The sequence below is a fragment of the Halomonas zincidurans B6 genome (assembly GCF_000731955.1).
Classification (GTDB): Bacteria; Pseudomonadota; Gammaproteobacteria; order Pseudomonadales; family Halomonadaceae; genus Modicisalibacter; species Modicisalibacter zincidurans.
In genome coordinates, this window is record NZ_JNCK01000001.1 from 2437052 (window position 1) to 2552394 (window position 115343).

At 64.6% G+C, this 115343-nt stretch carries 93 protein-coding genes, 2 tRNA genes and 3 pseudogenes (2 of these 98 running past the window's edge); 32 read left to right on the plus strand and 66 right to left on the minus strand.

Going from position 1 to position 115343, the window contains the following annotated elements; translation table 11 throughout:
• The 8 genes from HALZIN_RS0111470 to HALZIN_RS0111505 all read left to right on the plus strand — a co-directional run.
• A protein-coding gene (locus HALZIN_RS0111470) for a 5-guanidino-2-oxopentanoate decarboxylase (RefSeq protein ID WP_031384353.1) crosses the window boundary here: on the plus strand, positions 1 to 767 show its end. Its footprint begins 832 nt before the window's first position; only the last 767 of its 1599 coding nucleotides appear in the window; its start codon lies beyond the left edge, outside the window; its stop codon occupies positions 765 to 767.
• Between the two features lie 19 nt (positions 768 to 786).
• Complete coding sequence (locus tag HALZIN_RS0111475) at positions 787 to 2295, plus strand: aldehyde dehydrogenase family protein (protein WP_084173540.1); 1509 nt, start codon at positions 787 to 789, stop codon at positions 2293 to 2295.
• 187 nt (positions 2296 to 2482) lie between these two features.
• Positions 2483 to 4651: a TonB-dependent receptor gene (locus HALZIN_RS0111480; protein ID WP_031384355.1), complete on the plus strand. Its 2169-nt coding sequence runs from the start codon at positions 2483 to 2485 to the stop codon at positions 4649 to 4651.
• A 295-nt stretch (positions 4652 to 4946) separates the two neighbouring features.
• Entirely contained in the window at positions 4947 to 6386 is a 1440-nt protein-coding gene (locus HALZIN_RS0111485) for a DHA2 family efflux MFS transporter permease subunit (protein WP_051907488.1), read from the plus strand.
• A complete protein-coding gene (locus HALZIN_RS0111490; RefSeq protein ID WP_031384357.1) occupies positions 6386 to 7417 on the plus strand; it encodes an ABC transporter substrate-binding protein in 1032 nt (343 codons plus the stop codon). Before HALZIN_RS0111485 ends, HALZIN_RS0111490 begins: the two co-directional genes overlap by 1 nt.
• On the plus strand, positions 7411 to 8409 hold the full coding sequence (locus HALZIN_RS0111495; RefSeq protein ID WP_031384358.1) for a FecCD family ABC transporter permease: 999 nt from the start codon (positions 7411 to 7413) through the stop codon (positions 8407 to 8409). Before HALZIN_RS0111490 ends, HALZIN_RS0111495 begins: the two co-directional genes overlap by 7 nt.
• A 2-nt stretch (positions 8410 to 8411) precedes the next feature.
• Positions 8412 to 9458: a FecCD family ABC transporter permease gene (locus tag HALZIN_RS0111500; RefSeq protein WP_031384359.1), complete on the plus strand. Its 1047-nt coding sequence runs from the start codon at positions 8412 to 8414 to the stop codon at positions 9456 to 9458.
• A 62-nt stretch (positions 9459 to 9520) separates the two neighbouring features.
• On the plus strand, positions 9521 to 10144 hold the full coding sequence (locus HALZIN_RS0111505; protein WP_031384360.1) for an RraA family protein: 624 nt from the start codon (positions 9521 to 9523) through the stop codon (positions 10142 to 10144).
• A 53-nt stretch (positions 10145 to 10197) separates the two neighbouring features.
• Here HALZIN_RS0111505 and HALZIN_RS0111510 read toward each other — a convergent pair whose 3' ends face one another.
• From HALZIN_RS0111510 to HALZIN_RS0111530, 5 genes are all read right to left on the minus strand, one after another.
• Positions 10198 to 12117: an IucA/IucC family protein gene (locus HALZIN_RS0111510; protein ID WP_236254985.1), complete on the minus strand. Its 1920-nt coding sequence runs from the start codon at positions 12115 to 12117 to the stop codon at positions 10198 to 10200.
• Positions 12118 to 12224: 107 nt separating this feature from the next.
• Positions 12225 to 13064: an HpcH/HpaI aldolase family protein gene (locus HALZIN_RS0111515; protein ID WP_051907489.1), complete on the minus strand. Its 840-nt coding sequence runs from the start codon at positions 13062 to 13064 to the stop codon at positions 12225 to 12227.
• On the minus strand, positions 13058 to 14953 hold the full coding sequence (locus HALZIN_RS0111520) for an IucA/IucC family protein (protein WP_031384363.1): 1896 nt from the start codon (positions 14951 to 14953) through the stop codon (positions 13058 to 13060). Before HALZIN_RS0111520 ends, HALZIN_RS0111515 begins: the two co-directional genes overlap by 7 nt.
• Before the next feature lie 57 nt (positions 14954 to 15010).
• Positions 15011 to 16297 carry a type III PLP-dependent enzyme gene (locus HALZIN_RS0111525; protein WP_031384364.1) on the minus strand — a complete coding sequence of 429 codons (1287 nt, stop codon included), beginning with the start codon at positions 16295 to 16297 and terminating at the stop codon, positions 15011 to 15013.
• Positions 16290 to 18101 (minus strand): IucA/IucC family protein, encoded by a 1812-nt coding sequence (locus HALZIN_RS0111530; protein ID WP_031384365.1) that lies wholly within the window; start codon positions 18099 to 18101, stop codon positions 16290 to 16292. Before HALZIN_RS0111530 ends, HALZIN_RS0111525 begins: the two co-directional genes overlap by 8 nt.
• Before the next feature lie 392 nt (positions 18102 to 18493).
• On the opposite strand from HALZIN_RS0111530, the gene HALZIN_RS0111535 reads away from it, so the two are divergent.
• The 3 genes and pseudogenes from HALZIN_RS0111535 to HALZIN_RS0111545 form a co-directional block, all read left to right on the plus strand.
• Positions 18494 to 19339 carry an ABC transporter ATP-binding protein gene (locus HALZIN_RS0111535; protein ID WP_031384366.1) on the plus strand — a complete coding sequence of 282 codons (846 nt, stop codon included), beginning with the start codon at positions 18494 to 18496 and terminating at the stop codon, positions 19337 to 19339.
• 27 nt (positions 19340 to 19366) lie between these two features.
• On the plus strand, positions 19367 to 20290 hold the full coding sequence (locus HALZIN_RS0111540; protein ID WP_031384367.1) for a sucrase ferredoxin: 924 nt from the start codon (positions 19367 to 19369) through the stop codon (positions 20288 to 20290).
• Between the two features lie 482 nt (positions 20291 to 20772).
• Positions 20773 to 21783: pseudogene (locus tag HALZIN_RS0111545) on the plus strand (IS4 family transposase); the annotation flags it as partial.
• 133 nt (positions 21784 to 21916) lie between these two features.
• Here HALZIN_RS0111545 and ltrA read toward each other — a convergent pair.
• The 6 genes from ltrA to HALZIN_RS0111570 all read right to left on the minus strand — a co-directional run bounded on the left by ltrA (position 21917) and on the right by HALZIN_RS0111570 (position 29084).
• Entirely contained in the window at positions 21917 to 23140 is a 1224-nt protein-coding gene (ltrA, locus tag HALZIN_RS0111550; protein ID WP_051907491.1) for a group II intron reverse transcriptase/maturase, read from the minus strand.
• Positions 23089 to 23352, minus strand: coding sequence for a reverse transcriptase domain-containing protein (locus HALZIN_RS18545; protein WP_268871182.1), 264 nt, complete (start codon positions 23350 to 23352; stop codon positions 23089 to 23091). Before HALZIN_RS18545 ends, ltrA begins: the two co-directional genes overlap by 52 nt.
• Positions 23244 to 23810 carry a reverse transcriptase domain-containing protein gene (locus tag HALZIN_RS18420; protein WP_051907492.1) on the minus strand — a complete coding sequence of 189 codons (567 nt, stop codon included), beginning with the start codon at positions 23808 to 23810 and terminating at the stop codon, positions 23244 to 23246. Before HALZIN_RS18420 ends, HALZIN_RS18545 begins: the two co-directional genes overlap by 109 nt.
• A gap of 605 nt (positions 23811 to 24415) precedes the next feature.
• Positions 24416 to 25084: a CDP-alcohol phosphatidyltransferase family protein gene (locus HALZIN_RS0111560; protein WP_035575333.1), complete on the minus strand. Its 669-nt coding sequence runs from the start codon at positions 25082 to 25084 to the stop codon at positions 24416 to 24418.
• Between the two features lie 196 nt (positions 25085 to 25280).
• On the minus strand, positions 25281 to 26474 hold the full coding sequence (locus HALZIN_RS0111565; protein WP_031384371.1) for an MFS transporter: 1194 nt from the start codon (positions 26472 to 26474) through the stop codon (positions 25281 to 25283).
• A 153-nt stretch (positions 26475 to 26627) separates the two neighbouring features.
• Positions 26628 to 29084 (minus strand): DUF1266 domain-containing protein, encoded by a 2457-nt coding sequence (locus tag HALZIN_RS0111570; RefSeq protein WP_031384372.1) that lies wholly within the window; start codon positions 29082 to 29084, stop codon positions 26628 to 26630.
• A 187-nt stretch (positions 29085 to 29271) separates the two neighbouring features.
• Between HALZIN_RS0111570 and HALZIN_RS0111575 the strand changes: the two genes are divergently transcribed.
• Both HALZIN_RS0111575 and gabT read left to right on the plus strand, forming a co-directional pair.
• Positions 29272 to 30720, plus strand: coding sequence for an NAD-dependent succinate-semialdehyde dehydrogenase (locus tag HALZIN_RS0111575; RefSeq protein WP_031384373.1), 1449 nt, complete (start codon positions 29272 to 29274; stop codon positions 30718 to 30720).
• Between the two features lie 208 nt (positions 30721 to 30928).
• Positions 30929 to 32227 carry a 4-aminobutyrate--2-oxoglutarate transaminase gene (gabT, locus tag HALZIN_RS0111580; protein WP_031384374.1) on the plus strand — a complete coding sequence of 433 codons (1299 nt, stop codon included), beginning with the start codon at positions 30929 to 30931 and terminating at the stop codon, positions 32225 to 32227.
• A gap of 101 nt (positions 32228 to 32328) precedes the next feature.
• Here gabT and katE read toward each other — a convergent pair whose 3' ends face one another.
• The 3 genes from katE to HALZIN_RS0111595 all read right to left on the minus strand — a co-directional run bounded on the left by katE (position 32329) and on the right by HALZIN_RS0111595 (position 35574).
• Complete coding sequence (gene katE / locus HALZIN_RS0111585; protein ID WP_031384375.1) at positions 32329 to 34479, minus strand: catalase HPII; 2151 nt, start codon at positions 34477 to 34479, stop codon at positions 32329 to 32331.
• A gap of 243 nt (positions 34480 to 34722) precedes the next feature.
• The gene (locus tag HALZIN_RS0111590) at positions 34723 to 34965 is read right to left on the minus strand and encodes a GlsB/YeaQ/YmgE family stress response membrane protein (protein ID WP_031384376.1); all 243 of its coding nucleotides are present in this window, start codon (positions 34963 to 34965) and stop codon (positions 34723 to 34725) included.
• 60 nt (positions 34966 to 35025) lie between these two features.
• The gene (locus tag HALZIN_RS0111595; RefSeq protein WP_031384377.1) at positions 35026 to 35574 is read right to left on the minus strand and encodes a DUF924 family protein; all 549 of its coding nucleotides are present in this window, start codon (positions 35572 to 35574) and stop codon (positions 35026 to 35028) included.
• Between the two features lie 301 nt (positions 35575 to 35875).
• On the opposite strand from HALZIN_RS0111595, the gene HALZIN_RS0111600 reads away from it, so the two are divergent.
• The 4 genes from HALZIN_RS0111600 (at position 35876) to HALZIN_RS0111615 (ending at position 41381) form a co-directional block, all read left to right on the plus strand.
• Entirely contained in the window at positions 35876 to 37477 is a 1602-nt protein-coding gene (locus HALZIN_RS0111600) for a solute:sodium symporter family transporter (RefSeq protein WP_031384378.1), read from the plus strand.
• A 201-nt stretch (positions 37478 to 37678) separates the two neighbouring features.
• Positions 37679 to 38857 carry an MFS transporter gene (locus HALZIN_RS0111605; protein WP_031384379.1) on the plus strand — a complete coding sequence of 393 codons (1179 nt, stop codon included), beginning with the start codon at positions 37679 to 37681 and terminating at the stop codon, positions 38855 to 38857.
• Positions 38858 to 38880: 23 nt separating this feature from the next.
• On the plus strand, positions 38881 to 40287 hold the full coding sequence (locus HALZIN_RS0111610) for a YcjX family GTP-binding protein (RefSeq protein ID WP_031384380.1): 1407 nt from the start codon (positions 38881 to 38883) through the stop codon (positions 40285 to 40287).
• Positions 40284 to 41381: a TIGR01620 family protein gene (locus HALZIN_RS0111615; RefSeq protein ID WP_031384381.1), complete on the plus strand. Its 1098-nt coding sequence runs from the start codon at positions 40284 to 40286 to the stop codon at positions 41379 to 41381. The genes HALZIN_RS0111610 and HALZIN_RS0111615 overlap by 4 nt, the downstream gene beginning before the upstream one ends.
• 15 nt (positions 41382 to 41396) lie before the next feature.
• Here HALZIN_RS0111615 and HALZIN_RS0111620 read toward each other — a convergent pair whose 3' ends face one another.
• The 6 genes from HALZIN_RS0111620 to HALZIN_RS0111645 all read right to left on the minus strand — a co-directional run bounded on the left by HALZIN_RS0111620 (position 41397) and on the right by HALZIN_RS0111645 (position 48677).
• The gene (locus HALZIN_RS0111620) at positions 41397 to 42491 is read right to left on the minus strand and encodes an AI-2E family transporter (RefSeq protein WP_035575335.1); all 1095 of its coding nucleotides are present in this window, start codon (positions 42489 to 42491) and stop codon (positions 41397 to 41399) included.
• A 38-nt stretch (positions 42492 to 42529) separates the two neighbouring features.
• Positions 42530 to 43342 (minus strand): Cof-type HAD-IIB family hydrolase, encoded by an 813-nt coding sequence (locus tag HALZIN_RS0111625; protein WP_031384383.1) that lies wholly within the window; start codon positions 43340 to 43342, stop codon positions 42530 to 42532.
• A gap of 126 nt (positions 43343 to 43468) precedes the next feature.
• The gene (locus tag HALZIN_RS0111630) at positions 43469 to 43699 is read right to left on the minus strand and encodes a formate dehydrogenase subunit delta (RefSeq protein WP_031384384.1); all 231 of its coding nucleotides are present in this window, start codon (positions 43697 to 43699) and stop codon (positions 43469 to 43471) included.
• A 33-nt stretch (positions 43700 to 43732) separates the two neighbouring features.
• Positions 43733 to 46621 carry a formate dehydrogenase subunit alpha gene (gene fdhF, locus HALZIN_RS0111635; protein ID WP_031384385.1) on the minus strand — a complete coding sequence of 963 codons (2889 nt, stop codon included), beginning with the start codon at positions 46619 to 46621 and terminating at the stop codon, positions 43733 to 43735.
• The gene (locus HALZIN_RS0111640) at positions 46615 to 48171 is read right to left on the minus strand and encodes a formate dehydrogenase beta subunit (RefSeq protein WP_031384386.1); all 1557 of its coding nucleotides are present in this window, start codon (positions 48169 to 48171) and stop codon (positions 46615 to 46617) included. Before HALZIN_RS0111640 ends, fdhF begins: the two co-directional genes overlap by 7 nt.
• Positions 48171 to 48677, minus strand: coding sequence for a formate dehydrogenase subunit gamma (locus HALZIN_RS0111645; protein ID WP_031384387.1), 507 nt, complete (start codon positions 48675 to 48677; stop codon positions 48171 to 48173). The genes HALZIN_RS0111640 and HALZIN_RS0111645 overlap by 1 nt, the downstream gene beginning before the upstream one ends.
• Positions 48678 to 48884: 207 nt before the next feature.
• Between HALZIN_RS0111645 and HALZIN_RS0111650 the strand changes: the two genes are divergently transcribed.
• A complete protein-coding gene (locus tag HALZIN_RS0111650; RefSeq protein ID WP_031384388.1) occupies positions 48885 to 49964 on the plus strand; it encodes a substrate-binding domain-containing protein in 1080 nt (359 codons plus the stop codon).
• 52 nt (positions 49965 to 50016) lie between these two features.
• Here the strand turns inward: HALZIN_RS0111650 and HALZIN_RS16890 are convergent, their stop codons facing one another.
• From HALZIN_RS16890 to HALZIN_RS0111685, 6 genes are all read right to left on the minus strand, one after another.
• Positions 50017 to 51573 (minus strand): OFA family MFS transporter, encoded by a 1557-nt coding sequence (locus HALZIN_RS16890; protein ID WP_236254986.1) that lies wholly within the window; start codon positions 51571 to 51573, stop codon positions 50017 to 50019.
• Positions 51574 to 52112: 539 nt separating this feature from the next.
• A complete protein-coding gene (locus tag HALZIN_RS18700) occupies positions 52113 to 52322 on the minus strand; it encodes a PTS sugar transporter subunit IIB (RefSeq protein ID WP_031384389.1) in 210 nt (69 codons plus the stop codon).
• A 26-nt stretch (positions 52323 to 52348) separates the two neighbouring features.
• On the minus strand, positions 52349 to 52762 hold the full coding sequence (locus tag HALZIN_RS0111665) for a PTS transporter subunit EIIC (protein WP_031384390.1): 414 nt from the start codon (positions 52760 to 52762) through the stop codon (positions 52349 to 52351).
• Positions 52763 to 52845: 83 nt separating this feature from the next.
• Complete coding sequence (locus tag HALZIN_RS0111670; protein WP_031384391.1) at positions 52846 to 53469, minus strand: glucose PTS transporter subunit IIA; 624 nt, start codon at positions 53467 to 53469, stop codon at positions 52846 to 52848.
• Positions 53470 to 53530: 61 nt separating this feature from the next.
• Positions 53531 to 55726 carry an N-acetylglucosamine-6-phosphate deacetylase gene (gene nagA, locus HALZIN_RS18425; RefSeq protein ID WP_236254987.1) on the minus strand — a complete coding sequence of 732 codons (2196 nt, stop codon included), beginning with the start codon at positions 55724 to 55726 and terminating at the stop codon, positions 53531 to 53533.
• Between the two features lie 12 nt (positions 55727 to 55738).
• On the minus strand, positions 55739 to 56479 hold the full coding sequence (locus HALZIN_RS0111685) for a GntR family transcriptional regulator (RefSeq protein ID WP_031384392.1): 741 nt from the start codon (positions 56477 to 56479) through the stop codon (positions 55739 to 55741).
• Positions 56480 to 56792: 313 nt separating this feature from the next.
• Between HALZIN_RS0111685 and HALZIN_RS0111690 the strand changes: the two genes are divergently transcribed.
• On the plus strand, positions 56793 to 58730 hold the full coding sequence (locus HALZIN_RS0111690; RefSeq protein ID WP_031384393.1) for an exoribonuclease II: 1938 nt from the start codon (positions 56793 to 56795) through the stop codon (positions 58728 to 58730).
• 235 nt (positions 58731 to 58965) lie between these two features.
• On the opposite strand, the gene HALZIN_RS0111695 is transcribed toward HALZIN_RS0111690, so the two are convergent.
• The 10 genes from HALZIN_RS0111695 to sdhC form a co-directional block, all read right to left on the minus strand.
• A complete protein-coding gene (locus HALZIN_RS0111695) occupies positions 58966 to 60216 on the minus strand; it encodes an O-antigen ligase family protein (protein ID WP_051907493.1) in 1251 nt (416 codons plus the stop codon).
• Between the two features lie 368 nt (positions 60217 to 60584).
• A complete protein-coding gene (gene sucD / locus HALZIN_RS0111705) occupies positions 60585 to 61457 on the minus strand; it encodes a succinate--CoA ligase subunit alpha (protein ID WP_031384395.1) in 873 nt (290 codons plus the stop codon).
• Positions 61457 to 62623, minus strand: a complete 1167-nt coding sequence (gene sucC, locus HALZIN_RS0111710; protein ID WP_031384396.1) for an ADP-forming succinate--CoA ligase subunit beta — start codon at positions 62621 to 62623, stop codon at positions 61457 to 61459. Before sucC ends, sucD begins: the two co-directional genes overlap by 1 nt.
• Before the next feature lie 142 nt (positions 62624 to 62765).
• Positions 62766 to 64205 (minus strand): dihydrolipoyl dehydrogenase, encoded by a 1440-nt coding sequence (gene lpdA / locus HALZIN_RS0111715; RefSeq protein ID WP_031384397.1) that lies wholly within the window; start codon positions 64203 to 64205, stop codon positions 62766 to 62768.
• Between the two features lie 93 nt (positions 64206 to 64298).
• Positions 64299 to 65891, minus strand: coding sequence for a 2-oxoglutarate dehydrogenase complex dihydrolipoyllysine-residue succinyltransferase (odhB, locus tag HALZIN_RS0111720; RefSeq protein WP_031384398.1), 1593 nt, complete (start codon positions 65889 to 65891; stop codon positions 64299 to 64301).
• A 43-nt stretch (positions 65892 to 65934) separates the two neighbouring features.
• The gene (locus HALZIN_RS0111725) at positions 65935 to 68769 is read right to left on the minus strand and encodes a 2-oxoglutarate dehydrogenase E1 component (protein WP_031384399.1); all 2835 of its coding nucleotides are present in this window, start codon (positions 68767 to 68769) and stop codon (positions 65935 to 65937) included.
• Between the two features lie 243 nt (positions 68770 to 69012).
• A complete protein-coding gene (locus tag HALZIN_RS0111730) occupies positions 69013 to 69723 on the minus strand; it encodes a succinate dehydrogenase iron-sulfur subunit (protein WP_031384400.1) in 711 nt (236 codons plus the stop codon).
• A gap of 12 nt (positions 69724 to 69735) precedes the next feature.
• A complete protein-coding gene (sdhA, locus tag HALZIN_RS0111735; protein WP_031384401.1) occupies positions 69736 to 71508 on the minus strand; it encodes a succinate dehydrogenase flavoprotein subunit in 1773 nt (590 codons plus the stop codon).
• A gap of 3 nt (positions 71509 to 71511) precedes the next feature.
• Positions 71512 to 71859 (minus strand): succinate dehydrogenase, hydrophobic membrane anchor protein, encoded by a 348-nt coding sequence (gene sdhD, locus HALZIN_RS0111740; RefSeq protein WP_031384402.1) that lies wholly within the window; start codon positions 71857 to 71859, stop codon positions 71512 to 71514.
• A complete protein-coding gene (sdhC, locus tag HALZIN_RS0111745) occupies positions 71853 to 72230 on the minus strand; it encodes a succinate dehydrogenase, cytochrome b556 subunit (protein WP_031384403.1) in 378 nt (125 codons plus the stop codon). Before sdhC ends, sdhD begins: the two co-directional genes overlap by 7 nt.
• 408 nt (positions 72231 to 72638) lie before the next feature.
• Between sdhC and HALZIN_RS0111750 the strand changes: the two genes are divergently transcribed.
• Together HALZIN_RS0111750 and HALZIN_RS0111760 are read left to right on the plus strand one after the other, a co-directional pair.
• Positions 72639 to 73922 (plus strand): citrate synthase, encoded by a 1284-nt coding sequence (locus HALZIN_RS0111750; protein ID WP_031384404.1) that lies wholly within the window; start codon positions 72639 to 72641, stop codon positions 73920 to 73922.
• 129 nt (positions 73923 to 74051) lie between these two features.
• Entirely contained in the window at positions 74052 to 74936 is an 885-nt protein-coding gene (locus HALZIN_RS0111760) for an NAD(P)-dependent oxidoreductase (protein WP_031384405.1), read from the plus strand.
• Between the two features lie 457 nt (positions 74937 to 75393).
• Here HALZIN_RS0111760 and HALZIN_RS0111765 read toward each other — a convergent pair.
• The 4 genes from HALZIN_RS0111765 to HALZIN_RS0111780 form a co-directional block, all read right to left on the minus strand.
• A tRNA-Glu gene (locus tag HALZIN_RS0111765) sits at positions 75394 to 75469 on the minus strand.
• 28 nt (positions 75470 to 75497) lie between these two features.
• Positions 75498 to 75573, minus strand: a tRNA-Ala gene (locus HALZIN_RS0111770).
• Positions 75574 to 75778: 205 nt separating this feature from the next.
• Positions 75779 to 77260 carry a glutamate--tRNA ligase gene (gene gltX, locus HALZIN_RS0111775; protein WP_031384406.1) on the minus strand — a complete coding sequence of 494 codons (1482 nt, stop codon included), beginning with the start codon at positions 77258 to 77260 and terminating at the stop codon, positions 75779 to 75781.
• Positions 77261 to 77382: 122 nt separating this feature from the next.
• Positions 77383 to 78279 carry a LysR family transcriptional regulator gene (locus tag HALZIN_RS0111780; RefSeq protein ID WP_084173550.1) on the minus strand — a complete coding sequence of 299 codons (897 nt, stop codon included), beginning with the start codon at positions 78277 to 78279 and terminating at the stop codon, positions 77383 to 77385.
• A gap of 666 nt (positions 78280 to 78945) precedes the next feature.
• On the opposite strand from HALZIN_RS0111780, the gene HALZIN_RS17570 reads away from it, so the two are divergent.
• Together HALZIN_RS17570 and HALZIN_RS0111790 are read left to right on the plus strand one after the other, a co-directional pair.
• Entirely contained in the window at positions 78946 to 79515 is a 570-nt protein-coding gene (locus tag HALZIN_RS17570; protein WP_422723636.1) for a helix-turn-helix domain-containing protein, read from the plus strand.
• 92 nt (positions 79516 to 79607) lie between these two features.
• On the plus strand, positions 79608 to 79814 hold the full coding sequence (locus HALZIN_RS0111790) for a hypothetical protein (protein WP_031384409.1): 207 nt from the start codon (positions 79608 to 79610) through the stop codon (positions 79812 to 79814).
• A 92-nt stretch (positions 79815 to 79906) separates the two neighbouring features.
• Here the strand turns inward: HALZIN_RS0111790 and hppD are convergent, their stop codons facing one another.
• Both hppD and HALZIN_RS0111800 read right to left on the minus strand, forming a co-directional pair.
• On the minus strand, positions 79907 to 81004 hold the full coding sequence (hppD, locus tag HALZIN_RS0111795) for a 4-hydroxyphenylpyruvate dioxygenase (RefSeq protein WP_031384410.1): 1098 nt from the start codon (positions 81002 to 81004) through the stop codon (positions 79907 to 79909).
• Between the two features lie 216 nt (positions 81005 to 81220).
• Entirely contained in the window at positions 81221 to 81826 is a 606-nt protein-coding gene (locus HALZIN_RS0111800) for a LysE/ArgO family amino acid transporter (protein WP_031384411.1), read from the minus strand.
• Positions 81827 to 81920: 94 nt separating this feature from the next.
• Between HALZIN_RS0111800 and HALZIN_RS0111805 the strand changes: the two genes are divergently transcribed.
• Together HALZIN_RS0111805 and HALZIN_RS0111810 are read left to right on the plus strand one after the other, a co-directional pair.
• Positions 81921 to 82829 (plus strand): LysR family transcriptional regulator ArgP, encoded by a 909-nt coding sequence (locus tag HALZIN_RS0111805; RefSeq protein WP_031384412.1) that lies wholly within the window; start codon positions 81921 to 81923, stop codon positions 82827 to 82829.
• Between the two features lie 75 nt (positions 82830 to 82904).
• Positions 82905 to 83243, plus strand: coding sequence for a hypothetical protein (locus HALZIN_RS0111810; protein WP_031384413.1), 339 nt, complete (start codon positions 82905 to 82907; stop codon positions 83241 to 83243).
• A gap of 7 nt (positions 83244 to 83250) precedes the next feature.
• Here HALZIN_RS0111810 and HALZIN_RS0111815 read toward each other — a convergent pair whose 3' ends face one another.
• On the minus strand, positions 83251 to 83553 hold the full coding sequence (locus HALZIN_RS0111815; RefSeq protein ID WP_031384414.1) for an MTH1187 family thiamine-binding protein: 303 nt from the start codon (positions 83551 to 83553) through the stop codon (positions 83251 to 83253).
• Positions 83554 to 83772: 219 nt separating this feature from the next.
• On the opposite strand from HALZIN_RS0111815, the gene cfa reads away from it, so the two are divergent.
• Complete coding sequence (gene cfa / locus HALZIN_RS0111820) at positions 83773 to 84924, plus strand: cyclopropane fatty acyl phospholipid synthase (protein WP_031384415.1); 1152 nt, start codon at positions 83773 to 83775, stop codon at positions 84922 to 84924.
• Positions 84925 to 85124: 200 nt separating this feature from the next.
• Here the strand turns inward: cfa and HALZIN_RS17575 are convergent.
• Positions 85125 to 85211: pseudogene (locus tag HALZIN_RS17575) on the minus strand (Txe/YoeB family addiction module toxin); the annotation flags it as partial.
• Positions 85212 to 85284: 73 nt separating this feature from the next.
• Between HALZIN_RS17575 and HALZIN_RS0111825 the strand changes: the two are divergent.
• Positions 85285 to 87264 (plus strand): RecQ family ATP-dependent DNA helicase, encoded by a 1980-nt coding sequence (locus HALZIN_RS0111825; RefSeq protein WP_031384416.1) that lies wholly within the window; start codon positions 85285 to 85287, stop codon positions 87262 to 87264.
• Between the two features lie 20 nt (positions 87265 to 87284).
• On the opposite strand, the gene HALZIN_RS0111830 is transcribed toward HALZIN_RS0111825, so the two are convergent.
• Positions 87285 to 88838 (minus strand): sigma-54-dependent transcriptional regulator, encoded by a 1554-nt coding sequence (locus HALZIN_RS0111830; protein ID WP_031384417.1) that lies wholly within the window; start codon positions 88836 to 88838, stop codon positions 87285 to 87287.
• Between the two features lie 29 nt (positions 88839 to 88867).
• Positions 88868 to 90307 (minus strand): IS66 family transposase, encoded by a 1440-nt coding sequence (tnpC, locus tag HALZIN_RS0111835; RefSeq protein ID WP_031384418.1) that lies wholly within the window; start codon positions 90305 to 90307, stop codon positions 88868 to 88870.
• A 374-nt stretch (positions 90308 to 90681) separates the two neighbouring features.
• Between tnpC and phhA the strand changes: the two are divergent.
• From phhA to HALZIN_RS0111855, 4 genes and pseudogenes are all read left to right on the plus strand, one after another.
• Positions 90682 to 91488, plus strand: a pseudogene (phhA, locus tag HALZIN_RS0111840) (phenylalanine 4-monooxygenase); the annotation flags it as partial.
• 51 nt (positions 91489 to 91539) lie between these two features.
• A complete protein-coding gene (locus HALZIN_RS0111845; RefSeq protein ID WP_031384420.1) occupies positions 91540 to 91911 on the plus strand; it encodes a 4a-hydroxytetrahydrobiopterin dehydratase in 372 nt (123 codons plus the stop codon).
• The gene (locus HALZIN_RS0111850; protein ID WP_031384421.1) at positions 91895 to 93085 is read left to right on the plus strand and encodes an amino acid aminotransferase; all 1191 of its coding nucleotides are present in this window, start codon (positions 91895 to 91897) and stop codon (positions 93083 to 93085) included. Before HALZIN_RS0111845 ends, HALZIN_RS0111850 begins: the two co-directional genes overlap by 17 nt.
• Positions 93086 to 93156: 71 nt before the next feature.
• Positions 93157 to 94431, plus strand: coding sequence for an FAD-dependent oxidoreductase (locus HALZIN_RS0111855; RefSeq protein ID WP_031384422.1), 1275 nt, complete (start codon positions 93157 to 93159; stop codon positions 94429 to 94431).
• 153 nt (positions 94432 to 94584) lie between these two features.
• On the opposite strand, the gene HALZIN_RS18430 is transcribed toward HALZIN_RS0111855, so the two are convergent.
• The 5 genes from HALZIN_RS18430 to dkgB all read right to left on the minus strand — a co-directional run bounded on the left by HALZIN_RS18430 (position 94585) and on the right by dkgB (position 98555).
• On the minus strand, positions 94585 to 94773 hold the full coding sequence (locus HALZIN_RS18430; protein WP_231664087.1) for an FAD-dependent oxidoreductase: 189 nt from the start codon (positions 94771 to 94773) through the stop codon (positions 94585 to 94587).
• 55 nt (positions 94774 to 94828) lie between these two features.
• Positions 94829 to 94996, minus strand: coding sequence for a hypothetical protein (locus HALZIN_RS18435; protein WP_231664085.1), 168 nt, complete (start codon positions 94994 to 94996; stop codon positions 94829 to 94831).
• A gap of 317 nt (positions 94997 to 95313) precedes the next feature.
• Positions 95314 to 96600 (minus strand): MATE family efflux transporter, encoded by a 1287-nt coding sequence (locus HALZIN_RS0111865; RefSeq protein ID WP_231664473.1) that lies wholly within the window; start codon positions 96598 to 96600, stop codon positions 95314 to 95316.
• A gap of 209 nt (positions 96601 to 96809) precedes the next feature.
• Positions 96810 to 97700, minus strand: coding sequence for a prenyltransferase (locus HALZIN_RS0111870; protein ID WP_031384424.1), 891 nt, complete (start codon positions 97698 to 97700; stop codon positions 96810 to 96812).
• Between the two features lie 39 nt (positions 97701 to 97739).
• Positions 97740 to 98555 (minus strand): 2,5-didehydrogluconate reductase DkgB, encoded by an 816-nt coding sequence (gene dkgB, locus HALZIN_RS0111875; RefSeq protein ID WP_031384425.1) that lies wholly within the window; start codon positions 98553 to 98555, stop codon positions 97740 to 97742.
• Positions 98556 to 98744: 189 nt separating this feature from the next.
• On the opposite strand from dkgB, the gene HALZIN_RS0111880 reads away from it, so the two are divergent.
• A complete protein-coding gene (locus HALZIN_RS0111880; RefSeq protein ID WP_231664467.1) occupies positions 98745 to 99866 on the plus strand; it encodes an NAD(P)/FAD-dependent oxidoreductase in 1122 nt (373 codons plus the stop codon).
• A gap of 45 nt (positions 99867 to 99911) precedes the next feature.
• Here the strand turns inward: HALZIN_RS0111880 and HALZIN_RS0111885 are convergent, their stop codons facing one another.
• From HALZIN_RS0111885 to HALZIN_RS0111955, 15 genes are all read right to left on the minus strand, one after another.
• Positions 99912 to 100763: an ABC transporter permease gene (locus tag HALZIN_RS0111885; protein WP_031384427.1), complete on the minus strand. Its 852-nt coding sequence runs from the start codon at positions 100761 to 100763 to the stop codon at positions 99912 to 99914.
• A gap of 4 nt (positions 100764 to 100767) precedes the next feature.
• Positions 100768 to 102021 (minus strand): ABC transporter permease, encoded by a 1254-nt coding sequence (locus HALZIN_RS0111890; protein WP_035575339.1) that lies wholly within the window; start codon positions 102019 to 102021, stop codon positions 100768 to 100770.
• Between the two features lie 72 nt (positions 102022 to 102093).
• Entirely contained in the window at positions 102094 to 103224 is a 1131-nt protein-coding gene (locus tag HALZIN_RS0111895) for an extracellular solute-binding protein (protein ID WP_051907495.1), read from the minus strand.
• Between the two features lie 114 nt (positions 103225 to 103338).
• Positions 103339 to 104469, minus strand: a complete 1131-nt coding sequence (locus tag HALZIN_RS0111900; RefSeq protein ID WP_031384430.1) for an ABC transporter ATP-binding protein — start codon at positions 104467 to 104469, stop codon at positions 103339 to 103341.
• Between the two features lie 357 nt (positions 104470 to 104826).
• On the minus strand, positions 104827 to 106023 hold the full coding sequence (locus tag HALZIN_RS0111905) for an O-succinylhomoserine sulfhydrylase (protein WP_031384431.1): 1197 nt from the start codon (positions 106021 to 106023) through the stop codon (positions 104827 to 104829).
• A gap of 10 nt (positions 106024 to 106033) precedes the next feature.
• Entirely contained in the window at positions 106034 to 107551 is a 1518-nt protein-coding gene (gene purF, locus HALZIN_RS0111910) for an amidophosphoribosyltransferase (RefSeq protein WP_031384432.1), read from the minus strand.
• Positions 107552 to 107557: 6 nt separating this feature from the next.
• Positions 107558 to 108172 carry a CvpA family protein gene (locus HALZIN_RS0111915; RefSeq protein WP_035575342.1) on the minus strand — a complete coding sequence of 205 codons (615 nt, stop codon included), beginning with the start codon at positions 108170 to 108172 and terminating at the stop codon, positions 107558 to 107560.
• Entirely contained in the window at positions 108169 to 108888 is a 720-nt protein-coding gene (locus HALZIN_RS0111920; RefSeq protein WP_031384434.1) for an SPOR domain-containing protein, read from the minus strand. The genes HALZIN_RS0111915 and HALZIN_RS0111920 overlap by 4 nt, the downstream gene beginning before the upstream one ends.
• A 21-nt stretch (positions 108889 to 108909) precedes the next feature.
• Positions 108910 to 110271 carry a bifunctional tetrahydrofolate synthase/dihydrofolate synthase gene (folC, locus tag HALZIN_RS0111925; RefSeq protein ID WP_051907496.1) on the minus strand — a complete coding sequence of 454 codons (1362 nt, stop codon included), beginning with the start codon at positions 110269 to 110271 and terminating at the stop codon, positions 108910 to 108912.
• Positions 110272 to 111240: an acetyl-CoA carboxylase, carboxyltransferase subunit beta gene (gene accD / locus HALZIN_RS0111930; RefSeq protein ID WP_031384436.1), complete on the minus strand. Its 969-nt coding sequence runs from the start codon at positions 111238 to 111240 to the stop codon at positions 110272 to 110274.
• 84 nt (positions 111241 to 111324) lie between these two features.
• The gene (gene trpA, locus HALZIN_RS0111935) at positions 111325 to 112128 is read right to left on the minus strand and encodes a tryptophan synthase subunit alpha (protein ID WP_031384437.1); all 804 of its coding nucleotides are present in this window, start codon (positions 112126 to 112128) and stop codon (positions 111325 to 111327) included.
• Positions 112129 to 112299: 171 nt separating this feature from the next.
• A complete protein-coding gene (gene trpB, locus HALZIN_RS0111940) occupies positions 112300 to 113514 on the minus strand; it encodes a tryptophan synthase subunit beta (RefSeq protein WP_031384438.1) in 1215 nt (404 codons plus the stop codon).
• A 27-nt stretch (positions 113515 to 113541) separates the two neighbouring features.
• The gene (locus HALZIN_RS0111945; protein WP_031384439.1) at positions 113542 to 114162 is read right to left on the minus strand and encodes a phosphoribosylanthranilate isomerase; all 621 of its coding nucleotides are present in this window, start codon (positions 114160 to 114162) and stop codon (positions 113542 to 113544) included.
• A 63-nt stretch (positions 114163 to 114225) separates the two neighbouring features.
• Complete coding sequence (truA, locus tag HALZIN_RS0111950) at positions 114226 to 115161, minus strand: tRNA pseudouridine(38-40) synthase TruA (protein WP_031384440.1); 936 nt, start codon at positions 115159 to 115161, stop codon at positions 114226 to 114228.
• Positions 115162 to 115205: 44 nt separating this feature from the next.
• Positions 115206 to 115343, minus strand: partial view of a type IV pilus assembly protein FimV gene (locus HALZIN_RS0111955; RefSeq protein ID WP_031384441.1) — the end only. Its footprint extends 2256 nt past the window's final position; the window shows 138 of its 2394 coding nt (coding positions 2257-2394); its start codon lies off the right edge, out of view — the gene reads right to left on this strand; it ends in the stop codon at positions 115206 to 115208.

The following is a 115343-nucleotide window of genomic DNA, read 5'->3' on the forward strand; positions in this document are numbered from 1 at the left end:
ACTACGACGTGGTCTTCGACGACGGCTTCGCACTGACCGGACGACTGATCCGTATCGACATCGACGCCGAGCAGCTGGTGCGCAACCAGGCCACCGCCCTGGGGCTGGTCGGCGATGCCGGCCGGGCGCTGGAATTGCTGCTCGCGCACTTCCCCACATCACTGACACGCGGCGGCGCCCAACGCAGCCGAGCCGTACGGGAAGCGTTGGCACTGGAGAGCGACCCGGCTTTCTCCACCTTCGTGCCGCTGTTCGCCACCCTGCGCGAGGCCCTGCCCGAGGCGGTGCTGGTCGGCGATTCAACCGCCCCGGTCTACGCCGCCAATCACCTGGTCTCGCAGCCCGCGCCACGGCGCTTCTTCAACGCCTCGACCGGCTACGGCACGCTCGGCTACGGCCTGCCGGCAGCGCTCGGCGCGGCGCTGGCCCGACCCGAACTGCCGGTGGTCGCGCTGGTCGGCGACGGTGGCGTGATGTTCACGCTCTCCGAGTTGGCCACCGCGGTGGAGGAGCGCCTACCGGTGGTCGTGCTCTTGTGGCACAACGCCGGCTACGAGGAGATCCGCCGTTACATGGATGCCCACGGCGTCGCCCGCCTGGGCGTCGATCTCAAGGCACCCGACTTCCAGCAACTGGCCAGCGGCTTCGGTTGCGCGGCGAGCCGCGTCGGCAGCCCACACGAATTAGCCACGGCGCTAGCCAACCGGCCAAGCGGCGCCCCCTATTTGATCGAGGTCGATGCCTGCGCCTGGCAGAATGCCCTCTGATCCGTCCCGAGGAACCTCCATGCAACAACTCGACAAGCAGTTCATCGACAACCGCTGGGTGGCCTCGCACGGCAGCCGCCGCCTGGCGGTGGTCAACCCATACACCGAGCAAACCATTGCCGAGGTGACCGCCGGCGACAGCGCCGACGTCGATGCCGCGGTTGCCGCGGCACGTCGCGCGCTGCCCGCCTGGCGGGCGCTGTCGGGTGCCGAGCGCGCGCGTTATCTGGATGGCTTCGCCGAGGTCCTGACCCGGCGCCGCGAGGAACTCGTGCATTTGTCGTCGACCAACAACGGCAAGGCGCTGGCCGAGGCGGGTATCGATCTGGACGACGCCATCGACTGCTATCGCTACTACGCAGGGCAGGCTCGCGCACTCGACGCCCGCCAGGGCCAGCCGGTGGCGCTGGAAATGGAGGGTGTCGAAGCCAGCAGCTACTTCGACCCGGTGGGCGTGGTCGGGCTGATCACGCCGTGGAACTTCCCGCTGGTGACCAGCGCCTGGAAGCTCGCCCCGGCGCTGGCCGCCGGCTGCACGGTGGTCTTCAAACCCTCGGAAGTCACCCCGCTGCCCGAGCAGGCACTGGCCGAGATCGCCGAGGAGATCGCTCTGCCCGCCGGGGTGTTCAACCTGGTCCACGGCGACGGCGAGGGCGTGGGTGCGCCGCTCAGCGCCCATCGCGGCATCGACAAGATTTCCTTCACCGGCAGCAACCGGGTCGGCGAGGCGGTGATGCGCGCCGTCGCCGAGGGCAGCCGCGGCATCTCGCTGGAGCTCGGCGGCAAGTCGCCGATCCTGGTGATGGACGACGCCGACATCGGCGAGGCCGCCGACTACGTGATGGCCGGGCTGTATTTCAACGCCGGCCAGATCTGCTCGGCGACCTCGCGGCTGCTGGTTCACGAGGCGCTCGCCGAGCCGCTCTATCAGGCGCTGGCCGAGCGTATCGACGCGCTGGTGCTCGACGACCCGCTGGACGACGCGACGACCCAGGGGCCCATGGCCAGCGCCCGCCAGCGCGACGCGGTGCGCAATTACCTGGCGATCGCCGCCGAAGAGGGCCTGAACGCGGTGCGCGACGCCAGCCACCGTCGCTTGCCGGAACAGGGCTATTTCATCGCTCCGACGCTGTATCGCGACGTGCCCGTCGACAGCCGGCTGTGGCGCGAGGAGATCTTCGGCCCGGTGCTCTGCGCGCGCAGCACCGCCAGCGAAGCCGAGGCCATCGAACTGGCCAACGACAGCGAGTTCGGCCTGGCCGCCACGGTCATCAGCGGCGACGCCGAGCGCGCCCGGCGCATCGGCCGGCAATTGCAGGCCGGCAGCGTGTGGTTCAACAGCGAACAGCTGATACCGCCGCAGGCCGCCTGGGGTGGCTACAAGCGCAGCGGTATCGGCCGCGAGCTGGGCCCCTGGGGGCTGGCCAGCTATCAGGAGGTCAAGCACTTGATCGGGCCGGCCGGGAGCGGACCTGCGGACCAATCGCCGGGCGAACCGTCGGGACCGTCCATCAGAGGGTGGCGATGATCGGTAAGGATCATGAGATGCAGCCAAGCAGACAAACTGTTTCTCCGTTTCTTATCAATATTAATTATCTCTTGCAAATGCTAAACTTTATCAATAAGGTTTGCATGTTTGCCGATACAACACGACTTCATCGGCACGCCTTCAAGCGAACAGTTCAAGCTTTGAATCTGAGCAAGGGAAACTCCTCATGCCACACCATAAGAAATACCGTACGCCCTGGATGCTGCTTCCCGCCGTCCTCTGCACGACTCTGCCTACGGTCACGTTGGCACAGACCGCCGCCTCTTCCGGCGGAAACCAGGCCGCCGACAACGAACTGTCACCGCTGGTCGTGACTGCCACCCGCAACAAGAGCCTTGTTGGTGAGACGCCCCAGAAGGTGATCATCATCACCCGCGAGCAGATCGAGCAGCAGCTAGCCATCACCAATGATCCCAGCCAGGTGCTCAGCAACCTGATTCCCTCCTACTCGCCCAGTCGCCAGAAGCTCAATAACAGCGGCGAGACCTTCCGTGGCCGCTCGGCGCTGTTCATGGTCGACGGCGTGCCCCAGTCCAACCCGCTGCGCGACGGCGGCCGCGACAGCTACACCATCGACCTCTCCATGGTCGAGCGCATCGAGGTCATATACGGTGCCAGCGCCGAGCAAGGCCTGGGCGCCACCGGCGGCATCATCAACTACGTGACCAAGCGCCCCGACGGTGCCGGAGTGCGCCAGCAGGCCGGCATCAGCCTGACCAGCGACGACGACTTCAAGTCGGAGGGTTTCGGCCACAAGCTGAACTATCGCCTCAGCGGCCAGACCGCCGACTGGGACTACCTGGTGGCCGCCAGCCGCCAGGAACGCGGCGTCTTCTACGATGGCAACGACGAGACCATCGGCATGGCCTACCATGGCGAGATCCAGAATTCGGAGAGCTATGATCTGCTGGCCAAGGCGGGCTACTGGATCGACGACAACCAGAACATTGAGGCGTCGATCAACCAGTTCGAGCTGGAGGAAGACGGCGACTACGTGCCGGTGCCCGGCGATCGCGACACCGGCATCGCGGCCACCGCGCGCAAGGGCGATCCAGACGGCGACCCCGCCTACAACGAGGTCACCTCTGCCCGGCTGTCATACTCCCATGCCGACTGGTACGGCAACAGCGTCGACGCTCAGCTCTATACCCAGCGCTTTCGCGCCCAGTTTGGCGCCACCGGCCTCGGCTCCTTCCCCTACCAGGACGACGCGGGCAATACCCTCTATGATCAGACTCGCAACGAGTCCGACAAGGTCGGCGCCAAGTTCACGCTGTCCCGGGACGGCCTGCTCAACGACCGTCTGACCCTGACCACCGGCCTCGACCTGTTGCAGGACGAGACCCAGCAGGTACTGGTGAAGACCGGCCGCAACTACGTACCCGAGACCCAGTTCCGCAACATGGCCGCCTTCCTGCAGGGCGATGTCGACCTGACCGAGGCACTGAGCCTGCATGCCGGCGTTCGCCAGGAGTATGCCAAGCTCAACGTGAATGACTACTCGACCGTGGACAGGAGCACGAGCGTCGAGAACGACCTGGTCTCGGTGGACGGCGGCAATCCCGACTTCGACGAGACGCTGTTCAATGCCGGCATCGTCTACCAGGCCACCGACTGGGCCCAGCTCTACGCCAACTACTCCGAAGGCTTCGGCATGCCCGACGTGGGCCGGGTGCTACGCGGCGTCAGGACCCCCGGACAGGACGTTGACTCTCTGATCGACCTGTCCCCCATCGTCACCGACAACCGAGAGATCGGCGCCCGCTTCGACTGGGACCGCTACGGCCTCGAGCTGAGCTACTACGAGTCGAATTCCGACCTCGGCCAGCGCATCAAGCCCGATGCCCAGGGCAACTACCGGGTCCAGCGCGAGAAGACCGAGATAAAGGGCTTCGAGGTCACCGGTGATGCCCAAGTGAGCGATGCTCACCAGCTGCGGCTCACCTACACCCACGCCGAGGGCGAGTCCGATCAGGATGGTGACGGCGAGGTCGACACCAAACTGACGGGGCGTGACATCGCTCCGGACACCTTGAAGCTCGGCTGGAGCGCGGCCTGGACCGATAAGCTGTCCACCCACCTGCAGTACAGCCGCTACTTCAACCGCAGCTTCGGCGATCCGGACCTCGAGTTCGACGGCTACGGCCTGGTCGATGCCTCCCTGGCCTACCAGCTGCCCGTGGGACGCGCCAGCCTGGGCATCGAAAACCTCACCGACGAGGACTACTTCACCTACTACTCACAATCGTTCCCCCAGTCGCCCGTTCTGGAAGACGACCTTTACTTCAAGGGACGCGGCCGCACACTGACACTGGGTTACCAACTGGACTTCTGACGGGAAGGCCGTTCTTTGACTAACACGCTGCTTGGCGGCGCCGCTCGGGCGCCGCTTTTTTGGTTCATCGCATTTTGCCGGCAAACGCGGCACGGGTCACCGAGAAGAAGTTTGCACTCTGTTATCACTCTCGCAAGCCTGTAACCACCTCGGATCCAACGTTGCTCTGACTCATCTGCAATTGATAACGCTTTGCATTAACCTTTGCCTCATGTCATCATTCTGCCCCTGTGACGCATTTCGCAGTGGCGTTCTACCCGCCGAACGCCTTCTGTATCCCACCGAGTGAGTGTCCATGCCGAATGCCTCCGCGCCTGGCGGAAAGGTGCTGATCAGTGTGCTGCTGGGTACCTTTACCGTCAGCCTCAACAACAGCGCCCTGAACCTTGCGGTGGCCGAACTGATGGCCATCTTCGATGCCAGCGCCACGGAGGTCAGCTGGGTGGTGACACTGTTCATGATCACCATGGGCATGACCATGCCACTGACCGGTTACCTGGCCGACCGCTTTGGCCGCAAGCGAATCTATCTGCTGGGCCTGTGGGGGTTTCTGGCGGGCTCAGCGCTCGGCGCCATGGCCCAGAGCCTGGCCGGCATCATCCTCGCGCGTGGGCTGCAGGGCGTGGCGGCGGGACTGATGATTCCCCTGTCGCTGTCGCTGATCTTCTCCGCCTATCCCGGCGACCGGCGAGGCCATGCCAGCGGCATCTGGGGCTTCGCCGTGATGATCGCACCGGCCATTGGCCCGAGCGTCGGTGGGCTACTGCTCGAAGTCAGTCACTGGCGGGCGCTGTTTGTGATGAACATGCCGTTTGCGCTACTGGGGCTGCTGTGTGGCTATCGCTATCTCTCGGCAGACCCCGCCAATCAGCGGCGCCAGTTCGACCTGCCCGGCTTTGCGTTGATCACCCTGGGCATGGGCGCGGTGTTGTTTTCTCTCAGCCGGGTGGAAACGCTGACGGATATCCTGCGCTTTCAGGCCTCGTTCCCACTCGCGGGCGGCCTGCTGGCGCTTGTGATCTTCGTGCGCGTCGAGCAACGTGTCCGGTCGCCCTTGCTCGACCTGTCGCTGTTTTCCCATCCGCGGTATCGCCTCAGCGTCATCCTGACCTGCCTGCAGTCGATCATCCTGTTCGGCTGCATCCTGCTGGTACCGCTGTGGATGCAGAATGCGTTAGGATTCAGCCCGTTGACCACCGGGCTTACGTTCCTGGCCACCGCACTGGCCGCCGCCTACTGCTCACCCGTGGCGGGACGCCTGATCGACCGCTATCCGCCGCAGTGGTGCATCGGCGCTGGCCTGGTGATCACCATGGCCAGCCTGCTGGGCCTCGCCACCCTGACGGAGGCCACGCCGGTGTGGATGATCGGGGCCTGGATGGGCCTGCGCGGCCTCGGCCTCGGCTGCGCCTATCTGCCCTCGACCACCGTCGGCATGCGGGACCTTCCCGAGCCGCACGTCGCTCAGGCTTCGGCCATGAACAACATGGCGCGCCGGCTGGTCTCGTCGCTCGGCATCGTCGCGCTCTCTATTTACTACGACACGGCCATGCAGGCCGCCCTACGACAGGGGATGTCCTACACCGAGGCGAGCGCCGGCGCCCTCCATCCCGCCTTCCTGGCGCTGGCGGTGATCGCCGTGCTCTGCCTGCCGCTGGCCTGGCGGCTCGGGCGGACCGTGACTGCGCCGCCCGAGCCTGCCCTGACTACCGCACCGCCCAGGAGACTGGAATAATGAAGCCACGCCCCCGACCCCGGCGCCGCTGGCTGGCGGTGCTGCTGGCATCCCTCATGCCATGGGCCACCGCCCTCGCCACGGACGACACCGGCGATGCCATTACCGTCGCTAATGCGTTCGGCGCCACCCGCATTCCCGCCACCCCCCAGCGCATCGTCACCCTCTACCAAGGGGCGACGGATAGCGCGGTGGCGCTCGGCATCACACCGGTTGGCGTGGTCGACTCCTGGCTGGAAAAGCCCATGTATCGCTACCTACGTGGGGCGCTCGACGGCGTCGAGCACGTCGGTCTGGAGACCCAACCCAACCTGGAGAAGGTGGCCTGGCTGGACCCGGACCTGATCGTGGCCACACGCTTTCGCCACGAGCGGGTCCGGCCGCTGCTGGAGAAGATCGCGCCGACGGTCGCGACCGGCAGCGTCTTCAACTTCAAGGCCACCCTGAGACTGATCGCCGAGGCCACGGGTCGCGAGGCCCGCGGCCGCGAACTGTTGCGGGCCTGGGACGCGCGGGTGGCGGACTTTCGCCGGCGGATCAAAGACAAGCTGGGCGATGCCTGGCCGCAGAAGGCCGCCGTGGTGCGCTTCAAGAGCGACTATGTCCGTATCTACTCCACGGGCTTCGCCGGCTCGATCCTCGATGAGCTGGGCTTCGAGCAGCCGGACACCCTGCTCGACCAGGGCTGGGGCATGACGCTGACCAGCGAGGAGAACATCCCGGTCCTCAATGCCGATGTGATCTTCGTGCTGCTGGAGCCCAACGACCCCGCCATCGCGCGGAACTACCGGCACTGGACCTCCCATCCCCTCTGGCAGCGGCTGGATGCCGTGCGCAACGAGCGCGTCTACGAGGTGGATGCGGTGAACTGGCTCATGGGCGGCGGCATCCTGGCCGCCAATGCCATGCTGGACGACCTTTACCGCTATTACGGGCTGGATACCCCCCGGCCCGCAATGCCCGCCTCCGCTTGCACCGCGGGCAGCGCCGCGCCACCCGACGCCCGGGACGCGGAGTCCGCCACATGCTGAATGGCCGCGTTTCCCGGGCCGCGGGGTTGCTGCTGGGCCTGGTGCTGGTCGCCGCGGCCTTCGCGGCGAGCGTCATGCTGGGCACCACCGAGATCGCCCCCTCGACCTTCGCCCAGGCGCTGCTGCATTACGATCCCTCCCGGGTCGCGCATATCATCATTGTCACGGAGCGCCTGCCGCGGGCGGTGATCGCCGCTCTCGTCGGGGCGAGCCTGGCCATCGCCGGTGCCCTGATGCAGACCATGACCCGCAATCCCCTCGCCTCGCCGAGCCTGCTCGGCATCAACGCGGGGGCCATGTTCTTCGTGGTGATTGCGGTCTCGCTGCTGCCCCTCCACGCACCGGCCGAGTATGTCTGGGCGTCGCTGCTGGGCGCCCTGGTCGCGGCCGGCCTGGTGGTCGCGCTGAGTCGCGGTCGCCAGGGGGAGCTGTCGTCGCTGCGAGTCGTGCTGGCGGGCGTGGCCATCACCGCCATGTTCGTCTCGTTCAGCCAGGGCCTGCTGATCATCGACCGGCAGAGCTTCGAGAGCGTGCTGTACTGGCTGGCCGGCTCGGTGTCGGGACGGGAGCTGTCGCTGGTGACGCCGCTGTTGCCGCTGTTCGGCGCCGCCCTGCTGCTGTGTATCCTGCTCGTCCGGCATGCCAATGCCCTGCTGCTGGGCGATGACATGGTCAAGGGGCTGGGCATGCGCGCCGGCACCATCAAGCTGCTGCTGGGCCTGGCGGTGATCCTGCTCGCCGGCAGCTCGGTCGCGCTGGCCGGCATGATCGGCTTCGTCGGCCTCATCGTGCCGCACATGGCACGGGGAATCTTTGGCGTCGACCACCGCTGGCTGCTGCCGGCCTGTGCCCTGCTGGGCGCGAGCCTGTTGCTGCTGGCCGATGTGGCCTCGCGCTTTTTGATGGCCCCTCAGGACGTACCGGTAGGCGTGATGACCGCGCTGATCGGCACGCCCTTCTTCATCTATCTGGCACGCAGGAAACAGGCCTGACCATGACACGCTCCACTTCCCAGACACACCCGGGCGACGCCACCGCCGATGCCGGCCGGGCCCGCTATCTGTGCACCACGGCCTTGCTCGGCCTGTTGCTGCTGGCCAGCATGGGCCTGTCGCTCATCCTCGGCAGTTTTCCCACCTCGTTTGGCCAGGTGTGGCACGCGCTGGCCGCCCCCCCGAACAGCGACATCGCCGTCATCGTCTGGGAGCTGCGCTTGCCGCGCATCGTGCTGGCCGCGCTGGTGGGAGCGGCTCTGGCCGTGGCCGGCGCCATCCTGCAGGGCATCGTGCGCAACCCGCTGGCCTCGCCGGATGTGATCGGCATCACCAGCGGCGCCGCCATGGCCGCCGTGATTTTCCTGGCGCTGTTCAGCACCCGCCTGAGCATTCATTGGTTGCCGGCCTCCGCGCTCGCCGGCGCGCTGCTTTCCGCCATGCTGGTTTTCTGCCTGGCCTGGAAGCATGGCATCACGCCCTCGCGCATGGTGCTGGTCGGCATCGGGCTCTCCGCCGCGATGGGCGCGGTGACGACCCTGCTGATCGTGATCAGCGACGATGCCGCCGCCATGATCGCCTACGTGTGGCTGACCGGCAGCCTCTACGCCGCCCAGTGGCAGGACGTGCTCGGCCTGTTGCCCTGGCTGCTGGTTACGGTTCCCCTGTGCCTGACCCGGGCGCGGCACATGGATGCCCTGGCGCTGGGGGATCACGTGGCCCAGGGGCTCGGCGTCCAGGTGTTGCACAGCCGACTAGTGTTGATGGCCTGCAGCGTGGCCTTGGCGGGCGCCGCCGTGGCCTTTGCCGGGGGGCTCAGCTTCGTGGGCCTGATCGCGCCGCATATCGCCGCTCGCCTGGTGGGCCGCGGCTTCGCCCGGCTGGTCCCCGCCGCGGCCCTGATCGGCGGCCTGGTCGTGCTCTACGCCGATCTCCTCGGCCGGGTGGCGTTCCAGCCCAAGGACTTGCCCGCCGGCATCTTCGTCTCGGGAGTGGGCGCGCCCTTTTTCGTCTATCTGCTGCATCGCACCCGCGATCGCCGCTATTGAAGCGGCCCGACCGACATCACTCACCCCGCATCACTCACTCCATGGCAGACCAGGGAAAGCCCATGTTCCATATCGCCCCTCGCCAGGACACCGTCACAGCGCAGCAGCGGCAACGCTATCGATCTCTTGCCACCTCCACCCTGGGGCATTTCACAGACTTCGGCGCCATCACCTCTCTAACGCCGATCCAGCGTCCCGTGCGGCTGCTCGGCCCGGCCCTGACGGTCAGGATTCCCCATGTCAACGGCAGCATCATCCGCGAGGCACTGAAGATGGCCTGTCCGGGCGACGTGCTGGTGATCGATGTGTCCGGCGACCAGCGTCGCGCCTGCTGGGGTGAGTTTCGCGCCTACGCGGCTCTGCGCAAGCAACTCGCCGGCGTTATCACCAACGGCGCCATCACCGACTGGGACGCCCTCTCCCGGCTGAACCTGCCCACCTACGCCCGGACGATCAGTCCCCTGACCACCCGAGCGCTGGACCTGGAAGGTGAGATCAATACCCCGATCGCCATCGACGGCGTCACGATCAATTCGGGCGACCTGGTGGTAGGCGACGACGACGGGCTCTTTATCATCCCACCGCATCGTGCCGACGCCCTGGCAGAGGCCGCCGAGGCCAAGCAGGCTCAGGAGGCGGAAAAGCGCAGCGCGCTCGCGGCCGAGTTCCCCGACTGGTTCCGCTAACAACGCCGCCTAAATGAAAACATCGCCCGACGACCTGTCGGGCGATGTTCACCTCAGGCTTCGGTCAGTGTCTCGGCGACCCTTTCATCGGCTTGCCGCCGTACCCGAACGAAGGGGTTGCAAGTCGCGCTGATGCCGAAGGGCATGCTGCCCGGCCCGCCCGCACGCTCGATGATCGGCGCGATGAGCCGCTTGTAGGGCCACTGCTCGCGCTCGAAGAGCTGCTCCTTGAGCATCCCGCGATCGCGACCGTCGAAGGGGATCGCGTCGATCCGGGCCTCTAGGCGGGCGGCCATCTCCCGCCAAAGATCATGGCGCGACAGCGAGTAGTGATCCGCCAAGGTGTCGATGATCGCCCGCAGATTGACCTGTATCGCCAGGGTCTGCAGCCAGAACAGCAGGGCCTCGAGACTGTCGTGATAGAGGGTATTGGCGTGGCCGGGCTTGATGCAGTAGCAAGGGTCCTGCATGCCGTGCTGCTCGAGGCGCGCGACACTGATCCTCAGAGAATCATGATCGCGCAGCAGCAGCCCGTGGCACCGCCCTTCCTTGAAGATAAGCACGGCATTCTGGCCATGCACTTCCGCCAGCATGCCGAGCCGCAACATGCGCAGGTTGATGTCGAAGAAACTGTCGCACAACTCGCCGAACAGCGCCTGCACCGAAGCGGGGCTGGCCGGCATGCCGCGCTGTGCCAGCCAGTCGTCGAATACGTGATGCTCGCCCCCCGGCAGCGGTGTTCCCAGCGTGGCCATGGGCACCAGACGCACGCCCGGGTCGTCCAGCAGTGCACTGGGATAGCTGCGCACCATGGCGGACAGATGCCGCGGCGCCTCGTCGAACAGCGTCGCCCCCTTCGGCATGTAGGCCCACCACTTGCCTTCGTCACACAGGTAGAGCGCTTCGGCAAGCCGGGCATCCTTCTCCTTGGCCTGATGCAGCAGGCGGGCGCTGAGATCGCCATTGAACATCTTGACCGCCGGCAGGTAGCGCGAGGTGCCGAGCGAATGGATGGCCATCGGCAGTTTCAGAAAGTGCGGGCTCGCCGTGGTCGGAGCCAGCGAGCGCAGCGACGAGGTCGCCAGCCAAGGCTCCGTGACCGTCACCAGCGAGACGCAGTCTCCCGCCGCAAAGGCCGCTTGCAGCCAATGGGGAAGCGCATGCTCGTGCTGCCAGGGGTGCACGGGAATGGCGACGTGGCTCCGGGCCAGGCCGCGCGACGTCAGCTCATCCTCCAGGGCTCGGCGAGTCTCGTCACCGGCGAGCCACTGCACCGCCACGGGGCAATCCTTGCCGACGCCGGCGCCGGTCATCACCTGGTCGCGGGCCATCGCAACCCAGCGCAGCCGGATGGGGGCGTTGAACTCGGCCATGTAGGCGCGATACTCAGCCTCGCTGAGCCCTTGCTTGGCCTTAGCCGTGGGATGATAGGGCCGGTCGAGCAAGGACGCCCACTGCTCCATGATCGCGAAGTGCTCGGCAGTGTCGCGCCCCGGCAGGTCGCGCGTCTCCACTCGGTGCCCCATGGAACTGGCGGCCTGCCAGAGGCTGTCGGCAAGCGCTTTGAGGAACACTTGCTGTCCCTGCTCCAGGGCCTGCTCGTCGCTATCCGTCACGGCAGCGAAGATCCGGCACATGAAGGCGACGGGGTCGAGTGACGCCCACTCCCCGCGCTGGTGATGCCTCACGATCACCGGAGTTTGAGACACCTTTTCCCACGCCTGGGTGATGCCGGGCTGCAGCAGCATGACGATGCTGTGTTGCGGGTCCTGCCACCAGTGCCAGAAGCGCTGCGAAGGGTTGCCGCAGTGGGCCTCCTGGAACACCGGCAGTCGGGTGAGCCAGTCGTCGGCCTCGGTGGCAACCAGCCAGGCCGCGTCAAGGTCATCCAGCAGGCCCTCGACCAGCAGACCGTCCACCAGTGACTGTAGGATCTGCGCCTCGGCATGGCGCTGGGCATCAAGGGTTTTCATGGTCGTGCACTCCATCGAAGTGTCGGGAATAGCGGTGTCGGTACGGTCGGGCGAGGCGTCATCGCTCGATCGATGAGAAGGAAAGGAAACATTAGCCATCGGTGACCTCATGAGCGGGTGGCCTCGCTCTCTCGCGGCGCCTGTGACTCGCCGTCTACCGGCGCCCGGGCCCCGCTCTCTACCGGCGCCCTGGCCTCGCCGAGCGCCCGCTGCAGGGCGCGAAAGGCGATGCCCCGCTCATCGCCCAGTATGAAGGCGCTGACGCCACGCGCCTGCCACCCGGCCTTGGCCTCCGCGTGACGCAGAAAGGCGCAATAGGGAATGCGATGCTCGCTCGCCGCACGCTGAACCGCCTCCAAAGCCTGGACGACGTCGGGATGGCCGGTCTGCCAGGTCACGCCCAGGGACTGGGACAGATCCGCCGCTCCCTCCAGCACCATGTCGAGGCCTGGCACCGCGCAGATCGCCTCGATCTGCGCCACACCTTGGCGGCTCTCGATCATGGCGACCACCATGATCTCCCGGTTGGCCTGGACGACGTAGTCTGCCAGGGAGTCCTTGCCGAAGGCGCCGGGCCGCCCGGCATTGAGGCTGCGCTCGCCCTCCGGCGCGTACTTGCAGGCGGCCACGGCACGTTCGAGGGTCTCGGCGTCCTCCACGTTGGGCAGCACGATCCCCTGGGCGCCGCCGTCGAGCAGGCGCAGCAGGGTCTTGGGGTCGGCGTCCGCCACCCGTACCAGGGGCGTCAGTTGGTAGCTCTCGGCGGTGCGGATCATGTGCTCGACGGTTTCCGGGTTGATCAGCACGTGCTCGGTGTCGATCACCACGAAGTCGAAGCCCGCCTCGGCGATCAGCTCGATGGAGGCGGCCGTGGGCAGGGAAGCCATGATCCCGTGGACCTTCCTGCCTTCGGTCAGCGCCCGCTTCAGTCGGTTGGTCCTCAGCATGACGCCTCCTCGCCCGGCGCGAAGGGGGCCAGCGGATTGGGGACGTGCTTGACCTGGGGGTCGCCGTCGCCGAACAGGCGACGGCGGGCCAGGGCTTCCACCTCCCAGCGGGGCGCGAAGACGTCGAAGCATCGGTAGCGATCGCCGTGCTGCGGATGGGCGCGCTGGTAGGCCTTGATCGCCTCCGCCGTCATGGCCCAGAACAGCGACTCGTCCAGGCCGAAATGCCGGTGTAGGAAAATCGCCATCTCCGCCAAGGCGATGAAGAAGAAGGCATCGCAGGAGTAGTCGCGGACCGCTTCCGGGTCATCGGTGACGATGAAGGAGTTGCGGTTGAGGGCGGCATGACGCTCGGGCACGGGCTCCAGAGCCGGGGCCAGCTCGGGGCGTGCCAGATGCGCCGTGCTGAAGCGCACGCCGTCATGGAAATCCTTCAATGCCACCCTGAGCGGCCAGCCATCGCGATGGATGACCACGATGTTCTGGCCATGGGATTCCATTCCCACGCCCTCGGCGAACAGCAGGTGAATGATCGGCAGGGTGGCGACATGCACGAGCTGCCGGGTCCAGGCTTCCAGCCCGTGGCGCTCCACCCAAGGCGCGATGAAGGGGACGCCAGGCGCCCCCTCGGCGTCTCGGGTGAATTGGCTCAGCCCATTGAAGGGCACGGCCCGCTCGCCGTCCTCCAGAAACTCGCCGACGTTCTGGCGCCAGATGGCGCCGACCTTGCCGTACACGTCGTTGTAACGGGTATCAGGAAAGGCCCGCTCGTCCAGCGCCACGCCGGCCACCTCGCCGAGAATCACGAACCCCGCGGCCCTGGCGGTGGCGTCGGTGTCGATGAGCCGCTGCAGCCACTGGGTGATGATCGGCCCGTTGGTGACGGTGTGGCGCGCCAGGATGCGCGTGCTGGACGTATTGGTGATGCTCATCGCCAGCTTGAGATACGGCTGGTACGTGTCTCGCGGGGCCAGGGTACGAATCGACTGCTGCGCGGTATAGGTCGTCTCACCCTCGCCCAGCAGGGCGATCTCACCGCTGGCAAGCTCCGGGTATAGCACCGCAACCAGCGCGTTTTCCCACTGCCAGGGATGCACCGGCATCAGCACGACGTCGTCCCGCGCCAGTTGGCGCTGCGCGAGGTAGTCGTCCAGGCTCGCCAGCACGCGCGGTCCGACGTCCTTCGCGATCCGCTCGGCAAGCGCCACGCCGCTGATGGCTCCTTGATGCGCCAGGCGCGTCGGCACGGCCAGCCACCCTACCCGCAGCGGTTGGGCGAACTCCGGCCCATAACGCTGATTGTCCCTTAGGGAGAAGCCGAGTCGTGACTTGTAGCAGGGGTGGTAGCTGTGCGCATCGGTGAAATACTGCTCCAGGGCATCGGCATCCAGCGTCTGCGGTGTCTCGTTATAGGGCACCGGCCAGGCGGATGACTGCACGTCCTTGATCAGGGTCTGTGTCAGTTCATTGACAAAACCGGGCTGGATCGCCACAGCGCCCAGCGCCGCCTCGAGATCCTCTATGAACCGCTGCAGGCTTACCGACTCCGGCGAGCCCGCCGGGCCCTCGACCACCAGGGTGGCATGCGCGAGGCGGATCAGTTGAAAGCTGTGGCACTGCCAGCCGCTCACCCGATAGCGACGCTTGCCCAGCGTCAGGGTGAATAGCATGGTACCGGCGATATCGGCCTCCGGCTCGGCGACGACCTCATAAGGAAGCACGTCCTCGTAGAGCAGGGTCTGCAGCAGCTGGCCGACGACGCGCTGCTCGATACGGGTGTGATGCCGCCAGTGCGCCAGGGAAGCGAACGGCGTGGAAATGGATATCGGAGCGTCGGGATCCCCCTCGATTGCCGCGACCGGCGGCAGAACACGTTCCTGTGATGACATGATGTACCTTCAAACTTGGAAAATGGATCGGCGAAGCGCCTCGGTCAGAACATCGGCTCAGCCCACCGACTCGGCGTGCCGCTGGCCTCGCGTCTCGAGCTCGCGGCTCTCGCGGCAGTTGCGAGAGCCGCGGACGAAGATCTGCTCGGGACGCGGGTGGCACAGGAAGTCCGCGTGAGAGATGTTGTAGCCATAGGCACCGGCCAACGGCAGCACCAACAGGTCGCCCACCGCCACCCCCTGCAGCTCCTGGCGGCGGCTCAGCACGTCCTTGGGGGTACAGAGCTGACCCACCACGGTCCAGGACTGACGCTCGCCCTCGCTCGCCCGCTCGGGGTCGCGGGGCAGGTGAATGACCGGGTGATCGTGCCCCTGGGCCGCGGGCAGACGGAAATGGTGGGTGCCGCCTCGACAGACGAGGAAGCCCTCCCCATGGCTGACCTTGGTATCGAGCACCTCGATCACGTAATAGCCGCAGAAGGCCGAGAGGAAACGGCCGATCTCGAAGCGCACCAGCGGTGGTTCGTGCATGGCCTCAAGACGCTCTCCCAGGGCCTGACACAGGCCAGGCCAGTCGAACTGCTCGGATGGTTGGAGATAGTTCACACCGATACCGCCGCCCACGTTGAGCTGTGTGACCCGCTCGGGATGGCGCGTCAACGCTCGCCACCGGGGCCAGCGCTCCAGATAGGACGCCAGCAGCCGCTGGTGTCGCTGCTCGCAGGTCTGGTGCGACATGGCGTGAATATGAAAGCCGACCAGGGTCAGGTTCGAGGCGTCATCCACCGCTCGCACAGCGTCAGCCAGTTGCGCCTCATCGATGCCGAACGGCGTGGCGGTGCCGGCCATTCTCAGGCGGCTGGAGATATCCGCGGGCAGCGCAGGATTGATGCGCAGCAGCACGGCCTGCAGGTGATCCAGCGACGCTGCGATCGTCTGCAAGCGGGCGATTTCGCCAAGGCTTTCGACATGAAAGGCCTCGACACCTCGCGTCATGGCCTCACGCATGTCGGAATCCAGCTTGCCCGGTCCGGAGAGCACCCAGGGGCGCGGCGTCGAACAGGCGCAGGCCCGCGCGATTTCGCCGCCGGACGACAGCTCCAGCCCATCCACGACGGGCGCCAGCGTATCGATGATGGCCGCCTCGCTGTTGGCCTTGATCGCATAGTAGAGCTCGACGCCGGTTGGCAATGCCGCCTGCATGGCGCGGCCGTGCGCGGCGAGCGCCGGCAGGTCATAGAAGAATGCCGCCATGGGCTCGCGACACGCCCGGCGATGCGAGGCAATGGCGGCGAGGATGTGGTCGGGAATCATGTGCTCGGAAATCGAGAGACGCTCAGCCATAGGCCACCTCCCTGCCCATGGCCTGGGTGACGCGCCAGGGGTTGGGCAACGACACGTACTGCGCCTGCCGGTCCGCCTGGGCCATCAGCCGTAGCTTGAAGTTGGTCTTGCAGGGTAGGTCGCCTCCCGCCAACAGCGCATCCAGCTCGGGGGCCGACGTGCCCAGGTTCTGTCGCACGCGACGCAGCTCGTCCAGGGTGTCCTGCCACAGCGCATCGCCAAGGGCCGGGCGCTGCCAGCTCAGCGCCAGGATCGCCTCGGCGACATGATTGACGAGCAGGCAATAGGCGATACGGTTCCAGCCCCGCTCACGGCGGTAGGTCATCGACTCCTTGACGCGGGGGTGCAGTGACTCCCCGGCGAGCCAGTCCACGCCCTTGTCGCTGGTCAGCTTGACCCCTTCGAAGTCACGCAGCAGCATCTGCCGGGGCATGCCGTCGTCATGGATCAGCACGCAATTCTGCAAATGGGGCTCCATGACGATGCCGTGGCGGAAGAACAGCCCCATGACCGGCGCCACCAGCGTACCCAGGTAGGCCTGGAACCACTGCCGGACGCGGCCTTCCGACGGCAGGGTGTCGCCTCCACCGGCAAGCGACGCCCTGTCGAGGAAGGACAGCACCATGGGCGCCAGCTGGGCATCTCGCGCAAACAGCGTCGCGCTGAGCAGGCAGCGCTCGGACGAGAAGCGCTCGCAGAAATTTTCCCGCAGGATCATGCCGGTCTGCTCCCGGAACCAACGCCTGTCGGCATCAATGCCCGCGGCCGGTGCCCAGTGCACCGTGGCTGGTTCCTGTGCCACACACAGCCCTTCCAGGGCCGCATCCTGCTGTTGGTCGAGCCGATGCATAATGCGGTCGATGACCAGCGTACTCTCCAGCTCGTACCAGGCGTTCTTACGCACACAGTTGGTGATGCGCACATTGAGCGATCCCTTGAGGAACCAGGGATGTCCCTCGATGTACCAGGTGCGCATGGACACGGTGGGCGCGGCGCGCCAGCCGCTCTGTCCGAGATCGCCGATGACGCCGTCCCCGATCAACGCCGCCACCCGGGCATCCTGGCGGAAAAGATCGGCTTGCACCGGATGCATGCTGAGCACGACACGATCGCCATCCTCGGCACGGCTCTGGTCCGCCACATGCGGCAGCACGTCCAGGGCACTCAAGCGATTGGCCTGAACACTCAGCCCGGCCACGGGAAAGGAGAATTGGTGCAGGGCCGTGGTGGCGCAGAATTCCGGCGCGTAGGCAGGCTTGTCCTGCAGCAGATGGGGCGGCCACTGCCTGGCCTTGGGCGTGGGATGATTGGGGTGGCCGAACCACAGCCCCTGCTCACTGCGGCGATAATCCGCCAGCGGATGCAGCCTCGGTTGTTCGACGGCGTGGGCGACGATCGTCGTCATGACGTCCTGGCTCTGCACGACCTGATCGCATAACTCTTGATTGAGCCTACCGTCATGCCACTGACAGTGTTCCAGCAGCGCGGAGACCAATTCCGCTATCCCGGGGACGTGCCAGCTTGGGGCTCCCGCCTCCCGAATGTAGGCATCGGAGAGGTAGAAGTGGCTGCCGATGACCGAGCGCCGGTCCACCATCACGAACAGCGAAAGCGATGCCGACCATTCGATCTCAAGTGGCGTGCCATGCAGCTGCTCCGGCAGGCCTTCCCGCTGGGCTGGCCATCGATAGGACAGCGTGTCATGGGGTATTGCCACTTCCTTGATGATGCAATTCAGCAATGCATGCGTCGATGCATGTCGGCTCGTCTCGCCGGGTAAACGAGAGAAACGGGCGTAGCTCATATGGCCTCCGCAAGAATGCGTCCTTTTAAAGACTCACCTGCCCGGTAGCCGGCCGTGCCGTCGACGAAAGCCCCTGTCCTCGTCGGTGGCTTTTCCGCCGTCGGCTTCTGGCGCCCATTGGCCTGTGAATCCGCGTCACCCTGACTAATCACGTTGCGAAGCTGTAATTGGCTGTTGTGCTGGGTCGATGACAAAAGTCATTATGCAAATGCGAATCATTATTCTAATCATTAATAAAAAACCTGTCCATGTTCACCGAGCAATCCGTTCGCCATGGCCTGACACCCCATGGTTCTGAATAGGCCAGATAGAGGACGTTTAGACGTTGAAAATGAGAATTTTTTGGCTTACGGTTCTTCGGGCCTAGGAACCTGACCAACGAGCCAACTCAAATGCCCTCGACACCTGCCAAGCCGCCGCGACTGACGGGCGAAGCCCTGCGTGCCGGGTATGCATCCCGACACGTACTCGACGGCGTCGACCTGGCGGTGGCCGAGGGCAAGCTGACGGTGCTGCTCGGCCCGAACGGTAGCGGGAAGTCGACGCTGCTGAAGACGCTGGCGCGCACGCTGACGCCCAGTGCCGGACGTGTCTGTCTCGATGGCAAGGATATCCACCGCCGCAATACCCGCGAGGTGGCACAGCGCCTGGGCATCCTGCCGCAGGGCCCATCCGCACCGGAGGGACTGACGGTCAGGCAACTGGTCGGCATGGGGCGCTTTCCCCATCAGCGGCTATGGCAGCAGGATGCCAAGCAGGATGCTCGCGCCATCCGCGAGGCGATGGCCTATGCCGATGTCACGGACTTTGCCGAGCGCAGTGTCGACGCGCTCTCCGGCGGACAGCGCCAGCGCTGCTGGATCGCCATGATCCTGGCCCAGGAGACGGACCTGGTCCTGCTCGACGAGCCGACGACCTTTCTCGATCTGAAGGTTCAGGTCGACCTGCTGGAGTTGCTGGTTCGGCTCGCCCACGACAAAGGACGCACGCTGCTAGTGGTACTGCACGACCTCAACCTGGCCGCGGCCTATGCCGACATTCTGGTGATGATGCGCCAAGGCCGCATCGAGCATAGCGGGCCACCGGAAACGGTCTTCACCAGTGCCCACCTCAAGCAAGTCTTCGATCTCGATGCGCATGTCATTCGCGATCCGCATACCCGGCGCCTGCTCTGCGTGCCCAGTCTGACGGGCACGACACCCATCCCTCAGGTGGTGTCCGGGGTCGCGCATGGCTGACCACCCCGTTACCACGATGAGTCGCCGATGACCGCCGCCCCCAGACAATTCTGTGCCATCGAGAGCGCCGAGATCGGCGACCCGCTGGTGGGCACCGCCGCGCATGCCACACGCAACATGCTGATCAGTTGGCCGCGGGCCAAGTGGCTGCGCAACCTGCGCCAGGCCAGCGACATGCCCGAAGGTGTGCTGACTCTGCTCGACGCCATCGCCGACGGCGGACGACGGGTCAACCTGATTCACCGCCGGGAGCAGCCGAGCCACCGGCACCGGGTGGTGCTGATGCCGGAGTGTCGGACGTACGACGTAAAGAGGGAGGAACTGGCCGAGCTGCTGCATGCCTTCGTCGAAGGAAGGTCGCTTGAACGCTGGCGGGCCGGCCGCGTCGAGGGGTCGCTGATTCTTTGCTGCACCCACGGCAAAAAGGACAAATGCTGCGCCAAGTTCGGTTACCGCAGCTACAAGGCGCTGGCCAGCGCCGCGCAGCAGCATGCCTACCCCTTCGAGGTCTGGGAGAGTTCCCACCTGGGTGGCTGTCGGCTGGCCGCCAGCGTCATGGTCTTCCCGGCACTGCGCAAGTACGGCCGCCTCGCCGCCGACGATATCCCGCGCCTGTTGCAGGCCGAGGCCGAGGATCGCCCCTACCTGCCCTGCTATCGCGGCGACTCGACGTTGACGCCGCCCGAGCAATGTGCCCAGGTCGCCGCGCTAGCGTGGCTGGAAAAGCGGGGAATGCGCGGCGGAGTGAGTGTGAAAGGCGAAGCCAGGCGGGTCGACGCTCACCGGCTGAGCGTGCCCGTACGCTGGCAGACCGCGCAGCGCGAGGGATGGCTGGAAGTGACCTGCCGTGCCAGCGAGCTCATCCGCCACGATACCTGTGCCGACTACGAACGCGACGGCGCCAAGCCCAGCCAGGTCTGGCATGCCATACATGTCGTTGAGCAAGCGTAGGTGGACCATCCTCCTTGGGCGAAGACGTTTCTGCTCGTCCACATCAGAGAGCGGCCAACTATCCACTCGTGACAGGTTCAGCTTTTCAGCTCTTGGTTAGGGAGCCTCCTATGGCCTCTGCTGACACCTGTTCGCCCATCCCGGCACCTCATGGTGCCGGTAGCCAGTGGCAGACGAACAGGCCGCCCGGGCAAGACGCGCGACCTTGCCTCGGGCTTCCTTCAGATTCCGCCTCGCAGTGGACACCCTTGCCGTTCGGCTAACGGTTCCCGCTATCAGGGGCATAGGGGACTTTCCCCCAGGTCATCCCGAGGCGCCATCCTCCGGAGCAGCGCCAGTCAGGCCCTGCGCGCCATGCCTGGCGCACCACGCATAAAAAAACCGCCCGAATCGAGTAATGCCAGTCAGTTAAGCCTATTCTCTATAAGCTGATGATGAGGATGAGATCGTCCCGTGTCAGATCCACTGACACGGGACGACCCATGCATTTCAGCGACGCCATTGATGCCATTGCCAAGGCGGCACCCGAGGATTTCTCCAGCCTCTCCGAGGTGCTCTCTCCCGAACTGATTGACACCTGTCTTGAGCAAGCCGGCGTGGCCACACTGCGCAAGCGTCGCCTGCCCCTGGACATGGTGGTCTGGGCCGTGGTCGGGATGGCCTTGTTTCGGCATATTCCGATGGGACAGATCGTCAATCACCTCGACATCATGCTGCCCGGCAAACGCCCCTTCGTCGCGCCCAGCGCCGTGGTGAAGGCACGTCAACGGTTGGGAATCGGGCCCGTCAAACGGGTCTTCGAGCAGACCCAGGCCCTGTGGCACCAACAGACGCCGCATCCTCACTGGTGTGGCCTGACGCTGCTGGGCGTTGATGGCGTGGTCTGGCGCACCCCCGACTCCCCCGAGAATCAGACGGCCTTCGCGCGCACGTCCAATGCCCAGGGGGAGGCGAGCTATCCGCAGATTCGCATGGTGTGCCAGATGGAGCTGACCAGCCATCTATTGACGGGCTCGGTCTTCGACAGTGTGGCGAGCAGTGAAATGGAACTGACGCCCGAGCTCATCGCCAGCACCCCGGATCACTCTCTGACCCTGTTTGACCGAGGGTTCTATTCGCTGGGTCTGCTGCATGCCTGGCAGAGCGCCGGCGAGCAACGCCATTGGCTTATTCCGCTGAAAAAGGGTACGCAGTATCAGGAAGAACGCTCGTTGGGGCGGCAAGATCGCCTGGTGACCCTGACGACCTCGCCTCAGGCCCGCAAGAAATGGCCGGACTTGCCGGCGACGATGACGGCGCGTCTGTTACGGCGCAAGGTGAACGGTAAGGAGGTCCAGATCCTGACCTCGATGATCGACCCGCTGCGCTTTCCGGCGGCGGATATCGTCGATCTTTACGGCCATCGCTGGGAAATCGAACTGGGCTACCGGGAAATGAAGCAATCCTTGCTGGGTAACCGCCTGACGCTGCATAGCCGGACGCCGGAGATGGTCTTCCGTATCCCCGATCGGTCAGGCGCCGACCACAGAAATACCCAGATCGAGATAGGGGTCGGGAAGGCTTCGCCTCCCCGCCCTCCGAACCGTGCGTGCGGTTCTCCCGCACACGGCTCTCCAGTCGATGGTTTCAACATCGTGATTGGCTCGCTTGCTGCCAGGCTTCGGCTAGGGTGAAAAGCCCGGCAGCGGCGAAGAACCTATTGGGCCAACGTCGCGTGTCTGTTCCGGTGTTGCCACGCCCAGGGCGTTTCTCCTGCTTGCGCAGGATGGCGCGAAGCCGTCGGCGGATGAAGCCATCCAACGGCCGGAACGTTGTCCGATAGGCGTGTCGGAAGTAGCCGAACCAGCCTCTTAGCAGAGGATTGAGTGAGGCGATGATCTGCCGCAGACTCTTGCCTTCCGTCCGCCGCGTCTTGCTTCTCACCTTGTCCTTGAAGGCTCTGAGACTCTTCCTACGTACCCAGCGCTTTCCCGCCTCGAAGCGGTAGCCCAGGAAGTCGAAGCCCTCGCCGCGTTGTCGACAGTCACCGATATGGGGCTTGTCGGGGTGCAGGGTCAGGCCATTCGTCATCACCCAGTCCTGCACGTGGGCCAGGGCCTGCCGGGCCTCCTGCTCGCTGTAACAGAGGATGACAAAGTCGTCGGCATACCGCACCATGCGATAGCCGCGCTGGGTCATCTCCTGGTCCAGCGGGTGCAGGTAGAGATTCGCCAGCAAGGGGCTGATGATCGCTCCTTGCGGCGCTCCCGCGGTGGGGCTCCAGCAGTTCATCTCGCTAACGATGTCCTGCGTCAGCCAGGCACGCAGCAGTGACAACAACCGACCATCGCTGAGCCGTTCCTCAACACGGCTCATGAGGCGGTCATGCGGGATGCTGTCGAAGTAACCCTGCAGGTCGGCGTCGACCCCCCAGGTCATGCCGGCCTTGAGGCCATCATCGACGGCCCGCAAGGCGTCCTTGCAGCCTCTTCCTGGTCGGAAGCCATAGCTCATCGGCAGGAACTCGTGCTCGAGAATCGGTTCGATGACACGCTTGAGCGCCGCCTGAACGATGCGGTCCTTGACGGTAGGGATACCCAACGGGCGTGTCTTGCCGCCGCCCTTGGGGATCTCGATCCGCCGCACCGCCTGTGGGCGGTACCGCCCCGCCGCCAGGTCGGCCTGGAGCTCCTCAAGGTGGCGTCCGGACTGCGCGGCGAAGCGTGACACGCTTTGCCGATCGACCCCCGCTGCACCCTGGTTGCGGTAGACCTGTAGCCAGGCACTCGCTAGGGTCGACGAGCGGTGTACCTTGTCGATCAGGCTGAACCATTTACGTCCTTTGACGCCGTTATCCAGCGCCGCCAACATGCGGTCCGTCCAGAGTACCCCAGATAGCTCCGCTTCCACGGCCGGTCCACCGCGCTCTTGTCGCGGTTGACCTTGAGCTTGAGCGAGCCCTCGAGGAACTCACTCAGGCTGGCCATGATCCGCTCTCCCGCCCGTCGACTGCCGACATAGACCTGCATGTCGTCGGCGTAGCGGCAGAAACGATGCCCGCGGCGCTCCAGTTCCTTATCCATGTCGTCCAGCAGGATATTCGCCAGCAACGGGCTGAGTGGCCCACCCTGCCGATTCCACCCAGGGTATTGGCGCTGATATACACGGCTTTCAGGTAGCGGCGGATCAGGCGCAACACTCGCTTGTCGCGGACGCGGCGTGCGATCCGCGCCATCAGCAGATCGTGGTTCACTCGATCGAAGAAGGACGCCAGGTCGAGGTCGACCACCCAGCGGCGGCCCTCTTCAACGTGGGCCTTCATGGCCGAGACGGCCTGCCGGGCGCTGCGCTTCGGGCGATAACCGTAGCTCGACTCGGAGAAATCCGGATCGAAGAGCGGCGTCAGTACCTGCAACAGCGCCTGCTGGATCAGATCGGGAAGCAACGGCTGTGCGGCGTACAGATTGACGAATACCGTGAACGAGCCCAGGCACAACGCCAGAGTGGCTCGCCACCAGGCGCGGGTATGCGCTTCGATCATGGCGTTCTCCTCAAGATGCCACCATGATCGCGCATCGCCGATCATCCGCCAAGCTCACCATCCGCCAAATAGCGCTTCGACATCATTACCTTGTCTGGGACGGGCTCCGCTTTCGTCCACGATGACGACGCCGGGAGCACAGCGGCAGACCACCCGACCTCCCAGGGTAAGACGCGCGACGTTGTTCGGCGCATCCTTGCGCCTCACCTTTCAGGCTGACGCTCAAATTCGTTCCCGACGAATTGGTCCCGCTTATGCCTGTCGGATCTACGCCATGACGTTCCGTGCAAGGATTGGGCTTTGATGAATTGGGCCATCTCACCCCATCATGACGCCTCGTATCCGCTTCCTGTTCAGCTGGGCGCCCCCGTCGAGCCCGCGTTTTGCCTCGGGCTTCCTTCAGATTCCCCTTCGCAGGAGACACCCTTGCCGTCGGCTAGCACTTCCCCTTGCCGGGCGTGCAGGGGACTTTCACCCCCAAGTCATCCCGAGGCACCACCCTCGGGAACAGTGCCAGTCAGGCACTGCGCGCCATGCCTGGCGCACCCAATGAAAGGGAGCAGCCAACGCTGCTCCTTTTTTGTGCGCGATGCCTGATGCCCCTGCTACGCCCCGCCACCTTCCTCGCGATGCGCGCCCGCCGCTGCGTGCCCCTCTCGCTCAAGCGCCGCCAGCGAACGATAGCCGCCCCATGACCGCGTAGCTGCCGTCAACAGGCAAGCCCCGGCAAAGACCAGCGCCAGCATTGGAAATGCCTGAGGCCATAGACAGAAGATCACGAAGGCCAGGATCGTCTCGGTACCCTCGGTGAGGCCGTCGAGATAGAAGAATGCCTTATGGGGAAAATTGGGCCGCTCGAGTCGATGCCGGGCGGCCATGATCGCAAAGGCCAGAAACGAGCTGCCGGTGCCGACGAAGGCAAATAGCAGTATCACCGCCGGCAGCGCATTGACGCTCGGCTCAGCCAGCGCGAAGCCGACCACCACGGCTGCGTAGAACAGGAAATCCAGCACGATATCGAGAAACCCCCCGGCATCGCTGCCCGCGCCAGCGTGACGGGCCAGCGCCCCGTCGAGACCGTCGGCCAGGCGATTGGCCAAGATCGCCACCAACGCCAGTCCATAAGCCTCGGCGGCCAATAGCGGCATGGCCAGCATGCCGATCGCGAAGCCCCCCAATGTGACCTGCACGGGGCGCACCCGCCAACGCGCCAGCAACACCGCCCCGCGCTTCAGCGGCGCCTGGGACCAGGGCATCGTCCAGCGATCCAGCATCGTGTTTCTCCTCGGGATTCGTGTTTCTCCTCGGGATTAAAGTTGTTACGCCGCAGCAGGCGTTGATTATCTCGACTCCCGGTCCAGCGTAGCGCTCGGCACCGTAGAGGACGGAAATTCGTGAGTCTTGAATGGAACGCGGTTCTCGACAACCACTCTGCATCCAAGGGCCGCTTTTGGCCACAACACCGGTCGGTCAGCCGGGAGCGGTGAGACGCCGCTCCCGTCGCCACAGCCAGGCGGCGGTACCCAGCGTCAGCCCCAGCACCAGCCAGGAAGCCACCACCACGCCGGGCCAGCCGGCGTCCTGCCAGAACGGCTCGAGATACAGCCCACCGAGACTCGCGCCCAGGTAATAGAACACCAGGTAGAGGGCCGAAGCCGTACCGCGGGCGACCCGCGCCTGACGCCCGACCCAGCTCGAGGCCATCGAGTGGCACAGGAAGAAACCGAAGGCATTGACGGTCAAACCCAGCAGAATCAGTGGCAAGGCCGGGTTCAGGGTCACCAGGCTGCCCAGCAGGAAGATCACGATACCCAGCATCATGCAGACCGGCTGCGACCAGCGTTGGGCGGCTCGCCCCGACAGCGCCGAGCCCAGCGTCCCGCCCAGGTAAGTGACGAAGATCATGCCCAGCCACTGCGTCGCCAGCGAATAGGGGGCATCGCTCAAACGGAAGGTGATGTAGCTGTATTGATTGATGAAGATGAAGAAATTGAGCCCGCCGATCAGGTAGGCGCCAAGCAGCAGCGGGTTGCGCAGATGCGCCGCCATGCCGCCCAGCGCCACGTCGAGGCGCAGCGAGACCGGCTTGAAATTGCGCGCCGGCGGCAGCAGTCGCCAGAATACGATCAGACATGCCAGGCTGACGATGCCCACGGTCACGAAGCTCGCCTGCCAGCCACCGTATTCACCGGCGAAGCCGCCCAGTACGCGGCCGCCGATTCCACCCAGGGTATTGGCGCTGATATACAGCCCCACCGCCAGCATCAAGGCGCGCCTGTCGAACTCGTCGCCCATCCAGGCGATCGCCACCGCCGGCAAGCCGCCGAGCACCAACCCTTGCACGGCCCGCAATACCAGCAGACTGGCGAAGTTGGGTACCAGCGGCAGCAGCAGCGAACACAGCGCCGACAACAGCAGCGTGATACGCATGATCGCGCCGCGTCCGATGGCGTCCGACAGCGGCCCGTAGATCAACAGCGAGATCGCCAGGGTCAGTGTCGACACGCCCATCACCATGGCGCTGGCCAGGGTCGAGACATCGAAGGCCTGGCGCAGATCGGGAAGCAACGGCTGTGCGGCGTACAGATTGACGAATACCGTGAACGAGCCCAGGCACAACGCCAGAGTGGCTCGCCACCAGGCGCGGGTATGCGCTTCGATCATGGCGTTCTCCTCAAGATGCCACCATGATCGCGCATCGCCGATCATCCGCCAAGCTCACCATCCGCCAAATAGCGCTTCGACATCATTACCTTATCTGCGTGGAGCGCCATTGTCGCCGGTGCTCCTCAAGCGCCATTGCCCCGCCCCCATGGGCTAGTGCAGCGCATGCGCGTCGCCGGGCAGCGTATCGACATGCAGCGGCGCCCAATGACGTGGACTCGCGCCTGGAAAGTCCAGGCTGGCCCAGCTTCCCGCCAACGGCGGCGCGCCACTTAGCCAGGCCGCCAACGCCTGGCCGAAGCCATCGAGCAACGTGGCACGTTCCTCGGTTTCGCCCATGAAGAAGGAAAAGCCGGCGTAGAGCCCCTGGGCATACCCGCGCCAGTTGCCGTAATGCTGCTGGGCCAGGCGCAGAGCGCCATCGAGCCGGGCGCTGAAGTCGCCGGCATTCAGCCAGCCCAGGCAACGCCCTGCCACCGCCAGATCCACGGCCTGGGCGATGTCCCAGGCGGCCATGTCGGTATCGTTGCAACCGGCGTCGTTGTCGCGCACCCGCCGCAACCGCAGCAGATGATTGCGCGCCTCCTCGTCGCAGTCGCCGGACTCGAGGATGGCGATCTCCTCCTCGAGCCGAGGTCGGTTGAGGGTATAGGGCGCATAGTTGATCTGGTACTCCTGACGATCACCCGCCTCGAGCAGGAAATTCAGGAAGTCGCCGAGCTCGCTGGCGCCATGCAATGCATACTGCTCCTCGAGCCACTGGGCGGTGGCCTCGCGCTCGGCGCGTCCCTCGGGTTGCGGTTCGGTCCAGACCCCGGGGTTGAGCGGACCCGCCAACGCCAGTGCGGTGAAGCGCGACAGCGTCGGCCGCGGGCCGGGCTCCTGCCACGCGACCTGCCGCCAGTCGAGCCAGTGAAAGAGACTGCCCGGGTCGTCGCGATGCCAGCGTATCTCGTGCACCAGGTCGTCGTCGGGCAGCTCCGGCAATGCCGCCTCCCAGGCCGCCCAGGCATCTAAAAGACGCCGCGAATCGGGATAGAAGCGACACAGCACGCCCCGCAGCGACTCGGTGAGCGCCTGCAAACCCGCCGTATCGAAGTCGCCGCTGTCACCGGCCATCAGCAGGTAGAAAGCATACTTCTCGGCCATGTGGATCGTTGCCGCATGGCGCACGCACCGCTTGAGCGCATCGCGCATCGCCACGGCGTCCTCGGGCGGACGCCCGAACGGCGTGGTCACCGCCGGCAGCGCGCCATGGGCGGCATCGGCGGCGAGCTGGTTAAGGTGATGCGCCTGAGCGGGGAGCCAGAAACGAGCCAACCCGGCCACCCCCTCGTCGGGCAGCAGGCCGAGGGTCTCGTGCAGATAGCGCCGCACGTCCTTGCGTCGCGGCTCGTCGATGACGGGCGTCACACCCTGACGGTAGAGTAGATCCGGCTCGCGCAGCGAAGCCAGGGCCAGCAACCAGTGGCGCGCATCGCGTCGCCAGCCGCGCAGAAACTGCCCGGCGGCTTGTCGCTGGGCGTCGTCGAACAGTCCCTGAAGCGGCACCTGCCAGGGGCTCAGCGGCGAATGCAGCAGCACATGCCAGTCGGCCGCGTGGCTGGCCAGCCTGTCGCGCCCTTCGAACAGGCTGTGGCCACGCTGGTAGGCCAGCGTCACGGCTGTCCAGTCGCTGTAGCGACGCATCAACAGATCGCCGGCATGCGCCGCGAACGACTCGGCTTCGTCGGCCTCCAGCCAACCCAGCGTGGCGCCGGCATAGGCCAGGTCGACCAGCCGCAGCCAATCCCAGGCCGCCCACTCGAGCGGCTCGCCGCGTTCGAGAAAGCCCCTCAGCACACGTCCGTAGCGACGCTGTTCGCCGAGTCCAGCAAGCCAGGCCTTGCGCGCCTCGGCATCCATCTCGACCAGCCGTTCGGCATCGATGTCCCAGGCATAGCGTTGACCCTGTGCGCCCAGCCACAACAGCACCCGGATCAACTCGTCACGATCGCCAATCTGCCAGCCGCGATCGAGCCAGGCCTCGACATCCGGCCAGTCGAGCTCTCTACTTGGTGGCGATTCAAGCAGCGGCGCGAAAGCCGCACGCAGCCGCCAGGCAGGATGCGTCTGCGCCCAGTGCGCGCCCCGCGGGCGGTGTTCCAGCGTGGCGGCCAACAGCTCCCAGGTGATCCCCTCGCCATCGCGTTCGAGTTGCGACAAGGCTTCGCCGCTCTGGGCGAAAATTTCATCGCCATGCACCCAGCCGCTCTCGAGACGCGTGCGCCGCAGCGCCGCCAGCCAGTCGTCGAGCGTGGCGTGATTGCGCTGGATCGCCCCGGCCAGCTCGGCCAGCCAGGCTTCCGCGCGATCCGCCGTCAGCCAGCCGGCTGACTGCGCCAGCGCGATGAGTTCGAGCGCGGTCAATCGCACCTGCGGATCGGCCCGTTCGGTGCCGCCCGGGAATGCCTCGAGCAAGCGCCAGCCCAGTTCGCCGCGCTCGGCAACGCCCAATTGCGCGAGCCGTTCGGCGGCCAGCGTCGGATCGAGCGACGCCGGTTCGGGATCGAACGCCCAGCCGCACAGCACCAATTGTTGAGCCCACCAGGCATGGAGTGGATCGGCCAAGGGACACCTCTATCGCTGACGAACGGAAACCGGGCGAGATAGTGTACCGGAAAAGCGTGCTTTACACCGATGCCCTGTGTACGCGCCCAGACCATGTCTGAAAATACTTGGCGAAGTGTTTTAAATATCGCACACTGCGTAAAACATGGTCCCCAAGCATTCGCCTGTCCATTTCTGGAGCTCCGTCATGGCATCAACCCTCCCCGACTTCCTGACCCCCAAGGCCTACATCGCCGGTCAGTGGCGCGATGCGGCCAGCCATTTCCCGGTCAGCAATCCCGCCAATGGCGAGGTTCTCGCCGAGATACCCGACCTGGACGCCGACGCCGCGCGCGAGGCGATCGCCGCCGCCGAGTCGGCCTGGCCGGCGTGGCGGCGGCTGCCAGCCAAGCAACGTGCCACCCTGCTGCGGACGTGGTTCGAACTGATCATCGCCCATCAGGAGCAATTGGCCCGGTTAATGACCTTCGAACAGGGCAAGCCACTCGTCGAATCACGCGGCGAGGTCGGCTACGGCGCCGCCTTCGTCGAATATTACGCCGAGGAGGCCAAGCGCATCGCCGGCGAGACGTTGCCCGGCCATGGCGCCGACAAGCGCATCCTGGTGTTTCGCGAACCGGTGGGCGTGGTCGCGGCGATCACGCCCTGGAACTTTCCGCTGGCGATGATCACCCGCAAGTGCGCGCCGGCGCTGGCCGCTGGTTGCCCGGTGGTCGTCAAGCCGGCCGAGGCGACACCGCTGACCGCGCTGGCGCTGGCCGGCCTGGCCGAGCGCGCCGGGCTGCCGGCCGGGGTGTTCAACGTGGTGACCGCGTCGCGTCCCGCGGCCATCGGCGAGGTACTGACCACCGACCCGCGGGTGCGCAAGGTCTCGTTCACCGGCTCGACGCCGGTCGGCAAACGGCTGTTGGCGCAATGCGCCGGGAGCGTCAAGAAGGTGTCCATGGAACTTGGCGGCAATGCGCCGTTCATCGTTTTCGACGATGCCGACCTGGATGCCGCGGTGGAAGGCGCCATTGCCTCCAAGTTCCGCAACTCAGGACAGACCTGCGTGTGCACGAATCGCTTGCTGGTACAGGCCAATGTGTACGACGCTTTCCTAGACAAGCTGGCCAAGCGCGTCGGTCAGCTAAGGGTCGGTAACGGTCTGGAGGACGACGTGGTTCAAGGACCGCTGATCAATGCCGCGGCGGTGAGCAAGGTCGAAGCGCACATCGGCGATGCGCTCGACAAGGGCGCACGGCTGATCTGCGGCGGCGCGCGCCATGCCCTGGGCGGCAGGTTCTTTCAGCCCACCGTGCTCGCCGATGTGACGGCCGAAATGCGGGTCGCGGGCGAGGAAACCTTCGGCCCGCTGGCGCCGGTCTTCCGCTTCGAACATGATGAGGAGGCCATCGCCATGGCCAACGCCACCGAGTTTGGCCTCGCCGCCTATTTCTATGCGCGTGACTACCGACGCATCTGGCACGTCATGGAACAGCTGGAATACGGCATGGTAGCCGTCAACGAGGGCCTGCTCTCGACCGAACTGGCGCCGTTCGGCGGCGTCAAGGAATCGGGCCTCGGGCGTGAGGGATCGCGTCACGGGCTCGAAGACTTTACCGAACTGAAGTACGTCTGCGTCGGTGGACTGTGATCAATAGCCCAAGGAACGCTGGATAAATAGGCGAGCGGGCTGGGCGCCCCCAAGTAAAGCGCAAGGCGTACGGAGCACAGGAACCGGAGCATATGGGTTATATGTGAGGATTCCGACGGTCCGACGCTTCGGCACCGCACAACGCAGCGATTTGCCCGCGCAGACATTTATGTAGTGTTCCCTAACGCCTTGCACAAGGAGGCCATGCATGAATAACGCTCAGCTCAACGAACTCAAGACACGCTATGTCGCCAACGGTGCCGCCAGTCCGGCGGAGCACTTCGCCGCTCGCGCCGAGAACGCCGAAGTCTGGGATGCCGACGGCAAGCGTTTCATCGACTTCGCCGGCGGCATCGGGGTGCTCAACATCGGCCATCGCCATCCCAAGGTGGTCGAGGCGGTCAAGGCCCAGCTCGACAAGGTGATGCATACCTGCCAGACCGTCATGCCCTATGAAGGCTACGTGAAGGTGGCCGAGAAGCTCAGCCAGATCACCCCGGTGCGTGGCCACGCCAAGGTCATGCTGGCCAATTCCGGCGCCGAAGCGCTGGAAAACGCCGTCAAGATCGCCCGTGCCGCGACCGGCCGCAACAACATCATCTGCTTCGACGGCGGTTATCACGGCCGGACCTTCATGACCATGGCCATGAACGGCAAGGTCGCGCCCTACCAGAGCGACTTCGGCAGCATGCCGGGCAACGTGTTCCGCGCCCCGTATCCGGTAGCGTATCACGGCGTCAGCGAGGACGAAGCGCTGCGCGGCCTGAAGATGGCGCTCAAGACCGACGCCAATCCCAGGGACACCGCGGCGGTGGTCATCGAGCCGGTGCTCGGCGAAGGCGGTTTCTACGCCGCACCGGCGAGCTTTCTGAAGAAGGTCCGCGAGATCTGCGACGAGCATGGCATGCTGATGATCGTCGACGAGGTGCAATCGGGCTTCGGGCGTACCGGCAAGCTGTTCGCCATCGAACACAGCGGCGTGGAGCCGGACATCATCACCATGGCCAAGAGCATGGCGGACGGCATGCCGATCTCGGCCGTCGTCGGCACCGACAAGCACATGGACGCGTCCGGCGGTAATTCGCTGGGCGGCACCTACACCGGCAGCCCGGTTTCCTGCGCGGCGACCCTGGCGGTGCTCGAGGTCTTCGAGCAGGAGAACATCCTCGCCAAGAGCCAGGCGCTGGGCGACAAGCTGGCCAAGCGCTTCGCCACCTGGCAGCAGCAGTTCGACTGTATCGACAATCCTCGCAACATGGGCGCCATGGCGGCCTTCGAGCTGGTTTCCGACAAGGCCAACCATACGCCGGATGCCGAGCTGACCGGGGCGCTGTGCAAGAAGGCCCGCGAGAAAGGGCTGATCCTGCTGTCCTGCGGCATGTACGGCAACACCATCCGCTTTCTGATGCCGGTTACCATCCAGGACGAGGTGCTCGAGGAAGGCCTGGGGATCCTCGAATCGGCACTCAGCGAGTTGGTCGGCAACAAAAGCGCCGCGACCGCCTGATAGTCGCGGCCGTGCTGGCCGGATATCAAGTCCCAAGAAAAGCGCCCCGCTTTCAAGCGGGGCGCTTCTATTTCAGCGATTGCAGCCTCGTCAGCTGGCGATCAGGCCGGCATGCTGTTGGCCTTCGAGTCGCGCGACCAGACGCGATGCTGGCCCATCGCCTCGACGAACGGGGTAAGGACATCGTCCACCGCGGCCCCGAGGAAGATACCGTCTTCCTGGGTGGGCACGCCCGCCGCGGACAACAGATCCTTGCCCTCGCCGACGGCGGCGATCGCCTTGAGGTGCTTGTAGGCCTCCTGAACGTAATACAGCCCCAGCCCGGATTGCGACAGCGTCTTGACGCTTTCGGCGCCGCCGACCACCACCACCGAATCCAGGGTCACCGACGGCAGGCCGTTGAGCATGGCGTCAGGCACCACGCTCTGGCCGCCGAGCGCCTTGATCGGTGCCATGCTGGGCGCGATGACGATGCCCTTGGCGCCTTCGGCCTGCAGCTTGGCTTGGAGCGACTGGAGCTGATCGGCATCGACTCCATCGGCCACCAGCAGCGCGACCTTGCGGTACTTGATGTCATGCGGCAGTCGCGCCATCAGGCTCAATGCGGGCGATTCCTGCTGCGCACTCTTGCCCAACTCATCGGCGGGCGCCGGCTTCTCGGTCGGCGTCTCGACACCATGGTTCTCGCCAACCCGCCGCGCCAGCTCGAGATCGATGTTGGGCAGAATCTCCTTGATCACCCGCTCCCGGATCCACGGGCGCTCCACCTTTGACAGTTCGAAGGTATAGGCGGCGATGATGTGTTCCTTCTCGGCCTCGCTCTGGGAATTCCAGAACAGCGTGGCCTGGGAGTAGTGATCACCGAACGACGGACTGCGCGCACGAATCTTGTTGGCATCGATGCGCTCGTTGACCGTCTCGAAGCCACCGTTTTGCGGCGCCGGCGGCGTTTCCCGCGGCCAGCCGTCGTCGATCGAGTTGGGCTCGTAGGACGCCTGGCCCTTGTTGATCGTCTGGCGATGCATCGAATCGCGCTGGTTGTTGTGGAACGGCGCCACTGGCTGATTGATGGGAATCTCGTGGAAGTTCGGCCCACCCAGGCGCAGCATCTGGGTATCCAGGTAGGAGAACAGCCGGCCCTGCAGCAGCGGATCGTTGGTGAAGTCGATTCCCGGCACGACGTTGGCCGGATTGAACGCCACCTGCTCGGTCTCGGCGAAGTAGTTGTCGGGGTTGCGGTTGAGCACCATCTTGCCGATGGGGACGACCGGCACCTGTTCCTCGGGGATGATCTTGGTTGGATCGAGCAGGTCGAAGTCGAACTTGTGTTCGTCCTCCTCCTCGACGATCTGCACCCCGAATTCGAACTCCAGGAAATCACCGCTCTCGATGTCGTCCCACATGTTGCGGCGGTTGAAGTCCGGATCGCGCCCCCACAACTTCTGCGCCTCGTCCCAGATCAGCGAGCAGGTACCGGCCAGCGGCTTCCAGTGGAACTTGGCGAAACGTGCCTTGCCCTGCTTGTCGACCAGCCGGAAGGTATGCACGCCGAAGCCTTCCATGTTGCGATAGTGACGCGGGAAGGCCCGATCCGACATGGTCCATAGCACCATGTGGGTGCTCTCGGGCATCAGCGAGACGAAATCCCAGAAGGTGTCGTGGGCCGACTGGCCCTGGGGGACCTCGTTGTGGGGCTCGGGCTTCACCGCATGCACGAAATCGGGAAACTTGATGGCGTCCTGGATGAAGAACACCGGCATGTCGTTGCCGACCAGGTCCCAGTTGCCCTCGTCGGTATAGAATTTGGTGGCGAAGCCGCGCACGTCACGCACGGTGTCGTTCGAACCACGTGCGCCTTGCACCGTGGAAAAACGCACGAAGACCGGCGTCTTCTTGTTGGGGTCCTGGAACACACCGGCCTTGGAATACTGGGCGGCATTGTCGTAAGGCTGAAAATAGCCGTGAGCGGCTGCGCCACGCGCATGGACGATGCGCTCGGGAATCCGCTCATTATCGAAATGATTGAGTTTTTCGCGGAAGATGAAGTCTTCCATCAGCGTGGGACCACGCTCGCCGGCCTTCAGCGAATTGTGGTTATCGGCAATACGCGTACCCTGATTGGTCCGCAGGTCGTGCCCCTCGGCATCGCTGCAATATTTCTCGAGATTCTCCGACTTGCTGCGCTCGTTGGTCTTGAATTCCTTGTCATGCGCCTCGTCGCTATTGGGGCGCGTATGGGGATTGTTCGCCATTATCAAACTCTCCTCGTTTGCTGGAATGGCTCCACCCACTTTCAAGTCACCGCCGAACATGGCCTATCGGTTCCATGACTTTCCGTTCGGCGGCGTTGTGTCGTCCTGCCTTTTTCGTTTGCCTTGTAGAAGATAGACACGATGACCCGGGCAGCGCAAACCGCTCCGGCACCTATTTGGCCCGATGATGACAGCGTCGGACGAGAGCCAGTCCCGGCTGATGCCCAGTCGGCGTCGTTGCCGTCAGCCCTTGCGCAGCTTGGCGACGATCCACAGCAGCACTACGGCGCCCACCGTGGCGGTTACCAGCGAACCGATGATTCCGGTAGAGGCTAGACCGATAAGCCGAAACAGCAGCCCGCCGAGCACCGCGCCGACGATCCCCACACCGATATTGCCGAAGATGCCGAAGCCGCCACCGCGCATGACATTGCCTGCAATCCAGCCGGCCAGACCGCCGATGATCAACCACAGAATCAGACCCATATCCAGGACTCCCTTCACTTTTTCTATCGAAATGGCTCACCCAGACTGCCACAGCGGAGCTCAGAATGACGAGCCGGGTCGGGTGAGAAAGGCTTGCTCATCGGGTGTCGAGGAACGCCCGAGTATCGCGTTACGATGTGGATAGCGACCGAATCGGGCAATGATCTCGTGATGTCGCCGCTCGAACTTGAGGTTCTCCTCGAGCCCCGGCTGGGTGAAAAGCCGCAGCGCCTCGTCATGGATGACCAGCGATTCGCTGTGCATATAGGGCATGTACAAGAAGGCGCGCTGAGCGATCTCAAGATGCCGGTCAGCGCCTTGGGCCACCGCGACTTGGGCCAGGGCGAGCGCCTGCGGATCCTGCGCGAACGCCTGCGGCCGGTCGCGATGGAGATTGCGCGAAAACTGGTCGAGCAGCAGGATTTCCGCCAACCGCCCCTGCGGCGACTCACGCCAGGCCCAGAGTTCATTGGCCCTGGCCGCCTCATGCAACGCCGCGAAACGATCGCCGATGTGCCGGTCGAGCCGCGCATCCTTGGCGAACCACTGCTTGGCGCCCAGGGTTTCGAACCAGAAACTCAATACCCGCTGTGCTGACGTCTCGGCCATGCTGACTCCCGTATCGCAATTTGCGTTGCCCGCCCGGGCTCGTTAGCGGCCGACGCGACCCTGTCAGCCAGGCACCCGTCCTTAGCATAGCCGCTGAGAGGCGATAGCTGTAACGGTGACTCACGCATGCCTGAAAGGATCGCGCTGAGGCGAACCATTACAGGCCCAAGCCGACATTATCAGAGTTATGTCCGACAAATGGCTAATGGAAGAACACGCTCATGTACTTATACTTTAGTTCAGCCGTGAGCTGCAGCGGAGCCTGTCGCGCTCGTCAAGCCATCCAAGGATTCTTCAACCTATGCATGCCCTAACCCTTATCTCATTTTTCTTCTTTACCGGGCTGGTCGCTGCGATCACCTGGTGGGTCACACGCCGGGACGACCACAGCAGCACGCGTGGGTACTTCCTGGCCGGGCGCAGCCTGACCTTCCCGCTGATCGCCGGCTCGCTGCTGATGACCAACCTGTCCACCGAACAGATGGTCGGCCTCAACGGCAGCGCCTTCACCGATGGTCTGAGCGTCATGGCCTGGGAAGTGATCGCGGTCATCGCGCTGGTCGCGCTGGGGCTGTTCTTCCTGCCGCGTTTCTTGCGCAGCGGCATCGCCACGGTGCCGCAGCTGTTGTCGCTGCGTTTCGACAACACCACCCAGCTGATCTGTAACATCATCTTCCTGCTGGCCTACGCCGTGATCCTGTTGCCGATCATCCTGTACTCTGGAGCGATCGGCCTGCAGGGCATGCTCGACCTGCCGGGACTGACCGGCATTCAGTCCAGTACGACCCTGCTGTGGGGCAGTGTATGGGTCGTCGGCATCATCGGCTCGATCTATGCGCTGTTCGGCGGCCTGCGCACCGTTGCCGTGTCGGATACCATCAACGGCGTCGGCCTGCTGATCGGCGGCTTCGTGGTCGTCTACTTCGGCCTGCAGGCAGTCAGTGACGGCAACGGCGTAATGGCCGGCTGGGAGATTCTCAAGCAACAGAATCCCGAGAAACTCAACTCGATCGGCGGCCCGGAACAGCAGGTACCGTTCTCTACACTGTTCACCGGCGTGCTGCTGATCAACCTGTTCTACTGGACCACCAACCAGCAGATCATCCAGCGCACCTTCGCCGCCAAGACCCTCGCCGAGGGCCAGAAGGGCGTGCTGCTGACCGGCCTGCTCAAGCTGCTCGGACCGTTGTACCTGGTGCTGCCGGGGATCATCGCCTACAACCTGTATGCTGGCGAAGGCATCAAGGCCGATGCCGCCTACGGACAGCTGGTCTTCAACGTCATGCCGCCCTACCTCACCGGTTTCTTTGCCGCGGTGATGGTCGGCGCGATCCTGTCGTCGTTCAACTCGGCGCTCAACAGTACCACCACCCTGTTCAGCCTGGGTCTGTACAAGGGGGTGTTCAACAAGAACGCCAGCGAGCAGCAGGTGGTCCGCTCGGGCAAGATCTTCGGCTGGATCATGGCGGTCGCGGCGATGATCATCGCCCCCTTGCTGGCCGGTCAGGACAGCCTGTTCGGCTACCTGCAGAAGATGAACGCGCTGTACTTCATCCCGATCCTCGCCGTGGTAGTGGTCGGCCTGCTGACCAGGCGGGTACCGGCGATTGCCGCCAAGATCGCGCTGATCGGCGGCTGCCTGGTGATCGCCGCGGTCTACTTCGTCCCGCCGTTCACCGGCCTGCTCGACTACATTCACAACTTCCACTTCGTGGGCCTGGTATTCGCGCTGCTGGTGATCATGATGCTGGTCATCGGCAAGCTCGCCCCGCGGGCGACGCCGTGGGTCCATGAAGACAGCGGCGAAGTCGACCTGACCCCGTGGAAAGGCGCCGTTCCGGCGGGCATCGTGCTGGTGGTGCTGGTCATCGCCATCTACGCGGCCTTTGCCGGCGGCGTATAATTCGCGGACCTCTCGAACTGCAACCGCTCCCTGCGACCCCGCCAAACGGCGGGGTCGTTGCGCTTGCATGCTCCGGCGATGGTCAGGTGAACGTTGCCGCCCCGTCCCGCCGAGGTGACACTAGGGCCTGTTGACGTTTCGTCGCGGCCGCGACGAAACGTCAACAGGCCCTAGCGATATGCCTTAAACCGGACGCCAGCCATGCCCTTGACCGTCACCCTGCTTTCGCTGTGCCAGGCGCTGCTGGTCAGCGGCAACATTCTGCTGATCGCTGTGTCGCCATTGATCGGTGTGCGCCTCGCTCCGGGGCCGGCCTGGGCCACCGCGCCGGTGGCCACTCAGCTGCTGGGCCTGATGTGCGCGACGATACCCGCCTCGCTGATCATGGCCCGACTGGGGCGCAAGCGCGGTTTCATGCTCGGCAACCTGCTGGGCATCGCCGGGGTCGGCGTAGCGGCCTGGGCGCTGCAAGCCGAGCGGTTCGTCCCGTTCATGCTGGGAACCTGGCTGATCGGCGTGGGTATCGGCTTCGGCACTCTTTACCGCTTCGCCGCGGTGGAGGCCGCTCCGCCGGTCTTGCGCGATCGCGCCATCGGGCTGGTGATGGGCGGCGGAGTACTGGCGGCCTTCCTCGGCCCGTGGCTGGCCCGGACCAGCCGCGAACTCACCGACGTGCCCTTTCTGGGCAGCTTCCTGGGCCTCGGATTGCTCTATGCCCTGGCGCTGGTATTGCTCGCCTTCACCCGCCTGCCGCCAGCCCAGCGTACTCACGGCGAGGGGCCGGCGCGACCGCTGGGGGAGATCCTGCGCCAGCCGACATTCATTGTCGCCGCGCTCAGCGCGCTGGTCGGCTACGGGGTGATGAACCTGGCGATGACCGCCACGCCACTGGCCATGCAGCGCGCCGGCTTCACCTTCGATCACGTGGCCACCACCATTCAATGGCATGTGCTGGCGATGTTCCTGCCGTCCTTCGTCACCGGCCGGCTGACCGCACGCTTCGGCGCGCCGAGGATGATCGCCATCGGCTGCCTGCTGCTCGCCGGATGCGGCGTACTGGCCCAGTTCGAGGTGGGGCTGTACGGCTACTACGCGGCGCTGGTACTGCTCGGGCTGGGCTGGAACCTGACCTTTCTGCCCGCCACCGGCCTGCTTACCGAGACCTATCGCCCGGCCGAGAAGGCCCGCACCCAGGCCGCCAACGAGTGCCTGGTGTTTTCCACGGTGAGCCTTACCGCACTGCTTGCCGGGCCGCTCGAAGCCGGCCTCGGCTGGGCCGGCCTCAATGCCGTGTTGCTGCCGCTTTCGCTGTTACCGCTGGGCGCGCTGGCCTGGCTGCGACTTGCCAGCGGCGCTCAACGCCCCCAGATTAGAGGCTGAATTTCTCGGCGGATCTCGATTCCATGCGCCAGACCCTGGCACGCGAAGTCAGCAATCTCATCGAACGCGGCCGTGACCGCCAGCTGCGCCTGGCAGTCACCGGGCTATCCCGGGCCGGCAAGACGGCCTTTCTCACCTCGCTGGTCCATCAGCTGCGTCACGCCGGGCTCGAGGCACGCCTCGACCTGTTGCCGGCGGCCCGCGAAGGGCGCCTGCTCGGCGCCCAGCGCATCGCCCAGGCGGACCTTGGCATACCGCGCTTTCCCTACGACCAGGCGCTGGCCGCGCTCGATGCCGAGCCGCCGCGCTGGCCCGACCCGACCCGCGGCATCAGCGAGCTGCGCCTGCGCATTCGCTATCGCCCCGAACGCCACGGCCTGTTGGCCGGTTTCGCCAGCGACAGCGCGACCCTGACGCTGGATCTGTTCGATTACCCCGGCGAATGGCTGCTCGACCTGCCGCTGCTCGAGCACGACTACCTGAGCTGGTGCGAGCGCCAGCAGGCCTCGTTGAGCCCGGCGCGACGCGAGCTGGCCAGCGACTGGCTGGCCGCGATCGACGCGCTCGACCCCGCGGCCAGCGCCGACGAGGCCCGGCTGGCAGGCATCGCCGAGCACTATGCCGGTTACCTGCGCGCGGCCCGTGAAGCCGGCTTCGCCGACCTGCAGCCGGGGCGTTTCCTGCTGCCCGGCGATCTCGACGGTGCCCCGGTACTGCAGTTCTTCCCGCTGCCGGGCGTCGGCGAAGCGGACCGGGCGCGTCTCGAGGCGCTTCCCGAGGACAGCGTCTACCGCACCCTGGCGCGGCGCTTCGCCTATTATCAGCAGCACGTGGTCAAGCCGTTTTATCGCGAGCACTTTCGGCGCTTCGACCGGCAGATCGTGCTGGTGGACGTGCTCGGCGCGCTGAACGCCGGGCCGGAACGCTTCGAGGACCTGTCGCGGGCCCTGGCGACGCTGATGAAGAGCTTCGACTACGGCAAGCGCAGCCTGCTCACGCGGCTGTTCGCGCCGCGCATCGACCGCCTGGCGATCGCCGCCACCAAGGCCGATCACGTTACCCCCGAGCAGCACGGCAAGCTGGTCGCTTTGCTCGAGGCGCTGCTCGCCGAGCCGATCAAGGACCTGCGCTATGCCGACATCCCGGTACGCGCGCTGTCGCTGGCCTCGCTGCGCGCCACCGAAGTGCATGAAGTCAGTCAACAGGGAACGCGCATCCCGGCACTGCGCGGCACCGACCTGGCCGGCGAGGCGCACTTGGTGTTTCCCGGCGAGGTTCCGGCGCGCCTGCCCCGCGCCGACTTCTGGGCCCGTCAAGGCTTCAGCTTCACCGCCTTTCGTCCGCTGCCCCGCGCCAGCCGCGGTGACGGCCTGCCGCACATTCGCCTGGACGCCGCCCTCGACTGGCTGATCGGAGACAAACTGACATGAGCGACCCGCGCCCCCAGCAGCGCTTCACTCTCGAAAAAAACCTCGACGAACCCGACGCCGCGCGTGTCGGCGCCCACCCGGACCCGCGGCCGGCCGAGCACTACCCCGTCGAGCTAACGACCCAACGCCGCGACGCGGACGAGGCGCTGCCCCCGACCACCGGCGCCGCCCTGGAGCGTGGGCTGGGACGACCGCGCAAGCGCCGCTGGGGGCTTTTGACGCTGCTCGGCGGCAGCCTCACGCTGGGCGCCATCGAAGCCGGCGAGACGCTCTACCGGGCCTCGCTGGGCGGCGATTGGCTGAGCGGCGCCTGGAGCCTGCTCGGGCTGCTGGCACTCGCCCTGGGTGGCTCGGCGCTGCTGCGCGAGTTGTGGCGGCTACGCCGGCTGCGACGCCATGGCGCGCTACGCCAGCGCCTCGAGGGGCTGGACGCCGAAGCCGGCCGCACCGAAGCCGGCCGCGAGGCGCGCCAACTCGCCGAGTCGCTGCGCGAGCAGATGCAACTCGACCGCGACCATCCCCACTGGCAGGCCTTCCTGCAAGCGCATCAGTCCCACCACGACGGCGCCGAGACACGTGCGCTACTGGCCCATCATGTACTCGCTCCGCGCGATCGAGAGGCGCGCCGACTGATTTCGCGAATGTCGGGGGACACCGCGGTGATGGTCGCGGTCAGCCCGCTGACGCTGATCGACATGCTGTTGGTCGCCTGGCGCAACCTGGCGATGCTCGAGCGCATCGCCGCGCTGTATGGCCTGGAACTCGGTTACGCCAGTCGGCTCAAGCTGTTTCGCCAGGTGCTCGCCAACCTGGCCTTCGCCGGCGCCAGCGAAATCGCCTCCGAGGCCAGCATGGAGCTGTTCTCGATGAATCTCGCCAGCAAGCTCTCGGTACGCGCCGGCCAGGGGCTCGGCGTGGGGCTGTTGTCGGCGCGCCTGGGGCTGCGCGCGCTGCGCCTCACCCGTCCGCTGCCGTTTGCCGACGCCGAGGCGCCGCGCATCGCCGATCTGCGCAGCGAACTCTGGCAGCGCCTGCGCCGGCTCGAGACACCCGGCGAGAGCGACCGGTCCGCGTCGCATCGATCGGAACCATGAGCCGAGGCGCTCCCGTCAGCGCCGGACATCACCGCCAGCGGTCGGTTCAGGCGCCTGCTCGACGGGTGGGTCCTGCCGCTCCAGCCAACCTTTCACATATACACGCTGCACGAGGATCATGCCCAGCACGATCAATGGCTCGGCCACCAGCATGCCCAACAGCCCGGCCACCAGCCCCAGCCATACCTGCACGATCAATAACAAACCGGGTGGAATACTGACCGCCTCGCGCTGGATGAGCGGCGTGACCAGATAACTTTCCAGCGTCTGAACGCCGGTATAGAGCACGGCGACATGCAGCATGGCCGTCGAATCGACCGAAAAGGCCACCAGCAAGGCGGGAACCGCCGAAAAGAGCGGTCCCAGATAGGGAATGAACGATAGCAGCGCCGCCAGCAGACCCAGCGACAAGGCCATCGGGATTCCCAACGCCCAGAGGCCAACGCCCGCCAGCAAGCCTACGGCAGTCATTGAAGCAAGCCGACCAAGCAGCCACCAGGCCAGCTTGTGCTTGATGGCTTCCAGCACGACGGCCGCACCCTCGCGATGTGCAGGCGTGATGAGCTTTATCAGACCGGTTCGATAGATCCCGGGATCGAAAGCGATGAACAGACCGATAAACACCACCACCACGACGTTGAGCAACGCCCCGAACGTCGTCGAGAACACCGTCGAGACCCGTGTGGACCAGCTACTGAGATTAGCGTCAGGCGACGGATTCTCGCTGATCCATTCGATGATCTGCGAACCCATCGGCCACTGGCTTAGCATCGTCTTCAGCTCAACCAGCGAGCCGGGCAGCGTCTCGGCGAGTTGCTCGAACTGTTGGCCAATGCTGAACGCGAAGTTCACACTGAAGGCGGCGAGCAGGCCGCTGATCACAAGCAACACGACCAGCAGCGCCCAGCGACGGGACAGAAAACTATGCCGACATAGCCAACCCGCCGGAAGTGAAAAGGCCAAGGCCAGCAGCAAGCCCACGAAGACCATCAGCAGGATTTCGAAACCGAACCAGAGCGTGGCCAGTATCGCCACCGTGGCAGCGGCAACGCCGGCCGCTATCCAGACCTTGCGCGTATAGTCACGCAAGCGCTCGCTGTTCGCTGCCATGATGACGCTCCTTGTCACAGGACAATGGCATAACGCGGCTACCTCGCCGCGACATTCAACGCGAAATATTCGCGCAACCGCCGGGCGACGCCGGACGAGTGGTGGTGGCCAATGCGCACGGCACCGGGAATCCGCCGTGCAAGCTCGGGATGGGCGTTTTCCATGATGAAGCCATGACCGACCAACGCCAGCATCTCGGCGTCATTGAGGTTATCGCCGAACGCCAGGCAACGCTCGGCGGGGATTTCGAGGCGCGCCATCAGGCGCTCGAGGGTGGCGCCCTTGTTGACACCCTCGGCCATGATCTCCAGCGAGTCGGCCATCGAGTAGGTCACGTGCAAACGCGTGCCCAGGCTGTCGTTGATGCTCTGCTCGAGGGTCGCCAGGGCCTCGGGATCGCCGATACACAATACCTTGCCGACGCCGCTGCCATCGTGGGCTTCGAGATCGGCGATCCGATAGCGAAAACCGCTGTGCGCGTGCAACGCCATCAACTCGGGAGCCGGCGCGTCGATCAACCACTCGTCGCCGGTATAGAGATTGAGCCGAATCGCGGCATCGCGGGGCAGCTCGACCAGCGCTCGGACCAGTTCGGCCGGCACCCACTGCTCGGCAATCAGGCTGTCGTCGGGCGCGTAGAGATGCGCGCCATTGGTGCTGATGACATGGGCGGGGACACCCAGCCTCCGGCGGAACGCGGCAATATCGTGAAAGTGGCGGCCCGATGCCAGCGCCAGATGATGGCCCTGGGCAGCCAGGGCCTGAAAGGTCTCGATGGTCAATTCATCGAGACCGTGCTGGGCATTGAGCAGGGTCTTGTCCAGATCGGTGACAATCAGATGGGACTGCATGCAGTTTCCTGTGACCAGTTTGTCACTCAGGCTACCGCAAAATGGCCACTCGGTAACGGCGGAGATCGCAAGTCCCCGCCGATCCACTTTGCCGACACCCCTGACGCTTGCCGGGCCGGGTCCTCCTCAGCCCGCCTGGCGTTCGTGCTTGAGGCATGCCACGGCCTCTCGCGCCAATGGCGACAGATCCGAGCCATCGTCGTCCAGGTAGGCGATGATCCGGGCCTTCATGCTGCGGGCCCAGAATTTCTGCAGGTGCATCGCCACGCGCTGCGCGGCCTGCGCCTTTTCACCGTGCTGGTTGGCAGCGATCTGGTTGACCATCTTGATCAATTGCTGCAGTTGCTGATCGCTCATCGGGCATCTCCCTGCGGCGAATCCTGAGTGAGGTCACTTGAGCGTGGTGACGGCGGGCTCGGCTGACAGTCCGAGTCCGAGATGGGCCTGCTGGCGCTCGTCGAAATGCCGGAACTGCTTCTGCCATTGCGACGGCTGCGACACGGTCTCCACCTGCACCGCGGTGACCTTGTACTCGGGACAGTTGGTGGCCCAGTCGGAGTTGTCGGTGGTAATCACGTTGGCGCCGCTGCCCGGATGGTGGAAGGTGGTGTAAACCACCCCCGGCTGCATGCGTTCGCTGATCTTGCAGCGCAACACGGTCTGCCCCACGCGGCTGGACACGCCCAGCCAGTCGCCCTCGCGAATGCCGCGCAGCTCGGCGTCGCTGGGATGGATCTCCAGCACGTCCTCTTCATGCCACCGGCTGTTCTCGGTGCGCCGGGTCTGGGCCCCGACGTTGTATTGACTGAGGATCCGCCCGGTGGTGAGCAGCAGCGGATAGCGCCGGTTGGTACGCTCTTCGGTGGCCACATAGTCGGTGATCGCGAAATGGCCCTTGCCGATGGGAAAGTCCACTTCGTGCATGGTCGGCGTGCCGTTGGGGTGCGCCTCGTTGCATGGCCACTGGATGCTGCCCAATTCATCCAGCTTGGCGTAGCTGACCCCGGTGAACGTCGGGGTCAACTGGGCGATCTCGTCCATGATCTCGGAGGGATGGCTGTAGTTCATCGGATAGCCCAAGGCGTTGGCCAGCTCCTGGGTCACCTCCCAATCCTCCTTGCCGGCTACCGGTGCCATGACCTTGCGTACGCGGTTGATGCGGCGCTCGGCGTTGGTGAAGGTGCCGTTCTTTTCCAGGAAGGTGGAGCCCGGCAGCAGCACATGGGCGTACTTGGCGGTCTCGTTGAGGAAGATATCCTGCACGATCAGGCAATCCAGCGAAGTGAGTGCGCTTTCCACATGCTGGGTATTGGGATCGGATTGGGCGATATCCTCACCCTGCACGTACAGCGCCCTGAAGGTACCGGCAATCGCCGCGTCGAACATGTTGGGGATGCGCAGACCCGGTTCGTCGTCGATCCTGACCTTCCAGACCGCCTCGAAACGCTGGCGCACCGCCGGGTCGGCCACATGCTGATAGCCCGGCAGTTCGTGGGGGAAGGAACCCATGTCGCAGGAGCCCTGCACGTTGTTCTGGCCGCGCAACGGGTTGACGCCCACGCCCTCGCGGCCGAGATTGCCGGTGGCCATGGCCAGGTTGGCGATGCCCATCACCATGGTCGAGCCCTGGCTGTGCTCGGTCACGCCCAGGCCGTAGTAGATGGCGCCGTTGCCGGCGGTGGCATAGGCGCGGGCCGCTTCGCGGACCTGCTCGGCGGGCACGCCGGTTTCGGCTTCCAGCGCTTCCGGTGAGTTGCGTGCCTCGCTGATGAAACTGCGCCAGGCCTGGTAGGCCTCGGTCTCGCAACGCTTCTCGATGAAATCCTGGTCTTCCAGGCCTTCGGCGACCACCACATGGGCCAGCGAATTGATGAGCGCCACGTTGGTGCCGGGTTTCAGGGCCAGGTGCATGCCCTTGCCGCCATGGGGCGTCTTGAGCAGATCGATGCGGCGCGGGTCGGCGACGATCAGCGTGGCGCCCTGGCGTAATCGACGACGCATCTGGGAGGCAAAGACTGGATGGGCATCGGTCGGATTGGCGCCAATCACCAGCATGGTGTCCGCCTTCATCACCGAGTCGAAGGTCTGCGTGCCGGCGGACTCGCCCAAGGTGGTTTTCAAACCGAAGCCGGTGGGCGAATGGCATACCCGGGCGCAGGTGTCGGTGTTGTTGTTGCCGAAGCCGGCGCGGATCAGCTTCTGCACCAGGTAGGTCTCCTCGTTGGTGCAGCGCGACGAGGTGATGCCGCCGATACTCTCGCGCCCGTATTTGGCCTGGGTATCTTTGAGGCGCTTGGCGGAGAATTCGATCGCCTCTTCCCAGGATACGGCGCGCCAGGGCTGATCGATGGATTCGCGGATCATCGGCTCGGTGATGCGATCCTTGTGGGTGGCATAGCCGAACGCGAAGCGCCCCTTCACGCAGGAGTGCCCATGGTTGGCGTCGCCGCCCTTGTAGGGCACCATGCGCACCAGTTGATCGCCCTTCATCTGCGCCTCGAACGAGCAACCCACGCCGCAGTAGGCGCAGGTGGTGACCACGCTGTGCTCGGGCACACCCTGATCGATCACGCTCTTTTCCATCAGCGTCGAGGTCGGGCAGGCCTGCACGCAGGCCCCGCAGGACACGCACTCCGAGTCCATGAAGTCTTCGTTCTGCCCGGCAGCGACCTTGGAGTCGAAGCCGCGACCGTCGATGGTCAGGGCAAAGGTGCCCTGGACCTCCTCACAGGCGCGTACGCAGCGCGAACAGACGATGCACTTGCTGGGGTCGAAGCTGAAATAGGGGTTGGAGGCGTCGGTTTCCGCGTCCAGGTGATTCGCACCGTCGAAGCCGTAGCGCACCTCCCGCAGGCCCACCGCACCGGCCATGTCCTGCAGTTCGCAGTCGCCATTGGCCGGGCAGGTCAGGCAGTCCAGCGGATGATCGGAGATGTACAGCTCCATGATGTTGCGGCGCAGCTTGGCCAGCTTGCCGTTCTGGGTGGTGACATTCATGCCCTCCGCTACCGGCGTGGTGCAGGAGGCCGGATAGCCGCGCCGGCCCTCGACCTCCACCGCGCACAGCCGGCAGGAACCGAACGCTTCCAGGTTGTCGGAGGCGCACAGCTTGGGAATGGTGATACCCGCCAGGGCCGCCGCGCGCAGCACGGAGGTTCCCTCCGGGACGCTGATCTCCGTCCCGTCGATGGTCAGGGCGATATGTTGCTCGGAGAGCCGGGCCGGCGTGCCCAGATCCTGGGAGAAAGCGTCTTTGTTGGGATCGAAATAATTCAGCATGGCGAACCTCCACGGGAGCGGGTCAGGTCGTCCGGGAAATGTTTGAGTACGCTCTGCACCGGGAATGGCGTCATTCCGCCCATGGCGCACAGCGAACCGGCCACCATGGTGTCGCAGAGATCGGAAAGCAGTTCGAGATTCGCGGCGCGGTCGTCGTCGGCGCGAATGCGGTCGATCACTTCCACACCGCGCACCGCGCCAATGCGGCAGGGCGTGCACTTGCCGCAGGACTCGACGCTACAGAACTCCATGGCGAAGCGGGCCTGCTCGCCCATGTCCACGCTGTCGTCGGACATCACCACGCCGCCGTGGCCGACCCCTGCACCGACTTCGGCGAAGGCTTCGTAGTCGAGCGGCAGGTCCCACTGGCTTTCGGGCAGGTAGGCGCACAGCGGACCGCCGACCTGCACCGCACGCAACGGGCGTTCGCTCGCGGTGCCCCCACCGAAATCTTCCATCAGCTCACGCAGGGTAGTGCCGAAGGCCAGCTCCACCAGCCCGCCGCGCTTGACGTTGCCGGCCAGTTGCAGGGCCAGGGTGCCACGGGATTTGCCCATGCCGTAATCGGCGTAGGCCTGGCCGCCCCGGTCGAGGATGAACGGCACCGCCGCCAGCGACAGCACATTGTTGACCACCGTGGGTCGGCCGAACAGGCCCTGGATGGCGGGCAGTGGCGGCTTGGCGCGCACCATACCGCGCTTGCCTTCCAGGCTGTCGAGCAGGGAGGTTTCCTCGCCGCAGATATAGGCGCCGGCGCCGAGGCGCACTTCCAGCTCGAAATGCTTGCCGCTACCGCGGATATCGTTGCCCAGATAGCCGGCCGCGTAGGCCCGCCGGAGAGCTTCGTTGACGACTCTGTGGGCGAGTGGGTATTCCGAGCGTAGATAGATGTAACCCTGGGTGGCGCCCACCGCCAGGCCGGCGATGGTCATGCCCTCGATCAGCATGTAGGGGTCGCACTCCATCGCCAGCCGATCGGCGAAGGTGCCGGAGTCGCCCTCGTCCGCGTTGCAGACGATATATTTCCGGCCTTCGGGTTCGTCGTGGACGGTCTGCCACTTGATGCCGGTGGGAAAGGCCGCGCCGCCGCGTCCGCGCAGGCCGGAGCCTTTGACCTCATCGACGATCGCCTGGGATTGCATGGTCAGGGCTTTTTCCAGCCCGGCGAAACCGCGGTGAGCCCGGTAATCGTCGATGGAGAGCGGATCGGTGATGCCGATGCGCGAGAAGGTCAGGCGTTGCTGGCGCTTCAGATAGGGGATTTCATCGGTCAGCCCCCGGGCCAGCGGATGTTCCGCCCCGCCATCGAACAGGCCCGCTTCGACCAGGCCGGCGACATCGTCCGGCTCCACCGGGCCATAGGCGACACGGCCTTGTGCCGTCTCGACCTCGACCATCGGCTCCAGCCAGAACAGCCCGCGGGAACCGTTGCGAACCAGCTTGATATCCCGCTCGCGGCGCGTTGCCGCCTGCGCGATCAGCGCGGCCACCTCGTCGGCACCCAGGGCCAGGGCGGTGGTGTCGCGGGGCACATAGACAGTCACGGTCATCACTGCACCTCCAGGATCGAGGTGGTGAGCCGGTCCACCAGGCGATCGAACTTCTCGGCGGTGACCCGCCCGTGGATCTCATCGTCCACGCGGATCGACGGGCCGCAGGCGCAGTTGCCCAGGCAGTACACCGGCTCCAGGGTGAATTCGTTGTCACGGCTTGTCTGGTGATAATCCACGCCCAGCTGCTGCTTGACGTGGGCTTCGAGCTGACGGCTGCCCACGGACTGGCAGGCTTCGGCACGACACACCTGCACCACGTGGCTGCCCACCGGGTGGCTGCGGAAGTGATGATAGAAACTGATGATGCCGTGGACCTCGGCGCGGGTATGGCGCAACGTTTCGGCAATGATCGGCACGGCCGCTTCGGGAATGTAGCCGCAGCGGTCCTGGATCGCGTGGAGTATCGGCAGCATGGCCCCGGGCTCGTCCTTCAGCGCATCGACTTCCCGCTGAAGCGACTCGTGGGTCCACGCCTGCGGCTGGCGTTTGCCGGAAGGCGTCATGGCTAGGCTCTCATCAAGCTGATTATTGTAATGCAATGAAACATTGCCCAGGGTAGGCGCGGATTGCCGGTCGCGTCATTCGCATGTCGCTGAGCGACTGTTTCAATGCCTATGTTACCCATGAACAATCTTGCTTAATTATTGCAGTTTAAATAGGCTGTTTACTGAACATAGCACGCCGCAACGGCCCCATAAATATGAAAGACAATGCATAGAAAAAAACTGCATGCCTCCCCTGCCTGGTTGTTCAAGACCGAAACCGACGAGCTGCTAGACCCGGCGCTCTTTCGCTTGCTGAAAAGCGTGCACGATAGTGGAAAACTGACCTTGGCGGCACAGCAGACGGGCATCTCCTATCGTCACGCCTGGAACCTTCTCAAGCGCGGCAATGACTTTTTCGGCGTGCCGCTGGCGGTAAAGCGCAAGGGCCACGGCACTCAGCTTTCGCCCCTCGGGGAGACACTGTTGTGGTCCGAGCAGCGAATCAAGGCGCGCCTGGGGCCACAGATCGACAGCATGGCCTCCGAACTCAACATCCAGCTCCAGCAACTGCTCGCCGGCGCTCACCCCGTGCTGCGCCTGCATGCCAGCCATGGCTACGCGGTGGCACTGCTGCCGGATTTCTCGGACCGGGTCGAACTGGATCTGCAATACACCAATCCCACGGAGGCCTTGCGCGCGCTGGCATCGGGCGAATCCGACCTTGCCAGTTTCCATTTCCCGGCCTGCCCGCGGTTGGCCGATCAGGTCATGGCGATCTACAAGCACCAGTTCGACCTGAACAATCTACGGGTGATCCGCTTCGTCACCCGCAGGCAAGGGCTGATCATTCGCAGCGACAGCCGCGGGGCCATCACCGGGCTGCAGGACCTCACCAGACCGGGTGTCCGCTTAATCAACCGCAATCGGCATTCCGGGACGCGTATCCTGTTCAAGCTGTTGCTCGATGAATGCGGCATCACCGAACGCCAGCTCCACGGCGCCGAGCGCGAGGAGTTCACCCACACCGCGGTGGCCGCCTATGTCGCCGCCGGAATGGCCGATGCCGGTTTCGGCGTCGCGGCCGCCGCCGCCCAGTTCGGCCTCGAATTCCTCGATCTGGCCACTGAACATTACCTGCTGGTGTGTCAAGAGGAGCGTCTCCGGCAGCACAATATCCGGCAGTTACTTTCGCTGATGGCATCGCCGGAATTCCTGGCGGAGATCGACAAGCTGCCGGGCTATGCACCGGATCGCTGCGGCGAGATATGCACCTTCGCCGAACTGCTCGGTGGCGACCGGCAATAAGCGACCGAGCGCCAGCCGCGCGCTCGGCCTATCCTCTTAAGCCAGTCGCCTCTTAAAACAGCGCCGCCGCCTTGGCCAGCGCAATGTATAGCCCGATCAAGAACGGTACGCCCACACCCAGCCAGGCCAGCACGCCACCGACACCGAACTTGCCCCGCGCCGCAGTTTCGGCGCTACCCGAGACGCTGTCGTCATGCTGCAGGGAACGCTCGTGCGCCACTTCCTCGGCGCTCATCCGATCGGATTCCTTCACCGGCCGTACCAGTGCATTGCAGATCAGCCCCAGGAACAGCAAACCGGCCATGATGTAGAGGGTTCGATCGTAGACCAGGGCGGGCTCCACGCCCGCTTTCAACTGAGCTTCGCGCAGGGCGGCAATGATCAACGGACCTATCAGGCCGGCGGCGGTCCAGGCCGTCAGCAATCGCCCATGGATCGCACCGACCATCTGCGTGCCGAAAATATCGGCCAGATAAGCCGGCACCGTGGCAAAGCCACCGCCGTACATACTGAGAATGATGCAGATGGAAATGACGAACATGCCCGCCATGCCCAGTTGCCCCCAAGTGGGCAGCAGAGAGTACATGACAATGCCGATAACGAAGAAGCAGTAATAGGTATTCTTGCGGCCGATCTTGTCGGACAGCGACGCCCAGAACAGCCGGCCGACACTGTTGAACAGGCTGATCAGCCCCACCAGGCCGGCTGCGGCAGCCACCACGGCCGCCTTCTGCGCTGCAGTGAGCCCAGCTTGCGTATCTTCGATACCGACCAGGGCACCGCCGAATACGTCCTGCAGCATGGGGCTGGCCATGGAGATCACCGCGATACCGGCGGTCACGTTCAAAAACAGCACGCCCCATATCAACCAGAACTGCTTGGTCTTCCAGGCCCGATTGAGATGAACGTGACCTTTCGTGATCATGGCATTGGATTTGGCGTCTTGCGAAGGCTGCCAACCTTTGGGGTGCCAACCGTTGGGCGGAACACGAAAGCCGATGGCGCCGCTGGCCATGACGATGGTGTAGATGACGCCCATGGTGATCAGCGTCATGGCGACGCCGGTGCCACCATCCGAGGAATAGTAACTCATCAGCAACACGGCGAGCGGAGCGCCGACCATCGCACCGCCGCCGTAGCCCATGATGGCGAAGCCGGTGGCCATGCCGCGTCGATCCGGGAACCACTTGATCAGCGTGGATACCGGTGTGATGTAGCCCAGGCCCTGACCAATGCCTCCGAGGACACCCGCCCCCAGGTAGACCAGCCACAGCTGATGCACCATCACGCCAATGCCGCCGACGATCATGCCGCCGCCCCAGCACAGTGCCGCGATGCAGCCGGCCTTGCGAGGCCCGGCATGCTCCAGCCATGCGCCCCAGATTGCAGCGGAGACACCCAGCATGGCGATGAAGATCCCGAATATGTAGGTCACTGGGCCACCGACCAGTTGCAAGTGGTCGTCGTCAGCGCCTGCATCAAGCCGATATTGGTGCAGCTGGCCGGTGCATTGGCAATCTCGTTGCTCATCGGCAGCCAGAACACCGAAAAACCGTAGGCCATGCCGATACACAGATGGATCGCCAGGGCCGCCGGAGGAACCGACCAACGGTTGAAGTTCGGCCCTGCTATCGTGCGCTCGCGGGCAAAGAAACCGACATCGCCCCTTGCCGACGATGTCCGCGCATCGCCTCTCGAAATACCGTCCATGAGTCGTCCTCTTGTTTATTGTGACTATCGATTAGCCAGGCATTAACTCATGCCCGGGGTACGCCTTGGGCATGGGGATTGATCGACCGGTTCCGCCCGGAAAGGCAGTCGACGCCGCAACACGTATGGTTCACGCCCCATACGAGCTCAGGCCATTCACTGACGATGTTCAGCGGGTCATTGGCATAGGAAGGATGCGACGCCGTTGTCTTGCTCACAGGACATGCAATGTTGAAAGTCATGGCACTACTCATTGTTTTTATGAACCAGTCTGCATAAGTGAAGCGCGCTCTCGATTTGCTTCACAGCCATGATCGCAGTTAATGGCATTACCAGCGCAACTAGCGAAAGGTATTATGATTGATAATGCATATGGCCGAAAATAATCAATGAAGATTCGGCGTTCTCGGGTATGGCGGCCTAACGCCGCCGTCTCGTTCAGTGTGGAGCCACCCCGCCGGCGACGCGTTCTGCCCTCTCGCCAAGCACTACGTGAACCAGCCCACCTTCGATGCGCTGGATACCCTGCGCGCCCAACGCCCTGAGGGCCGCCTCATCGAGATTCGCGACATCGGCCAGGCGCAGCCGCAGGCGGGTGGTGCAGGCGCCCACGCTGGTCAGGTTGGCGGCCCCGCCCAACGCGCGCACGAAGGCCGGACCGCGCTCACCGGCGTCTACCGGGGCGCTGGCGGCACCCGCGGTTTCCGGTTCGCGCCCCGGCGTCGGCAGATCAAGCGCGCAATCGCCCAGCGGAACACCGCGTAATACAGCGCGAAATAGCAAAGCCCCACCGGGATCATCAGCCAGCCGTTGGTCGATAGCCCATAGGACAGCGCATAGTCGAAAGCGCCCGCCGAGAAGGTAAAGCCCAATTTGACGTTGAGCAGGTTCATGATCACCATCGACAGCCCGGTGAGCAGCGCGGCGCCGTTGCTGTCGTTGGCGAAACCCACCGCCAGGCCGATGGCGAAGATCAGCGCCAGATTGGCGAAGATCGCGTTGCCGGCATCGGCGATGAAGGCGATGTCGAGCAGGTCAGGCTGACCCAAGCGCAGCAGCAGGCCGGCGACCCAGCTTCTGCAGGCCACCCATGATGTCGAGTTGCATGATGATCTTCCTCCGGGCGTTGTTATTGTCGAAAGTGACTGTTATCGAAAGTGACAGTGGCGAATCAGGCGACGACCGGCGCGTCCAGCCAGGCCTTGAGCCGCGCCGCGGGCCGCGCATGCAGCCCGGCCGCCAACGCCAGGGTCACCTCACGGGTGGCCTGGGGCCCCGCCATCGCGGACGTGCCCTCGCCGGACGACTCGGTCGTCGTCTCTGCCGGCGCCTCGAGGCGCATGATCACTTCGCCGCGGCGCACCGTTTCACCGCTGCGCTGCGCGCCGAAGGGCGCCAGCTTCCAGCCGGCCGGCTCGGCAACGACCAGCGGGGTGATCAGACTCATCACCTGCCGGGCGACACGGTCGGCGTCGAAACGCAGCAAAGGCTCGCCGGCCTCGAGTAGCTGGCCGACCTCGACCAGCAACTTAAGACCCGCACCGTCGAGATTGACGGTATCCAGCCCCAGGTGAACCAGCAGCTCGATACCCTCTGCGCTGCGAATCGTCACCGCATGAGCGGTACGCGCGCACTGCACGACTTCCCCGGCACACGGCGCGTGCAGGGTATCGCCCAGCGGGTCGATGGCCAGACCGTCGCCGAGGGTACCTTCGGCGAAGACCGGGTCGGGCACCGCATCGAGGGCGACGAGCACGCCATCCACCGGTGCCTGAATGTCGAATGATGAAGCCATGTTGCCTCCGGCGTCGTTGTTGTCGAGAGAGCGATTGTCGTGAAATGGAATCGGAAAGCGCTCAGCGGGTACGGGTCACCTTCTTCAGGTGGCGCGGCTGATCGGGGTCGCTGCCACGCGCCGCGGCTAGCCCGGCGGCCATGACGTAGAAGCTCTGGATCACCGCAAGCGGCTGCAGCGCGGCATGGCCGGCATCGGCGAGCGTCAGCTCGCGCTGGGCGACGCTTTCGTCGGCGGCCAGCAGGACCCGTGCGCCGACGCTTTTCAGCCACTCGGCGAGTTCAAGCAGACCGGCCTGTTCGGGCCCCGGCGGGGCGAACACCAGCACCCGATAGCCGGGGCCGATCAAGGCCATCGGGCCATGCTTGACCTCGGCGCCGCTGAACGGCTCGGCCTGGATGGCGCAGGTCTCCTTGAACTTGAGCGCCGCCTCCTGGGCAATCGCCAGCCCGGTGCCACGGCCCACCACCATCAGCCGGTCGGCATCGCGCAGCGCTTCGATGGCCGGCGACCAATCCTGCTCGGCCGCCGCGTGCAGCCGTTCAGGCAGCGCCTCGAGGGCGGCGAGCAATTCACGATCACCGTTCCAGTGCCCGAGCAACTGGGCACAGGCCGACAGCGTGGCCAGGTAGCTCTTGGTCGCGGCGACGCTGCGCTCTTCGCCGGCATACAGCGGAATCTCGCGATCGCTGACCTCGCCCAGCGGCGAGCGCGGTGTGTTGACCAACGCCAGCGTCTGCGCCCCGCCGGCGGCCAGCGCCTTCTGGGTCTCGATCAGGTCGGGGCTCTGACCGGACTGCGAGATCGCCAGCGCCAGTTGACCGTCGAGCTTCCAGGGCGCCCGCGCCAGGGTGGTCAGCGACGGCGGCAACGAGGCCACCGGTATGCCGCGGCTCTGCATGCACAGATAGCCGAAATAACTGGCGGCATGATCGGAACTGCCGCGCGCCACGGTGACCACGCCGTGCGGATCGCGCTGGCGCAGCCACTCGCCGAGTTCGGCCAGCGGTTCGGCGTTGCGGGTCAGTTGGCCGGCGATGCGCTCGGGGGCGTTGCGCGCTTCGCTGAGCATCATCGAACTCATGAGTCGTCTCCGGGGGGGAATGGCTGAAGAGCTTGCTGAAGAACCTGCGGGAGGATCGGGCCCGGTGCCATGACCGACGCGCCGGCCCTCGACGTAGACCGCCTCGACCGCCAGTTCACGATCGAGCACCACCAGATCGGCATGACAGCCGCCGGCCAGCCGGCCGCGGTCGTGCAGGCCGAGAAAGTCGGCGGGATGGCGCGATACCCGCGCGCTGGCCTCGTCCAGCGGCAGGCCGATGGCGACCAGGTTGCGCAGCGCCTGATCCATGGTCAGGGTGCTGCCAGCGAGCGTGCCGTCGGCGAGGCGCACCCCGCCCAGGCACTTGGTGACCGCCTGCTCACCGAGCCGGTACTCGCCATCGGGCATGCCGGCGGCGGCGGTCGAGTCGGTGACCGCGTAGAGCCGCGGAATGCTTCTGAGCGCGACGCGAATCGCCCCGGGATGAACGTGCAGCAGATCGGGGATCAACTCGGCGAAGTCGGCGTGCGCCAGGGCCGCACCGACCATGCCCGGGTGGCGGTGATGCAACCCCGTCATGGCGTTATAGAGATGGGTGAAGCCGCAGGCGCCGTGCTCCATCGCCGCCACACCCTGCTCGTAGCTGCCCAGGGTGTGGCCGAGCTGCACGCGCACGCCGCGCTCGCTCAGGTGACGAATCAGCGCGTAATGGCCGGATAGTTCGGGGGCCAGCGTGACCAGGCGGATCGGTGCCAACTCGCACAGTTCGTCGATCTCGTCGATCTCGTCGATCTCGCCGGGCCGGGCATGGAGCGGCTGGGCGCCGAGCTTGCCGGGATTGATGTAGGGGCCCTCGAGATGCACGCCGAGGATTCGTGCGCCCTCGCCGGGGGGCGCTTTTATCAGCGTACCGATCTCGCCGAGCACCCGGCGCACCTCGGCAGCGGTGGCGGTCATGGTGGTGGCCAGCAGGCTGGTGGTGCCGAAGCGCGCATGGGTGCGTGCTAGCGTCGCCACCGCCTCGCCCCCCTCCATGGTGTCGGCGCCGCCGCCACCATGTACGTGCAGGTCGACGAAACCGGGCAGTACGTAGGGCGCGTCGTTGTCCGCCGGGACCGTCGGCGCGCCGTCGATCCCGACGATGCGGCCATAGCGCCAGTGAATCTCGCCCAGACGCCAGCCTTCGGGGGTGAGGATGTTGCCGTAACGCATTGGCTTACCTTTTTATCGAGCCCGATACAGCTCGACCATGAAGTCGTAGTAATCAGTGCGGCAGTAAGTGACGGTGAGCTCGGCCGGGCTGCCATCGGCGAGATAGCCCAGCCGGGTGACCTTGAGCAGCGCCTGGCCCTCGGGCACTTCCGCCAGCGCGGCGAGCTCGGCGTCGGCATTGACCGCGGTGAGGTGCTGCAAGGCGCGCTCCACCGCCTTGCCGCGCGCTTCCAATGTCGCGTAGAGCGAGCGCTCGACGCCTTCCGGCTCGGGCAATACCGCTTCCGGCAGGCAGCTCTCCTCCACCGCCATCACCACGTCGTCGGCCAGGCGCAGTCGCTTGAGCCGGGCCACCCGGGCGTCGCCACGCAAGCCCAGGCGCAGCGCCTCCTCGGTGCTCGGCGCCTCGAGGCGCCGCGACAGCCAACGCGAGCGCGGCGTGAAGCCGCGCTGGGCAAGCAGCTCGGAAAAGCTCGTCAATTTCGTCAATGGCTGATTGAAGCGCGGCGCGATGAACGTTCCCGAACCGTGGGTGCGCCGAATCAAGCCCTGCCCGGCGAGCCTTTCGAGCGCCTTGCGGGCGGTGATGCGTGAAATTTCCAGCGTCTCGGCAAGTGTCCGCTCCGATGGCAGTGCCTCGCCGGCCAGCCAGGCCCCCGCCTCGATGGCGTCGCCGAGTTGCCGCGCCAGCTGGTGATAGAGCGGCGTGGCCATATCGGGATCGAGGGTGATCCGGGCAAAACGGGGATCCATGATTTCTCCGCGATGATCGTTGATCCTGGTTAATAACCACTATAGATCCTGTTAAATACCAGTCAAATACCAATTGGCCTTATATTGGTGCTTTGACGAGGCAGCTACAACCGCGTCTCTCGCCAGCGCGCCCATGCGCTGCTGCATTTCGCCCAACGCCGATCTCGTTCGGCGTCAATTGCATTGCCGGAGGGAAGGCGCGAGCGCTCGCTGCTGCCTTGGGCTGAGAGCACGAGAGCCGTGCGACGATTGGCGGCGGCGGCCCGAATCCGTATAGTGGCTGCTCGTTCCCGCCAACTGTACCGACGCCCCCATGCTGCAGAACAACGCGCTGCTTTCGCAGCTCAAGCAACAGATCCGTGACACCACCCCGCGCGCCGAGGGTGTCATCAAGGCCACCGATCGCGGTTTCGGCTTCCTCGAAACCGACAGCGGCGAGTCCTACTTCGTGCCGCCGCCCGCCATGAAGCAAGTGGTCCATGGCGACCGTGTCGAGGCGATCATCAAGGAGGACGGCGACAAGAAGTCGGTGGAGCCGGAACGCCTGATCGAAGCGGGGCTGGACCGTTTCATCGCCCGCGTGCAAAACCGCGACGGGCGACTCGCGGTGATTCCCGATCATCCCTCGATCAGCAACGCCTTCAAGGCGCGCATCAAGCGCAGCCTCGACGAGGACAGCATCGCCGATGGCGACTGGGTCGTCGCCCGATTGGTGCGCCATCCGCTCAAGCCCGACGATCGCGCCTTCTTCAGCCAGATCGAGGAATTGATCGCCAGGCAGGACGACCCGGCAGTACCCTGGCGGGTGACGCTGGCCCGCCACGCCCTCGAACAGGCCTCGCCGGAAGCCGGCGACGAATGGCCGCTGGCCGACGAAGGACTCGAGCGCGAGGATCTCACCGCGCGCGCGTTCTTCACCATCGACGGCGAGAAGACCCGCGACATGGACGATGCGCTGCATGTCGAGACGTGCCCAGGCGGCTGGCGGCTGTGGGTGGCGATCGCCGACCCCACCGCTTATGTCGCCGAGGGCCATGCCGCGGATCTCGAGGCGCAGACCCGCGCCTTCACGGTCTACCTGCCGGGCCAGAACGTGACCATGCTGCCCGAGGTGCTGGCCGACGACCTGTGTTCGCTGAAGGAAGGCGAAACGCGCCCGACCCTGGCCTGCACGCTGGACGTCAACGCCGACGGCAGCCTCGGCGAGTACCGGTTCTTCGCCGCCCACGTGCGCTCGCATGCGCGGCTGATCTACGACAAGGTCTCCGACTGGCTCGAAGGCCAGGGCGAGTGGACGCCCGAGGCCGGCATCGGCGAACAGCTCAAGACCCTTGAGGCGCTGACCGAAGCGCGCAGTGCCTGGCGCGCCGAGCATGCGTTGGTGTTCAAGGATCGCCCCGATTACGTCTTCGATCTGGACGACGCCGGCAATGTGCTCGACGTGCGCATCGAGGGCCGACGCATCGCCAATCGCATGATCGAGGAGTCGATGATCGCCGCCAACGCCTGCTGCGCGGATCTGCTCGCCGCCAAGGTCGGCCATGGCATCTTCAACGTGCACCGCGCCTTCGAGCCCGAAAAGGCCGATGCCGCGCTCGAGTTCCTCGCCGGCCAGCAGATCGAGATCAAACGCGAGGCGCTCACCGAACTGCCGCGCTATCGCGAACTCAAGCGCGCGCTGGAAAGCCGCGACGATGCCTGGCTGGATGCTCGCCTGCGGCGTTTCCAGGGCTTCACCAGCATGTCGGCCCAGCCCGGTCCGCACTTCGGCCTGGGGCTGGCCGCCTACGCCACCTGGACCTCGCCGATCCGCAAGTACGGCGACATGGTCAACCATCGGTTGATCAAGGGCGTGCTCAAGGGCGAACAGGCGCCGGCCGAGGCCAGCGAAGCGTTGACCGAACAGCTCACCGAGCGCCGCAGGCTGAATCGCATGGCCGAGCGCGACGTCAAGGACTGGCTGTATGTGCGCTACCTGACCCCGGCCGCCCGGGAACAACGCACCTTCGATGCCGAGATCATCAACATCAACCGCGGCGGCATGCGCGTGCGCCTGACCGCCAACGGCGCGACGGCCTTCGTGCCGGCACCGCTGATGCACAGCGAACGCGACAAGGTGGCGATCGACGACAAGGAAGGCCGCATTTGCATCGCTGACGAGGAGCGCTACAAGCTGGGCGATCCACTCAAGGTGGTCTTGACCGAAGCCCGCGAGGAAACGCGCTCGCTGGTGGCGCGCCCGGCCGACTGAACGACGCCCGGCGCTGCAATCCAGCGCGGTGGTGCAAAAAAAACCGTGTACAACGAAAACGGCGGACATCGAAAGATGTCCGCCGTTTTTGTATCGCGCCTGCCCACGCTGTTCAGGGCGTCTCTTCGGGCTCCACCGTATGAGCGCGGCTCGCGAGGGGATGCTCAACAGCTCGCCATGGCGGTATTCCTGAGTCTCCGACATGGCCAGGCGCCATCCATGGCACTACGCACCGTCACGGGGACTCCAGCGCCGACACCGTGGATCTCGGGCTCGTCTCGGCTTTCAGCAACGCCCAACAGATAATGCATAGCCCCAGGTAACCGGCCAACCCACGCGGATCGCGTAGTAACGACTGACTGAGACCGAAATCGATGAAGGCGGCAACGATGACAACGCCGGAAAGCGCCAGCGTGCGCTGCCAGGCCCGCCTGGCGGAGCGCAGATGACGAGAGAACAGCAACAGGGGCACGCCGTACAGGCCCACCAGGCTGATAACGCCCAGCGTGCCACGGCGAGCGGCCGTATCGATGAAATCGCTGTGCAACTGGTCGTAGTCGCTGACACCGCGACTCAGTTCGCCGGCCGCGACAAGCGCATCGCGCGCAGCCTCGAGCCCACCCTCGCCCCACCCGGTAACGGGCCTGTCGGTGAACAGCGCAAGTCCGCCACGCCACATTTCCAGGCGCAACCCCAACGAGGTAGCGGTCTCACCCGCCATGTAATACCCCCGAACATTATCCACGGCCAGCAGCAGCCGAGCGGCGACGCCGGTCTGCGGCAGGCATACCGCCAAGATCAGCAGCCCGCCCAGCACCCCGAAAGCCGCCCATAAGAAGCGCGCAGGCAAGAGTGGCCGAAAGTTACGATAGAGCAGCCAGCTCAACAATGGCAAGGCGATCCAGCCGCCTCGCGTACCCGACAGCAATGAAGCGGCAAGCCCCGCACAAGCCGCCACGCCGAGCAATACGGTCAGCCAGCGAGCCCGACACCGACTGCTGCCCAGCCGACCGAGCATGGCAACCAGCGACAGGACGCCAAACAGCAATGCAAGATTGCCGAAGGGGATGGCATTCATTGAATTGTTGGCGCGGGGCAGCCCCACCCAGCCGCGCTCATAACCGGCGATCAGCCCCGCGCCCAAGCTGGCGGCGAGCAGCCCGAGCAACCAGCCACGCTGGCTCGGCGGATAACCGCGTAACCAGACCAACAGACCCGCCGCCAACAACGGCCACAATGGCAACCAGCCTCCATCGCCACCTTGTGGCAGCGGCCATACGCCGCTACGCGACACATCGGCGAGCCAGACGCCGGAAAAAACCAGCAATGCCAGCAGCAGCAAACCATCCTCACGATCCAGCCGGGCCAGGCAACGGCCGAGCGTCGCGATGAACCCCACCGATGCCGTCAGCGCAGCCGCCACGGGCAACACGGCGAACCCCCACTGCCAGACGATCAGCAAGGCGATGAAAGCAACGCTCAGCATGGTATTAATCGCCGACCACAGCCCTCCGGAGCCACGCCTGGACGACATCCCAGGCTTGGCAGTTCCCCCGAGGAACTGATCGTGGTGTCGCGTTACGCTCAGATTCATATCGGCCCCAGAGCTCCCTTTCCGCCGCCCATACACCTGCAGGCAGGCTTCCTTGTGACCCATCACGCATGGGCGGCCATTCGCTTGAAGATATCATTATGCAGCAGCAACGCTTCATAGCGACCGACATCGACGACACGGCCATGATCGATCAGTTAGCTGCAGTCGCACTGCTTGATCGTGGCCAGCCGGGGAACTTTGCACACCGCAATGAAAAAGGGCGCCCAATGGACGCCCTTGCGACTCATGGGAGGCCAGACTTACCAGCCGGTGGCTTCCTTGAGTGCATCGCCGATTTCGGCCAGCGAGCGCACGGTCTTGACGCCTGCAGCTTCGAGCGCCGCGAACTTCTCGTCCGCCGTACCCTTGCCACCGGCAATGATCGCCCCGGCATGCCCCATGCGCTTGCCCGGAGGCGCCGTCACACCGGCGATGTAGGCCACGACCGGCTTGCTGACATTGGCCTTGATATAAGCCGCCGCCTCTTCTTCGGCAGTGCCACCGATTTCGCCGATCATGACGATCGCTTCGGTCTGCGGGTCCTTCTCGAACAGCTCGAGAATGTCGATGAAGTTGGAGCCCGGAATCGGGTCGCCGCCGATACCCACGCAGCTGGACTGACCGAAGCCATGATCCGTCGTCTGCTTGACCGCTTCGTAGGTCAGTGTGCCCGAGCGCGACACGATACCCACCCGGCCCGGCTGATGGATGTGCCCCGGCATGATGCCGATCTTGGTCTCTCCCGGGGTGATGACACCGGGGCAGTTCGGCCCGATCAGACGCACGCCCAACTCGTCACATTTGACCTTGACGTCGAGCATGTCGAGTGTGGGAATGCCTTCGGTGATGCACACGATCAGCTTGATGCCGGCATTGGCGGCCTCGAGGATCGAATCCTTGCAGAACGGCGCCGGGACGTAGATGACCGAGGCCTCGGCGCCGGTCTTGTCGACGGCTTCCCTGACGGTGTTGAACACCGGCAGACCCAGATGCTCCTGGCCGCCCTTGCCCGGCGTCACGCCGCCGACCATCTGGGTGCCGTAGGCAATCGCCTGTTCGGAGTGGAAGGTCCCCTGGCCACCGGTAAAGCCCTGGCAGATGACCTTGGTGTTCTTGTCGATCAGAATACTCATTACTTGCCCTCCGCTGCTTTGACGACTTGCTGGGCCGCGTCGGTCAGGCTTTTAGCAGCGATGATGTTCAGTCCGCTGGAGGCCAGCTTCTCGGCACCCAGCTCGGCGTTGTTGCCCTCGAGACGCACGACGACAGGCACGTTGACCCCGACCTGCTCGACGGCACCGATGATGCCCTCGGCAATCATGTCGCAGCGCACGATGCCACCGAAGATGTTGACCAGAACGGCCTTCACGGAGGTATCGGAGAGAATGATCTTGAACGCTTCGGCAACCCGCTCCTTGGTCGCACCGCCGCCGACGTCCAGGAAGTTCGCCGGCTGGCCGCCGCTGAGCTTGATGATATCCATGGTGCCCATGGCCAGACCGGCACCATTGACCATGCAACCGATGTTGCCGTCGAGCGCCACGTAGTTGAGTTCCCACTTCTGGGCATTGGCTTCGCGCTCGTCCTCCTGGGAAGGATCGCGCATCGCCTGCAGATCGGGGTGACGATAGAGGGCGTTGCCATCGAGATTGATCTTGGCATCCAGGCAGTGCAGGTTGCCTTCCTCGGTGATCACCAGCGGATTGATCTCGAGCAGCGCCAGATCCTTGTCATGAAACAGCTTGGACAGGCCCAGAAAGATCTTGGTGAACTGCTTGATCTGGTCACCCTTGAGACCCAGCGCAAAAGCCAGTTCGCGGGCCTGATACGGCTGCGCACCGACCAGCGGATCGATCTCGGCCTTGAGGATCTTCTCGGGGGTTTGCTCGGCGACCTTCTCGATCTCGACGCCGCCCTCGGTGGAGGCCATGAACACCACGCGCTGGGTGCCACGGTCGACGACAGCGCCCAGGTACAGCTCGGTGGCGATATCGGTGAGATTCTCGACCAGGATCTTGGCGACCGGCTGACCTTTCTCGTCGGTCTGGTACGTCACCAGATTCTTGCCCAGCCACTGCTCGGCAAAGGCCTGGGCTTCTTCCGGGCTCTTGATCAGCTTGACGCCGCCGGCCTTGCCGCGGCCACCGGCGTGGACCTGAGCCTTGACGACCCACTTGTCGCCGCCGATCTTCTTGCATGCGTCAGCAGCTTCCTTGGGGGTGTCCACGGCGAAGCCTTTGGACACTGGCAAACCGTAATCGGCAAACAGCTGTTTGCCTTGATATTCATGAAGGTTCATCGTGTCATGCCATTGGTTGCATGTGACTCGAATGGCGGCCCGGTCGCTCGCCAGGAGTGACCGGGCCGCCCCTTTTCGCCCGACGATTGCCGGGACGACGCGTCTTTAAAGAGCCAGACGCCTGTTGCAGCTGGCGATCTGCTTACTTGCGCTTCTTGCGATTGGCCATGTGAATCGCGTGGCCACTCACCGCCAGCGCGGCTTCATGGATCGCTTCCGCGGTGGTCGGGTGCGCATAGCAGGTCAATGCCAGATCTTCGGCGCTGGAGCCGAACTCCATGGCGATCACACCCTGGGCGATCAGCTCGCCGGCGTGCTGACTGACGATATGCACGCCCAGGATGCGGTCGGTTTCGGCATCCGCGATCACCTTGGCCATGCCCTCGGGCGCGTTGTTGGCGAGCGCCCGGCCATTGGCCGAGAACGGGAAGGAGCCGGTCTTGATCTCGATGCCTTCGGCCTTGGCCTGCTGCTCGTTCATGCCGACCCAGGCGACTTCGGGTGCCGTGTAGATGACGCACGGGATGGCCTCGTAATTTATCTCGGCCTTGTGACCGGCAATGATGTCGGCCACCATCACGCCCTCTTCGGAGGCCTTGTGAGCGAGCATCTGGCCGCGCACGCAGTCGCCGATGGCATAGACGCCCGGCACGCTGGTGCGGCACTGGTCGTCGACGAAGATGAAGCCGCGCTCGTCGAGCTTGACCCCGGCGTCGTCGTCGAGGATGCCCTGGGTGTAGGGGCGACGGCCGACACAGACGATCACCTTGTCGAAGGTCTGTTGCTGCTCGCCCTCGCTGTCGGTGTACTTGACGACGACTTCATCGTCCTTGACCTCGGAGCCGGTGACGCGCGCCCCCAGCTTGATGTCCAGCCCCTGCTTGCCGAGCAGTTTCTGGGTTTCCTTGGCGATCGCCTGATCGACCATCGGCAGAAAACTGTCCATTGCCTCGAGCATGGTGACTTCGCTGCCCATGCGGCTCCACACGCTGCCCAGCTCGAGGCCGATGACCCCGGCCCCGATCACGCCCAGGCGCTTGGGCGCCTCGGTGAATTCCAGCGCCCCGGCGGAATCGACGATCAGCCCCTCGGTCAGTGGCGTCGGGGGAATCTCGACCGGTACGGAGCCGGAAGCGATGATGATGTTGTCGGCCTCGTAGGTTTGCTTGCCGCCGTCCTTGCCGGTGACTTCGACCTTGCTGTTGGAAAGCACCTTGCCGGTGCCTTCCAGCGCCGTCACGCCATTGGCCTTGAACAGCGCGCTGATGCCGCCGACGTTCTTGGTAACGACGCTTTCCTTGAACTCGAGCATCTTGGCGATGTTGGCGGACACATCGCCCACTTCGATGCCGATCTCGGCGTAATGGTCGCGGGCCTCGACGAACTTGTGCGAAGTCTCGAGCAGCGCCTTGGAGGGAATGCAGCCCACATTCAGGCAGGTACCGCCATGCACGGTCTTGCCTTCCTTGTTGACCCACTTCTCGACACAGGCGGTCTTGAGGCCCAGTTGGGCGGCGCGGATGGCGGCGACATAGCCCCCGGGTCCCGCGCCGATGACGATCACATCAAATTTATCGGCCATGTACTCTTCCTGTTCGGTCTACGGTTCTTTCCGAAGATTGGCGGTGCAGCGCGCAACGCCTCGTCAGATAAACCTGTTTGGCTTGGCGGCGAATCACACGTCCAGTAGCAGGCGTGCCGGATCCTCGAGCAGCTCCTTGATGGTCACCAGGAACTGCACCGCATCCTTGCCGTCGATCATACGGTGGTCGTAGGACACGGCCAGGTACATCATCGGACGTATCTCGACCTTGCCATCGACCGCCATGGGGCGCTCCTGGATCTTGTGCATGCCCAGGATCGCGGTCTGCGGGGGATTGATGATTGGCGTCGACATCAGTGAGCCGAAGATACCGCCGTTGGTGATGGTAAAAGTCCCCCCCTGCATCTCATCGATGCCGAGCTTGCCAGCCCGCGCACGCTTGCCGAAGTCGACGATGGTCTTCTCGACGTCGGCGATCTTCATGCTGTCGGTGTCGCGCAGCACCGGCACCACCAGGCCGCGATCGGTGGATACCGCCACGCCGATGTCCTGATAGCCGTGGTAGACGATGTCGGTTCCGTCGATCGAGGCGTTGACGTCCGGGAAGCGCTTGAGCGCCTCGGCGGCTGCCTTGACGAAAAACCCCATGAAACCGAGCTTGGTGTCGTGGGCCTTGAGGAAGGTGTCCTTGTACTGGCCGCGCAGCGCCATCACCGCGCTCATGTCCACCTCATTGTAGGTGGTCAGCATGGCCGCCGTCTGCTGGGCCTGGACCAGACGCTTGGCGATGGTCTGGCGCAACCGGCTCATCGGCACGCGCTTTTCGGGACGCTCGCCTTCCACGGCCGGAGCCGCGGTTGCGGCGGCCTTGGTGGCATCGGTAGCCGGCTTGTCGGCGGCCGGCTTGTCGCTGGTCTTCTTGGCGCTGCCTTGCTTCACGGCCTTCTGGACGTCCTCCTTGAGAATGCGCCCGCCCTTGCCGGTACCTTCGATCTTGTTGGCGTCGAGATCGTGTTCGGCCACCAGCTTGCGCGCCGCCGGCGCGAGAATCTTGTCGCCGACCTTCTCGTCGCTGTCCGATTCCGCCTTCGGCTCGCTCGCCTCGGCCTTGGCTTCGCCCTCGTCGCTGCCGCCGGCCCCCTCGGCAAAGACCGCCAGCACGGCCTCGGACTCGACCTGCGCGCCCTCTTCAACCTTGATTTCGGCGAGCGCGCCATCGCCCGGGGCGACCACTTCGAGCACCACCTTGTCGGTCTCGATGTCGGCCAGCACCTCGTCGCGCTTGACCGCCTCGCCGACCTTCTTGTACCAGGTCGCCACGGTGCCTTCCTGGATGGACTCGGGGAAGGATGGCGCCTTGACGTCATGCTTCTTGCCCGAGGCGGCCTGCTTCTCGGACTTGCCCGCCTCAGGCTTCCGTTCCGCCTTGGCGTCCGATTGCTGGTCCTCTGACTTGACATCCGCCTTGTCGTCGGCCGCCTTTTCCTGAGCCTCGCCGAGCATGCCCAGCACCTGCTCGGAATCGCATGTCTCGCCTTCTTCGACCTTGATCTCTGACAGCGTGCCGGCTTCCGGCGCCACCACCTCGAGGACGACCTTGTCGGTCTCGATTTCGACGATCAGTTCGTCACGCTCGACACTGTCGCCGGGCTTCTTGTGCCAGGCGGCAACCGTGCCTTCGGCAACGGATTCCGGAAAACTGGGCGCTTTGATCTCGGTAGCCATTTGGGTTCCTTAGTGTGTTCTCTCTCGTCCCGGTGATGAGGCCTCAGGCATTGAAGGCGTCGTTCACCAGCTGGCGCTGTTGTTCAACGTGCACGGACATGTAGCCGGCGGCCGGCGCGGCGGATGCCGGGCGTCCGGCGAACTTGAGCTCGCGACCCAGCCCCTCGCTGACCATGTCGGCGACCACACGCATGTGGTGCTGGCTCTGATACCAGGCCCCCTGATTGAGCGGCTCTTCCTGGCACCAGATGACCTGCTCGAGGTTGCCATAACCCTTGAGTGCCTCGTAGAGCTCTTCCTTGGGGAAGGGGTAGAGCTGTTCGATGCGCACGACGGCGGTGTCCTCGCGCTGGTTCTCGCTGCGATAGGCGGCCAGGTCGTAATAGACCTTGCCGGCACACAGCACCACGCGCTTGACCTTGTCGGCCTCGAGCTTGCCTTGGTCGGCCAGCACCATGTTGAAGCGTCCGTCGGCCAGTTCCTCCAGCGTAGAAGTCGCTTCCTTGTGACGCAGCAGGCTTTTTGGCGACATGACGATCAACGGCTTGCGCAGCGGACGGATCACCTGGCGACGCAGCAGGTGATAGATCTGCGCCGGCGTGGTGGGTACGCAGACCTGCATGTTGTGTTCGGCGCACAGCTGCAGAAAGCGTTCGAGGCGAGCGGACGAGTGCTCCGGCCCCTGCCCCTCGTAGCCATGCGGCAGCAGCATGGTCAACCCGCACAGACGGCCCCATTTCGACTCGCCCGACGAGATGAACTGATCGACCACCACCTGCGCGCCGTTGAAGAAGTCGCCGAACTGGGCTTCCCAGATCACCAGCGCATTGGGCATGGTCGTCGCATAGCCGTACTCGAAGGCCACCACCGCTTCTTCCGAGAGGTAGGAATCGCGGATGGTGAAACGCGGCTGCCCGTCGCGAATATGCTCGAGCGGCACGTAGGTGGTGCCATCCTTCTGGTTATGCACTACCGCATGGCGGTGCGAGAAGGTACCGCGGCCGCTGTCCTGGCCGGTCAAGCGCACCGGATGACCCTGGTCGAGCAACGTGGCATAGGCCAATGTCTCGGCGAAGCCCCAGTTGAGCGCCATGCCGCCGGCCAGCATCTTGCGGCGGTCCTCGTAGATCTTCGCCACCTGGCGCTGCATCTGCACACCGTCGGGCACTTCGCACATGCGTGTCGCAAGCTGCTGCATGCGCTTCATGTCCATCGAGGTGTCGGCATCGCCGGTCCACTCGTGGCCCAGGTAGGGCGTCCAGTCGACGAACAGCTCCTTGTTGGGCTGCTTGACCAGCGCATTGGCCACATGGCTGCCGGCCGCCAGATCCTCGCGATACTTCTCGGTCAGCGCCTTGGCCTTGTCCTCGTCGAGCAGCCCCGCCTCGATCAGCCGCTCGGCATAGAGCACACGCGAGGTCTTATGCGACTTGATCTTGTGATACATCATCGGCTGGGTGCCGGACGGCTCGTCGGCCTCGTTGTGGCCGCGACGGCGATAACAGACCAGGTCGATGACGACATCCTTGTGGAACTGCTGACGGTAGTCGAGCGCCACCTGGGTGGCGTGGATCACCGCATCGGCGTCATCGCCGTTGACATGGAAGATCGGCGCCTGAACCATCTTGGCGATGTCGGTGCAGTACTCGGTGGAACGCGTGTCCTGCGGATGCGAGGTCGTGAAGCCCACCTGGTTGTTGATCACGATGTGCAGCGTGCCGCCGGTCTTGTAGGCGCGGGTCTGCGACATCTGGAAGGTTTCCATGACCACGCCCTGCCCGGCCATGGCCGCATCGCCATGGACATTGATCGGCAGCACCTTGTCGCCCTCGACATCGTCGCGACGGTCCTGGCGGGCGCGCACCGAGCCCTCGACCACCGGCGCGACGATCTCCAGGTGCGAGGGGTTGAAAGCCAGCGCCAGGTGCACCTCGCCCCCCGGGGTCATGACGTTGGAACTGAAGCCCTGGTGATACTTGACGTCGCCGGAGCCCTTCTCGATGACCTTCTTGCCATCGAACTCGTCGATCAGCTCCGAGGGGCTCTTGCCGAGGATGTTGACCAGCAGGTTGAGGCGCCCGCGGTGGGCCATGCCGATGACCATTTCCTTGGTGCCGTAGCCACCGCCGCGCTGGATGATCTCGTCCATCATGGGGATGAACGTCTCGCCCCCCTCGAGGCCGAAACGCTTGGTGCCCGGGTACTTGGAGGCCAGGTAGTTTTCCAGTCCTTCGGCGGCAGTCAGGCGCTCGAGCACGTGCATGCGCACGTCATCGCTGAACTTCGGCTGCGAGCGTACCGACTCGAAACGCTGCTGCAGCCAGCGCTTCTCTTCGGTGTCGACGATGTGCATGAACTCGCAGCCGATGCTGCGGCAGTAGGTCTTCTCCAGCGCCTCGACGATTTCCTTGAGCGGCGCCGTGTCCTTGCCCAGGAACAGCGATCCGGTCTGGAATTCGGTATCCATGTCGGCTTGCGACAACTGGTGGAAGGACAACTCGAGATCCGGCACCGGCGTCGGATTGCGCAGTCCGAGCGGATCGATATCGGCTTTCTGGTGACCGCGAAAGCGATAGGCGTTGATCAGCTGCAGGACCTTGACCTGCTTCTTGTTCTCGCCGCTGTCGACGGCGGCGGCAGGCGCTGCGCCGCGCCGGCTTCGCGCCAGCTGATAAAACTGGTCACGGATCGGACTGAGGGGAATATCGTGAGAGGGACTGCCTTCCGGGCGCGGTAACTTGTCGAAGTAGTTACGCCACTCATCCGGAACGGCATTGGGATCGACGAGGTACTGTTCGTAGAGCGCTTCAACATAGTGAGCGTTGCCGCCGCTCACATGGGAAGTGCGCCACATCAACTCCATAATGCCTTCTTGCATCTCTAGGTCACCCTGCGCTGATGGGGTGTTGTCGGCGCCGCATGCGATAACGCTCCGGCGTCACTCATTGCTCACTAGTCATTACTCAGGGTAGCCGGGGCGGCGCCCACGCAATTCGGCGACCGTGACCGTCAAGAGCCGGTGCCCCAGGGCACCGGCTCTTGACGCTTGGGCCGGCTCTGCCCGCGGCACACGCTCACGGGCAGCAACGGGGAGCAATGATAACAAGTCACCCGTTCCGATTTAAGTGGCATTGGCCAACAGCAGCTCGCGAATCTTGCCGATCGCCCGGGTCGGGTTGAGCCCCTTGGGGCACACCGCGACGCAATTCATGATGCCGCGGCAGCGGAACACGCTGAATGGGTCCTCGAGCTCGGATAGCCGCTCGCGGGTCGCGGTATCGCGCGAGTCGGCGAGAAAGCGGTAGGCCTGCAGCAGACCCGCCGGGCCGACGAACTTGTCCGGGTTCCACCAGAACGACGGGCATGCGGTCGAGCAGCAGGCGCACAGAATGCACTCATACAGGCCGTCGAGCTTGTCGCGCTCTTCCGGGGACTGCAGGCGCTCGATGGCCGGCGCGGTATTCTCGTTTTGCAGGTACGGCTGAATGCGCTCGTACTGCTTGTAGAAAATCCCCATGTCGACGACCAGATCGCGAATGACCGGCAGGCCCGGCAGCGGACGCAACACCAGCTTGCCGTTCTTGGTGACATCGGAGATCGCCGTGACGCAGGCCAGGCCATTGGTGCCGTTCATGTTCATCCCGTCGGAGCCGCACACGCCCTCGCGGCAGCTACGCCGATAGGCCATCGAGCTATCCTGCTGCTTGATGATCTCGAGGACGTTGAGGACCATCAGATCGCGGCCCTGGGTGTCCACCTGGAATTCCTGCATGTACGGCGCGGAGTCGGTCTCCGGGTTGTAGCGGTAGACGGATACCTGAAGCATGGACATCGTGGTCCCCCCTCAATAAGTGCGGACTTTCGGCTCGAAGGTATCGAGCGTCTTCGGCTGGAAATTCACATCGCGCTTGCCCAGCTTCTTGTCGAGCGGGTGATAGATGGAATGCTTCAGCCAGTTGACGTCGTCCCGGTCCGGGTAGTCGTAACGGGAATGGGCGCCGCGGCTTTCCTTGCGCTCCAGCGCGGAAATGGCGGTGGCTTCGGCCACTTCCAGCAGGTTGTCGAGCTCCAGGGCTTCAACGCGCGCAGTATTGAAGGCGTTGGACTTGTCGCCCAGGTGCGCGGTGGCGATCCGTTCGCGCAGGTCGGCCAGTTTCTTGACCCCTTCCTGCATGTGGCCTTCCTGGCGGAACACGCCGAACGAGGTCTGCATGGTTTCCTGCAGCTCGGCGCGCAGTGCCGGTATCGCCTCGCCACCGCTGGACTCGTTCCAGCGATTCATGCGTGCCAGCGCGCTGTCGATGTCCGACTGCGCCGCATCCAGGTATTCGACGCCTTCGTTGAGCGCGCTCTCGATGAAAATGCCCGCCGCGCGGCCGAACACCACCAGGTCGAGCAGCGAGTTGCCGCCCAGGCGGTTGGCGCCGTGCACCGAGACGCAGGCCGCTTCGCCGCAGGCGAACAGACCGTTGACGATACGGTCGTTGCCGTCGGCGTCCTGCATCAGTGCCTGACCGTGCACGTTGGTGGGCAGGCCGCCCATCATGTAGTGGCAGGTCGGCACGACCGGAATCGGCTCCTTGGCCGGGTCCACCGCGGCGAAGGTCTTGGCCAGCTCGACGATGCCCGGCAGGCGCTTGTGCAGCACCTCCTCGCCGAGATGATCGAGCTTGAGCATCACGTGATCGCCGTTCTCGCCGCAGCCACGTCCTTCGAGAATTTCCATGACCATCGAACGGGCGACCACGTCGCGACCCGCCAGGTCCTTGGCGTTGGGCGCATAGCGCTCCATGAAGCGCTCGCCATCCTTGTTGATCAGGTAGCCGCCCTCGCCACGACAGCCTTCGGTCACCAGCACGCCAGCGCCGTAGATGCCGGTCGGGTGGAACTGCCACATCTCGATATCCTGGACCGGAAAGCCCGCGCGCAGCGCCATGCCGATGCCATCGCCGGTGTTGATCAGGGCGTTGGTGGTCGACGAGAAGATGCGCCCGGCCCCGCCGGTCGCCAGCACGGTGGCCTTGGCCTTGATGTGCACGACTTCGCCGGTCTCGATGCACAGCGCGATGCAGCCAACCACGTCGCCGCTGGCGTTCTTGACCAGGTCCACCGCATACCACTCGTTGAGGAACACCGTGTCGTTCTTCAGGTTGTTCTGATACAGCGTGTGCAGCAACGCATGCCCGGTACGGTCGGCCGCCGCGCACGTGCGCGCCGCCTGGCCGCCCTTGCCGAAGTCCTTGGACTGGCCGCCGAACGGGCGCTGATAGATGCGTCCATTGTCGAAACGCGAGAACGGCAGACCCATGTGCTCGAGCTCGAAGACCGCCTTGGGGCCCTCGGAGCACATGTATTCGATCGCCTCCTGGTCGCCGATATAGTCCGACCCCTTGACGGTGTCGTACATGTGCCAACGCCAATCGTCGTCGGGATCGGCGGAGGCGATGGCGCAGGTAATGCCGCCCTGTGCGGAAACGGTGTGCGAGCGGGTCGGAAAGACCTTCGAGAGTACCGCGGTCTTCTTGCCGGACTTGGCCAGTTCGAGCGCGGCACGCAGGCCGGAGCCGCCGCCACCGATGATGATTGCGTCGAACGTCAGGCTACGCATGTTGGACATGGATCAGGCTCCCCAGAGAACTTGTACGCCCCACACCAGAAAGATGAAGATGGCGAGAATGATGGCGATTTGGACGACAAAGCGGATGCCGGTCGGCTTGATATAATCGGTGATCACGATCCACAGGCCGATCCAGGCATGAGCCGCCAGCGACACGAAAGCCAGCAGGGAAAAGATCCGCATCCAGGTCTGGGCGAACAAGCCGCTCCAGGTCGCATAGTCGAGCCCCGGGTGGAGCAGCAGGTAACCGACCATGAACAGCGTATACAGGGCGAGGACGATCGCCGACACGCGTTGAATGAGCCAGTCGGACAGGCCACTGCGACCGAAATTGGTGATGTTGGTTACCATACCCACACTCCTGCCAGTATCACGAGCACCGCGCTTGCCACGATGGTGATCTGTGCCTTCCGATAGGCTTTCTCCAGCTCGATGCCGTAGCCCATGTCCATGAACAGGTGATTGACGCCGGCAACGAAGTGAACGGCAAGCGCCGACAACAATCCCCAGGCCACCAGCTTGGCCAGGAAGTTTTGCTCGAGGGCGTTACGAACGGCTTCGAATCCTTCGGGGGACGACAGCGAGGCATCGAGCGCCCAGAAGCCGAAGATCAGGCCAATGAACAGAATGACGCCGGTAATGCGATGAGTAATCGAGGTTAATGCAGGAAGTGGAAAGGATATGGTCGAAAGGTCTAGGTTTACGGGTCTTTTGCTATTCACGGCTCTCTACACACTCTCTTGGCCCGCTCATGCTCCGGTCAGGCTCGGTGGAACGGGCGGTGGTTTGAGGATCAGGCAATGGCGGCCGGCAAAACCACGCTTGTCGCCTGCTCCCGCCAATCGCGGGTTAAGATTATAGGGACTGGCCACAGGCATGACAAATCGTTACCGCTGGATTGCGACCTTGGTGTTACCCTTGGTAACAGGTGATCTTGGTCACGAACGCCGTCCCGGCAGCCGTCATGCGGCTTTTGGCGCTCGTGAAGACTTTCGGGCCCGTCGCGCGGGCACTATCGGCGAATTGACATCGGCTTGGACATTTCTATAGTGGGCAAACCTTTTTTGCCCGCCCGCCAAGCAGGACAATGAGTTACGTTACTTACCGAGAATACTGAAGAGGAGGCCGTCATGGCTGACAGGAAAGCGCAGTTGACAGTGGACGGGCTGGACAAGCCCCTTGAATTCCCGGTCTATTCAGGCACTGCCGGACCCGATGTCGTCGACGTTCGCAGTCTCATCGACGAAGGCCTCTTTACCTATGATCCCGGTTTCGTGGCGACCGCCGCTACCGAATCCGCCATCACCTATATCGACGGTGCCGAGGGCGTGCTGCTGCATCGTGGCTACCCGATCGGCGAACTGGCCCAGCACTCGAATCACGTCGAGATGTGCTATCTGCTGCTGTTCGGCGAACTGCCCACGGATCAGGAGTACGAGGACTTCTCGAAGACCATCCGCAACCACACCATGGTTCACGAGCAGTTGGCCAACTTCTACAAGGGCTTCCGCCGCGACGCCCATCCGATGGCCATTCTGTGCGGCGTGGTCGGCGGTCTAGCGGCCTTCTATCACGACAATCTGGACATCACCAAGGAAGAAGAACGCCGCGTCAGCGCCATTCGGCTGATCGCCAAGATGCCGACGCTGGCAGCGATGTGCCACAAGTACAACATCGGCCAACCGTTCAATTATCCGCGCAACGATCTCGACTACGCCGAAAACTTCCTCTACATGATGTTCGGCAATCCATGCGAGCCCTACGAAACCAACCCGGTATTCGCCAAGGCCATGGATCGCATCTTCATGCTGCATGCCGACCATGAACAGAACGCCTCGACGTCGACGGTGCGTCTGGCCGGCTCGACCGGTGCCAACCCGTTCGCCTGCATCAGCGCCGGCATCGCCGCGCTGTGGGGCCCGGCACACGGTGGCGCCAACGAAGCGGTGCTCAACATGCTCGACGAGATCGGCGACGAATCCGAGGAAAACATCCAGCGCTTCATCGATCGCGCCAAGGACAAGGACGACCCGTTCAAGCTGATGGGCTTCGGCCACCGCGTCTATCGCAACTTCGACCCCCGCGCCAAGGTCATGAAGGAGAGCTGCGACGAGGTCTTGCGCGAACTGGGCCAAGACGATGCCCAACTCAGGATCGCCAAGCGCCTCGAGCAGATCGCCCTGGAGGACGAGTACTTCATCGAGCGCAAGCTCTATCCCAATGTCGACTTCTATTCCGGAATCATTCTCAAGGCAATGGGCATTCCCACCAACATGTTCACGGTGATCTTTGCCGTCTCGCGGACCATCGGCTGGATCTCGCACTGGAACGAGATGATCACCAACGGCTACCGCATCGGTCGCCCGCGCCAGCTCTACACCGGCTACACGCAACGCGACTACCCCGCCAAGTGATCGAAGGCCGCCGCAAGGCGGCCTTTTGCGTTCGGCATCAACAATTCATCGAGCGGCTCGCTCTGGCCTAGGCTAGAAACTGTCGCCCCATGACCATCGAGACCGCTCACCTGCCTGAGGAGCTTGATCATGAGCCAGCAGATTCGTACCGCCGCCTTCATCGGCCTGGGCGTCATGGGCTATCCCATGGCCGGCCACCTGGCCCGCGCCGGCATAGAAGTGCGCGTCTACAACCGTACCGCCGCCATGGCCGAGGCCTGGGTCGCCGAGTATGGTGGCAGTCATCACCCCACCCCCGGCGAGGCCACCCAGGGCGCCGATCTGGTGCTGGTCTGCGTCGGCAACGATGACGACGTGCGCGAGGTCGTCACCGGCCCCGAGGGGGTCATGAGCGGCATAAGCGAGACAGCGGTGTTGATCGATCACACCACCGCTTCTGCCGATCTGGCCCGGGAACTCGCCCTGGCCTGCCGCGCGCACGGCTGCGAGTTTATCGATGCACCGGTGTCGGGCGGCCAGCAGGGCGCCACGAACGGCACGCTGACGATCATGTGCGGGGGCGAGGAAGCCGCGTTTCAACGCATGCAACCCGTTCTCGCCCACTACGGACGCGCCGTGACGTTGATGGGCGAAACCGGTGCGGGGCAGATGACCAAGATGGTCAATCAGATATGCATTGCCGGGGTGGTGCAGGGGCTCGCCGAAGGCTTGCACTTCGCCGAACGCGCCGGCCTCGATCGTGAGCGCGTCGTCGAAGTGATCTCTCAAGGCGCAGCCGGCTCCTGGCAGATGGCCAACCGTCACCGCACGATGATCGCCGGCGAGTACGAACACGGCTTCGCGGTCAACTGGATGCGCAAGGACCTGGACATCTGCCTGAAGGAGGCTCGCAAGCTCAGCGCCCGTCTTCCGGTCACCGCGCTGGTCGATCAGTTCTATGGCGATGTACAGGCGATGGGCGGAGGGCGCTGGGACACCTCGTCGTTGCTCAAGCGTCTGGAGCAGGACGACTAACCCCACTCCGAGATCCCTTATTCCTGGTGAGCCTGAACTCCTGGCGAGCAACAAGCCCTTCCGAGCTCGCCAGGAGCGCTCATCTACAGCCCCCATTTCGCAACTTATGCACCCTTTGCGCTTTTCCACACTTTCTGTGGATAAGCTTGTTCATAAGCTCTAGAAAAGATCGCGCAATTGCCACGACAGGCGGCTTGCCTACAAATCGGCTATTTTTTAACCATCGATAACTTGTTGTTTAACAAGAATTTTTATAATGATTGGCGCAACCATGGGGCTGAGCGACAAGCTGTGCACAAGGTAACAGGGAGCAACAGGCGGTGGGGAAAACTCGGCGGGCTTGTCAAGCCCTGACGCGTTGAAAGTCAGTCTTCATGAGGAACGCGCTCATATTGACATGCCCAGCGACTAGCTCTTTTTGATGGGCTACCAAACGGCGGGGACAGCAAGAAAGAAGTGGCGTCCCATAGGGGGTTCGAACCCCTGTTACCGCCGTGAAAGGGCGGTGTCCTGGACCACTAGACGAATGGGACGCAAATAAGGACGTTTCGCGTAGCGAAATGGTGGAGCCTAGCGGGATCGAACCGCTGACCTCGACACTGCCAGTGTCGCGCTCTCCCAGCTGAGCTAAGGCCCCCGAACCAACTGCTTAGTTCGCGAGAACGGGGCGTATGATACTGATATGCGCCGGGTTCGTCAACCCCTCGTGCTTCGCACGAAGCTTTCAGCTGTAAGCCTGAAGCTGGAAGAGAAAGACCGCCCATATCGCTACTCCAGCACGCCTCGGCAATCCCGGTGCCGCGGGTCCTGCCGATGTCTTCTTAAAGCTTACAGCTTATGGTTTACAGCGCCCGATACTCCTTCTCGAGTTTCTTGGCCTGCTTCTTGGAAACACCGCCCAACATTTCGATGGCATGACGCAACCGCGCGCGGGTCACGTCGGATCCCAATATTGCCATGGCGTCCATGACCGAGGTCGACGTCGCAGAGCCGGTCACGGCGATGAATACCGGCGCCAGAAACACCTTCATCTTGAGGTCGAAATACTCGCACAGACGCTTGACCTCGGCGAGCAGGCTTTCCTTGTTCCAGCGAGTAACGCCTTCGAGACGCCAGACCAGCAATTGCAGCAGACGCAGGAGATCGTCCCGTTCGAGCTTGATCTCGTCAAAGCTGGTTTCATCGATCGCCGGCAGCCCGGCAAAAAAATGGCCCGCCAGCGGCATGACATCCGCTAGCGTCTCGATACGCGGACGCACCTGCGGCAGTATCTGCCCGATGTATTCGTCGTTGAAGGCCCATTCTCGCAGCGCCTGGAGCAGCGCGGTATCGTCCAGGTCCTCGCGGATGTAGACGCCGTTCAGCCAGGTCAGCTTGTGTAGATCGAACACCGGCCCACCCAGCGATACGCGCTGGATGTCGAAGTGCGCCATCATCTCGTCCAACGTGAACTTTTCGCGGTCGTCGGGCATCGACCAACCCATCCGTCCCAGATAGTTGGTCACCGCTTGAGCGAGAAACCCCATCCGGCGGTAATAATTGATCGAGGTGGGGTTCTTGCGCTTGGAAAGCTTCGACTTGTCCGGGTTGCGCAGCAGCGGCATGTGACAGAGCTGGGGCATGTCCCAACCGAAGTAGTCATAGAGCAGCTGATGCTTGGGCGCCGAGTTGATCCACTCCTCGCCGCGCAGCACATGGGTGATTCCCATCAGATGGTCATCGACGACATTGGCCAGATGATAGGTCGGCATGCCGTCGGACTTGAGCAGGATCTGGGCGTCGACCTGCGTCCAATCGACCTCGATGCGCCCGCGCAGCATGTCCTCGACGACGCAGGTACCGGATTCGGGCACCTGCATGCGCACTACATGGGGCCAGCCTTCGGCCTCGCGGCGCTTGAGCTGCTCGTCTGGCAAAGCCAGGTCGGCGGGTTTGAGCGCCTGTTGCAGCCCTTGCGCCTTGCGCGTCGCGCGCAGTTCGTCGAGTTCTTCGCTGGTCCGGTAACACTTGAAGGCGTGACCGCTATCGAGCAGCTGGCGGGCCATCTCGGCATAGATGTCGCCCCGCTCGCTCTGACGGTAAGGTCCATGCGGGCCGCCGACATCCGGCCCCTCGTCCCACTCAAGGCCCAGCCAGCGCAATGAATCGAGGATCATTCGTTCCGATTCGGGAGTCGAGCGCTGGCGGTCGGTATCCTCGATGCGCAATATGAACTGGCCCCCGTGTTGGCGGGCGAAGCATAAGTTGAACAGCGCAATATAGGCGGTACCCACGTGCGGGTCGCCGGTGGGAGACGGGGCAATGCGTGTGCGTACGGTGGTCATCGGGTCCGTTCCGGTGGCTCGGGTTGATGGCGGGCATTATACGCACCTGACCTGCCTCCATCAGCCACGGATGGAGCGAGCATCGCTACCTGCACGGCGCACCGCGCGCATGCATTTCGGAACTAAAGCGCCAGGTGCTCGCGAAACCAGTCGGTGATGAAGTCGAGATAGGTGCGGGTCTTGTCGGGCAGGTACTTGCGAGATCGAAACAGCACCAGCATGCTGCCATGCTCGTTCCAGTAGGGCTGCAGCAACGGCACCAGTTCGCCGTCGGCGACCGCCGCGCGTGCCGCGAAGGTGGGCAGGTAAGCGAGTCCGAACCCCGCCTTGGCTGCCTCCACGACCCCCAGCAGATTGTTGATGACAAGCCGCGAATTGGGCTCTATATCGAGCGGTTGGCCATTGAGCGAAAAACGCCAGTGGGCGCCAAGATCGTAGTTGCCGTAGAAGATGCTGTCGTGCTGTACGAGGTCGCGCGGATGCATCGGCCGCTCGGCCCGCGCCAGATATTCCGGCGCCGCATAAAGCCCGTAGACCACCTTGCACAGTGGCCGTGAAACCAGACTCGATGGCGGCATCGGACCCATGCGAATGGCCAGGTCGACGGAGTCGTCGATCGGCTCGAAGCGCTGGTCCTCGAGCAGTATCTCGACCGCCACGTCGGGATAGCGGCGCATGAAGGCGGTCGTCGGTGGCGCCAGGTACATGAAGCCGAAGCTGACCTGGGCGCTGATCTTGAGTTGGCCGCGCGGACGCGACGTCACCGATTGGACCTGGGCTTCGGCCGCGGCCAGTTCTTCGCGAATGCGCAGGCCATGCTCGAAATAGATCTGGCCGGCCTCGGTCAGATGCAGCGAACGCGTCGAACGGTTCAGCAGACTCACGCCCAGCTCTTCTTCCAGTGCCGCGATCCGCTTGGAAGCCAGCGATTTGGAAATACCCAGACGGCGTGCCGCCGCCGTGAAGCTCCGGGCCTGCACGACTTCGACGAAAACTTTCAATGCATCGAGGGTGGCCAAAACGGGTCCTTGAAAAGCGCGACGAAGTCTAAAGTTTCCATTTCGGAAACACTAGTTTTCGATTGTACCCACTTATTCCGCAAACGACGATTCCGTATACTGCTCGCTCCGATCGTCGCCGCGATCGGAGTACCAGCGGCGCGCCCTGGGCGAGCCGCTGGTGCCTTCAGTGCATTACTTTCTGCGCCATCGGGCTGCTCGTTCGGGCAGCCGGCGCATTTTTCCCGCCCTCGCCCCTGCGTTTAGGCACGCCCGACTATACTAACTTCACGACGGCGACTCGATTCGACCCCCGCGCCTTGCTGTAACCCCGGCCCATTGCAGCGATCCACGGATTGCGCCGAGGCTTTGTCCGAAAAGTGCCTGCGCTCGACCATGCGGCGTTAAAAATAGGCTCAAAGTACTCATTTACAACCCGTAAACTCCGCCTTTTCGCCCATTTTTGCCTTGCCTGGCCATCGCTCGTCGACTTTTCAGACGAAGCCTAGGCGACAAACCCCGCTGCCATCATGCGCCTCCCGTAGCCGAGCTGGCGGGCTATCTCATCGCTAGATTACCTGTTTTAACCCGAAACATACTTCGGTAGCGACTGGCTATGCTAGACATTCATGTCACGGTGAGAAGCACTCGATGGTTGACCTGGGTTCCCATATAAAAGCACTAAGAATGAAGGCCAATCTAAGCAAGGCCGCCTTGGCCCGGCGAGTGGGTGTCTCGGACGTCACGATTTCCTATTGGGAATCAGGCACCATCAAGCAGATCGGTCATGAGCGGCTAGTGGCCCTGGCAGAAGCTCTGGACTGCAACTTGAGCGATCTGCTGCAAGGCACGCCTTCGACGCAGATGCCTCCTGGCGTTCTGCCTCTGCGCGCCCTCCAGCCGCCGCCATGGATGACCACCAACGGCCAATTGGTACCCTCGCTGATCGGCCTGCCCAGCGCCGGGCTCACGGAAGGCTGCCATTTGGTGACACCGGCGCCGGGAGAGCGATTCGACTTCCTCACCGAGGGTGATCTTGCCGCGATACGTCCACTCGATACCGTCGACGATGACGGGCTGTATCTGCTGGAGTGCGACGATGCGCTGCAAGTGCGCCATATATCGCGCAACGCGCAAGGCAAGTTGCGCATTCGCGACGAGCGGAGCGAACTCGACAATGTGCTGATCAGCGCCCTGCCCTTCAGGGTGCTGGCTCATGTACGCGTGCACTGGCGCCCCTTCGCGAGGGTAGAGTAGAAGAGTAACGCTGAAGTGCGCCGGCGCAAGGTCATTGCGCGACATCGCCAAGCCATCTATTTTGCAGCAAAAGGCCAGACAAGGAGTCGATGATGGCGAGGCTTTTCGACAGCTACGAAGCGGCTAGCGAATGGTATTCAACCAGTGATTACAAGGATATGGCGTGGTACGACGGCTTCGAGGAGGAGCAACTGATAGAGTTCGCCTATGCTCATGGTTCGGACCATGACGGTGAAGACGACCTGGTGGCGGCCTTCCTGCGCGAACAGGGCGAAGATCCCGACGACTACGGGCTCTAGCGTGTCGCCCGGCTCTTTTGATTGCCTTTACCGGCAAGCCGGTACTGACGGCCACGGCCGGCCCATGCAGGCCGTGGCGTGTCTGGGCTGTTTTACTGTTCGGCCTTGAGCACCCCGCGGCGAATCTGGTCCTCTTCGATGGATTCGAAAAGCGCCTTGAAGTTGCCTTCTCCAAAGCCCTTGTTGCCTTTGCGCTGGATGATTTCGAAGAATATCGGCCCGATCACGGTGTCGGTGAATATCTGCAGCAGGATCCCCTCTTCAGGCGCGCCATCGATCAACAGGTTGAGCGATTGCAGCTCCTCGAGCGATTCTTCGTGGTCGGGTACCCGCTCGGCGATCTTTTCGTAATAGGTGGCCGGCGTGGCCATGAAGGTCACGCCGTTGTCGCGTAGCGCTCTGACCGTGGCGTAGATATCGTCCGTAGCCAGCGCCAGGTGCTGAATGCCCTCGCCATTGTATTCGCGCAGGAATTCGGCGATCTGCGACGTGTCGTCGGCCGACTCATTGATCGGGATGTGCATCTTGCCGCAGGGCGCCGTCATCGCCTGGGAGTGCAAGCCGGTCATCTTGCCTTCGATATCGAAGTAGCGAATTTCCCGAAAGTTGGCGATTCGCGTATAGAAGTCGGCCCAGACGTTCATCTGGCCGCGGTCGACGTTATGCGTAAGATGGTCGAGCACCTTGAGCCCCACGCTCGCCGCGTTTCGATCGGCCCCCGGAATCGGTTCGAAATCGATGTCGTAGAGCGTACGCCCCTGCTCGTCGCTGCGCCCGTCGACGAAATACAGCAATGAACCGCCGATCCCCTTGACCGCCGGGATTCCCACCTCGCCCGGACCGACCGGGTTGTCCACCGCTTCGGCGCCATTCGCCACGGCATGCTCAAACGCCTTGTGCGCATCGGCCACCTTCCAGGCCATCGCACAGGCACTCGGGCCATGCCGGCGGGCGAACGCTGCCGCCTGCCCGCCCGGCTCGCCATTGATCACGAAGTTGATGCCCTCCTGCTGAAAGAGCATCACATTCTTCGAGCGGTGTTGGCGCGTCCGGGTGAAACCCATTTTCTCGAACAGGCGCGCCATGGCCTCGCGCTGCTCTGAACTCGGGGCGGTGAATTCGACGAATTCGAAACCATCGGTACCCAGCGGATTGTAGTGGCTATCGGAAACGCTCGCGGTTGCGCTCATGTCCCTCTCCTGGTGCGGCTAACGAATCATCGTCAAGCGATGTTGCTCATAGCGTATAGCTCCACCGCAGAGTCGGGGATACCTACAAGATCGACCTAGACCGTGCTGGCACTCGGTTGCGTTCGCCCGTGTGGCAAGCAATCCTTACACGTGCTCCGCCACGGCATGCATGCGAGCCAACATGGCGCAGCATCCTGACACGGCGTAAACATAGCCTTACGAACATTCAAGGCCAGCGACCAGACCCGCCGCCACCATCAACAACACCACACCGATAACGCCGTCGATGACTCGCCAGACCCAGCGACTCGCCAATTTCGGCGCCAGCCAACCGGCCGCGGCGACCAGCGAGAAGAACCACAGGCAGGAAGCCACTATGGCGCCAGCGTAGAAGGCCGCCGGCTCGGTCTGCACGGCACCGATCGCACCGAGCATGATCAGCGTGTCCAGGTAAACCTGCGGATTGAGCAGGGTCACCGCCAGCGTCGTGGCTATCACGCCTCGCCGCGTGGCTCCGGCACGCTCTACCTGCAGGGCCTCGGGGTAAAGGACCCGACGCCAGGCCAGACCGGCCTGCCACACCAGGAACAACGCTCCACCGAGCCGGGCCAATATCATCAGCGTTGCCTGTGAAGCGATCAGCTGACCGACGCCCAACCCGCCCAGGGCGATCAGCAACACGTCACACGCCGTGCAAATGAATGCCACCAGCCAGGGATGCTCGCGGCGTAGCCCCTGACCGAGGACGAAAGCATTCTGCGCACCGATCGCGATAATCAGCCCGGCCCCGGTCACCAGCCCCTGGACAGCAGAGCCCCACATGGCAATCTCCTGACGTCTACATAAGAAAATGCAGGTTATACTCGGCACAAAAATAATTTAAATTAATTGAAAGAATGGATGATTAACTTAGATGATGCTTGATTACAAACTTCTCCAGGCCCTGGCGGCGGTGGTCGACCAATCCGGCTTCGAGCGTGGCGCGAAATACCTGGGACTGACCCAATCCGCGGTCTCCCAGCGCATCAAGCTGCTTGAAGCCCGGCTCGGCCAGCCGGTGCTGGTACGTGCCCCCAAGCTGGCGCCGACTCCTCTGGGTCGACGCCTGCTCAATCACGTCCAGCAGGTGCGTCTGCTCGAGCACGATTTGCTCGACCGGATTCCCGCGCTGGGCGAGCGCGAGCAGCGCCTGCGCCTGGCGATCAACGCCGATAGCCTGGCCACCTGGTGGACGCCGGTCACCGGCAGCTTCTGCCGTGAACATGGCGTATTGCTCGACCTGGTGGTGGAAGATCAGGACGTCGCTCTCAAACGCATGCGCGACGGGGAGGTCGCCGGCTGCATATGCGCCACCTCGCGCCCGGTGCAGGGAGCGCGCACCCATCCCCTGGGCAGCATGCGTTATCGCGCTCTGGCGAGCCCCGATTACATTGCCCGACACTTTCCCCGGGGATTGAATCACGCTGCGCTGCGCCAGGCCCCGGCGATCGTCTTCGGCCCGGATGATCGTCTGCAGCATCGCTACCTGGAAATGCGCGGTTATCAGGCCTCCTTTCCCCACCACCTATGCCCTTCTTCGGAGGGATTCATCCAGCTGGCGCAGTCGGGCATGGGTTACGGTCTGATTCCCGAACGCCAGGTGTCCCGGGAATTACAGGAAGGCAGTCTCGTCGACCTGGATAGCGAGAGTTTCATCGACGTACCGCTCTACTGGCACCATTGGCGTCATGGCGGCAGCACCCTCGACGCCCTGACCGCGCATCTGCTGGCCCGGTGCAATCACTGGCTGACGCCGCTCGACGGCGCGCAGGAATTCTTCGACTAGCCTGACGGACGGGCGTCCTGGGCCAACTACAATAGGGGCAATAAAGAATGTTTCGAGACGCTAGGAGCCCGTGCAATGGCAGCCAAGCGGCGAGCGCTGAATCTCATGGCCCTGGGAATGACGCTATGGCTGGCGGGCTGCGCCGGATCACCGCCGCCACCACAGCAACCCTTGCTGCGGCTGGAAGCGCATGGCGATTCGCTTTCCGAGGCTCGCCGGGCGGCGATGCAGCGTGCCGAGGAGCAATGCCAGGCTGGCGATCCCGTGGTCATCGACAGCCAACAATACGACACACCACCACGTTTTCGTAGCGAATCCGCGTTGCCTCTGGCGCAAAGCGAACTCGGCCAATATGCCGCCGCCACCCATGAAGGCGAGGCACCCTCGATCGTCTGGCGCTATCTCTGCCGCTGAGGCGATTTCAGCGCTGCAAGTGCGCAGCGACACTGGCCACCTTGTCGTCCATGCTCTGTTCGCGATCGGTGCGAGTACCGACCTTGAGAGTCGTGGTGATGCGTGGTGCGCCCATCTCGTGGACCCGTTCATGACAGCGTCTGACCGTCTCGAAGACCGCATCCCACGGTCCTTCGATATTGGTGCCGTAAGCATGCATGCGATAGATCAGACCGGCGTCTTCGATCACCTCCTGGCATGCCGCCACGTAACGCGAAACCGAGACCCCGACACCCAGCGGCACGATGCAAAGATCGACGATAACCTGCATGGCATACCCTCCTGCACTGGATTTTCCTCACTACTACGACGATAGACTATGCTTTAGTGACAGTCGTGGTCAGTGCTCTTGCTAACACTATCAATGCCATAGCCGGCAACAGTTGCACCCCACGGCTATTGTTAGCAAACTAAACAGAGTTTGGTTGTGGCAAGGGATTGCCTTGCCCGGACCGTATCGCATTCGCAAACCTGCATACCGGAGTTCGGCATGACCAGTGATACTCGCATCGGCCCCGTCGCCCTGCCCGACACCCGTTCCCGACGCATCGTCGAGGACTTGCTCGAAGGTTCCGGAGTCAACCTCAACGGCTCCGCCCCGTGGGACATCCAGGTGCTGCATCCCGACTTCTTCTCGCGCATCCTGCGTCAGGGCACCTTGGGTCTTGGCGAATCCTACATGGATGGCTGGTGGGACTGCGAACGGATCGACGAGATGGCCCATCGCCTGCTCCGTCATGGCCTCGGCGAACGCGCTCATACGGCCTCCGAGCGGCTGATGTACCGGCTCCAGGCGGGTTTCTTCAACCTGCAGAGCAAGACCCGCGCGTATATCGTCGGCAAGGCGCACTACGATCTCGGCAACGATCTCTTCGAGCGCATGCTCGACCCGACCATGTGCTATTCCTGCGGTTACTGGAAGGAAGCCGAAACGCTCCACGAGGCCCAGGTCGCCAAGCTCGATCTGGCAGCACGCAAGCTGGACATCCAGCCCGGCATGAAGGTGCTCGACATCGGCTGCGGCTGGGGCAGCTTCGCCGAACACGCCGCCCGCCGCTATGGCGCCGAAGTGACCGGCATCACCATCTCCAAGGAACAGGCGGTGCTGGCCCGCCAGCGTTGCGAGGGGCTGCCGGTGGAGATTCTGCTCGAGGATTATCGCGATCTGGAAGGCCGCTTCGACCGCATCGTCTCGATCGGCATGTTCGAACATGTCGGCCATCGCAACTACCGTACCTATTTCGATACCGTCGATAGCCTGCTCGCCGACGACGGCCTGTTCGTGCTGCATACCATCGGCTCCAACAACTCCGAGATCAGCGCCGACCCCTGGATCAACAAGTATATCTTCCCCAACGGCATACTGCCTTCCATCAAGCATATCGCTCAGGCCAGCGAAGGCAGGTTGCTCATGGAAGACTGGCAGAACTTCGGCGCCGACTACGACCGCACCCTGATGGCCTGGAACGAGAACTTCGATGCCCACTGGCACGAGGTCGCCGACAACTACAACGAGCGAACGCGGCGCATGTTCCGTTACTACCTTGGCGTGTGCGCCGGCGCCTTTCGCGCCCGCGACATCCAGCTCTGGCAGGTGGTCTATTCCAAGGGGCGTGCCGGACGCTACGACAGTCCGCGCTGAAGCAATGGCAGCGCGTCACCGCCAGCCTCGGAGTCGCCGAGTACCGTGACAACGATAGCATCGACGCCTTCCTGCATCTTGAGCACCTACATCGGCAGTATGTAACCGAAAACCGTCCGGCAACAGCGGCTGGTCATGCATTATTCATGGTGGCTCCAGCGCCTTAAAACTTTCACCATTTTCTCGTCTTCAAGCACTTGCTAAACCAGCCGATGCTGAATATTGATGCGGCGTGAGTATGCTCCCGCAAGATCGCCAATGAGTTTCTCAAACGGTGGCGGCTGGCGTGTCGTCCTCGAGGCCCCTGCATGGTGAACGAATGTTGTCCCAGTCTCGCCACCTTACCGTTCAGGAGTGCGCATGATCGAGCAGACCCTAAACAACGTCTTCGGCTACTCCGAGTTCCGCGCCGGCCAGCGCGCGGTGATCGAGGCACTGGTCGAGGGCCGCTCGGCGGCGGCGATCTTTCCCACCGGCTCCGGCAAGTCGCTGTGCTATCAATTGCCGGCACTGCACCTGCCGCACCTGACACTGGTGGTCTCGCCGCTGCTGGCGCTGATGCAGGACCAGCTCGACTTCCTGGCCCGCCTTGGCATCGCCGCGGCGAGCATCGACTCGCGCCAGAGCCGCGAGGAGGCCAGCGCGGTGATGGACGGCGTGCGCCGCGGCGAGATCCGCATCCTGATGATCTCGGTGGAAAGGCTCAAGAACGAGCGCTTTCGCGCCTTCCTGCGCCAGCTGCCGGTATCGCTGCTGGTGGTCGACGAGGCCCACTGCCTTTCGGAGTGGGGGCACAACTTCCGCCCCGACTACCTCAAGCTGCCCGACTACCAGCGCGAGTTCGCGATTCCCCAGGCGCTGCTGCTCACCGCCACCGCCACGCCGCGGGTGATCGCGGACATGCGCGAAAGCTTCGCCATCGAGTCCCGCGACGTCACGCTGACCGGCTTCTACCGGGCCAACCTCAACCTGTTGGTGCAGCCCGTCGCGGCCGAGCAGCGCGCCCGGGCGCTGCGCGACTGGTTGCGCCCGCGCCTTGCCGGTGACGCGCCACAGCCGAGCATCGTCTACGTCACCCTGCAAAAGCGCGCCGAGCAGCTCGCCGCCTATCTCGACAAGGCGGGCATCCTCGCCCGCGCCTATCACGCCGGGCTCAAGAACGACGCCCGCGACGCCCTGCAGCGCGCCTTCATGAACGGCGAGGTCAACTGCATCGTCGCCACCATCGCCTTCGGCATGGGCATCGACAAGGCCGACATTCGCAACGTCGTCCACGTCGACCTGCCCAAGTCGATCGAGAACTACAGCCAGGAGATCGGCCGCGCCGGGCGCGACGGCCAGCCCGCCGACTGCCTGATGCTGGGCGGCCGCGACACCCTGGCCGCGCTGGAGAACTTCGTCTACGGCGACACCCCGGAGCGCGACGGCATCCAGCGGGTGCTGCGCACGATTCGCGAGGCGGCGCCGCGGGGCCAGTGGGAGCTGACCCTCAATGCGCTCTCCCAGCACAGCAATATTCGCCCGCTGCCGCTCAAGACGCTGCTGGTGCAGCTCGAGCTGCGCGGGGTGATCGCGCCGCGCTACGCCTACTTCGCCGAGTACCGCTTCCAGTACCTGATCGAGCCCGAGGCGCTGACCGCGCGCTTTACGGGCGAGCGCGGCGATTTCGTCGCCGCCCTCGTCGCGGCGTCGCCACGCGCCAAGACCTGGTGCACGCTGGATCTCGAGGCGCTGGCGCGGCTGGGCGCCGAGCGCGGCCTCGACGTATCCCGCATGCGGGTGATCCGCGCCCTGGAATACTTCAACGATCAGGGCCTGATCGCGCTGGAAAGCAAGCAGATGACCGAGGTCTACGCGATCCGTCAGCCGGATCTCGACGTCCAGGCTCTCGCCGACGACCTGCACGGCTACTTCCAGAGCAAGGAACGCGCCGAGATCGATCGCCTCGAGGCGATGCTCGCACTGTTCGAGTCCGAGACGTGTCTCAGCCGCCGGCTGGCCCAATACTTCGGCGACACGTGCTTCGGCGACACCGACGCCCCGCAGCGCTGCGGCCACTGCTCGGTGTGCCGGGGCCAGGTGGCGCGGCTGCCCGCTGGCGAGTCGCTGCCCGCGCTCGACAGCCAGCGTGTCGGCCCGCTCTGCGCGCCGCTGATTGCACGGCTGGACGAGGCCGGCGACGCCCCGCCGCCCAGCGCCGACCTGCTGACGCGCTTTCTGACCGGGCTGGCCACGCCGCTGCTGACCCGCCTGAAAGCCCGCCAGCTCAAGGGTTACGCGGCCCTGGAGGCCTGGCCCTATGCCGAGGTGCGCAAGGCCGTCGCGAATCACCTGGACTAACGAATCAACCGCGCTGACGTTCACTCCGCGCCGAGACCATGGCGCTTGAGCTTGTTGGCGATGGTGGTGTGCGAGACGCCGAGCCGGCGCGCCAGCAACCGGCTGGAGGGATATTCATCGTAGAGCGTGGCCAGCACGCGCTTTTCGACCTCGCCGAGAATCTCGCCCAGCGAGCCCTGGAGGTCGACCCCGGCGAGTCCCGGCGTCGCGCCGACATCGGGCATGCGCAGATGACTGACCTGAAGCGCGCCGTCCTCGCACAGCGAGACCGCCTGGAACAGCACGTTCTCGAGCTGGCGCACGTTGCCCGGCCAGTGGTAGTTGACCAGCCGCGCCCGCGCGGGCTCGGAGAGCGCCGGTAGCGGACAGCCGATCTGGCGCGCGGCGCGATCGATGAAATGCTCGGCGAGCTCGCCAATGCCGTCCAGGCATTCGCGCAGCGGCGGAATATGCACCGCCAGCACGTTGAGGCGATGATAGAGATCCTGACGAAACAGCCCGTCGGCGCACAGCCGCGGCAGGTCCTGCTGGGTGGCGCAGATCACCCGCACGTCGAGATAGGTCTCCTCGTCGCTGCCCACGCGGCGAAACCCGCCATCCTGCAGAAAGCGCAGCAACTTGACCTGCAGCCGCGGGCTCATCTCGCCGACCTCGTCGAGAAAGATGGTGCCGCCGGCAGTCAGTTCGAGCAGCCCCAGCTTGCCCTCGGGGCGCGCACCCTCGAAGGCGCCGGGGGCATAGCCGAACAGCTCGGTCTCGGCCATCGACTCGGGCAACCCGGCGCAGCTCAGCGCCATGAACGGCGCCTGGCCGCGCGGGCTGGCCAGGTGGCAGGCGCGCGCCAGCAGCTCCTTGCCGGTGCCGGTTTCGCCCTCGATCAGCAGCGGCGCATCGAGCGGCGCCATGCGTCGCGCTTCGCGCACCACCCCGGCCAGCCGCGGGCTGGCCTGGAAGATCGCCTCGAAGCCGCGCAACTCCTGGCGCTGGACATGATAGATACGCTCGCCGACGCGATCGGCGCGGTGCAGCGTCACCACCGCGCCGGCCAGCGAGGCGACGTCGTCCTTTTCGCTGTGCAGCGGCGCGATGTCGGCCAGGTAGATCGCCTCGTTGAGCTTGAGCCGCAAGCCGTTGACCCGGGCGTTGTTGCGGCGCACCAGCTCGGGGAGGTCGAGATCGTGGATGTAACGATCCAGCGACAGCCCCGGCACCTCGTCGACGCGCACCCCGAGCATCTGACCCGCGGCGCGATTGGCGGCGACGATGCGCCCTCCCATGTCGATCGACATCACCGGATCGGACAGCGACGACAGCAGCGCATCGAGCTCGAGATGGCGGCGCTCGCTGGGCATCAGGCTGACCCGCTTGACGCTGAACACCCCGGGCACCGCCTCGAGCGCCGGGCGCAACGTGGCGAGCTGGGCGTACAGCAGGTTGGGCACGTGCAGGTAGATGGCGTTGCCCTGATCGCCGCCCACCTCGCCGCGAGCGACGTTGAGGCCATAGTCGGCGAACGGCGAGACGATATCGCGCAGTATGCCGATGCGGTTCTGGCAGTGGAGCTTGAGGCGCATGGGGCGAATCCTGAACGTAACTATTCAGCTCATGCCGCCTGATCCTGGTCGTCCTGTCGCATGAAGGTGGGCACCTCGCCGGCAAACAGTTGCTCCAGCGCCGTATGCGCCGCCATGCCTTGCTTGACCGCGGTGGAGAGGAAGCTGCGCATCCGACAGAAGATCTCGGCGCCCTCCCAGGCACGAAAACAGCCCGAGATCTTCTGCTGCACCTTGGTCATCCGCAGGTCGCGCTCCCCCTGGTTGTTGGTGAAAGGCGCGGCGGGATCCTCGAGAAAACGCAGCACGTCGTCCTCGTACGCCTGGAGACGTTCCAGCAGGTTGCGCGCTTTTGTGCGTTTGGCACGCCCGCGCGTCCCGGGCGGTGGCTTTGCCGGTGGCGGGCACTCGGCGTCGCCCGCCGCCAGGCAGCGTCGGTAACGCGCTCGCCAGCGCTGGGCCTCATCGGCGCAGAGGCAGCCGCCGGCGGCATCCACCGCTCGGCTCATGGCCAACAGCAGGTCATGGAGCGACTTGGCCCAGCGCTGGTGGTCGTTTTCCCAGACCGCCGTCAATTCCCGCAGGTGATGGGCATTGCACAGGACATGCCGGCAATCCGAGTAGCGGTAGTAGGGCTTCCAATGATCATGCACCAGCACGCCACACACGAAGGGCAATACGCCGATGGCATCCATCGCCTCCTGGCCGCGCTTGGGATGCGGGGCCAACCAGGTCAGGGCGTCATTGGAGGCACTGTGCAGCCAGTAACGCTTGCCGCCCACCTGCATCCCGGTTTCATCGGCATGCACGGTGGGCGCTTGGCGTAGCGCCGGGACCACCCACTCGGCGAACGCCTCGGCCCGCTGGTAGGCCTCCTGGTTGAAGGCGAACAGCGTGCCGGTGCTCAACGACAGGCCACACTGCGAGGTGAGCAGCTCCCGAATGCGCGCATAGGGCAGCAGCTGGTACTGCGAGAGATAGACCGCGTGTGCCTTGAGGCGCGGCCCATACTGGATGGGCCGCGTCACACCCTCGGGGAATGGCGCCACATGGCGCTGCCTCTGGTCATCTTCCACTATCTCGGCCTGGTACTCGGTGACCACGGCCTGGATCACGATGTCCTGCACCTGGCGGGTCTCGACGCCAATGCTGCGATAGGTGCGCCCTGTAGGCAGATGCCGACGATCGACGCGGAGCTTGACCACCTCGTCGGGGTTCGTCACCGGCGCCAACGTCTTGCCCGCATGCCCTGGCTGCCCACCGGGACGGCGTTCGCCTTTGGCGCGCGAGCGGCGCTGGCGGTTGGGATCCTGGGACGGTGGCTTGCTGCTGTTGCGGCTGCCGGTGGCCAACCGGTCGGCCATGAGCTTGACCAGCAGCATCAGCACGTCGATGGCGGCACGCAGCGACGGGGAGACCGTGCGGTCTTCCTTGAGCTGCTGCCGGACCCGTTCCAGGGCCTCGTCGACGTTGATGTCGCTGATGGTCATGTCACCGCATGGCGTAGTGGTATCTCGGGACACCATGCCAGAGAAATCAGCTGGTTGGCGACCCTAATTCAGAACCACCTGAATAGTTACTCCTGAACGAACAATAGGCAATTCTCGTCACGGCGACGTGACTCGCTGTAACGCTATCCTGACAGCCGGAACGCGCTCAATGCGTTCGACAGGGTCCATTGGTCGAGAACGGACGCGCCCAACGGGGTGTCTGTAAATACAACGTTACACCGCATCGTTCCAAACCTCGCCGGCCACGCCGAAAAGCCCTCGTCGCCGCTGTCGTTCGCCCTATGCTGGAAGCACGATCATGACAATGACAATGACAACGACAACCCGCATGACAACGACAACCCCGACGGGAGTCCGCCATGGCCAAGCACACCCAGTATCAGGCCCACCAGCCGAATGCCGACGGCCTCATCGACTACAGCGCCAGCGAACACCGCACCTGGCAGGCGCTGATGGAACGTCAACTGGCGATTATCGAGGGTCGCGTCTGCCAGGAGTATCTCGACGGATTGGAGCGCCTGGCGCTGCCCAACGAGCGCATCCCGCAACTCGGCGACGTCGATCGCGTGCTGCAGGCGACCACCGGCTGGCAGACCGCCGCGGTCCCCGCGCTGATTCCGTTCGATACCTTCTTCGAGCTGCTCGCCAACCGGCGTTTCCCGGTCGCCACCTTCATTCGCACCCCCGAGGAGATGGACTACCTGCAGGAGCCGGACATCTTTCACGAGATCTTCGGCCACTGCCCGATGCTCACCAACCCCGATTTCGCCGAGTTCACCGAGACCTACGGCAAGCTCGGCCTGGCCGCCAGCAAGCAGGAACGGGTCTATCTCGCCCGGCTGTACTGGATGACCGTGGAGTTCGGCCTGGTCGACACGCCCGAGGGGCGGCGCATCTATGGCGGCGGCATCATCTCCTCGCCCAAGGAGACCTTCCATGCGCTCTCGGACGTCACGGCCCATCACCCCTTCGACCCGGTCGACGCCCTGCGCACGCCCTATCGCATCGATATCCTGCAACCGTTGTATTACGTGATTGACGATCTCGCCACGCTGCACGACCTTGCCGGACAGGACATCATGGCGCTGGTCCGCGAAGCCATGCGGCTGGGTCTCTACCCGCCGACCTTCGAGCCCAAGCCCAAGATAGCCGAGGCCTGAGCGACGCCACCCGGACAGATCGACACACCCCCTATGCCAGAAGGAGCCCCAATGAACGAGCTTTCTCAACACGAGCTTTCTCAACAACAGTGCGAAGCCTGCAGTTTCGACGCGCCGCGCGTCTCCCACAGCGAGATCGAGCGCTTCAAGGCCGCCATCCCCGACTGGCAGATCGTCGAGCGCGATGGCATCATGCAGTTGGAACGTCCTTTCACGTTCCGCAACTTCAAGCAGGCCCTGGCGTTCACCAACCGCATCGGTGAGCTGGCCGAGGAAGCCGGCCATCACCCGGCGCTGCTCACCGAATGGGGCAAGGTCACCGTGACCTGGTGGTCCCATGCGATCAAGGGTCTGCACAAGAACGACTTCATTCTGGCCGCCAGAACCGACGAGGTAGCAGAGTCCAATGTTCGAGCAGATTGAGCGGGTACCCGGGGACGCCATCCTCGGGCTGATCGAGGCCTTCAACAAGGACCCCAATCCGCAGAAGGTCGACCTGGGCGTCGGCGTCTACCGTGACGCCCAGGGCGTGACCCCGATCATGCGCGCGGTCAAAAAGGCCGAGGCGCTGCTGCTGAAGAACGAGACCACCAAGAGCTACATCGGCTCCCACGGCGATCCGCGCTACGCCAAGGTGGTGCTGCCGCTGGTGCTGGGCGCCGAATCGCCGGTGCTCGCCGCCGACCGCGCCAGCGCCACCCAGTCGCCGGGCGGCACCGGCGCGCTGCGCCTGGCCGCCGATTTCGTCAAGACCAACCTGCCCGGCAAGGGCATCTGGGTGTCGGACCCGACCTGGCCCAATCACCTGGGGATCTTCCAGGCCGCCGGCATCGAGCTGCACAAGTACCCCTACGTCGACGCCGACAACCGCCTCGACTTCGACGGCATGCTGAGCGCCCTCAAGCAGATTCCCCACGGCGACGTGGTGGTGCTGCACGCCTGCTGCCACAACCCGTCGGGCTTCGACCTGAGCCGCGAACAGTGGCAGCAGGTGCTCGAAACGGTGCGCGAGCGCGACCTGCTGCCGCTGGTCGATTTCGCCTACCAGGGCTTCGGCGACGGCCTCGACGAGGACGCCTACGGCGCCCGGCTGATGGCCGAGAACCTCGACGAAGTGCTGATCACCAGCTCCTGCTCGAAGAACTTCGGCATCTACCGCGAGCGCACCGGCTGTTTGATCGCCATCGCCAAGAACCACGAGCAGATGCAGAACGTGCGCTCGCAATTGGCCATCGTCGCCCGCGAGAACTATTCCAACCCGCCGGCGCATGGTGGCTCGATCGTCTACGAGATCCTCGAATCCGCCGAACTGGCCGCCGTTTGGCGCGATGAGCTCACCGAGATGCGCAATCGCATCAACGGTTTGCGTCGCGAGTTCGTCGACGCGCTGGCGCCCTATGGCCTCGACGGGCAGTTCGCCCACGTCGCCGAGCAGCGCGGCATGTTCTCGTATACCGGCCTTAAGCCCGAGCATGTCGATCGGTTGCGCGACGAGTACGGCATCTACCTGGTGCGTTCGGGGCGCGCCAACGTCGCCGGGCTGGCCAGCGAGAACCTGCCCTACGTCGCCAAGGCGATCGCCGCCGTCGTCAAGTAACGCGTGCCGTCGCGCATGTTCGATAGACGCCCGGGTCCGCCCCGGGCGTTTTCCGTTGAAGGATGGCCCTCATGAATCGAGCGCCCGTCACCGTCGTCGGCGCCGGCGTCACCGGCTTGACCACCGCACTGGCGCTGCACGAGGCCGGCTATCCGGTCCGAATCGTCGACCCGGCCGCGCCCGGCAGCGGCACCAGCGCCGCCAACGGCGCGCAACTCTCCTGGGCGTTCGTCGCCCCGCTCGCCGAACCCGGGGTATTGCCCCAGCTGCCCGGCTGGCTGCTCGGCTCCGACAGCCCGATCCGCTGGGTGCCGCGCCTCGACCCCGCCCTGCCCGGCTGGGGACTTCAGTTCCTGCGCGCCTGCACGCCTCGGCGCGCCCGCGCCACCACCGCGGCGTTGCTCGAGCTGGCTGCGCTGGGCCGCCCACAGCTCGACGACTGGCGCACCCGCCTCGAACTCGACTTCGACTGGCGCGCCAACGGCAAGCTGTTGCTCTATCGGGACGCAGAGGCATTGGCCAAAGCCGGCCGCCAGGTCGACTTCCAACGCCGGCTGGGCGTGGAGCAGCGGCTTATCGAGCGCGACGCGCTGCTCGAACGCGAGCCGGCCCTCGAGCATCTACGCGATCAGCTCGCCGGCGCGCTGTGGACGCCCGGCGAGGCGCTCGGCGATTGCCGGCGCTTTTGCGAGGCCGTCGCCGACCATCTAGCCGATCAGGGCGTCGCCTTCGTCAAGCGTGGCGTCGCGCGCCTGGAAACCCGCCACGGCCGGCTGGTCGCCTGGCACGACGACCGGGGCGAGCGTCACGTCCTGGATACCGGCGAAACATTGATCGTGGCCGCCGGCCTTGCCAGCCGTCGCCTGCTGGCTGAAGTCGGCATTCAGATACCGCTCTATCCGCTCAAGGGCTATAGCCTGACCCTGCCGCTCGACGCCGGCGATGCGGCGCCCGAGGCCAGCGTCACCGACGGCGCCCACAAGATGGTCTATGCGCGCCTCGGCCAGGGCGACCAACGGCGGCTGCGGATCGCCGGAATCGCCGATCTCGACGGCTGGCAGGCACAGCCGCGCGCCCCGCGAATCGAGCTGCTCAAGCGCCGGGCCTGCGCGTTCCTGCCGGCGCTGGCCGAACGCATCACCGCCGCCGAGCCCTGGACCGGCCTGCGCCCGGCGACGCCCGACGGGCGCCCGCGGCTCGGTCCCACCGGCATCGACGGTTTGTGGGTCAACGCCGGGCAAGGCGCGCTCGGCTGGACGCTGGCACCGGGCTCGGCGCTGGCCCTGCGCACGGCGCTCGACGGAGACGCCACCGCCATCGCGGCCTTTCGCGGCAAGCCTGCCTGATGCGGTTCGGCCAGGCCGGTTCGCGTCGAAGCTGGCCGGACTATTGGCTGGATACAGGCGACCGGGTCGAGAAGGCCCGCGAGCAGAGTGCCCTTCGCTTCTCGCCCTGTATGCCGTGGCCGGCGCCAAGCGCGGCCTGGCGGTGGGTATCGATCAGGCCGCCGCATAGCGGCGAATATCCAGGCCCCGGGGGTCGATCGCCGGTGAGCGACCGCTCATCAGGTCGGCGAGGAGATGAGCGCTGCCGCAGCTCATCGTCCAGCCCAGCGTGCCGTGTCCGGTATTCAGCCATAAATTGGCGTACCGGGTAGCACCGATGATCGGCGTCGAGTCCGGGGTCATCGGACGCAATCCGGTCCAGAATTCGCCCTTCTCGACGTCGCCGCCCTCGGGGAATTCACCATGCTGGTGGTGGCACGACGCTTTCCAGCAGGCTCAGATCGTAGGCGGCGAGCTCAGCGGTGCCGCCCACGCGGATTCGATCGTCGAAGCGCGAGATCGCCACCTTGAAGGTTTCGTCCATCACCGTCGATTGCGGCGCCCCGCCATCGTCGGTGACCGGCACCGGTGAGGCTGTAGCCCTTGACCGGATAGATCGGCAGGCGCAGGTCGAGATCCCTGGCCAGGAACGGCGAGTAACTGGCCAGGCAGACGACGTAGCCATCCGCGCTCAGCTCGCCGGCCGAGTCACGATGCCCTCGATCTGCCCGGTTCGGCGCCTGATGCGCTCGATGGTGGTATTGAAACGAAATTCGACTCCCAATCGCTCACGGCAATAGTCGGCCAGGTTCCAGGTGATTATCTCGTATTTTTTTCTTTTATTTTACAAAACAACAAAATAACCAATAATAATAGTAAAAATATAAAATAAAGGCATAAATATCAGTTTATAACACTGGTACGCCTGCCGCGTTCGTCGATCGAGCGCCTGAACATCAAATAAGCCAGCCCGCCGGCCAGCCCATTGCCGATGGCCGCACCCAACGCCGTGCCGGCGATGCCACCCCATTGGGTACCCAGCCATAGACACGGCAGGTAGCAGGCAAACAACCGCGCGCAGGACAGCAGCATGGCCCGCAGCGGCCAGCCCAGCGCATTCGAGGCCGACACCACCAGCATGCACAGCCCGAGCAACGCATAGCTCGGCAACAGGCCGCGGATCAGCACACTCAGCTCGCCACGTACCTCAGGATTACCCGAGAGCGCCATCGCCACCCAGGGCGCGAACAGTGCCAGCACGCCGCCCAGCGCCAGTTGCCACAAAACCGCCACCTTGAACGCCAGCGCCATCAAGCGGCGAATCTGCGGCCAATCGCCGGCGCCGTAACAGCGCCCCAGCCAGGGCGGCAACGACATGGTCAGCGCCAGCACCACCATCAGCGAAACGGTTTCCAGGCGACTCGCCATGCCCCAGGCGGCCACGCTGGTTGGGCCCAGCGAGGCGACGATCGCCGTCGCCAGCATCGCCGCCAGCGGCGGCATCAGCTGGCTGACCATGGCCGGCCCGGCGATCGCCGTGAAGGGGCCCAGCGAACGCCGGGCCTCCCCGACCAGCCCGTGACGCGCCAGCCAATCGGTCTTGCCCAGCCGACGGCCCAGAATCACCAGCCCGGCGCCGAATGCCAGCGCCGTGGCCCAGGCGGCACCGGGCAGGCCCAGCCCCGGCCAGCCACCGATGCCGAAGATCAGCAATGGATCGAGCAGCAGGTTGATCAGGCTGGTGATCACCATCAGCTTGCCGGGCAAGCGGGTATCGCCGTGCGCACGGAACAGGCTGTAACCGAAATACAGCGCCGCCCCCAGCCAGGCGGCCAGCAACTGCGGCGCCCAGTAGCTGCGGATCAACGGCAGTAGTTCGGGCGCGGCGCCGAGTTGGCGAAACAGCGGCTCCTGGGCGCTCAACAGCACCAGTGCCAACAGCGCGATGATTGCACCACCACCCAGCAGTACCAGACTGCCCAGCCGCCTTGCGCGAGCCTGCTCATCGGCGCCCAGCGCCCGCGAGATCAACGCGGCGATGGCGATACCCAGCCCTACCTGCACGCCGATGATCAAGAACGACAAGGGAAAGGTGAACGACTGCGCGGCCAGCGGTGCGGTGCCCAATCGGGCGATGAAAGCGCTGTCGACCAATTGGAAACCGAGCAGCGACAATACCCCCAGCGCCATGGGCCAGGTCTGTTGCCAGAGTTGTCGAGGCAGCGTCGCGGCCACTGGAGCTCCTTGCGAATCAAGGGGAGCGCATTCTGGCATGGGAGCGAGGTCTTATCGATCTGCCACGGCGATTGCCGCGAGCGAGCGGCATCGCAAGCCGGCTCCGCGTGTCGACTGGCTATCGTTCCTTGCGAATCGGCGACCCGAGGCGGCTCTGCCCTTCGTCATTGCCACCATAATCCGACAGACAACAGTGCGAGCGTCGAGAGCAGCGTCGCCACATTGACGCCCATCACGCGCATCAGTGCCTCGCGATCTTCCAGCACGCAAGGTAGACGCAGGACCACCCACAGCGCCGCGGGAAGCGTGAGCCAGGCCAGCCAGACCCCCGCCGGCAGCAGTTGGCTTACCCGCCCCAGCGCGATCAGCGCGTAGCCGCCCAGCAGCAAGGCCCCAACCCACCGCGAGGCGCGGGGCAAGCCCAGCACGATGGGCAGATGGCGGCGACCGATACGCCGGTCGGCCTCCCTATCGGGAAACTGGTTGATCAGCAGTAGTTCACTGACCAGCAGCAGCGCGACCATCGAGGCAATCAGCGCCCCCCCATCGAGTTGCCCGCCTGACGCGACCAGGCTGCCCAGCACCATGCTCGGGCCGAAGCCCAGCCCCGGCGCCAGCAGGCATAACGGCGGCGAGCGGGTAATCCAGCGTGTATAGGCCACTATCAAGACCACGCCGCTCAGGCCCAGCACCAGCATCGGCCAGCCTCGCAGCCACAGGAAGTAGATACCGATCGCCACGACGACCGCCAGCATGCAGCATGCCGTGATCAATACGCCGGGTGCCGCCGAGGGCGTTTCTGGCAACGCACCGCTGCCGCCGGAGAACGGGGTTCGCCGGGTGAGCATGTCGAGGCCGGAGCGAAAATCGTCATACTCGTTGAGCAGGTTGACGGCTACATGAGCAAGCAGCCCGCCGATCAGCACCAGCACCACCTCGAGGGGGTCGAGGACGACCGACTGGCGAGCGGCGAGGCTCACCCCCAGCACTACGCAAAGCGGCGCCAATACTAGAAAGTCGGGGCGAGAGGCCCGCGCCACCGCGATGGTCGACATGCAGACCCCTTGATTGCCCCAGGTGAAGGCCCGGCTCGCTCAGGCGTCCCACTTGGGTGCGAAATCCGGGTTGGCGATCCGCTCGCCCACATCCAGACGCTCGATGCGCGCCATCTCGTCATCGCTCAGGGTCAGCTCGAGCGCCGCCAGGTTGGCTTGCTGATGCTCGGGCCGGGTGGACGAGGGAATCACCGCGATATCGCGCGACGCAACCCAGGCCAGCGCGACTTGGGCCGGCGTGGCGTCGTGATCGTCAGCGATCTGGCGGAGCACCGGTTCGTTCATCACCTTACCGACGGCGAGCGGCATGTAGCCGGTGACCTCAAGCCCCTTGGCCTGGCTGTGCTCGACCAGCGTTCGGTTGGCCAGGAATGGATGGACTTCGATCTGGTTGGTAATCAGATGCTCGCCTCCCGGTACCGACAGTGCCTCATCGAGATGCGCCAGGGTGAAGTTCGAGACGCCGATGTGCCGGGCCAGTCCCTTCTCGCGTGCCGCGTTGAGCGCGCCGATGTATTCCGCCATGGGTATCTCGTCATTGGGCGACGGCCAATGGATCAGCGCCAGATCGACCCGCTCGACGGCGAGCTTGCGACAGCTTTCCTCGAGGCTGGCGATCAGCTCATCGTGACGAAAGCGATCCCACCAGACCTTGGTGGTCAGGAATATCTCGTCGCGAGGCACGCCGCTTTGCTTGATGGCCTCGCCGACCGGCTGCTCGTTATCGTAGATCTGGGCGGTATCGATGTGTCGATAGCCGAGCGCAAGAGCCGACTTGACCGAATCGATGACCTGCTGGTCCTTGAGGCGATAGGTACCGAGACCGATGCGCGGAATGATGTTTGATTGGGCCATGCTAGCCTCCCTGCCTTTTTCGGAGCGTTCGTCGGCCAGCAGGACCGACATTATTGAAATTGAGGTCGGCGGCCGGGCATTTCAAGGCCGTTAGAGGTCTAGCGATCGCCGCGGAGCGAACTCGGCACGCCACTGCCAACTCGTGTCCGAAGGCATTAGACTGAAGTTTCCTGTCGAGTGGGGATGATGATGAGCGAAACCGCGAATGTCGTGCTGGTAGGCGCCGGGCATGCCCACCTGCACGTCGCCGGCCATGCCCGTCGCCTGATCGAGCGCGGTGCGCATGTGACGCTGATCTCTCCCGGCGACTTCTGGTACTCCGGCATGGCCACCGGCATGCTCGGCGGCGACTACGAGGCCAGCCAGGACCGGCTCGACCCGGCATCGCTGATCAGGGCCCAGGGCGGCGAATTCATCGCCGACCGGGTGAGCGGTATCGACCGCCAGCGGCGTCAGGTGCAGCTCGTCGGTTCGCCACCGCTCGCTTATGATCTGCTGTCGTTGAACCTGGGCAGTCGCGTCGATCCCTCAACGATCTTCGGCCTGTCGAGTGGTGACAACGTCTGGCCGGTGAAACCCATCGCAACTCTGTGGCGGCTGCGCCAGCAGCTCGAATCGGCGCTCGCCGGCAACGCCGAAGCGCCGCGCCTGGCGGTCATCGGTGGCGGACCCACCGGAGTCGAACTGACCGCCAACCTGGTCGCGCTCTACGCCCGCTACGGGCGCGAACCTGGCATCACCCTGGTCAGCGCCAGCGAAAGATTGCTGCCCAACGCACCACGCGCCGCCGGCGCGTGGATCGAGCGACGCCTGGAACGGCGTGGAGTGCGCCTCGAACTGGCCGCCTCGGCCGTGGGCTATCAAGCCGGCGAGCTGCGCCTCGACGACGGCATGCGTCTGAGCGTCGAGCATGTGGTGCTCGCCAACGGTTTGATCGCCCCTGAGCTTACCGGCGAGCTTGGCCTTGCCTGCGATTCGCGCCAAGGCCTGGCCATCACCCCGGCGCTGCACAGCCCCGACGACTCGCGCATCTTCGCCGTCGGCGACTGCGCCTGGCTCCGCCATGCACCTTGCCCCAAGCTCGGCGTATTCGGGGTCCGTCAGGCGCCGGTGCTGCTCGACAATCTCTGCGCCTGGCTCGCCGGCGAGCCGCTGCGCGACTACCAGCCGCAGCGCCGCTATCTATCGGTGCTCAATCTCGGCGATGGGCGCGGCCTGGCACTCTGGGACCGCTGGTGGTGGAAAGGCCGCCTGGCCCTGCAACTCAAGCAGCACCTGGATCGGCGCTTCATGGCCCGCTGCGGTGCGTGAAGACCGAGCCCGCGGCAGGGCCGGGCGCGCGGTAAGCGTATCGGGCTAGCCCGGCGTCATGCCGCGCATCCGCTCGCTGCGTCGGCGCAGCAGTTCCAGCGTGGTCAGCAGCAGCATCGACAGCAGCACCAGCATCGTCGCCACCGCGAGGATCGTCGGGCTTATCTGCTCGCGAATCCCCGACCACATCTGGATCGGCATGGTGCGCTGCTCGGGGCCGGCTATGAACAGCACCACCACCACCTCGTCGAACGAGGTGATGAAGGCGAACAGCGCCCCCGACACCACACCCGGGGTGACCAACGGCAAGACGACCTTGAAGAAGGTCCGGGTGGGGTTGGCGCCCAGGCTGTGCGCGGCACGGTTCAGGGTGGTATCGAAGCTCGACAGCGTGGCGGTCACCGTGATTACCACGAAGGGAATGCCCAGCACCGTGTGGGCGAGGATCACTCCCAGGTAGGTCTGCGCCAGATTGACCTTGGAAAAGAAGAAGAACATCGCCGCCGCCGAAATGATCAACGGCACGATCATCGGCGAGATCAGCAATGCCATCACCGCGCCACGTGCCGGCATGTGTCGGCTCGACAGACCCAGCGCGGCGATCGTACCGAGCATCGTGGCCAGCAACGTCGCAGCGATGCCGACGATGAAACTGTTCTTGATCGAATTGAGCCATTCGCTGGAGGTGAAGAAATCCTGGTACCAGCGCAGCGAATAGCCGTCCGGATCCAGCTGCAGCATAGCCTTGGTGAAGGTGAAATAGGGTTCGGCATTGAACGACAGGGGGATGACCAGCAGCAGCGGACCGATCAGGAACAGGAAGACCAATCCGCACAGCCCCAGGAAGACATAGTGCCAGATGCGTTCGCCACGCGTGGCGTAGGATGGAAGCGCCATTGCGTTACCCCAGCTTGACTTTGTCGACGCCAATCAGGCGATTGAAGACCAGGTAGCAGACCACCACCACGAACAGCAGGATCGAGGCGATCGCCGCCGCCAGCCCCCAGTTGAGCGAGGTCTGCATATGGTAGGCGATGGAATTGGTGATGAAGCGCCCCGATTGCCCGCCGACCAGCGCCGGCGTGATGTAGTAGCCGATCGACAGGATGAACACCAGTATTCCGCCGGCGGCAATCCCGGGAATGGTCAGCGGAAAATACACCCGCCGGAAGCACAGCAAGGGCTTCCCGCCCAGCGAGCGGGCGGCGTGCATGTAACTCGGCGGAATGGTCTTCATCACCGAGTACAACGGCAGGATCATGAACGGCAGCAGGATATGGGTCATGGCGATGATCGTCCCCGTCTTGTTGTAGATCATCTGCCATCGCGCCTCGTCGGCGATGATCCCCAGCGCCACCATCAGATCGTTGAGCACTCCCTGCGACTGCAGGATGGCGATCCAGGTGGTGGTACGCACCAGCAACGAGGTCCAGAACGGCAACAGCACCAGGATCATCAACAGGTTGGAATGGCGCAGCGGCAAGTTGGCGAGCAGGAAGGCGACCGGGTAACCGAGTATCAGGGTCGTCAGCATGATGACGCCACTCATCCAGAACGTTCGCCAGAACAGCGTTCCGTAAACCTGCATGTAATCAGGCACCGCGACGATCTCGCCATCGGGGGAATACTGATGATCGACGGCTGCCAGGTAGTAGGACAGTGTATAGGGCGACGACTCGCGCTTGATCACCCGCCAGGTCGCGAGTTCGCCCCAGTCGTCGTTGATATCGATCAGGGCGGCTTTATAGGGTGCTTCCAGCTTGGCGACACGCCGCGCGGTACCCATCAGCGCCGACCGCATGCCGGATTTCTCGTAGTTGAGACGGCTCGCCACCAGCCCCAGGTTGCGCGCCTTGGCGCCCGCCTCGAGATCGGCGGCCAGCGCGGCGAAGGCCGGCTCGTCGGGTAGCGACTCGCCATCCCAGTCGGCCAGCGCCTGGCTGGTCTGCGGCAGCGCGGTGGAGACTTCGGGGTTGTCGACGCTGCGCCACAGCATGTCGAACAGCGGCATGACGAAAGCGATGATCAAGAACGCCAGCAGCGGCGACACCAGCAGCAGCGCCTTGAGCTTCGAACGCCGCACGGCACGGCGCAGACTGGTCTTAAGCGGTACGCCATCGGCGGTTTTCAGGGGAGCGGTGGGAGATTCGGACACGCGGGTCTCTCCGGAAAGGATTCGAGCCTACCAAGGAGCCACGCCACCCCGGCCGGGGTGGCGTGGCGGAACTTACTGGGCCAGCCAGGCGTTGAAGCGCTGGGTCAGTTCGTCGTTGTGGTCGGCCCAGAACTCGTTGTCCTTGGGGATAGCGGTTTCGAAGTTGGGACCGTAGGTGGGCATGTGCGGCTTCATCTCGATATCGGTACCGGCCAGGGTGGTTACCATCTTGGCCGATGACTTGCGCGCCGGGCCATAGGAAATGTACTTGGCCTGATCGGCCAGCCGCTGGGTATCGGTGGCGAAGTACAGGTAGTCCTTGACCTTGTCGAGCTTGCCGGTGGGCACCACCCAGCCATCGAGCTCGAACACCTGGGCGTCCCAGATGATCTCGAACGGCTGGCCCTCGTTGGCCGCGGCGTTGAAGATACGACCGTTATACGCCGAGCCGAAGGCAACTTCCTGGTCGGCCAGCAGTTGCGGCGGCTGGGCACCCTCTTCCCACCAGATCACCTGATCCTTGATGGTATCGAGCTTGGCGAACGCACGGGCCACGCCCTCTTCGGTCTCGAGCACGTCGTAGACATCTTCCGGCGCCACGCCGTCGGCGACCAATGCCCACTCGAGGTTGTTGATCGGCTTGCGCATCAGCGTGCGTTTGCCCGGATAGTTCTCGAGATCGAAGACGTCGGCGATGGTGCTGGGCTGCTTGTCCTCGGGGAACATCTCGGTATTGAAGGCGACGATGTTGGAATAGACGATCGAGGGTACGAAACACTCATCCAGCGAATTCTCGATGAAGTCTTCGCTGGGCGGCGTGCCGTCGGGTGCGTCGGCCAGCAGCGCATCGTGATCGAGCGGTTCGATCAGCCCCTCGGCGCAGGCGATCAGGGCATCCGCCGGCAACATGTCGACCAGATCCCAGGTCACGTTGCCCGCCTGCGACTGCGCGCGCAGCCCGGCCAGGGCATTGCCGCTACGGTCGATGTTGACGATCTCGTCGCCGGACTTTTTCATCCACGGCTCGTTATAGGCTTTCTGCTGGCTCATGCTGTAGGCCCCGCCCCAGGAGACGATATTCAGCGTCTCGGCCTGCGCGGATACCGCCAGCGTCAACGTGGACAGCCCGAAGGCACCCGCCACGGCGCCCTTGATCAACGTATCCTTGATCAACGTTCCCTTGAAGAGTCTTGTGTTGTTCATGCGGTGTTTCTCCAGTTGTTGTTATCACGCCATCCTGCAATGTCCGGCGAGCGGCAGCGCCACGCCGCCGGGCGACATCGCTTTCGGTTACCTCAGCTCGAAGCAGTGTTCGACTCAGGCATCCAGAGCCCGGCAATCGGCGCTCGACCAGCCGATCTCGACCGTTTCCCCCGGGCGCAGCACGCTGTGACCGTCGGCGTTGGGGGTCTTGATGATGAACTCGTCGTTGCCGCAGACCGACAGCCGTGTACGCAGATGGTCGCCGAGATAGATCACCTCCTGGACTTTCGCCGAGAAACGGTTCTCGAATTCACGACTGTCTTCGCGCAGCAGGCTGACCCGCTCGGGACGTAGCGACAACGTGGTCCGGACGCCAGTCTCGGCGACCGCGACCGGCGTGGCGATCACCGTCTCGCCGCTATCCAGGCGTACCTGGCAGCGCTCGCCAGCGAGCTCGGTGACTTCGCCGCGCAGGCGATTGTTCTCGCCGATGAAATAGGCGACGAAGGCGTTTTCAGGCTGCTCATAGAGGGTGTCCGGCGAAGCCAGCTGCTGGACCACGCCATCGTTGAACACGGCGATGCGATCGGACATGGTCAGCGCTTCGGTCTGATCGTGGGTGACGTAGAGCATGGTCACCCCCAGCTCGGCATGGATACGCTTGATTTCGTATTGCATCTCCTCGCGGAGATTCTTGTCCAGCGCCCCGAGCGGCTCGTCCATCAACACCAGCTCGGGCTCGAAGACCAGCGCGCGCGCCAGCGCCACACGCTGCTGCTGACCGCCGGACAGCTGCGCCGGGCGGCGGTCGCCGAACTCATCGAGCCGGACCATCGCCAGGGCACGCTGGACCTTCTGCTTGATCTCGGCCTTGCTCAGATGGCGCACCTCGAGGGGGAAGGCGAGATTCTCGGCCACCGTCATGTGCGGAAACAGCGCGTAGTTCTGGAAGACCATGCCGATGCCCCGCTTGTGCGGCGGCAAGCCATTGATCGGTTCGCCCTTGAGCAGGATCTCGCCATGAGTCGGCGTCTCGAACCCCGCCATCATCATCAGGCAGGTGGTCTTGCCGGAGCCCGACGGCCCCAGCAGGGTGACGAACTCGCCCTGCCGGACATCCAGGTTGAAGTCCTTGACCACCAGCTCGACGCCGTCATAGCTCTTCTGGACGCTGCGGAAGCGGGCAAAACACGTCTTGTCGGCCGCCGCTTGCGTTGGCGGCTCAGCTTCGAGGGTCTGGGTCATGCAGCATTACCTGTGCGTAGCGATTGTTGTCGTTTTGTCGCCTGGCGTGCGACCCGAGGCAGGTATCATTTTGTTACTGTTGTTGTTTTGACTTTGACATTAGAACCAATGCCGTCACGACTACAACCCCTTAAAGGGACAATAAGCGTTGAAAGTGATTTCCAGTGGCGATTGCAGAAACGACAAGGGCGCCCGTAGGCGCCCTGCGTCCGATTGACGATCGATCCCAACCCACTCCTTGTCAGCAAGATGCACTCATGGGGCATAGGGCGAGGAGCGCGGCTCCTAAGGTGGCATCGCACGCATAAAAACGCTCCGCGAGCGCAGCGTCGACGATCGGCCAGGCCCGACAGACTCCTAGGCGAGTCGATCGAGGCCGCGCGCCAGGTCCGCCTTGAGATCGGCCAACCCTTCCAGGCCCACGGCGATGCGAATCAACCCTTCGCTGATTCCCGAAGCGACCTTCTGCTCGTCGGAAAGACGCCCGTGGGTGGTGGTCGCCGGATGGGTAATGGTGGTCTTGGCGTCGCCCAGATTGCCGGTGATCGACATCAGCCGGGTGGCATCGATCACCGACCAGGCGCCCTCGCGACCGCCGGCGATCTCGACGCCGAGCACCGCGCCGAAGCCTGTCTGCTGCGCCCGGGCCAGCGCGTGCTGGGGATGACTCTTCAAACCGCTGTAGTGCACCCGGGCAACCGCCGGGTGCGCCTCTAGCCACTGCGCCAACGCCAGGGCGCTCTCGCAATGCGCGCGCATGCGCAGGCCCAGCGTCTCCAGCCCCTTGAGGAAGATCCAAGCGTTGAACGGGCTCATGCAAGGCCCGCAGGTGCGCACCACCCCGAACAACTCCTCGAGTTCGCGGTCAGCGCCCACCACCGCGCCGCCGATCGCCCGGCCCTGACCATCCAGATACTTGGTGGCGGAATGAATCACCAGATCGGCGCCGAGCTCCAGCGGACGCTGCAGAGCCGGCGTCAGGAAGCAGTTGTCGATCGCCAGCCAGGCGCCGTGGCGATGGGCGATCTCGGCCAGCGCGGCGATATCGACCACCTCGGAGAGCGGATTGGACGGCGTCTCGGCGAACAGCAACTTGGTGTCGGGAGTGATCGCCGCCTGCCACTCGTCGAGATTGCCCAGCTCCACGTAGCGGGTGGTGATGCCGAACTTGCCCAGATACTTGCTGAACAGGCTCACCGTGGAACCGAACAGCGAACGCGAAGCGACGATCTCGTCGCCGGCCTCGAGCAGCCCCAGCGCGGTCGCGAGAATCGCCGCCATCCCCGAACTGGTCGCCACGCAGCGCTCGCCGCCCTCCAGCGCCGCCAGGCGCTCCTCGAAGACGCGCACGGTGGGGTTGGTGAAGCGCGAGTAGATGTTGCCCGGCTCCTCGCCGGCGAACTTGCGCGCCGCTTCGGCGGCGCTGCCATAGACGAAGCTCGAGGTCGCGAAGATCGGCTCGCTGTGCTCCTGCTCGGCGCTGCGTACATGGCCGGCGCGTACCGCCAGGGTATCCAGCGACCAGGCGTCGCCGTCGAAATCGTGTTCGTGCATCAAGCCCCCATTAGTCGTAGTCCTCGACGTCATTGTGCAGATCGACCACCGCATGGCCGGTGCCGTCCTGGGTCTTGGCGGCATCGTTGCGCGAGGCCTCCAGCGCGGCCAGATATGCAGCGTCGATATCGCCGGTGATGTACTCGCCATCGAACACCGAGCAGTCGAAACGCTCGATCTGTGGGTTGACGTCGCGACAGGCCGTCTTGAGATCCTCGAGATCCTGATAGAAGATCCGGTCGGCGCCGATCAGCTCGCCGACCTCCGCCTCGCTGCGACCGTGGGCGATCAATTCGCTGGCCGCCGGCATGTCGATCCCGTAGACGTTGGGATAGCGCACCGGCGGCGCCGCCGAGGCGAAGTAGACCTTGTTGGCACCGGCTTCGCGGGCCATCTGGATGATCTGCTTGCAGGTCGTGCCGCGCACGATCGAGTCGTCGACCAGCAGCACGTTCTTGCCGGCGAACTCGATGTCGATGGCGTTGAGCTTCTGACGCACCGACTTCTTGCGCTGGGTCTGCCCCGGCATGATAAACGTCCGCCCGATATAGCGATTCTTCATGAAGCCTTCGCGGTACGTCACGCCCAGATGCTGAGCCAGTTCCAGCGCCGAAGTCCGCGAGGTGTCGGGGATCGGGATGACCACGTCGATGTCATGCTCCGGCCACTCCTTGAGGATGCGATCGCCGAGCTTGCGGCCCATCTGCATGCGCGTGCCGTAGACGTAGGCGCCATCGAGGATCGAGTCGGGCCGCGCCAGATAGACGTGTTCGAAGATGCATGGCGCCAGCACCGGCCGGTCGGCGCACAGCTGGGTATGCACCGCGCCCTGCAGGTCGACGAAGATCGCCTCGCCCGGTGCCAGGTCGCGGGCCAGTTCGAAGCCGCCGACGTCCAGCGCCACCGATTCGGAAGCGATCATCACGTCCTGGCCTTCCGGCGTCTGGCGCGAGCCGAACACCACCGGGCGGATGCCCTGCGGGTCGCGGAACGCCACCATGCCGAAGCCGTTGATCATCGCCACCGCGGCATAGCCGCCGCGGCAACGACGATGCACGCGACGCACCGCGTCGAAAATGTCCTCGGGGTTGAGGTGGTGGCCCTGCTTGCCCAGCTCATGGGCGAAGACGTTGAGCAGCACCTCCGAATCCGAGCTGGTGTTGATGTGGCGCAGGTCGGTGGTGTACAGCTCCTGCTTGAGCTGGTCCGAGTTGGTCAGGTTGCCGTTGTGCGCCAGCGCCAGACCATACGGCGAGTTGACGTAGAACGGCTGCGATTCGGCCTCGCTCGACGAGCCCGCGGTCGGGTAGCGCACATGGCCGATGCCCAGATTGCCCTTGAGACGCGTCATGTGGCGGGTATGGAATACGTCGCGCACCAGTCCATTGCTCTTGCGCAGCAGGAAGCGTCCTTCATGCCAGGTCATCATCCCGGCGGCGTCCTGCCCCCGGTGCTGAAGCACCGTCAGTGCATCATAAAGCGCCTGATTGACCGGCTGGGTGGCCATGAGGCCCACGATACCGCACATTCCGCCTTACCTCGTTTGCAATGGACCCGCCGCATTCGAACGCTCGGGTACCCGTGAAAAAGCGCCGGAATCCGCCGATCCCGGATTCGACACGTCGACCGGCAGCGACAGCGAACGAATCCCGTCGAGCTTCTCCGGATTGCGCTGCTGCCAGTCGACGAAGCGCGCCACCGCCCAGTCGCGCAGATTCTCGAAGGTCGGTCGCAGCTGTGCCTGCTGCCAGGATTGCAGTTGCATCAATGGCGTCAGGCTGATCAATACCGTCGCCAGCACCAGGATCGCGCCGCCGCGCAGGATTCCGAAACCGGCCCCGGCAAGGCGGTTGAAGAAGCCCATGCCGACCCACTCGATGGCCGCCTGGACGCCGCGGATCACCAGCCCGCAGAGCAGGATCACCACGAAGATCACCGCCACGAAGGCCACCACCAGACGCACGTCGGGACTGTCTATCCAGCCGCCGAGACGCTCGGCCAGCGGCGGCGCCAACCACCGCGAGGCCAGCAGCGCGACGATCCAGGCGCCCAGGCCCAGCGCCTCGCGGACCAGCCCGCGCAGAAAGCCCGCCAGCATCGACGCGGCCAGAACGGCCAGGAACAGCCAGTCCAGCCAGGTGAAGGTCATTCGCTCTCCTGCACCCTGATCAGCAGCCCCTGAATATTGGCCTGCTCCTTGAGCGCGGTGCGGACCTTCTCGCCGTCGTCCGAACTGGCGAACGGCCCAACGTAGACCGTCGTCAGATTGTTGTCGCGCGGCCGGCTATACGCCGCGAACCCCTGCTCGTCGAGCTGTTTCTCGAGGCGCGCCGCGTTGTCCGGCTGACCGAAACTGCCCACCTGCACCGCCCAGTCGCCGTTCTCGGCGACCGCCGGTGTGCTGCTCTGCGCAGCGCCATTGGCCGCTTGCGTGCCGGCCTCGCCCTGCTGGCCGTCCTGCCCGGCACGCTGGGCCAGCGCGGCGATCGGATCGGGACGCGGCGCATCCGACTCGGCCTGCGAGGCGCTGCCTGGCGCGGGCTGGTTACCGGCGACCTGCTCGGCTGCGCTCCTGTCGGGCTCGGCATCGTCGGGCTGGGGAGCGTTGGCCCGGGCGGCGTCGGGTCGGGCCTGCCCCGCCGGCTGGCTCGGCGCCTGCGGCGACTGGATCTGGCCCAGGCTCGCGGGCCGCTCGGGGGCCTCGACGGGGGTCTGCTTGATATCGATCGGTTGCTCGATGGTAAGCACCGGCTCCGGGCGGTCTTCGCGCGTCGGCGGATCGTCGAACAGCATGGGAATGAAGATCACCCCCAGGGCCAGAAGAATCACGGCGCCGCTGACGCGTTCACGCATTCCGTACTTCATGTCACTCTCCTAGCGAATCTCCTAACGGCCATGCTGAGCGGTTCCGGCCCCGCCACGGCTCCCCTGTGCGGCGTGCCAGCCGAGCACCTCGGCCACGGTATAGAAGGAACCACAGACCAGCGCTTCGTCGTCGGCCGCGAGCCTTTCCGCCAGCCAGGCGGCACCGGCCGCCGGCGAGTCGGCACGATGCAGTAGCGTCGCGCCATGCGCAATCAACTGCTCGGCCAGCTCGTCGGCGCTACGCGCGCGCGGCCCTTCGAGGCTGACCGTGACCCAGGCGTCCACCTGCGAGGATAGCGCCTTAAATATGCCCTGCGCATCCTTGTCGCGCAGCATCCCGAGCAGCGCGATCCGGCGTGCCGGACGCGACCGTTCGGCGAGTCGCGCCGCCAGGTAGCTCGCGGCATGGGGATTGTGGGCGACGTCCAGGCACCAGTTGTCGAGCCACTGCATGCGCCCGGCCAGCGTCACTTCGGCCAGGGCCCGGCGACAGGCCGAAGGCTCAAGCTCGATACCCGCCAGCGCCAGCGCCTGGATCGCCAGTGCCGCGTTGTCCAGCGGCAGGCCCGGAACCGGCAGGTCGTCCAAATGCAACGCCTGGGCGTGGCGATCGACGCCCCGCCACTGCCAGCCCTCGCCAGCGGACGCGGATGGCCGATGAATGCGCTGGAAATCCCGTCCCAGACGCCAGGCCTGCGCCCCGCAGGCCTCGGCGGCCGCGAACACGCTGCCCGGCAGGTCATGGCCCAGCACCGCCGGCCGCGAGCCACGCAGGATGCCCGCCTTCTCTCGGCCGATGGCCTCCAGGTCGGTACCCAGGAAATCGGCATGATCGAGCGCCACGCTGGTCACCACGGCGACATCCGAATCGACGACGTTGACCGCATCGAGTCGCCCACCCAGCCCGACCTCGAGAATCGCCACCTCGGGGCGGCGCTGGGCGATCGCCCACAGCGCCGCCAGCGTGCCGACCTCGAAATAGGTCAGGCTCACCGGCTCGGACATCAGGCGAGCGGCCTCGACGCGTTCGAAACCGGCGACCAGCAGGCCATCGTCGGCCTCGCGGCCGTCGAGGCGCAGGCGCTCGTTGTAACGCAACAGATGAGGCGAGGTGTAGGCCGCCGTCGAGCGACCGTGAGCGCCGGCCAACGCCTCGAGCATGGCCACCGTCGAGCCCTTGCCGTTGGTCCCGGCGACAGTGATCAGCGCACCGGCAAGCGGCGACTCGGTCAAGCCCAGGCGTTCGGCGACGACGGCCACGCGCTCGAGGCCCAGATCGATGGCCACCGGGTGCTGACGCTCGAGGCGCGCCAGCCAGGCCTCGAGAGACAGCCCCCGGTCAGGCAGGGCATCATCGGGAGTGGCGGATGCAGTCCGGCTCATTCAGCGACGGTCATCCAGCGATTCGTCGTCGATCAGCGATTCGTCGATCAGCGAACTGGCCTCGACATCGGCTTCGTGATCGCTGGCAACCGGCTCCTCCTCAGGCATCGGCAAGGCGTGATGGGTCAGCTTGCGCAACACGCCGACCAGCCGCTCGCGCATCTCGGTGCGATGCACGATCATGTCGACGGTGCCGTGCTCGAGCAGGAATTCGCTGCGCTGGAAGCCTTCCGGCAATTGTTCGCGCACGGTCTGCTCGATGACCCGCGGGCCGGCGAAGCCGATCAGCGCGTTGGGCTCGGCCACGTTGAGATCGCCGAGCATCGCCAGCGACGCCGAGACCCCGCCGAACACCGGATCGGTGAGCACCGAGATGTAGGGGATGCCGGCCTGCTTCAAGCGCTCCAGCGCGGCCGAGGTCTTGGCCATCTGCATCAGCGAGAACAGCGCTTCCTGCATGCGCGCCCCGCCGGAGGCGGCAAAGCACACCAGCGGCACGCCCTCCTCAAGCGCCACGCTAGCGGCGCGCACGAACTTCTCGCCGACCACCGCGCCCATCGAGCCGCCCATGAACGTGAACTCGAAGGCCACCGCCACCACCGGCAGGCCATCGAGCGACCCGCGCATGGCGATCAGCGCATCGTTCTCGTCAGTCTCCTTCTGGGCCGTCGCCAGGCGGTCCTTGTATTTCTTGGAGTCGCGGAACTTGAGCCGATCGACGGGCTGCAAGCCGGCGGCGATCTCCTCGCGGCCTTCGCTGTCGAGAAACCAGTCAAGGCGCTTGCGGGCCGTCAGGCGCAAGTGATGGTCGCACTTGGGGCAGACGTTGTGGTGTTTTTCAAGCTCCGGGAGGTAGAGCACCCCATCACACTTGGGACACTTGCGCCACAGGCCGTCGGGCACGCTGGTGCGACGATCCTTGCGCTGAACGCGTCCCATGGACGGCACGATCTTGTCTAGCCAGCTCATGGTCGAAAGGTATCCATTCTGCTGCGGTCACTGGGCCCGGCATTCAACCGGACCCGACGAATGCGCGTGAAGGGCCGCTGCGGCTCAATCATCGAGCGCTTGACGCATCTCGCCGAGCACGTCCTTGAGCGCCTCGGCGATGGTCTCGGGCCGCTCGGCACGCTCGGCGATGCGCGAAACCAGGGCGCTACCGACGATCACGCCGTCGGCGATGCGCCCCACGGCGGCGGCCGATGCGCCATCGCGAATCCCGAAGCCGACGCATAGCGGCAGCTCGGTCAATTCGCGCAGGCCGCGCAACTGACGCTCGACGCCTTCGACGTCGAGCGTGGCGGCACCGGTCACCCCCTTGAGGGAAACGTAGTACAGGTACCCTTCACCGTGGGCGCATATTGTAGCGGCACGCGCACGCGAGGTGGTAGGGGCGACCAGAAAGATCGACTGCAGGCCGTGGGTCTTGAACAGCGGCGCGAGCTCGTCGCTCTCTTCCGGCGGCATGTCGACGACCAGCACGCCGTCGACGCCGGCGGCGGCGGCCTGTTCGGCGAAGCCGGCGTAACCGAGCCGCTCGATCGGGTTGAGATAGCCCATCAGCACCACCGGCGTATCGGCGTCGTCGCGGCGGAACTCGGCGACCATGGCGAAAATGTCGGTCAGCCGAGTACGGGCCTCGAGCGCCCGCTCGCAGGCCTTCTGTATCACCGGGCCATCGGCCATCGGGTCCGAGAACGGCATGCCCAGCTCGATGACGTCGGCGCCGGCCGCCACCAGCGCGTGCATGAAGCCCACCGTGTGCTGCGGCCCGGGGTCGCCGGCGGTGATGTAGGGAATCAGCGCGGTGCGGCCCTGTTCCTTGAGGGCGGCGAAACGTTGGTCGATACGGTTCATTAACTTTTTTCCCTCAAAGGCGAAAGTTCAAAGCAGCGAACGAAGGCCAGACAAGGCGAAAACAGCCAGGAACGCGCAGTGTACAAAGGCGTACAGAGCAGTTCGATCGGACTCGCGCACGAGGGTGTTTTCAACGCCGTATGGTCGAGTGCAGCCATTTGAACCCCGCCTTTAGAATTCGACGCCATCGATCTTGGCAACCGTCAGGATATCCTTGTCGCCACGCCCGGACAGGTTGACGACGATGTGCTGGTCGGGGCTCAGGGTCGGCGCCAGGAGCTTGGCGTAGGCCAGCGCATGCGCCGATTCCAGCGCCGGCATGATGCCTTCCATGTGGGTAAGCTCGCGAAACGCCTCGAGTACCTTGTCGTCGTTGGCGGCCACGTACTTGACGCGGCCGACGTCCTTCCACAGCGCATGCTCCGGCCCTACACCGGGGTAATCGAGCCCCGCCGAGATCGAATGCGTCTCGAGGACCTGGCCGCCCTCGTCCGACATCAGGTAGGTGCGGTTGCCGTGCAGCACGCCGGTCGGCGCATTGGCGGTCAGCGGCGCCGCATGACGCCCTGTGTCGACGCCGTCGCCGCCGGCTTCGACGCCGTACATCGCCACCTCGGCGTCTTCCGCGAACGGATAGAACAGCCCCATGGCGTTGGAGCCGCCGCCGACGCAGGCGATCAGCGCATCGGGCAGTCGGCCGATCTGCTCGAGCGACTGCGCGCGCGCCTCGCGGCCGATCACCGCGTTGAAGTCGCGCACCAGCATCGGGTACGGGTGCGGTCCGGCCACGGTGCCGATGATGTAGAAGGTGTCGTCGACATTGGTCACCCAGTCGCGCAGCGCCTCGTTCATGGCGTCCTTGAGGGTCCGCGAGCCGGACTCGACCGGAATCACGTTGGCGCCGAGCAGGTGCATGCGATAGACGTTGAGCTTCTGGCGCTGCACGTCCTCGGCGCCCATGTAGACGTCGCACTTAAGGCCCAGCCGCGCGGCGACCGTGGCCGTGGCGACGCCGTGCTGGCCGGCGCCGGTCTCGGCGATCACCCGCGGCTTGCCGCTCTTCTTGGCAAGCAACGCCTGACCGATGGTGTTGTTCACCTTGTGCGCGCCAGTGTGGTTGAGATCCTCGCGCTTGAGCCAGATCTGCGCGCCGCCGAGCTGGCGGGACCATCGCTGCGCGTGATACAGCGGAGACGGGCGGCCGACGTAGGTGGCCAGGTCACGATCGAATTCCGCCTGAAAATCGGGATCGTCGCGAAGGCTCGCATAAGCCTTCTCGAGATCTTCCAGCGCGAAGCTCAGGGTCTCCGAAACGAACCGGCCGCCGTACGGGCCGAAATGGCCGCGGGCATCGGGCAGTCGGGTCAGGTCGCTGAACGTGGTCACGAAAGACACCTCACAAGGTCGCTTGGCTTAGGATTCTGGGGTCAGGTTCACGTGTTCGATGAAAGCGCGCAGCTTGGCGGGATCCTTGATGCCACGGGTGGCCTCGACGCCGCCTGAAACGTCGACGGCAAAGGGCCGGACGCGGCGCACCGCCTCGCCGACATTGTCGGGCGTCAGACCTCCGGCGAGGATAACAGGTTTTGCCAGGCTTGCGGGGATCCGCGACCAGTCGAAGACCTCGCCGGTCCCGCCCGGCACGCCCGGCCGATAGGCATCGAGCAGCAGCGCGCGCGCCTCGCGATAGGCCTCGGCAGCAGCGTGCAGGTCGATGCTCTCGCGCATGCGCAGCGCCTTGATCCAGGCACGCGGCGCCTGGCGGCAAGCCTCCGGCGGCTCGTCGCCGTGGAACTGGATCAGATCCAGATACGGCGCGCAGCGGCGCACGAACTCGGGATCCTGATCGACGAACAGCCCGACCCGGGCGACGAAGGCCGGCACCCGCGCCGCCAGCTGCGCGAGGCGGTCGGGATCGATCGCCCGCTCGCTACCCGGCCAGAGCACGAAGCCCAGCGCATCGGCGCCCGCCGCCACGGCGACGTCGATGTCCGCTTCCCGCGTCAGGCCGCAGATCTTTATCCGTGTGCGCATGGTCGGTCTCCCTGGAATGCAACGGGCCAGCCGCTTCGGCGCTGACCGAGCCCGATTGCGAACTCAGCTGCTGGTGGCATCGATACTGGCCGGATGCCGCGCCCCCGGCAGGCCGCGCCGATAACGCACCATCGGCGAGTCCGGCAGCCCGCGCTCACCGCTCCATTCGCCGAGAAAGCCCAGCATGCTGGGGCCCAGTGGCTCGCGGGGCAGCTCGAAGCGCTCGTCATAGATCGAGTCGACGAAGTGCAGGCCGCACCCGGGCGCAGTGACATTGCCCTGGGCGCGATCGCGCAGCGTCAGCAGGTGCGCCAGGTAGCCGATACCCTCCTCGCCGCGCCCCACCGCGACCAGCGCTCCGGCGATATTGCGAATCATGTGATGGAGAAACGCGTTGGCCTGGATATCGATGACCACCAACGTGCCGTAACGTTTGACTTCGATGAAATGCACGTGGCGCGTCGCCGACTTCGACTGGCAACCGGCTGCGCGAAAGCTCGAGAAGTCATGCTCGCCGACCAATGCCTGGGCGGCTTCGTGCATGCGCCCGGCATTCAGCGGCTCGCGACACCAGGTCGCGTTGGCGCGCTCGAGCACCGGCCGACTGGGCTGATTGAGAATCACGTAGCGATAGCGGCGCGCCAGCGCCAAAAACCGGGCGTGGAAGTCAGCGGCTACCGGCGCCACCCAGCGCACCGCGATGTCGCGCGGCAGGTTGGCGTTGGCGCCATAGACCCAGGCCTTGGTCGAGCGCGGCGCCGGCGCATCGAAGTGCACGATCTGCCGCGTGGCGTGCACGCCACTATCGGTACGCCCGCTGCAATGTACCTGCACGGGCGCCGCCGCGACCCGGCCGAGCGCCGTTTCCAGCGTTTCCTGGACCGACGGCGCCTGTTTCAGACGCTGCCAGCCGCAATAATGCGTGCCGTCGTATTCGACCGCCATGGCCAGGCGGCCTGCGAGGCGCTGATGATCATCGAGAAACTCGAAAAGGGGCATCGACTTCCGTCAAGTTATGCCACCCCGACCACTAATCTACAAGTCTACAGGCGGTGGCGTTCGATCAACACCCGCGCTTCATCGGCGACCAGCGTTCCTTGCTCTTCCAGCAACGGATCAAGCAGCTCGCGAGCCGCCTCGCGCTCGCCGCGATCGAGACGCTGGCGGGCGTGATCCAATTG

Bases quoted from the DNA above. Each gene is read 5' to 3' on its own strand.
- cfa (WP_031384415.1), top strand. From the start codon at position 83,773: ATGACCAGTGATACTCGCATCGGCCCCGTCGCCCTGCCCGACACCCGT.
- tnpC (WP_031384418.1), bottom strand. From the start codon at position 90,307: ATGACCATCAGCGACATCAACGTCGACGAGGCCCTGGAACGGGTCCGG.
- HALZIN_RS0111915 (WP_035575342.1), bottom strand. From the start codon at position 108,172: ATGACCTTCACCTGGCTGGACTGGCTGTTCCTGGCCGTTCTGGCCGCG.
- HALZIN_RS0111670 (WP_031384391.1), bottom strand. From the start codon at position 53,469: ATGGCTTCATCATTCGACATTCAGGCACCGGTGGATGGCGTGCTCGTC.
- HALZIN_RS0111505 (WP_031384360.1), top strand. From the start codon at position 9,521: ATGTTCCATATCGCCCCTCGCCAGGACACCGTCACAGCGCAGCAGCGG.
- HALZIN_RS0111845 (WP_031384420.1), top strand. From the start codon at position 91,540: ATGAACGAGCTTTCTCAACACGAGCTTTCTCAACAACAGTGCGAAGCC.
- HALZIN_RS0111810 (WP_031384413.1), top strand. From the start codon at position 82,905: ATGGCAGCCAAGCGGCGAGCGCTGAATCTCATGGCCCTGGGAATGACG.
- lpdA (WP_031384397.1), bottom strand. From the start codon at position 64,205: ATGGCCGATAAATTTGATGTGATCGTCATCGGCGCGGGACCCGGGGGC.
- HALZIN_RS0111865 (WP_231664473.1), bottom strand. From the start codon at position 96,600: ATGGCGCTGGGGGTATTGTCGCTGCTCGGTTTCCAATTGGTCGACAGC.
- odhB (WP_031384398.1), bottom strand. From the start codon at position 65,891: ATGGCTACCGAGATCAAAGCGCCCAGTTTTCCGGAATCCGTTGCCGAA.
- HALZIN_RS0111920 (WP_031384434.1), bottom strand. From the start codon at position 108,888: ATGAAGTACGGAATGCGTGAACGCGTCAGCGGCGCCGTGATTCTTCTG.
- HALZIN_RS0111605 (WP_031384379.1), top strand. From the start codon at position 37,679: ATGCCCTTGACCGTCACCCTGCTTTCGCTGTGCCAGGCGCTGCTGGTC.
- HALZIN_RS0111630 (WP_031384384.1), bottom strand. From the start codon at position 43,699: ATGAGCGATCAGCAACTGCAGCAATTGATCAAGATGGTCAACCAGATC.
- HALZIN_RS0111540 (WP_031384367.1), top strand. From the start codon at position 19,367: ATGACCGCCGCCCCCAGACAATTCTGTGCCATCGAGAGCGCCGAGATC.
- HALZIN_RS0111530 (WP_031384365.1), bottom strand. From the start codon at position 18,101: ATGAGCTACGCCCGTTTCTCTCGTTTACCCGGCGAGACGAGCCGACAT.
- HALZIN_RS0111880 (WP_231664467.1), top strand. From the start codon at position 98,745: ATGAGCGAAACCGCGAATGTCGTGCTGGTAGGCGCCGGGCATGCCCAC.
- HALZIN_RS0111560 (WP_035575333.1), bottom strand. From the start codon at position 25,084: ATGCTGGATCGCTGGACGATGCCCTGGTCCCAGGCGCCGCTGAAGCGC.
- HALZIN_RS0111590 (WP_031384376.1), bottom strand. From the start codon at position 34,965: ATGGGTCTGATTCTGTGGTTGATCATCGGCGGTCTGGCCGGCTGGATT.
- katE (WP_031384375.1), bottom strand. From the start codon at position 34,479: ATGGCGAACAATCCCCATACGCGCCCCAATAGCGACGAGGCGCATGAC.
- sdhD (WP_031384402.1), bottom strand. From the start codon at position 71,859: ATGGTAACCAACATCACCAATTTCGGTCGCAGTGGCCTGTCCGACTGG.
- HALZIN_RS0111760 (WP_031384405.1), top strand. From the start codon at position 74,052: ATGAGCCAGCAGATTCGTACCGCCGCCTTCATCGGCCTGGGCGTCATG.
- HALZIN_RS0111905 (WP_031384431.1), bottom strand. From the start codon at position 106,023: ATGCACGAACACGATTTCGACGGCGACGCCTGGTCGCTGGATACCCTG.
- fdhF (WP_031384385.1), bottom strand. From the start codon at position 46,621: ATGCTGAATTATTTCGATCCCAACAAAGACGCTTTCTCCCAGGATCTG.
- HALZIN_RS0111790 (WP_031384409.1), top strand. From the start codon at position 79,608: ATGGCGAGGCTTTTCGACAGCTACGAAGCGGCTAGCGAATGGTATTCA.
- HALZIN_RS0111895 (WP_051907495.1), bottom strand. From the start codon at position 103,224: ATGAACAACACAAGACTCTTCAAGGGAACGTTGATCAAGGATACGTTG.
- HALZIN_RS0111525 (WP_031384364.1), bottom strand. From the start codon at position 16,297: ATGGCTGAGCGTCTCTCGATTTCCGAGCACATGATTCCCGACCACATC.
- HALZIN_RS18430 (WP_231664087.1), bottom strand. From the start codon at position 94,773: ATGACCCCGGACTCGACGCCGATCATCGGTGCTACCCGGTACGCCAAT.
- HALZIN_RS0111690 (WP_031384393.1), top strand. From the start codon at position 56,793: ATGCTGCAGAACAACGCGCTGCTTTCGCAGCTCAAGCAACAGATCCGT.
- truA (WP_031384440.1), bottom strand. From the start codon at position 115,161: ATGCCCCTTTTCGAGTTTCTCGATGATCATCAGCGCCTCGCAGGCCGC.
- gabT (WP_031384374.1), top strand. From the start codon at position 30,929: ATGAATAACGCTCAGCTCAACGAACTCAAGACACGCTATGTCGCCAAC.
- HALZIN_RS0111620 (WP_035575335.1), bottom strand. From the start codon at position 42,491: ATGGCAGCGAACAGCGAGCGCTTGCGTGACTATACGCGCAAGGTCTGG.
- HALZIN_RS0111520 (WP_031384363.1), bottom strand. From the start codon at position 14,953: ATGTCATCACAGGAACGTGTTCTGCCGCCGGTCGCGGCAATCGAGGGG.
- HALZIN_RS0111595 (WP_031384377.1), bottom strand. From the start codon at position 35,574: ATGGCCGAGACGTCAGCACAGCGGGTATTGAGTTTCTGGTTCGAAACC.
- ltrA (WP_051907491.1), bottom strand. From the start codon at position 23,140: ATGTTGGCGGCGCTGGATAACGGCGTCAAAGGACGTAAATGGTTCAGC.
- HALZIN_RS0111615 (WP_031384381.1), top strand. From the start codon at position 40,284: ATGAGCGACCCGCGCCCCCAGCAGCGCTTCACTCTCGAAAAAAACCTC.
- HALZIN_RS0111815 (WP_031384414.1), bottom strand. From the start codon at position 83,553: ATGCAGGTTATCGTCGATCTTTGCATCGTGCCGCTGGGTGTCGGGGTC.
- dkgB (WP_031384425.1), bottom strand. From the start codon at position 98,555: ATGGCCCAATCAAACATCATTCCGCGCATCGGTCTCGGTACCTATCGC.
- HALZIN_RS0111885 (WP_031384427.1), bottom strand. From the start codon at position 100,763: ATGGCGCTTCCATCCTACGCCACGCGTGGCGAACGCATCTGGCACTAT.
- HALZIN_RS0111510 (WP_236254985.1), bottom strand. From the start codon at position 12,117: ATGAAAACCCTTGATGCCCAGCGCCATGCCGAGGCGCAGATCCTACAG.
- folC (WP_051907496.1), bottom strand. From the start codon at position 110,271: ATGAGCCGGACTGCATCCGCCACTCCCGATGATGCCCTGCCTGACCGG.
- HALZIN_RS0111805 (WP_031384412.1), top strand. From the start codon at position 81,921: ATGCTTGATTACAAACTTCTCCAGGCCCTGGCGGCGGTGGTCGACCAA.
- HALZIN_RS0111830 (WP_031384417.1), bottom strand. From the start codon at position 88,838: ATGCGCCTCAAGCTCCACTGCCAGAACCGCATCGGCATACTGCGCGAT.
- HALZIN_RS0111695 (WP_051907493.1), bottom strand. From the start codon at position 60,216: ATGCTGAGCGTTGCTTTCATCGCCTTGCTGATCGTCTGGCAGTGGGGG.
- HALZIN_RS18420 (WP_051907492.1), bottom strand. From the start codon at position 23,810: ATGATCGAAGCGCATACCCGCGCCTGGTGGCGAGCCACTCTGGCGTTG.
- HALZIN_RS0111600 (WP_031384378.1), top strand. From the start codon at position 35,876: ATGCATGCCCTAACCCTTATCTCATTTTTCTTCTTTACCGGGCTGGTC.
- HALZIN_RS0111515 (WP_051907489.1), bottom strand. From the start codon at position 13,064: ATGCTGAGGACCAACCGACTGAAGCGGGCGCTGACCGAAGGCAGGAAG.
- HALZIN_RS0111640 (WP_031384386.1), bottom strand. From the start codon at position 48,171: ATGACCGTGACTGTCTATGTGCCCCGCGACACCACCGCCCTGGCCCTG.
- HALZIN_RS0111825 (WP_031384416.1), top strand. From the start codon at position 85,285: ATGATCGAGCAGACCCTAAACAACGTCTTCGGCTACTCCGAGTTCCGC.
- HALZIN_RS0111575 (WP_031384373.1), top strand. From the start codon at position 29,272: ATGGCATCAACCCTCCCCGACTTCCTGACCCCCAAGGCCTACATCGCC.
- sucC (WP_031384396.1), bottom strand. From the start codon at position 62,623: ATGAACCTTCATGAATATCAAGGCAAACAGCTGTTTGCCGATTACGGT.
- HALZIN_RS0111800 (WP_031384411.1), bottom strand. From the start codon at position 81,826: ATGTGGGGCTCTGCTGTCCAGGGGCTGGTGACCGGGGCCGGGCTGATT.
- HALZIN_RS0111495 (WP_031384358.1), top strand. From the start codon at position 7,411: ATGCTGAATGGCCGCGTTTCCCGGGCCGCGGGGTTGCTGCTGGGCCTG.
- HALZIN_RS0111750 (WP_031384404.1), top strand. From the start codon at position 72,639: ATGGCTGACAGGAAAGCGCAGTTGACAGTGGACGGGCTGGACAAGCCC.
- accD (WP_031384436.1), bottom strand. From the start codon at position 111,240: ATGAGCTGGCTAGACAAGATCGTGCCGTCCATGGGACGCGTTCAGCGC.
- HALZIN_RS0111610 (WP_031384380.1), top strand. From the start codon at position 38,881: ATGCGCCAGACCCTGGCACGCGAAGTCAGCAATCTCATCGAACGCGGC.
- HALZIN_RS0111565 (WP_031384371.1), bottom strand. From the start codon at position 26,474: ATGATCGAAGCGCATACCCGCGCCTGGTGGCGAGCCACTCTGGCGTTG.
- HALZIN_RS0111535 (WP_031384366.1), top strand. From the start codon at position 18,494: ATGCCCTCGACACCTGCCAAGCCGCCGCGACTGACGGGCGAAGCCCTG.
- HALZIN_RS0111475 (WP_084173540.1), top strand. From the start codon at position 787: ATGCAACAACTCGACAAGCAGTTCATCGACAACCGCTGGGTGGCCTCG.
- hppD (WP_031384410.1), bottom strand. From the start codon at position 81,004: ATGAGCGCAACCGCGAGCGTTTCCGATAGCCACTACAATCCGCTGGGT.
- HALZIN_RS0111650 (WP_031384388.1), top strand. From the start codon at position 48,885: ATGCATAGAAAAAAACTGCATGCCTCCCCTGCCTGGTTGTTCAAGACC.
- sucD (WP_031384395.1), bottom strand. From the start codon at position 61,457: ATGAGTATTCTGATCGACAAGAACACCAAGGTCATCTGCCAGGGCTTT.
- HALZIN_RS0111850 (WP_031384421.1), top strand. From the start codon at position 91,895: ATGTTCGAGCAGATTGAGCGGGTACCCGGGGACGCCATCCTCGGGCTG.
- HALZIN_RS0111685 (WP_031384392.1), bottom strand. From the start codon at position 56,479: ATGGATCCCCGTTTTGCCCGGATCACCCTCGATCCCGATATGGCCACG.
- HALZIN_RS0111730 (WP_031384400.1), bottom strand. From the start codon at position 69,723: ATGTCCATGCTTCAGGTATCCGTCTACCGCTACAACCCGGAGACCGAC.
- HALZIN_RS0111870 (WP_031384424.1), bottom strand. From the start codon at position 97,700: ATGTCGACCATCGCGGTGGCGCGGGCCTCTCGCCCCGACTTTCTAGTA.
- HALZIN_RS0111485 (WP_051907488.1), top strand. From the start codon at position 4,947: ATGCCGAATGCCTCCGCGCCTGGCGGAAAGGTGCTGATCAGTGTGCTG.
- gltX (WP_031384406.1), bottom strand. From the start codon at position 77,260: ATGACCACCGTACGCACACGCATTGCCCCGTCTCCCACCGGCGACCCG.
- HALZIN_RS0111645 (WP_031384387.1), bottom strand. From the start codon at position 48,677: ATGACGCCTTCCGGCAAACGCCAGCCGCAGGCGTGGACCCACGAGTCG.
- HALZIN_RS0111945 (WP_031384439.1), bottom strand. From the start codon at position 114,162: ATGCGCACACGGATAAAGATCTGCGGCCTGACGCGGGAAGCGGACATC.
- HALZIN_RS0111490 (WP_031384357.1), top strand. From the start codon at position 6,386: ATGAAGCCACGCCCCCGACCCCGGCGCCGCTGGCTGGCGGTGCTGCTG.
- HALZIN_RS0111900 (WP_031384430.1), bottom strand. From the start codon at position 104,469: ATGACCCAGACCCTCGAAGCTGAGCCGCCAACGCAAGCGGCGGCCGAC.
- trpA (WP_031384437.1), bottom strand. From the start codon at position 112,128: ATGAACCGTATCGACCAACGTTTCGCCGCCCTCAAGGAACAGGGCCGC.
- HALZIN_RS0111480 (WP_031384355.1), top strand. From the start codon at position 2,483: ATGCCACACCATAAGAAATACCGTACGCCCTGGATGCTGCTTCCCGCC.
- nagA (WP_236254987.1), bottom strand. From the start codon at position 55,726: ATGCGTTACGGCAACATCCTCACCCCCGAAGGCTGGCGTCTGGGCGAG.
- HALZIN_RS0111725 (WP_031384399.1), bottom strand. From the start codon at position 68,769: ATGCAAGAAGGCATTATGGAGTTGATGTGGCGCACTTCCCATGTGAGC.
- HALZIN_RS0111625 (WP_031384383.1), bottom strand. From the start codon at position 43,342: ATGCAGTCCCATCTGATTGTCACCGATCTGGACAAGACCCTGCTCAAT.
- HALZIN_RS0111500 (WP_031384359.1), top strand. From the start codon at position 8,412: ATGACACGCTCCACTTCCCAGACACACCCGGGCGACGCCACCGCCGAT.
- sdhA (WP_031384401.1), bottom strand. From the start codon at position 71,508: ATGTCCAACATGCGTAGCCTGACGTTCGACGCAATCATCATCGGTGGC.
- purF (WP_031384432.1), bottom strand. From the start codon at position 107,551: ATGTGCGGTATCGTGGGCCTCATGGCCACCCAGCCGGTCAATCAGGCG.
- HALZIN_RS17570 (WP_422723636.1), top strand. From the start codon at position 78,946: ATGAAGGCCAATCTAAGCAAGGCCGCCTTGGCCCGGCGAGTGGGTGTC.
- HALZIN_RS0111855 (WP_031384422.1), top strand. From the start codon at position 93,157: ATGAATCGAGCGCCCGTCACCGTCGTCGGCGCCGGCGTCACCGGCTTG.
- HALZIN_RS18545 (WP_268871182.1), bottom strand. From the start codon at position 23,352: ATGGATAAGGAACTGGAGCGCCGCGGGCATCGTTTCTGCCGCTACGCC.